Genomic DNA, 99,087 nt, shown 5'->3' with positions numbered 1-99,087 from the left:
GGTCACGGGGGACCAACGGGCCCATGGGGGGGGGCCACACGGGGGAAGTACGGGGGAGCACCAAGGGAGCGGGACTGGAGGGGCCGGGGGGCCCGTCCAGTCCCGCTTTCGTGTGTGCGGCCGTCAGCGTGTGCGGTTGTCAGCGGTACGGCGGTCAGGGGGCCGCGATCAGGCCTGGGAGGCCGACGCCGCGGCCGGGCGGCGGCCCGCAGCGGCCGCGGCCAGCCGGCCCAGGGCCTCGTCCTTGTCGCAGGCGTGGGCGCCGAGGGCCCTCTGGCGGGCGACGATGGAGCGTTCGGAGCGCATCAGGCGCCAGCCGCGGCGGAGCAGGAAGGGGACGGACTTGCGGCCCTCCCGCAGGTCGCGCAGGAAGCGGCGGCGGAAGGTCCGGAGCGGGCCCCGGCTCAGGCACAGGGCGTCGGCGAGAACGCCGAGTTCCCGGCACCGGGTGACGATCTCGGCGGCGAAGATGCCCTCCGCGATGAACAGCGGGGTGCGGCCCACCTCGACCGACTCCTCGCCGGTGCGGGCGCTCAGCGAGATGTCGTAGACGGGGATCTTCGTCCGGCCCGTGCGGCACAGGTCCACGATCGCGGCGATCGCCGTGTCCGCGTCCCACGAGTCCGGGTGGTCCCAGTCGATGTCGGAGCTTCCCGCCACCAGCGGCAGCGTCGGGTCGTCGCCCTCCTTGTAGAAGTCGTCGAGCCGCAGGACCGGCAGGCCGGAGCGGGCGGCGAGGAGGGACTTGCCGGAGCCGGAGGGGCCGCAGAGCAGCACGACTCGCGTCGGTATGGGTGGAGGGGAGCTCACGGGACACCAGTGTGAGGCATCCGGCGGCCCCTGTACGACCCCGCGGGTCGGCTTTGAAGCGCGCGTCACACCTCAACTACCCTTCGTGTCGACCTCGTTACCATGCGCAAGTGAAGCAAGCGGAAGGTGGCAGAAACGATGGCCCGACACGCGTCCTCCCAGAACCCGACCGCCCAGCGCGCCCTGGTCGCCCTCGCGACCGCGGGCGTGGCCCTGGGAGCAGGCGCGGCGTCGGCCTCCGCCGACACCGAACCGGTCGTCGACGTGATGCGCTCCCGCCCCACCTCGCTCGGCAACGTCGACCCGCAGGCAGGCCTCCAGGCCCTCACCGGCACCGTCGGCTACGTCACCGGCCCGGTCGCCGGCCTCAAGCCGAACCCGCTCGCCGGTACCGGCGTCGACCCCCTGGACAACGGCATCGGCACCCAGGGCGCCGGCTTCAAGCCGCTCACCTCGCAGGCGCTGACCCAGCCGATCGCGCAGGCGCAGTCCATCGGGAGCATGCCGGTGGTCGGGCAGGTGGCGGGGCTGCTGGGCAACGGCTGAGCGCGGCAGAGAGCCGCGCCTCCCCCGGACGGAGGGGAGGCGCGGCTCTCCGGTCTTCGGCGGCTGTCAGTACGCGGAGCCGGACGCGCCCAGCGAACCCGTCGGGTGCCAGACCGTCTTCGTCTCCAGGAACGCCGTCATGCGGTCGAGGCCGGGGGTCGCCGACCAGTTGTCCACAGGCTGTGGACGCAGGACGCGCTTCAGGTTGTCCGCCGCCGCGATCTCCAGGTCCTTCGCCAGTTCGTCGTCCGCGCCGGCCAGGTCGATCGCGTTGACGTCCTGGTGCGCCGCGAGGGGCGCCGCGATCTCCGCCGTACGGCCGGAGAGGATGTTGACCACGCCGCCGGGCAGGTCGGAGGTGGCCAGGACCTCGCCCAGGGACAGGGCCGGGAGCGGGGAGTTCTCGCTCGCGATCACGATGGCCGTGTTGCCGGTCGCGATCACCGGGGCGAGGACCGAGACCAGGCCCAGGAAGGACGACTCCTGTGGGGCGAGGACCGCGACCACGCCCGTCGGCTCGGGGGACGAGAGGTTGAAGTACGGGCCCGCCACCGGGTTGGCGCCGCCGACCACCTGGGCGATCTTGTCGGTCCAGCCCGCGTACCAGACCCAGCGGTCGATCGTCGCCTCCACCTGCTCGGCGGCCTTGGACTTCGACAGGCCCTCGGCGTCGGCGACCTCGTGGACGAACTGTCCCCTGCGGCCCTCCAGCATCTCCGCGACGCGGTAGAGGATCTGGCCGCGGTTGTACGCGGTCGCCCCGGACCAGCCGCCGAACGCCTTGCGGGCCGCGACCACGGCGTCACGGGCGTCCTTGCGGGAGGAGAGCGGCGCGTTGGCCAGCCACTTGCCCTTCGAGTCGGTCACTTCGTACACCCGGCCGCTCTCGGAACGCGGGAACTTCCCGCCGACGTACAGCTTGTAGGTCTTGAAGACGCTCAGACGTTCGTTGCTGCGGTCAGACATCGAGGTACGCCTCCAGGCCGTGGCGGCCGCCCTCGCGGCCGAAGCCCGACTCCTTGTATCCGCCGAACGGCGAGGTCGGGTCGAACTTGTTGAACGTGTTGGACCAGACGACGCCCGCGCGGAGCTTGTTCGCCACCGCCAGGATGCGGGAGCCCTTCTCCGTCCAGATGCCCGCCGACAGGCCGTACTGGCTGTTGTTGGCCTTGGCGACGGCCTCGTCCGGGGTGCGGAAGCTGAGGACGGACAGCACCGGGCCGAAGATCTCGTCGCGGGCGATGGTGTGCGCCTGGGTGACGTTCGTGAAGAGCGTCGGGGCGAACCAGTAGCCGGAGGAGGGGAGTTCGCAGGCCGCGGACCAGCGCTCGGCGCCCTCCGCCTCGCCCGCCTCGACGAGCGTGGTGATGCGGAAGAGCTGTTCGGCGGAGTTGATCGCGCCGATGTCCGTGTTCTTGTCCAGCGGGTCGCCGAGGCGGAGGGTCGACAGCCTCCGCTTCAGGGAGTCCAGCAACTCGTCCTGGATCGACTCCTGGACCAGCAGCCGGGAGCCCGCGCAGCAGACCTGACCCTGGTTGAAGAAGATGCCGCTCACGATGCCCTCGACGGCCTGGTCGATCGGGGCGTCGTCGAAGACGATGTTGGCGCCCTTGCCGCCGAGTTCGAGGGTGACCTTCTTCCTCGTGCCCGCCACCTGGCGGGCGATGGCCTTGCCGACCGCCGTGGAGCCGGTGAAGGCCACCTTGTTCACGTCGGGGTGCTCGACGAGGGCCGCGCCCGTGGCGCCGTAACCCGGGAGGATGTTGACGACGCCCCGGGGGAGGCCGGCCTGGCGGCAGATGTCCGCGAAGAACAGGGCGGACAGGGGGGTCGTCTCGGCCGGCTTCAGCACCACCGTGTTGCCGGTCGCCAGCGCCGGGGCGATCTTCCACGCCAGCATCAGCAGCGGGAAGTTCCAGGGGATGACCTGGCCGGCCACACCGAGCGGGCGCGGGTTCGCGCCGAAGCCCGCGTGGTCGAGCTTGTCGGCCCAGCCCGCGTAGTAGAAGAAGTGCGCGGCGACCAGGGGCAGGTCGGCGTCCCTCGTCTCCTTGATGGGCTTGCCGTTGTCCAGCGTCTCCAGGACGGCCAGTTCGCGGCTGCGCTCCTGGATGATGCGGGCGATGCGGAACAGGTACTTCGCGCGCTCGGAGCCCGGCAGCGCCGACCACTTCACGAAGGCCTTGCGGGCCGCCCGCACCGCGCGGTCGACGTCCTCGGAGCCCGCCTGGGCGATCTCGGACAGGACCTCCTCGGTGGACGGGGAGACCGTCTTGAAGACCTTGCCGTCGGCGGCCTCGGTGAACTCGCCGTCGATGAACAGGCCGTAGGAGGGCGCGATGTCGACGACGGAGCGGGACTCCGGTGCGGGTGCGTACTCGAATGCGGATGCCATGGTGATCAGTCCACCGTCACGTAGTCGGGGCCGGAGTAACGGCCGGTGGCCAGCTTCTGACGCTGCATGAGCAGGTCGTTCAGGAGCGAGGAGGCGCCGAACCGGAACCAGTGGTTGTCCAGCCAGTCCTCGCCCGCGGTCTCGTTGACCAGTACGAGAAACTTGATGGCGTCTTTGGAGGTGCGGATCCCGCCGGCCGGCTTCACGCCGACCTGTACCCCGGTCTGGGCGCGGAAGTCGCGGACCGCCTCCAGCATGAGGAGGGTGTTCGCGGGCGTCGCGTTGACGGCGACCTTGCCGGTGGACGTCTTGATGAAGTCGGCTCCGGCGAGCATGCCGAGCCAGCTGGCGCGGCGGATGTTGTCGTACGTCGACAGCTCGCCCGTCTCGAAGATGACCTTGAGGCGGGCGGCGCCTCCGCAGGCCTCCTTCACGGCGACGATCTCGTCGAACACCTTCGTGTAGTTGCCCGCGAGGAACGCCCCGCGGTCGATGACCATGTCGATCTCGTCGGCGCCCGCGGCGACCGCCTCGCGGACGTCCGCCAGCTTCACGGAGAGTGCGGCGCGGCCCGCCGGGAAGGAGGTCGCGACCGAGGCGACCTTCACGGAGGAGCCGGCGACGGCCTCCTTGGCGGTGGCCACCATGTCCGGGTAGACACAGACGGCCGCGGTCGCGGGGGTCGTACGGTCGGTCGGGTCGGGGCGGACCGCCTTGGCGCCGAGCGCCCGGACCTTGCCCGGGGTGTCCGCGCCTTCCAGCGTCGTCAGGTCGACCATCGAGATGGCGAGGTCGATGGCGTACGCCTTCGCGGTCGTCTTGATGGAACGGGTGCCGAGCGAGGCGGCGCGCGCCTCCAGGCCGACCGCGTCCACGCCGGGCAACCCGTGGAGGAAGCGGCGCAGCGTGCTGTCGGACGCGGTGACGTCGGCGAGAGCGTGTGCAGCGGATGCAGTGGTGGGCATGGTCACAAGCCGAGCATATCTACGCGCGTAGCGGCTGTACACCCCGGCGGACATATCAGGTGCTCATCCGGTACGCGTCCCGCACTAGTCCCGTACTCGTCCGGTACGGCGGCACCTCGTACCGGCGTGGGCGGGGGCTTCGGGCAGAATCGGGACCATGACGACCCCGGAGCCCCAGTCACCAGCGCCGCAGCCCTCGGTGCCCCAGTCGCCTGACCGGATCTACCGGTCGCCCGCGGGCATGGCCGGCGGTTTCCTGCTGCTCGGCATCACCGGCTGGCTCGGCATCGACGCGATCGTCACCGGCGAGGACCGCACACCGTGGCTGGCACTCGCAGCCCTGATACTCGTGGTGCCGCTGGTGGTGGCCTTCACGTTGCGCCCCGCCGTGTTCGCGAACGAGGAACGGCTGCGCATCCGCAACCCCTTCCGCGTGATCGTGCTGCCGTGGGCCCAGGTCGCGTCGCTGCGCTCCGGCTACTCGAACGAGGCCGTTGCCACGTCCGGCAAGAAGTTCCAGCTCTGGGCCATTCCCGTGTCCCTGCGGGGCCGCAAGAAGGCGGCCCGGCGGCAGGCCCGGCGCGGGGCGGAGGGCGACGGACGGGGCGGTGCGTTCGGCGGCGGCCTGTCCGGGCTGTCCGGCGGGATGCGGGGCGCAGGGATCGGCGGCGGGACCGCGGTGCCGGAGGGGCCCGTCCGAGCGGTGACCGACCGGGTCATGGACGAGCTGCGCGAAATCCACGAGGCCCAGGGGAAGGCGGAGGCGGCCCAGGGCGAGGTGACCGTGCGGTGGGCGTACGAGATCGTGGGGCCGGCGGCGGCCGGGGCGGTGCTGCTGGCGATCCTGATCGCGCTGGGCTGAGGGCACTCCCGGGCGGGGCGTGGCCGAGTCCTGGGGCGCGCGGGACGCGGGGCGGTGCGTGCGTGGCGGCGGTACGCCGTCCGGGGGGCACGGGGGTCCCCGCCACACCAGGGTCAGGTACGCACCGAGGTACGCCGAGCCCGTCACCGCCGCCGTCAGGACCACCGCGCGGCGGCCGCGGGGGTGGTCTCGGTGGTCGCTCGGGGTGTCGGCCGGAAGACGGCCGAGGACACGGCGGCGGCTCCAGGCAGGCTCGGCGGGTGCTTCCGGTCCACCGTTGCCCGCGGGGTTGGCGGAGGCGGGGAGCCCGCGTCAGCCTGCCTGGGGAAATCACCCGATGGGGCACCCCCTGAGTCTCCTCGGGGGCACCCCGTCCACGGATGGGGGCAACCCGTCCGTGGCTCAGATCCGCGCGTACCGCTCAGATCCGTCGTGTGCGGCTCAGATGCCGGCTGCCGTCGACAGGTCCCGCTTGATCGTCGCCAGCAGTTCCGCCGCCTTCGCGCGGGCCGTCGGGAGGTCGGCGTGCGCGGCGACCGGGACGACGACCTCCAGGTAGCACTTCAGCTTCGGCTCCGTGCCGCTGGGGCGGACGATGACCCGGGCGCCGTCGAGCGTGTAGCGCAGGCCGTCGGTGGGCGGGAGCGTGTCCGTGCCCCGGGTGAGGTCCTCGGCCCTGGTGATCGGCAGCCCGGCGAGGTGGGTCGGGGGCTGTTCGCGCAGGCGCCGCATCGCGTCCGCGATGACCGACAGGTCCTCCACGCGGACCGCGAGCTGGCCGGTGGCGTGCAGGCCGTGCTCGACCGCGATGTCGTCGAGGAGGTCGAGGAGGCTGCGGTTCTCCTCCTTCAACGTCGACGCGAGTTCCGTGACCAGGAGGGCGGCCGTGATGCCGTCCTTGTCCCGTACGCCGTCCGGGTCCACGCAGTAGCCGAGGGCTTCCTCGTAGCCGTAGCGCAGGCCCTCGACGCGGGCGATCCACTTGAAACCGGTGAGGGTCTCCTCGTACGGCAGGCCCGCCTTCTCGGCGATCCGGCCGAGGAGGGAGGAGGAGACGATCGACTCCGCGAAGGTGCCGCGGGCTCCTCGGGCCACCAGGTGGGTGGCGAGGAGGGCGCCGACCTCGTCGCCGCTGAGCATCCGCCAGTCGCCGTCGTCCTTCACGGCCACCGCGCAGCGGTCGGCGTCCGGGTCGTTGGCGATGATCAGGTCGGGGTCGGTCTCGCGGGCCTTCGCGAAGGCGAGGTCCATCGCGCCGGGCTCTTCCGGGTTGGGGAAGGCGACGGTCGGGAAGTCCGGGTGGGGGTCGGCCTGCTCGGCGACCAGGACGGGTCGCGGGAAACCGGCGCGGGCGAAGGCGGCGAGGAGGACGTCGGTGCCGACGCCGTGCATCGCCGTGTAGACCGTGCGGGCCGTGCGCGGGGAGCCGGGGGCGAGGACGGCGCCCGTGCGGGCGAGGTAGGCGTCGAGGACGGCGTCGTCGAGGGTTTCCCAGCCGGTGGTGGGGCGCGGGACGGTGTCGAGGGACGTGATGGCGTCGATCTCGGCCGCGATCTCGGCGTCCGCCGGGGGCACGATCTGGGAGCCGTCGCCGAGGTAGACCTTGTAGCCGTTGTCGCGGGGCGGGTTGTGGCTGGCGGTGACCTCCACGCCGGCGACCGCGCCCAGGTGCCTTATGGCGTACGCCAGCACGGGGGTCGGCAGGGGGCGGGGGAGGACCGCTGCGCGCAGGCCCGCTCCCGTCATCACGGCGGCGGTGTCCTGGGCGAAGTCGGCGGACTTGTGGCGGGCGTCGTAGCCGATGACGACGAGGCCGTCGTCCTGGCCCTTCGCCTTGAGGTACGCGGCGAGGCCGGCGGCCGCGCGGATGACCACGGCGCGGTTCATGCGCATCGGACCCGCGCCGAGTTCGCCTCGCAGGCCCGCGGTGCCGAACTGGAGGGTGCCGCTGAAGCGTGCGGTGAGCTCCGGGACGTCCTCGGCGTCGATCAGCTTCGCGAGTTCGTCACGGGTTTCCGTGTCGGGGTCCTCGGCCAGCCATGCCCTGGCTCGCGCGATGAGATCGTCGTGCACGTTCGGTCAACCTCTCGTTTCGGTTCGTCTGCGGCTTGCCGGGCGGGTTTCTCGCCCCCGCCGCCCCTACCCGTCCCGACTCCGGGGGCTGCGCCCCCGGACCCCCGTCGGCCCTGACGGGCCTCGTCCTCAAACGCCGGACGGGCTGATCGGGGCGGAGCCCCCTGGTGTGGTGGCTACAGGCGGCCCAGCACCTGTGCCAGCAGTGAGCCCATCCGTGTCGCCGAGTCGCGGCCCGCCTGGAGGACCTCCTCGTGGTTCAGCGGCTCGCCCGTCATGCCGGCCGCCAGGTTCGTCACCAGGGAGAGGCCCAGCACCTCCGCACCCGCCTCGCGCGCGGCGATGGCCTCCAGCACGGTCGACATGCCCACCAGGTCCGCCCCGATGACGCGGGCCATGCGGATCTCCGCCGGCGTCTCGTAGTGCGGGCCGGGGAACTGGGCGTAGACGCCCTCCTCCAGCGTGGGGTCGATCTCCTTGCACAGCGCGCGCAGGCGCGGGGAGTAGAGGTCGGTGAGGTCGACGAAGTTCGCGCCGATGATGGGGGACGTCGCCGTCAGGTTGATGTGGTCGCTGATGAGGACCGGCTGGCCGGGGCGCATGCCCGCACGCAGACCGCCACAGCCGTTGGTGAGGACGATCGTCTTGCAGCCGGCGGCGACGGCCGTACGGACGCCGTGTGCGACGGCGGCGACCCCGCGGCCCTCGTAGTAGTGGGTGCGGCCCAGGAAGACCAGGGCCCGCTTCGCACCGGTCCGGTACGAGCGGACCGTGCCGCCGTGGCCCTCCACCACCGGCGGCGGGAAACCGGGCAGCTCGGTGACCTGGAGCTCGGTGTCGGGGGCACCGAGGGCGTCCACGGCCGGAGCCCAGCCGGAGCCCATCACAAGGGCGACGTCGTGGGTCTCGGCGCCGGTCAGTTCGCGCAGGCGCGCGGCGGCGGCGTCGGCGGCGGCATGAGGGTCGCCCTGGATGTCGTCCGGAAGGAGAGATGCGTTCACGCGGACGAGGGTAGCCGCTCAGGGCCTACGCGCGTAGATGACAGAGCTCACGGGATGGGGATCGTTGTCTTGTCGTTTCCAACGAGAACGGCGGTCCCCGGGCCGACGAGACAGCGCCCCGGCTGCCTCAGCAGGGGTGCTTCCGGAGCTCCATCACATAGTCGTGCGGCGCGCCCGCCGACTCCGCCGCGTCCGCGATCTCGCCCAGGTAGCGGGCCGAGGGCAGGCCGCCCTCGTAGCCGTTGAGGACGTACACCCAGGCCGGTTCCTGGCCCTCCAGGGTGTGCACGCGGACGCGCATCCGGCGGTAGATGTCGAGACCGACGCCCTCCCAGCGGTCCATCGAGTCCTCGTCCATGGGGGCCAGGTCGTACAGCGCGACGAAGACCTGGGCGCCCGGCGCCTCGACGATCGTGGCTAGCGCGCCCTCCCAGCCCATGTGTTCGCCGCCGAAGGTCAGCCGCCACCCGTTCAGCCAGCCCGTCGCGCGCAGCGGCGAGTGCGGGGCGCGGCGGGTCATCAGCCGCGCGTCGAGGTTGCCGGCGTACCCGGCGTAGAGCGACATGCGTCGAGGGTACGGCAGCCGTTTCGCGGGCCTCTCCCGTCACGCACGTAACGGATGGGCCTCCCTGTCGCCCCCGGGGCGGTGGCAACGCGCGGCGTACGGGACAATGGAGTACGTGACTCGGATCGTGATCATCGGTGGCGGACCCGGCGGATACGAGGCGGCCCTGGTGGCCGCCCAGCTCGGCGCGGAGGTGACCGTCGTCGATTGCGACGGCCTGGGCGGGGCGTCGGTGCTCACCGACTGCGTCCCGTCGAAGACTCTCATCGCCACGGCCGAGGTGATGACCACCTTCGACTCGTCGTACGAAGAGCTGGGCATCATCGTCGCCGACGACACCCCGCCCATGGAGCAGGCCGCCCGGGTGGTGGGGGTCGACCTGGGGAAGGTCAACCGGCGTGTGAAGCGGCTCGCCCTCGCGCAGTCGCACGACATCACCGCCTCCGTGACGCGGGCCGGCGCCCGGGTGCTGCGCGGGCGCGGCCGCCTCGAGGGCATGCAGGCCCTCGACGGCTCGCGGAAGGTCGTCGTGCGTGCCGTCGACGGCACCGAGGAGACCCTCGTCGCGGACGCGGTGCTCATCGCCACCGGCGGTCACCCGCGTGAACTGGAGGACGCCCAGCCCGACGGCGAGCGCATCCTCAACTGGACCCAGGTCTACGACCTCGACGAACTCCCCGACGAGCTCATCGTGGTCGGTTCCGGTGTCACCGGCGCCGAGTTCGCCGGCGCCTACCAGGCGCTCGGCTCCAAGGTCACCCTCGTCTCCTCCCGCGACCGGGTCCTGCCCGGCGAGGACTCCGACGCCGCCGGCGTCCTGGAAGAGGTCTTCCGGCGCCGCGGCATGAACGTCCTGGCCCGCTCCCGCGCCCAGTCCGCCAAGCGGGTCGGCGACCGCGTCGAGGTCACCCTCGCCGACGGCCGGGTCATCACCGGCTCGCACTGCCTGATGGCCGTCGGCGCCATCCCGAACTCCGCGGGCATGGGCCTGGAGGAGGCCGGGGTCAAGCTCCGCGAGTCCGGGCACATCTGGACCGACAAGGTCTCCCGGACCACCGCCCCCGGCGTGTACGCCGCCGGTGACGTGACCGGCGTCTTCGCCCTCGCCTCCGTCGCGGCGATGCAGGGACGTATCGCCATGTACCACTTCCTCGGCGACGCGGTGGCCCCGCTGAACCTGAAGACGGTCTCCTCGAACGTGTTCACCGACCCCGAGATCGCCACCGTCGGCTACAGCCAGTCGGACGTCGACTCCGGCAAGATCGACGCCCGCGCCGTGAAGCTGCCGCTGCTGCGCAACCCGCGCGCGAAGATGCAGGGCATCCGGGACGGCTTCGTCAAGATCTTCTGCCGTCCGGGCACCGGCATCGTCGTCGGCGGAGTCGTGGTCGCGCCCCGCGCCTCGGAACTGATCCACCCCATTTCGATCGCTGTCGACAACAATCTGACGGTCGAACAGATCGCGAACGCGTTCACCGTCTACCCCTCCCTTTCCGGGTCGATCGCCGAGGTCGCGCGGCAGTTGCACACGCGCAAGGCGGGCGACGAGGGGTGACGGCCGAAAGCGATTCCCCGCTGGTCACGGGGAGTCGTCGCGCATGCGGATGGCATAGGCGCCGGGATTAGGCCCTATACCACTTCCTGTCCCTGTGTACGAACATCTTCTGTAATTCGGCGCAAACTGCTGAAAGCAGGCGGTCGTTGGGGTTACTGTCAGTTTCGTGTTCGCTGCAGAACGTCGCCAATTGATCCTCGAAATGGTGCGAGCGAACGGGGCCGTGTCGCTCCGTGAGCTCGCCCGCGTCGTCCAGACCTCCGAAGTGACCGTACGGCGGGACGTGCGCGCACTGGAGGCAGAAGGACTCCTCGACCGCCGACACGGCGGTGCGGTATTGCCGGGCGGGTTCACGCGAGAATCCGGCTTTCCGCAGAAATCCCATCTCGCGACCGCCGAGAAGACGGCCATCGCCGATCTCGCCGCGAGCTTCGTCCAAGAGGGCGAGGCCATCGTGGTCGGGGCGGGAACCACCACGCAGGAGCTGGCCCGCCGGCTCGCCCGGGTGCCCGGACTGACCGTCGTCACCAACTCCCTGTTGGTGGCCCAGGCGTTGGCCCACGCCAACCGCGTGGAGGTCGTGATGACCGGCGGGACGCTCCGCGGTTCGAACTACGCCCTCGTCGGCAGCGGTGCCGAACAGTCCCTCCAGGGGCTCAGGGTGTCGCGGGCCTTCCTCTCCGGGAGTGGACTGACCGCCGAGCGCGGGCTGTCCACGTCCAACATGCTCTCCGCGTCCGTCGACCGGGCGCTGGTGCAGGCCGCCGCCGAGGTCGTGGTCCTCGCCGACCACACCAAGCTCGGCACCGACACCATGTTCCAGACCGTGCCGACGGACCTCATCACCCGCCTCGTGACGGACGAACCGCCCGGCCACGACGACCGGGCGGCCACCGAACTCCAGGCCCTCGCCGACCAGGGGGTGCAGATCGCCGTCACGGGGGCGTCGGAGCACCCGGGGGGTGATCAGGTCCCGGCGCGTCGGCAACAGCGCCGGGACGTCCCCCTGCCGGGCCCGCGCCGCGGGCAGGTCCCCGGCGGCAGCCCCGGACTGCGCTCCGCCACGGCCCTGGGCGAGCAGACGCCGGGCACCGAACGGGCACGGGTCGCGGACCTCCGCCGCCGCTGAGGAGGCGGGGGTTCCGAGGAGACCCGTGACGGGGCAATGGGTTCCGGTTTCCCCTCTCGGACGGGGGGACTGCCCGGCACGGGGTGGGTGGTCCCGTACTCCCGTACCGTCGCCTTATGGGTGCTCGGGGGGAGTGTGCTCGGAGATCACCGGCGCGGACGCACGGGCGCGTGCCGGGACCGACCCGTGACCGGGAGAACGCCACCGGCACGGAGGAGTTGCGGGGCGGGCGCCGACCGCGGTGATGACGCCGGTGCCCCCGCCGACGCGGGGCGCACAGCTTCTCGATCGACCCGCCCTCCGTGTCTCTCACCGCGGTCGGCGCCCGCCGTCGCTCGCCGTCGGCGCCGCGGGTGTGGTCGGGCGGGGACGGAGAAGACGAGGCGCCCGGCGGACTGGAAGGATCAGTCCGCCGGGCGCCTCGGGGTGTCGTACGAAAAAGGCTGTCAGTCCTTGATCTCGCAGATCGCCGCGCCGGACGTGATCGACGCGCCGACGTCGGCGGACAGACCCTTGATGGTGCCGGCCTTGTGCGCGTTCAGTGGCTGTTCCATCTTCATCGCTTCGAGGACGACGATCAGGTCGCCCTCCTGGACCTCCTGGCCCTCCTCGACCGCGATCTTGACGATCGTGCCCTGCATCGGAGAGGCGAGGGTGTCGCCGGAGGCGGCCGGACCGGACTTCTTCGCCGCGCGGCGCTTGGGCTTGGCGCCCGCCGCGAGGCCGGTGCGGGCCAGGGACATGCCGAGCGAGATGGGGAGGGAGACCTCCAGGCGCTTGCCGCCGACCTCGACGACGACCGTCTCGCGGCCCGCTTCCTCGTCGGCCTCGGTGTCGGCGGGCGCGGCGAAGGGCTTGATCTCGTTGACGAACTCGGTCTCGATCCAGCGGGTGTGGACCGTGAACGGGTCGGCCGAGCCGGTGAGCTCGGGGGCGAACGCCGGGTCCTTGACGACCGCGCGGTGGAACGGGATGGCGGTGGCCATGCCCTCGACCTGGAACTCCTCCAGGGCGCGGGCGGCCCGCTGGAGGGCCTGCTCGCGGGTGGCGCCGGTGACGATCAGCTTGGCCAGCAGGGAGTCCCAGGCCGGGCCGATGACCGAGCCGGCCTCGACACCGGCGTCCAGGCGGACGCCCGGGCCGGACGGTGCGGCGAAGGTCGTGACGGTGCCGGGGGCGGGAAGGAAGCCCCGGCCCGGGTCCTCGCCGTTGATGCGGAACTCGAAGGAGTGGCCGCGCAGCTCGGGGTCGCCGTAGCCGAGTTCCTCGCCGTCGGCGATGCGGAACATCTCGCGGACGAGGTCGATGCCGGCGACCTCCTCGGTGACCGGGTGCTCCACCTGGAGACGGGTGTTGACCTCCAGGAAGGAGATCGTGCCGTCGACGCCGACCAGGAACTCCACCGTGCCGGCGCCGACGTAGCCGGCCTCCTTGAGGATGGCCTTGGAGGAGGAGTACAGCTCGGCGACCTGTGCCTCGGAGAGGAAGGGCGCCGGGGCCTCCTCGACCAGTTTCTGGTGGCGGCGCTGCAGCGAGCAGTCGCGCGTGGAGACCACGACCACGTTGCCGTGCTGGTCGGCCAGGCACTGGGTCTCGACGTGCCGGGGCTTGTCGAGGTAGCGCTCGACGAAGCACTCGCCCCGGCCGAACGCGGCGACCGCCTCGCGGACCGCCGAGTCGTACAGCTCGGGTACCTCTTCGAGGGTGCGGGCGACCTTCAGACCGCGACCACCACCGCCGAAGGCGGCCTTGATCGCGATGGGCAGGCCGTGCTCCCGCGCGAACGTGACGACCTCGTCGGCGCCGGAGACCGGGTCGGGCGTGCCGGCCACCAGCGGGGCGCCGGCACGCTGGGCGATGTGGCGGGCGGCCACCTTGTCGCCGAGGTCGCGGATGGCCTGCGGCGGCGGGCCGATCCAGATCAGCCCCGCGTCGCCGACCGCCTGGGCGAAGTCGGCGTTCTCGGAGAGAAATCCGTAGCCGGGATGGATGGCGTCGGCGCCGGACTCGCGCGCGGCGTTCAACACCTTCTCGATGTCGAGATAGCTGGTCGCGGGAGTGTCACCGCCCAGAGCGAACGCCTCATCCGCGGCGCGGACATGCAGAGCGTCCCGATCCGGGTCGGCGTAGACGGCCACGCTCGCGATACCGGCATCCCGGCAGGCCCGGGCCACGCGGACAGCGATTTCGCCACGGTTGGCGATGAGCACCTTGCGCACGATTGAGGCTCCCTCCTTGAAACAAGCCGAGTTTAGGGACTGCCGACACGACACTTCGACCCGTCCCCACTGGTGAGCTTGCCCACACGGAGCGTGATGTGAGGCCAGCTCGACCGCGAAATCCCTTGTCGCACCTGGGTACGCCGGACTCCTGTCGAAACCCTAGCCTTCCTTTGTGGTCAAGGTCTCTATGAGAGCGTGCTGCGGGCCACAGGGTTTCTTTGTGGAGTCCCTACGAATGGCCCAATGATTCTTTGCCCGCGGCGGAACTCTTGTCCGTGGGTGTACCGGTGAGTAGCGTTCAGCACGCCCCGAACGTACTTGGGGTAACAGCAGCCTTGCTCGGGTGGTGTTCGGAAAGCTCGGAAGTGGGTGGGGACCGGTGGTGCGCAGACCGGTGGCGTGGATCGTGGCGGTCGTGCTCTTCGTCGAGGCGCTCGGCGTCGTCGCGCTGAACTGGCTCCTGGGGACGGTCGTCGACAACCAGCAGATGTCCCTGGCCGGCCTCGACCCGGACGTGATGTCCACGTCGTCCAAGGTCAGCGGCTTCGTCTTCGGTCTCTACTTCGTCCTGTGCGGCCTGGTCGCGCTCCTGGTCGCCCTCCGCGACCGCCCGCCGGTGGGCCTCGGGCGTGTCCTGCTGGTCAGCGCGGCCGTGGTGCACGGGCTGCTGGGCGCGTTCTCCTGGGGACTGATGGGCTGGCACGCGTTCCTGTTCATGATGGTGGTGCTCGCGCTCATCGTGTTGCTGCTGATGACGTACGACCTTCAGGGCCGGCCGGAGCCCGAGCCCGCCGACGTGACGCAGGGCGGCCCGAAGGGCGGCGACGGCTCGTCGCTCGCCCCGCCGACGCCCAGCACGTCCTGACCGCTGCGGCCGGTCACTTCTCCCCGGGCGTCCACAACTCGGTGATGCCGACGCCCAGTTCGGCCAGCAGTCGCCGCAGGAGCGGCAGGCTGATGCCGATCACGTTGCCGTGGTCGCCGTCGATGCCGTCGATGAACGGGGCCGAGCGGCCGTCGAGGGTGAACGCCCCGGCGACGTAAAGGGGCTCGCCCGAGGCGACGTACGAGGCGATCTCCTCGTCGGTGGGGTCGCCGAAGTGGACGACGGTGGAGGCGACGGCCGAGGCGTGGCGCCCGGTGGCGGTGTCGTGGACGCAGTGGCCCGTCTGGAGCGTCCCGGCCCGTCCGCGCATCGCCTTCCAGCGGGCGGTGGCCTCCTCGGCGTCGGCCGGCTTGCCCAGGGCCTCGCCGTCCAGGTCGAGCACCGAGTCGCAGCCGATCACCAGGGCGCCCTTGACCTCGGGCTTCGCCGCCACCACGGATGCCTTCGCCTGGGCGAGGGCGAGGGCCAGCTCGGCGGGGGTCGGCGCGCTCACGGCGTCCTCGTCGACGCCGCTCACGATCACCTCGGGGTCGAGTCCGGCCTGCCGCAACAGGCCGAGCCGGGCGGGGGACTGGGAGGCGAGGACGAGTCGGCGGCGCGGCTGATCAGTCATGCGGCCAGGGTATCGGCGGCCCGCCCCGGGGTTCTCACCTCACCCCGAGCACGATCATCGCCAGCACCATGGCCAGCGCTATGAGAACGCCCAGCCGCCGAAGCATCTCCTGCGTGTCGCGCAGTTCCTTCGGCGGCTCGTTGTCGGGGTCGGACCACAGCATGTCTTCCAGCGTGCGGGGGTTGCGTGGAGGGCGCCTGAGTACGCGTACTCAACTTCGGCCCGCGCAACAAAAGGGTCTGCTGTTCCGTTAATCTAAAGGAACTTCAGTCCCGTTTGGAGGGCGAGTCATGTTCACAGCTGCCTGGGCCGCGTCACCCCAGCTGCCCGCCGAAGGCTTCACACCCAACTGGTCCCGGGAGGGCTTCTGGCGCCAGTCGGTCCGTCAGGTCGTCCGGCTCACCGCGGGCGGCGGCCGGCTCCGGATCCGGCTCTCGAACGCGTACGGCACGTCGGCACTGCGGGTGGCCGGCGCCACGACCGGCCGTACGGTCGCCGGGGCCGCGGTGGACTCACCGACGCGGCTCACGTTCCAGGGGGCGTACGACGTGACGCTTCCGGCGCGCGGGGACGCCGTCAGCGACGCCGCCGAACTCGCGGTGGCGGCCGGGGACACGGTGGCGGTCACCCTGTACTTCGACACCACGACCGGACCCGCGACCTTCCACGCCCAGGCCTTCACGACCAGCTACCGGGGCGAGGGGGACCTGCTCACGGACGTGGACGGCGACGGGTTCGACGCGACGACCGAGTCCTGGTACTTCCTGTCCGCCGTCGAGACCGACGCCGGCCGCACCGACGGCATCGCCCTGTTCGGCGACTCGATCACCGACGGCTTCGGATCGACCCCCGGCGCCGACCGCCGCTGGTCAAACGCGCTGGCGGAGCGTACGGGGCGGCCGGTCCTGAACGCCGGGATCGGCGGGAACCTGCTGCTCAACGACAGCGCGTGGTACGGGGAGAAGGGCGTCAACCGGCTGCGGCGCGATGTGCTGGAGCTCGCGGGAGTGGACACGCTGGCCGTGCTCATCGGACTGAACGACATCGGGTTCAGCGAGACCGACGAACAGCCGACGTACCGGCCGGCGCCGGTGGTGGAGGCGGAGGACGTCGTCGCCGGGCACCGGGAGCTGATACGGCAGGCGAAGCGGCGAGGACTTCGGGTGATCGGCTGCACCCTGCTGCCGTTCGCCGGGTCGGACCACTGGGGCGAGCACGCGGCCAAGGTGAGCCACGAGGTCGACGAGTGGATCCGGTGCGCGGGGGAGTACGACGCGGTGGTGGATCTGCGGCGTGCCCTGGCCGATCCGGCGGATCCGGACCGGCTGCGGCCCGCCTACGACTCCGGCGATCACCTGCACCCCGATGACCAGGGGTACGCGGTGATGGCCGAAGCCGTCGCGCGCTGTCTGTAGCGGCGGATGCGGGGGCGAAGGGCCCGCCGCGGGGTTCCCCGCGCCGCTCAGGGCGTATGCCTCAGCCCGGCCAGTAGGTGCGGCTCCATGCCGTGGGCCCCGGCTCCGGGAGCCGGTGTGCCGCGATGCGGGACGGGTCCGACCAGGCGTCCCGCGGGGTGGGTGCGCCGGGCGGGGCTTCCGCTGCCGCCGCGGCGCGGGCGCGGACCACCGCCAGAGCGGCGGCCAGCTCCTCGGGGGTGGGGTTGCCCCGTACGACCTTGATCGTCATGGCGGCTCCTAGAGGGGGATGTTGCCGTGCTTCTTCGGGGGCAGGGATTCCCGCTTGGTACGCAGCTGACGCAGGCCGCGGACGACGTGCCGGCGGGTTTCGGACGGCATGATCACGGCGTCGATGTAGCCGCGCTCGGCCGCGATGTAGGGGTTGAGGAGGGCGTCCTCGTACTCCTGGATGAGCCGGGCGCGGGTGGCCTCCAGGTCCCCGGCGGTCTCCGCCTCGGCGATGGTCCGGCGGTGCAGGATGTTGACCGCGCCCTGGGCGCCCATCACGGCGATCTGGGCGGTCGGCCAGGCGAGGTTGAGGTCCGCCCCGAGGTGCTTGGAGCCCATGACGTCGTAGGCGCCGCCGAAGGCCTTGCGCGTGATCACCGTGATCAGCGGGACCGTGGCCTCCGCGTACGCGTAGATCAGCTTGGCGCCGCGGCGGATGATGCCGTCGTGCTCCTGGTCGACGCCGGGCAGGAAGCCGGGCACGTCCACGAAGGTGATCACCGGGACGTTGAAGGCGTCGCAGGTCCGCACGAAGCGGGCGGCCTTCTCGCTGGCCTTGATGTCGAGGCAGCCGGCGTACTGCATCGGCTGGTTGGCGACGATGCCGACGGGACTGCCCTCGACCCGCCCGAAGCCGGTCAGGATGTTCGGGGCGAACAGCGGCTGCGTCTCGAAGAACTCGGCGTCGTCCAGGACGTGTTCGATCACCGTGTGCATGTCGTACGGCTGGTTCGCGCTGTCCGGCACGATCGTGTCCAGCTCGCGGTCCTCGTCGGTGAGGGCGAGGTCCGCCTCCTCAGGGAAGGCCGGGGCCTCGCTGAGGTTGTTCGACGGCAGGTACGACAGCAGCTGCTTGACGTACTCGATGGCGTCCTTCTCGTCCCCGGCCATGTGATGGGCCACGCCGGAGGCGGAGTTGTGGGTGCGGGCGCCGCCCAGCTCCTCCATGCCGACGTCCTCGCCGGTGACCGTCTTGATGACGTCCGGGCCGGTGATGAACATGTGCGAGGTCTGGTCGACCATGACGGTGAAGTCGGTGATCGCCGGCGAGTAGACCGCGCCCCCCGCGCACGGGCCGACGACCAGGCTGATCTGCGGGATCACACCCGAGGCGTGGGTGTTGCGGCGGAAGATCTCGCCGTACGCGCCGAGGGAGGCGACGCCTTCCTGGATGCGGGCGCCGCCGGAGTCGTTGATGCCGATGACCGGGCAGCCGGTCTTCAGCGCGAAGTCCATCACCTTGACGATCTTCTGGCCGTAGACCTCGCCGAGCGCGCCGCCGAACACGGTGAAGTCCTGGGAGAACACGGCGACGGGGCGGCCGTCGACCGTTCCGTAACCGGTGACCACGCCGTCGCCGTAGGGGCGGTTCTGGTCCAGGCCGAAGTTGGTGGAGCGGTGCCGGGCGAACTCGTCGAGCTCCACGAAGGAGTCCTCGTCGAGCAGGAGCCCGATCCGCTCACGGGCGGTCAACTTGCCCTTGGCGTGCTGCTTTTCGACGGCGCGTGCGGAGCCGGCGTGCGTCGCTTCCTCGATGCGTCGCTGGAGGTCCGCGAGCTTGCCCGCGGTGGTGTGAATGTCGATCCCTGGGATCTCGTGACGCTCTTCCGGCTCGGACATCGGGATAGGGCTCCCTGCCTGCTCAAAAGGGGGGACGGTTACTCATCCGTAGAGTAGTGGGGTGCCCAGGGATCAGCAGTGCGGTGTTTACCACACCTAGGGTGGGTTGCATGACGCCGCGAGATGCCTCAGACGACAGCCGCTGGTCCGACCTGGACCGCCCGCCGCTCAACGGTGCCGCGTTGCGCAGGGCCCTGGTGCGGGACGGCGGTCTGTGGTCCGGCATCGAGGTCGTGCAGCTCACCGGATCCACCAACCACGACCTGGTGGCGCTGGCCGACTCCGGCAAGGCGGCCGAGGGCGCGGTCCTCGTCGCCGAGGAGCAGACCGCCGGGCGGGGCCGCCTCGACCGGCAGTGGACCGCGCCGGCCCGTTCGGGCCTCTTCTTCTCCGTCCTGCTGAGACCGACCGAGGTCCCGGTGGCCCGCTGGGGCTGGCTGCCGCTGCTCACCGGCGTCGCGGTGGCGACGGGCCTGTCGCGGGTGGCGGGCGTCGACACGGCACTCAAGTGGCCGAACGACCTTTTGGTGACCGTGGCGGGAGAGGAACGCAAGGCCGGCGGCATCCTCGCCGAGCGGGCCGGGAACGACGGGGTGGTCGTCGGCGTCGGCATCAACGTCACCCTCCGCGCGGACGAGCTGCCGGTGCCGCAGGCCGGGTCGCTGGCGCTGGCCGGGGCCGTGAGCACGGACCGCGACCCGCTGCTGCGGGGTGTACTGCGGTCCCTGGAGGACTGGTACGGGCGCTGGCGGGCGGCCGGAGGCGACCCGATGACGAGCCGGCTGCAGGAGGCGTACGTGGCGGGGTGCGCCACGCTCGGGCGGACGGTGCGGGCGCAGCTGCCCGGGGATCGGTCGGTCGTCGGCGAGGCGGTGGCGGTGGACGGGGACGGACGCCTGGTGATCGCCACGGAAGAGGGCGTACAGGAGCCGGTGGGAGCGGGCGACATCGTGCACCTGCGACCCGCGTGAGCCGTACGCCCACGGGGGCGCGAGGCCGTGGCGAGCTGCGGCTGCGCCGCAGGGGCGAGGCCGGCCGCACCCGGCCCGCGGCCGCCCCCGACACGAACCACCCTCCTCTCTCCCCGGTCTCCCCGGCTCCACCTGGCGGAGCGAAGGAGTGAGCTACCGCACACCTGCCGTAAAGTGAAGGCCGGTCGAGAACTGACCGCGGCAGATCGGAAGGCAGCAGGCGTGACCGTCGACGACACGGGCTCCGGCGCGGACGCGGACGGCCGGGCGGACCCTCCACAACTCCCGGCTTCGCTCGAGCAGGAGGACCCCCAAGCCGCCGAGTCCGGCGCTGACCCGCTCGCCCTGCGCATCGAACAGCTCATCCTGGGCGCCGAGCGGCGCTACACCCCCTTCCAGGCGGCCCGCAGCGCGGGCGTCTCGGTGGAGCTGGCCACCCGCTTCTGGCGGGCCATGGGCTTCGCCGACATCGGGCAGGCCAAGGCGCTCACGGAGGCCGACGTGCTCGCGCTGCGCCGGCTCTCCGGTCTGGTGGAGGCGGGGCTGCTGAGCGAGGCGATGGCCGTGCAGGTGGCGCGCTCCACGGGGCAGACCACCGCCCGGCTGGCGGAGTGGCAGATGGACTCGTTCCTGGAAGGGCTGACCGAGCCGCCCGAGCCCGGCATGACCCGTACCGAGGTGACGTACCCGATCATCGAACTGCTCCTGCCCGAGCTGGAGGAGTTCCTCGTCTACGTCTGGCGCCGCCAGCTCGCCGCCTCGGCGGGCCGGGTCGTCCAGACGGCCGACGACGAGGAGATGGTCGACCGGCGCCTCGCCGTCGGCTTCGCCGACCTCGTCGGATTCACGCGGCTGACCCGCCGCATGGAGGAGGAGGAGCTCGGCGAACTCGTCGAGGCCTTCGAGACCACCGCGGCCGACCTGGTCGCCGCGCGCGGCGGGCGGCTGGTGAAGACGCTCGGCGACGAGGTGCTGTACGCGGCGGACGACGCGGGCGTCGCCGCCGAGATCGCCCTGCGGCTCATCGAGACCATGGCGAACGACGAGACCATGCCGGAGCTGCGCGTCGGCATCGCCTTCGGCACGGTCACCACCCGTATGGGCGATGTTTTCGGTACGACGGTCAACCTCGCCTCCCGGCTGACGTCCATAGCCCCGCGCGACGCCGTCCTCGTCGACAGCGCCTTCGCCGAGGAACTGATCCGCACCCGCGACGCGCCGGCCTCCGAGGCGGAGGCGGCCGAGGCCGCGGCGGCCGCCGAGAAGGAGGGCGAGGAGCCGCCGGTGTACCGCTTCGCCCTGCAGCCGATGTGGCAGCGCCCCGTGCGCGGACTCGGCGTGGTCGAACCGTGGCTGCTGACGCGGCGGAGCGGGCAGCCGTAGTCCTCCTCAGCGGTGCCGGGCGGCCAGCGGGTCCACGCACACGGCGATGACCGGCACGCACAGGCCGGGCCCGTCCGTGCGGTCCGGCCGGCCCGGCTGTTCCGGCTGTTCCGGCTGCGGAGCGGGGGGAGTCGTGGCCCTGCTCGGCGTGGGTGTCGGGGCGGGCTGCGGGAGCCGGCCGCCGGACGTCGAGGGCCTGGGCGCGGTGCTGGGTACTGCCGTGACGGCCGGGTTCGGCGCCTGCGGGGTCGTCGTGGACGTCGGCCGGGACGACCCCGCGGCCGTGGTGGGGGCGAGGGATGCTCCCGGCGTGGGCAGCGCGCTCGGACCGCCCATCACGGTGGTCGCCGACGGGCTCGCCCCGGGGACGACGGCCGCGACGGTGGCGGCGGCATGGGTCGCCCGGTCCGCGCCGGCCTCCTGGTCCACGCGGGGCTCGGCCTCCGTGGTGGCGAGGCCGTCGACGCCCGCATCGGGGGTCAGCCGTAGGAGGTTCAGCGCGCCCGCCGCCAGGGCCAGGCCGCCCGCCGCGAGCAGTACCTTGCGGGGCCGGGGGCGGCGGTGCCGGCCGCGGGGACTCCAGAGCCGGGTTCCGATGCCGTACGACTCCGGCGGTACGGCCTCCGCGCCCTCCGCGCTGTCTCTCTCCCTCTTCGCCGGTGTGTCCGTCGTCGTCATCGTGATCCCTCCCCAGGCGCCCGCGCCCCCTGTGCGCTGCGGCGGACGCACGTTATGCGCTCCTTTGCGCGGTGGGGCGGGAGACGGGCCTGATATCACTCGAACGGGGTGTCGGGTGGGGATGCGGGAACCGGCCGGGCCTTTCCTGTGCGGGGTTCGCCTGCGATGATCAGGGCAACGTTAACCGTCGTTAACCGGGAGGGTGTCATGAGCGAGGAGCGGTTCGGGGAGTTCGTGCGGGTGCGGCGGCACGCGGACGGGCAAGTCGCGGAGCTGGTCCTGGACCGGCCCAAGGTCATGAACGCGGTCTCGACGGAGATGGCCCGCTCGCTCGTCGGCGCGAGTGCGGCGCTGGGCGCGGACCGTGACGTGCGGGTCGTCGTGGTGACCTCGACCCATGAACGTGCCTTCTGCGTGGGGGCCGACCTGAAGGAACGGAACTCCTTCAGCGACGCGGACCTGTTGCGGCAGCGGCCGGCGACGCGCGGTGCGTACACCGGCGTCCTGGAACTGCCGGTGCCGACGATCGCGGCCGTGCACGGCTTCGCCCTGGGCGGCGGCTTCGAGCTGGCGCTCTCCTGCGACCTGATCGTCGCGGACCGTACGGCCGTGGTGGGGCTGCCGGAGGTGTCGGTCGGCGTGATTCCCGGAGGCGGCGGCACGCAGCTGCTGCCGCGGCGGGTGGGGGCGGCCCGCGCGGCCGAGCTGATCTTCACGGCCCGGCGCGTGGAGGCCGAGGAGGCGGCCTCCCTGGGGCTCGTCGACGTGCTGGTGGAGGCGGGGCAGGACCGCGAGGAGGCGTTGGCGCTGGCGACCCGCATCGCGGGGAACTCGCCGGTGGGGCTGCGGGCGGCGAAGAAGGCGTTGCGGCTCGGGCAGGGGCTGGATCTGCGGGCCGGTCTGGAGGTCGAGGACGCGGCGTGGCGAGCGGTGGCGTTCTCGGGGGACCGGGCGGAGGGCGTGGCGGCGTTCAACGAGAAGCGGCGTCCTTCTTGGCCGGGGGAGTAGAGGCCCCACCGCACCGCCGCGCCTTCGCCCGAGGTGCCAGGGGTCTGGCGGTCCGGCGTCCGTCGGGGCGGGCGCCTCGACGGGCGCCTCGACGGGCGCCTCGCGAGAAGCAGTCCGGCGTTCCCTCGACCCACGGCCACTGCCGGCGCAACCGCCTCGCCGACCGGCCCCCGCCCCTGGACCTCCGGACCGTGCCCACCCCCTGCCCGCCCCCGCCGAGCGGCCCTCGCCCGGTGCGGAGCTCCGGGGGGCGGTCACCCCACCGCCGCATACAACGCCCGGTTCGCCCCAAAACTCCCTAGCCTGGTGGGATGGGTGAGGACAGTCGGCTCGCGGGCGTCGTCGCGTTGGCGCAGGGCATGGCCGCCGCGCACAGCTCGCGGGAGGTGTGGTGGGCTGCCGCGAGCGGGGCGTACCGGGCGCTCGGAGGCAGTTTCGCCGCGCTGTCCGTGTGGGAGCGGGAGCTCGGACGGCTGCGGGTGCTGGTGAACGTGGGCGAGCGGGCCGAGGACGAGGAGGAGTTCCCGGACGCCGAGGCCTACCCGGTGCACCAGTTCGCCGAGATCACCGAGTTCCTGCACGAGCGCTGGGCCGGGGGCGGTGAGCCCGACGCCTGGGTGGAGACCGCGGAGGGGCCCGCCGCGGGGCGCCGCCCCGGCTACGTCCATCAGCGCGTCGCCGCCCTGCGCCGCCGCGGCCGCGGCTGCTGCGTGGTCGCGCCGATCGTGCTCCACGGCCGGGCCTGGGGCGAGCTGTATGTCGCCCGGCCCGTCGGCGCCCCCGTCTTCGACCGCGAGGACGCCGATTTCGCCACCGTCCTGGCCTCCGTGGTCGCCGCGGGCATCGCCCAGACCGAGCGGCTGGAGGAGGTGCGGCGGCTGGCGTTCACCGACGCGCTGACGGGCCTGGCCAACCGTCGGGCCGTGGACTCCCGCCTGGACGAGGCCGTCGAGCGGCACCGCAGGGACGGGGCGGTCGTCAGTCTCGTCGTCTGCGACATCAACGGACTCAAGCGCGTCAACGACACCCGCGGGCACGCCGTCGGCGACCGCCTCCTGGAACGCTTCGGCTCGGTCCTGTCCCTGTGCGGCGCCATGCTTCCCGGCGCGCTCGCCGCCCGCCTGGGCGGCGACGAGTTCTGCCTGCTCACGGTCGGACCGGCCGCCGACGACGTCGTCAAGGCGGCCGACGAGCTCTGCCGCCGGGCGGCCGAGCTGGAGCTGGGAGAGGGGGTCGCCTGTGGGGTCGCGTCCACCGAGGACCCCATCGGGCCGGTGCACTCCGCCCGCCGGCTGTTCCGGCTCGCCGACGCGGCCCAGTACCAGGCCAAGGCCGAGCGGTCCCTCCGGCCGGTCGTCGCCGGGCGCGCGGGGCCCGACGATCCGGTCGTACGACTGGCCGACGAGCCCGCCGCCGAGCAGCCGTCCGCCGAGCGTCGCCGCTTCCGCGGGCGTGGCTGAAGTGTGACCCCCGGGTAAGGGGCAAACCAGGCCCCCACTGGTGACATCCGGGAATTCACTGCGTACGCTCCTGAATATGGATATGCACACTGTGGTGGTGGGGACTTCCCGAGTCACCGCGTCCGACGTCCTCGCCGTGGCGCGCGCCGGCGCCCGGGTCGAGCTCTCCGCAGAGGCGGTCGCGGCCCTCGCCGCCGCCCGCGGCATCGTGGACGCGCTGGCCGCCAAGCCCGACCCCGTCTACGGCGTGAGCACCGGCTTCGGCGCCCTGGCGACCCGGCACATCAGCCCGGAACTGCGGGCGCAGCTGCAGCGCAACATCGTCCGCTCGCACGCCGCCGGCATGGGCCCGCGGGTCGAGCGTGAGGTCGTACGGGCCCTGATGTTCCTGCGGCTCAAGACCGTCTGCTCGGGACACACCGGCGTACGCCCCGAGGTCGCGCAGACCATGGCCGACGTCCTGAACGCAGGCATCACCCCGGTCGTCCACGAGTACGGCTCCCTCGGCTGCTCCGGCGACCTGGCCCCGCTGTCCCACTGCGCCCTGACGCTCATGGGCGAGGGCGACGCCGAGGGTCCGGACGGCGTCGTACGCCCCGCCGGTGAACTCCTCGCCGAGCACGGCATCGCGCCCGTCGAGCTGCGCGAGAAGGAGGGACTTGCCCTCCTCAACGGCACCGACGGCATGCTCGGCATGCTGATCATGGCCCTCGCCGACCTGGACACCCTCTACAAGTCCGCCGACATCACGGCCGCCCTGTCCCTCGAGGGCCTGCTCGGCACCGACAGGGTCCTCGCCCCCGAACTGCACGCCATCCGCCCGCACCCGGGGCAGGGCGCCAGCGCCGCCAACATGCTGGCCGTGCTGAAGGGTTCGGAGCTCACCGGCCACCACCAGGACGACGCGCCCCGCGTCCAGGACGCCTACTCGGTGCGCTGCGCCCCCCAGGTCGCCGGAGCGGGCCGCGACACCCTGGCGCACGCCCGGCTCGTCGCCGAGCGTGAACTGGCCTCCGCCGTCGACAATCCCGTCGTCCTGCCCGACGGACGGGTCGAGTCCAACGGCAACTTCCACGGCGCCCCGGTCGCCTACGTCCTCGACTTCCTGGCCATCGCCGCCGCCGACCTCGCCTCCATCGCCGAGCGCCGCACCGACCGGCTGCTCGACAAGAACCGCAGCCACGGGCTGCCGCCGTTCCTGGCCGACGACCCGGGCGTCGACTCCGGGCTGATGATCGCCCAGTACACGCAGGCCGCGCTGGTCAGCGAGATGAAGCGGCTCGCCGTACCGGCGTCCGCGGACTCGATCCCGTCCTCCGCGATGCAGGAGGACCACGTCTCCATGGGCTGGTCGGCCGCCCGCAAACTGCGCACGGCCGTCGACAGCCTCACTCGCGTCCTCGCCGTCGAGCTGTACGCCGCCACGCGCGCCGTCGAGCTGCGCGAGGGGCTGACCCCGGCGCCGGCGTCCCGGGCCGTCATCGACGCCGTACGGGCCGCGGGGATCGCCGGTCCGGGTCCGGACCGCTTCCTGGCGCCCGACCTCGCCGCGGCGGACGCCTTCGTCCGTGCCGGGCACCTGGTGGCGGCGGCTGAGACGGTCACCGGGCCGCTGCGGTAGGCGGCGGCGGACAGCACGGGGCCCCGCCGGTCCGCCGACCGACGGGGCCCCGGTCGGTCACTTGAGCTTGGCGCCCTGCGCGTCGATCACGGCGGCCGGGATGTCGTACGCCTTGCCGGTCGTGAGCGCGGCGAAGTTCACCGAGTAGAACGTGGCGATGGTGCTGCCGTGCCGCACCACCTCGGTGTGGAAGGTGCCCGACTCGCCCTCCGCCCCGGAGTCCACGGCGAACGCCACCGACTCGTCACCGGCGCCGGAGGCCTTCTCGGAGGAGATCTTGGTGATCTTCGTGTCCGTACCGTCGGCGGTGAAGCCGAACCCGCCGGAGCAGGCCGCGACCCCGTCGGAGACGGCCTTGAAGGCCTTCTCCGCGCCGTCACCCTCGTACGAGGAGAGGCCCACGTAGGTCGCGGTGAGGTTGAAGGCCTCGGCGAAGTCGCCCGCGGAGGCGGCGTCCGTCGGGGCGTCCTCGGTGACGGTGTTGCTCGCGCTCGCGTCCGTGTCGCCCGGCGGCAGCGCGGCCATGGCGTAGGCGACGGGCTCGCACTCGGCCTTGTCGATGTTCTTCAGCACGCTCTTGGACTTCGGCAGCGTGTCGTCGCCGGAGGTGACCTTGTACCCCTTGACCTCGCCCTGCGCGAGCAGCAGCTTCTCCAGCTCCGCCGCGCTGTACGCCTTCGCGGCCGTCGTCGGCGACGAGGACGACGACGAACCGGAGTCCGTGGAGCCCTTGGAGTCGTCCGACCCTTCGTCGGAGCAGCCCGTGATGAGGGCGAGCGACAGCACGCTCACGGCAACCGTGGCGCCTATGCGCGCGCCCGATGATCTCTTCATGAGCGGACTATGAAGGTTTCCTCAAGAACCCGTCAAGCGGGTTTAAAACCCGAGGCGTTCCCGGCGGACCGAATAGACCACGAACCCGGCGCCCAGCGCCAGGCAGAGGGTCCCGCCGGCGACGTACGGCGCGGTGTCGAAGCTGCCGGTGTCGGCGAGCCGGGTGGCGTCACCGGTCGTGCTGCCGGTGTCCGTGGAGATGGCCCGTGCCTGGGTCGTGACCTGCGACGTCGGGGGCGCCGAGGGCTCCGTTCTGGCCGGCTGGTCCCCCGTGGCGTTGGCGGAGGGGACGAACCACAGGGCGCCCAGAAGGGTGCCCGCGGCGGTGGCGGTCAGCAACGAACGTCGTGCAGGTGACACGGAATATCGATCCCCTTGTGGCGCTGGCGAATTGGCCGTGTGGGGCGATGTTAGTGAAAGGTGCGGGTCACAGGAAAGTCACGGGAGGGATCAGCCTTACGCTCCGGGCATGAGTACTCCAGAGACATCACGTTATGTGCGGCTTCGCGTCGATCTGATTCTCGAGGTCGACGACGCGGGAGCGGTCACCGAGGCGGCGCTGGGGCGGATCGCGGACGACACCGACATGCCTGCCGACGAACGGACACACGCCGAGAGCGCTGTGACGGAGGACACCGCGGAGGCCCTCGCGTATCTCGTCGACCCGTTCGACCTGGTCAGCGAGATCCCGGGGGTCGAACTCGCCCAGGCCTCCTGGTCCAGCGAGCGGATCGACCACGATCCCGATTCGCCCGACTGGGGCCTGGACGAGGATGATGTCGACGACGACGACGAAGACGACGACGGCGACGACGGCGCATTCGACGGTGACGGCGAGGTCGAGGACGACCACGAAGTCGACGACGACCACGAGAACGAGCGGGTCGGCTGACGTTCCTTGGGAAAATCGTGACCCCGGGCGGCAACCGCTGTCCGGGGTTTCGTCGTCTCATGGGGCGCACGGCCCGACCCCCGCACCGCCCGCCTCCGGGAACGTGGTGTGCCCCACACCTTCGAAGAATGTGGAACGGGACGAACCGGTCGTAGCGTTGAAGGTTCTTGACGGGGACTCTCGGGTTTTTGGGGATTCGGCAACGATGGAGAAGCGTGTGATGACCAACAGTAGGCGGCGCAGGGGCCTGACGGTCGCGTCCGCACTGCTCGGCGGTGTGCTGGTGCTCTCGGCGTGTTCCGGTGGAGGCGACGACGCCTCCGGGAGCGACGGCGGCAAGGACACCTCACAGGCCAAGGTCGACGAGGCCGCGGCCGAGAAGACCTCCGAGGCCCAGATCAAGATCACGCCCAAGGACGGTTCGGACAACGCCTCCATCAACAACTCCGCCGCCGTCACCGTGAGCAAGGGGACGCTCACCGACGTGGCGATGACGACCGCGGACGGCACCGCGGTCAGTGGCGAGATATCCGCCGACAAGACCAGCTGGAAGCCCAGCGTCCAGCTGGAGCGGTCCACCACCTACAAGCTGACGGCGGAGGCGAAGGACGCCGACGGGCGCGTCGCCCACGAGAACGCCTCGTTCACCACGGTCTCCCCGACCAACAGCTTCATCGGCACCTTCACGCCGGACGACGGCACCACCGTCGGCGTCGGGATGCCCGTGTCGATCAACTTCGACAAGGCGATCACCAACAAGGCGGCCGTCCAGAAGGGCATCACCGTCTCCTCGACCAGCGGCCAGGAAGTCGTCTGCCACTGGTTCAACGCCAACCGCATGGACTGCCGGCCCGACGACTACTGGCAGGAGAACTCCACTGTCACGCTGAAGCTCGCGCTCGACGGTGTCGAGGGTGCCTCCGGTGTCTACGGCGTCCAGCAGAAGACGGTCACCTTCAAGATCGGCCGCAACCAGGTCACGTACGTCGACGCCAAGACCAAGCAGATGAAGATCACGCAGGACGGCAAGACCGTCAAGACCATCCCGATCTCCGCCGGTGCGCCCGACAACAAGACGTACGAGGGCCAGATGGTGATCTCCGAGAAGTTCAAGGAGACCCGGATGAACGGCGCGACGGTCGGCTTCACCGACGACGACGGCAAGGGCGAGTACGACATCAAGGACGTGCCGCACGCCATGCGTCTGACCACGTCCGGCACCTTCGTGCACGGCAACTACTGGGGCGCCAAGTCCATCTTCGGCAGTGTGAACACCAGCCACGGCTGTGTGGGCCTGTCGGACACGAAGGGCGCCGACGACCCGAACACGCCGGGCGCGTGGTTCTACAACAACTCGATCATCGGTGACGTCGTGGTCGTTCAGAACACCGGCGACAAGACGGTCTCGCCGGACAACGGTCTGAACGGCTGGAACATGAGCTGGGCCGACTGGAAGGCCGGTTCGGAGGCCTGACCGACCCGGAGTTCACCGCTTTCCGATGCCGCCCCCCGGGGCGGCATCGGTGTTTCCGGGGCCAGGCACTGCCTTCTCATCCTCCTTTTATATGTGCCTTATCCCTTCATCACGTGCCGTACCTACCGTGCGGCCATGTTCTTCACCTACCTGAGGCGCGAGCTGCGCCGCCGCAGAAAAGCGGCCCTCGTCGTCGCATCCGGGCTCGCGCTGGGTATCGCGCTCGTCATCGTGGTCACCTCCGTGTCCTCCGGCATGGGCAGGGCCCAGGACAAGGTCCTTCAGTCCCTCTACGGCCTCGGTACCGACATGACCGTCACCAAGGCGGCCCAGCCGCAGGCGAGCGCCTCCGACCGGCCGCGCTTCCGGTTCGACGCCCAGGACGACGACTCCGGCGCGGAGCAGAGCACCGACCGCGTCCTGGTGCAGGGCTTCGAGACCCTCTCCACCGCGACCGTCACCAAGGTCGGCGAGCAGACCGGCGTCTCCGGCGCGGTGGGCGGCCTCAGCCTCCAAGTCGTCAAGGTCAGCGGCGAGTTCACCCGCGGCCAGGTCCAGCAGAACGGCGAGGGCGGCAGTCGGCAGGGCGCCCCCGGCGGCCAGGGCGGCGGCACGGGTCAGCCGCAGGGCGAAGTGCAGGGCGGTGGCGCCGACTTCGACGTCAACAGCTACTCCGTCTACGGCACAGACGTCACCGAGCCGGCCCTCGGCCCGCTGACCTCCTCGAAGATCACCAGCGGCCGTACGTTCACATCGTCGGAGACCGACGCCAAGGTGGCCGTCGTCGACTCGGCGTACGCCAAGGAGAAGAAGCTCAAGGCCGGCAGCACCGTCACCATCAAGGGCGTCGCGTACAAGGTGATCGGCGTCGCCACGGCCGACAGCGGGGACGCGGCGGCCAACGTCTACATCCCGCTGACGCAGGCTCAGACGCTCAGCGACTCGAAGGACAAGGTCACCACGATCTACGTCCGGGCGACCGACTCCCAGAAGATCGACAGCGTCAAGTCGGCCATCCAGAAGAACGTCTCGGGTACGACGGTCACGACCTCCGCGGACCTCGCGGACACGGTGTCCGGCTCTCTCTCCACGGCCTCCTCCCTCGCCACCAGCGTCGGCAAGTGGCTGTCGATCGCGGTGCTCGCCGCCGCGTTCCTGGTCGCCGGTCTGCTGACCTCCTCGGCCGTCTCGCGGCGGGTGCGTGAGTTCGGCACGCTGAAAGCCCTGGGCTGGAAGTCGGGGCGGGTGACCCGGCAGGTCGTCGGCGAGGCGATGGTCAACGGCCTGGTCGGCGGAGCGCTGGGCATCGCGCTGGGGCTGGCGGGCGCGTATGTCGTGACGGCCGTCAGCCCCACGCTGCAGGCGCAGTTGGGCGGCGGTTCGGGTGGCGGGCCCAGGGGTGGCGGGGGCTTCGGTGGTGGCCGGCAGGCCGCGGCCAGGACCCTCGACGTCGCGCTCACCGCGCCGGTCAGTCTGACGACCATCGGGGTCGCGGTGGGGCTCGCGGTGGCGGGTGGGCTGATCGCGGGGGCGTTCGGTGGCTGGCGGGCATCGCGGCTGCGGCCGGCCGATGCGCTGCGGCGCGTTGAGTAGCTGACGTCGGCTGGGGCTGAGGGGCGGGTGCGCTTGCCCGCGCGGGCGGGGTGCCGCTGCGCCCACCCTCCCCCACTCTCGACTTCGCTCGAGCGGGGGGACCCCCATCGCCCCGGCGGCACGACTGCCCGCAGCCTGCGCGGAATCACCAAACCTCTCACCCATCTCAGGAGTTGTCCCCATGTACGAACTCAAAGGCGTCACCAAGCGTTACAGCCGAGGCAAGGAAACCGTCGACGCGCTCGACGGTGTGGATCTCACCATCGCCGACGGTGACCGGCTGGTCATTCAAGGCCCCACCGGCGGCGGCAAGTCCACGCTGCTTCAGATGCTCGGCGGCCTCGACCGGCCGACGTCCGGTGAAGTCGTGCTCGACGGCACCGACATGGCCAAGCTGTCCGAGGCCCGGCTCACCAAGGTGCGCAGCGAGAACATCGGCTTCGTCTTCCAGAGCTTCAACCTGATCCCGACGCTCACCGCGCAGGAGAACGTCGAGACCGCGCTCGTCCCGCTCGGCGTGAAGGGGAGGGAGCGGCGCGAACGGGCCGCCGAGGCGCTGAGGTCGGTCGGGCTCGGCGAGCGGCTCGGGCATCTGCCGGGTGAGATGTCCGGCGGCCAGCAGCAGCGCGTCGCCATCGCCCGCGCGCTGGTCAAGCAGCCGAAGGTGCTGCTGGCCGACGAACCCACCGGAAACCTCGACGAGTCGATGCGCGACGAGATCATGGACGTACTCGAAACCATGTGGAAGGAGCTCGGGCTGACTTTCATCATGGTCACCCACGACTCCTCGCTCGCGAAGAAGGCCCCGCGCGTCGCCACGATCCGCAAGGGGAAGATCACGGTGAAGGAGAACGCCCTTTCGTAACGGCGAACTCGAGGCGGCGAACTCGAGGCGGCGAACTCGTGGCGGCGAACTCGTGGCGGCGAAATTCGGAAATGGCCGGAGACATTCGCTTACCCGACGATCGTGTAACAGAGCCTTCCTGTGAGGTGTCTGTCTATTGAGGTGCCTGATCACCCCCCGGCATACTGCGAGTTCCGGGGGGTGCACGGGTATGCGTGCGAGACCACCCCCGGCCGGGTGAACGGGGAATTCACCCGGTACTTCCGCTAGGGGGAAACTTGCGCAGACAAGTGAAAAGAGCATGCGCGGCCACGATAGCCACGGCCGCGGCAGTGGCCCTGGCGGCGGGCATGACCAGCCCGGCGTCGGCCGAGCCCGAGCAGCGCGCGACCGGCGCCGCCCAGCTCACGTCCCACCACCGCATCACCCTGATCACGGGTGACCGCGTCTCCGTCGACACCAAGGGCCGTGTCGTGGGCCTGGAGCGGGCGAAGGGGCGGGAACACATACCCGTCCAGATCCGCAAGGCCGACGGACACACCCTCGTGATTCCGGCCGACGCGGCCCGGCTGGTCGCCACCGGCAAACTCGACCAGCGGCTCTTCGACATCACCGAGCTCAACAAGTCGGCGACCCGCACCTCCCAGAAGAACGGCCTGAAGGTCATCGTCGGCTACAAGGGAGCCGCGACCGCCACCAAGAGCGACGTCCGCGACGCGGGCACCCTGCGCCAGACCCTCAGGTCCCTGAACGCCGACGCCGTGCAGACCCCGCACGAGGACGCGCCGGACCTCTGGGACGCGGTCACCAACGGCGACAAGACCGCCTCCGGCATCGCGCACGTCTGGCTCGACGGCGTCCGCAAGGCCAGCCTCGACAAGTCCGTGCCGCAGATCGGCGCTCCGAAGGCGTGGTCGGCCGGCTACGACGGCAAGGGCGTCAAGATCGCCGTCCTGGACACGGGCGTCGACGCGACCCACCCGGACCTCAAGGACCAGGTCGTCGCGGCGAAGAACTTCACTCCGGCCGCCGACACCACCGACAAGGTCGGCCACGGCACGCACGTCGCGTCCATCGCGGCGGGCACCGGCGCCAAGTCCGGCGGCAAGTACAAGGGCGTGGCGCCCGGCGCCGACATCATCAGCGGCAAGGTCCTCGACGACACCGGCTCCGGCGACGACTCCGGCATCCTCGCCGGCATGGAGTGGGCGGCCGAGCAGGGCGCCCAGGTCGTCAACCTCAGCCTCGGCGGCATGGACACGCCGGAGGAGGACCCGCTGGAGGCGGCGGTCAACAAGATGTCCGCCGAGAAGGGCATCCTCTTCGCGATCGCGGCCGGCAACTCCGGCCCGGAGTCGGTCGGTTCGCCGGGCAGCGCGGAAGCCGCGCTCACCGTCGGCGCCGTCGACGACAAGGACGTTCTCGCGGCCTTCTCCAGCACGGGCCCGCGGCTCGGCGACGGCGCGATCAAGCCGGACGTCACCGCGCCGGGCGTGGACATCACGGCCGCTTCGGGTGTCGGCAACGACATCGCCAAGGAGGTCGGCGAGAAGCCCGCCGGCTACATGAGCATCTCGGGTACGTCGATGGCGACCCCGCACGTCGCGGGTGCCGCCGCGATCCTCAAGCAGCAGCACCCGGACTGGAAGTACGCCGAGCTGAAGGGCGCGCTGACCGCCTCCACCAAGGGCGGCAAGTACACCCCGTTCCAGCAGGGGTCGGGCCGTATCCAGGTCGACAAGGCCATCAAGCAGACCGTGATCGCCGAACCGGGGTCGGTGAGCTTCGGCACGCAGCAGTGGCCGCACACCGACGACACGCCGGAAACGAAGAAGCTGACGTACCGCAACCTCGGTACGAAGGACGTCACGCTCACCCTCTCCGCGACCGCCACCAACCCCAAGGGCGCGGCGGCTCCGGCCGGCTTCTTCAAGCTGGGCGCGACCAAGGTGACCGTCCCGGCGAACGGCGGCACGGCGTCCGTGGACGTCACCGTCAACACCAAGCTGGGCGGCACGCTCGACGGCGCGTACTCCGCGTACGTGACGGCGACGGGCGGTGGCCAGAGCGTCCGTACGGCCGCTGCCGTCAACCGTGAGGTGGAGTCGTACGACGTCACCGTCAAGCACCTCGGCCGGGACGGTCAGCCGTCCGACGGCTACAACACGCTACTCCTCGGCTACTCGGGCCTCGGCAACGGCCGTGGCTACCAGGTTCCGGTGGCCGCCTCCGGCACCACGACCATGCGGGTGCCCAAGGGCACGTACCTGCTGGACGCCTGGATCGCGAAGGACTTCGTGAACCTGGAGGGCGGCCTCGACTGGCTGGTCCAGCCGAAGCTGAACGTCACCAAGGACACCTCGGTGACCGTCGACGCCCGCAAGACCAAGTCGGCCGACATCACGGTGCCCGACGCGCAGGCCAAGCAGACCGGCGCGATGAGCAACTACTTCTACGAGCCGGCGGGCATCGGCATCGGCGTCGGCCTCCAGAAGTTCGCCGACCTGCGGATGGCCCACCTGGGTCCGGAGGCCGCCACCGGTCTCACCCAGACCTGGAACGGCCAGTGGACCAAGGGCGCGAGCGCCGAGTACGACGTGGCCACCACCGCCAAGGTCAAGAAGATCCAGGGCGACAAGGTCCGGCACTTCAAGGCGAGTGAACTCGCCACGGTGAAGAACAACCTCGGTGCGGCCGCCTCCGGCAAGTCCGGCGGACTCGTCACCTGGGGTCTCTTCCCCGAGGACGTGGTCATCGGTCTCCCGGTGGAGCAGAAGCTGCCGGGCGCCCGCACGCTGTACCTCTCGACGGCCGACAAGATCCAGTGGACCTTCGACTTCGAGCAGTACGCCGGCAAGGACGCGGACGGCTACCCGATCCTCGACGCGTACTACACGCTGGGCGACCCGCAGACCTTCAAGGCGGGCAAGAAGTACACGAAGACCTTCAACACCGCGGTCTTCGGCCCGCACCTGAACGCGGACTACGGGCTCTTCCGCGAGGGCAACGGCATCTACGGCCTGCTGCCGCTGTTCGCCGACGGGGCCGGGCACGCCGGATCGTCCGACTTCACCTCGGTCGCCACCTCGCTGTACCGCAACGGCACCAAGATCGGCACCAGCGCCGACCCGCTGTTCGGCGAGACGGTGTTCAAGGTCCCGGCCGGTGACGCCGAGTACAAGCTGACCACCTCGGTCAAGCGGAGCGTCAAGGTCGCGGCCGCCTCCACGCGGATCGACGCGAGCTGGACCTTCCGCTCGAAGAAGCCGACCGGCGACATGGCCAAGCTGCCGGCCTCCATGGTCCGCTTCAACGCCAAGACGGGCCTCGACAGCAAGGTCGAGGCGGGCAAGACGGTGTCGATCCCGGTCACCGTCGAGGGCGCGGCCAAGGGCTCCAACCTGAAGTCGCTCGCGGTGTACGTGTCGTACGACTACGGCCAGACCTGGAAGAAGGTCACCGTGAAGAACGGCAAGATCACCGCGAAGAACCCGGCGAAGGGCAAGGCCATCTCCTTCCACGCCAAGATCGCCGACAAGAAGGGCAACAAGTCGACGATCTCGATCTACAACGCGTACTACGGGAAGTAGAACGCCGGCTCATTGAGCGCTGAGCGAAAGGCCTGCCGGAGGTACAGCCTCCGGCAGGCCTCTCGTGTTTCTGTGGTCGCATGACCGCACAGACTGTCGAGTACATCCGGTACCGCATCCCCGAGGAGCAGTCGGCGGAGTTCCTGTCCGCCTACACCAAGGCCGGTGCCCTGCTGGCCGCGGCGCCGCAGTGCGTCGACTACGAACTGGCCCGCTGCGAGGACGACTTCGAGCACTACATCCTGCGCATCACCTGGACCTCGAGCGAGGACCACCTGGAAGGCTTCCGCGAGTCGGAGCTGTTCCCCGACTTCCTCGCCGAGATCCAGCCGTACATCCCGAGCATCCAGGAGATGCGCCACTACAAGCCGACCACCGTCCGCGGCACGGGCTCCGCCGTCCCCACGCTGTACGAGTGGGCGGGCGGTGCGGAGGCCTTCGGGCGGCTGACGTCGGTGTTCTACGAGAAGGTGATGCGGGACGAGCTGCTGGCCCCGCTCTTCGCGGGCCTCGACCCCGAGCACGCCGAGCATGTCGCCCTCTGGCTCGCCGAGGTGTTCGGCGGCCCGCCCGCCTACTCCGAGAGCCAGGGCGGGCACGGGCACATGGTCGCCAAGCACATGGGCCGGGGCATCACCGAGCCGCAGCGCCGCCGCTGGGTGAACCTGATCCAGGACGCGGCGGACGAGGCGGACCTGCCGACGGACGCCGCGTTCCGCTCGGCGTTCCTCGCCTACGTGGAGTGGGGCACCCGGCTGGCCGTGTACTTCTCCGGCCCCGACGCGAAGCCACCGGCGGAGCAACCGGTACCGCGGTGGACGTGGGGGGCGGCGCCGCCGTACCAGGGCTGACGGGGAGCAGGCGTCGGCCGTTGACTAACATCCCGTCATGACCGACGCCCTCGCCACCACGATCACCGCCGTCGTCGGTGTTCTCGGCACGCTCTTCGCGCCCGTCCTCAGCCACCGGCTCACCCGACGGCAGCGTGCCGAGGAGATCACACTGGAGGACAAGCGCCGGGCGTTCGAGGAGCGGCGGGATGCCTACACCGCCATGAACCGGGCCTCCCGGCAGTTCCACACGCTGCTGAAGGACGCCCTGCACCGGCTGCGCGACGACGTCTACGGCGACCAGGAGCGCGAGCAGCTGGAGGAGGCCCGCCGCGACTACCGCGACCGGTACGCCGAGGCACAGATGGTGGTGCCGGAGCGGATCCTGGAGTCCTCGCGGTCCCTCAACGAGGTGCTCGCGGGCATCGACGCCGTCGCCAAGCGCCTCGACCGGGGCCGGGCCCGGGAAGGCGAGAGCGCCCAGCAGGCGCTACTGGACCTGAAGGCGGCCGAACCCCGGCTGAGCGCGATGCGCCGGGTCATGCGGGAGGATCTGGGCGTACGGGACTGAGTCGTCGTACCGACGCCGACGGCTGCTGAACCGCCGTGTCAGAGCGGGGGCGTCGACGACTGCGCACCCGCCCGCGTGGCGTCCGTGCCCCAGCTCGCCAGCAGGCGCAGGGCCTCGGCCGACGGGGAGCCCGGTTCCGCGTGGTAGGTGATCAGGGACTGCTCCGGGTCGTCGACCAGCTTGAACGTCTCGAAGGAGAGTTCGAGACGGCCGACGAGCGGGTGGTGCATCCGCTTGACGCCGTGGCTCTTCTCCTTGACGTCGTGGGTGGCCCACAGCCGCCTGAACTCCTCGCTCTTCACGGAGAGCTCGCCCACCAGCGCGGACAGCAGCGGGTCGTCCGGGTGACAGCCCGCGTCCATCCGCAGATAGCTGACGATGTCGGTGGCCTTCTGCTCCCACTCGACGAACAGCTCGCGGTAGTCCGGCTTGAGGAACACCATCCGCGCCCAGTTCCGCTCCTGCTGCTGCAGCTGCGCCCAGTCCCCGAAGACCGCCGCGGCCATCCGGTTCCAGACGAGGATGTCGGAACGCCGGCCCACGATGTACCCGGGAATGCCGTCCATCGTGTCCAGCAGCTGCCGCAGCGCGCCCCGCACCTGCTGGGTGCGGGCGGACTGCTTCTTCTTGTGCTGCTTGGGCTTCGCCAGGTGCGTGAGGTGGGCGCGCTCGGCGTCGGTCAGCCTGAGCGCGCGGGCGATGGCGTCCAGGACCTCCGCCGACACGTTCCGCCCGTTTCCCTGCTCCAGGCGCGTGTAGTACGCCACCGACACCCCGGCCAGCTGCGCCAGCTCCTCCCGGCGCAGTCCCGGCACCCTGCGGTGCCGCCCGAAGTCCGGCAGCCCCACGTCCTCCGGCTTCAGCCGGGCCCGCCGGGTGCGCAGGAACTCGCTGAGCTCGGCTCGCTGGTCCAGCGAACCGCCGCTCTCCGCGGTGGGGTCCTGTACGGGTCCGGGCTGTTCGTCCATCCGTCCAGTATTCACGGTCGTACGCACACCAGCCTGACCCCGCCAGTGGTAGGACCAGCGAACGTAGGCAGAGCCGTGGCCTGGGTGAAAGCGGTCCGGTGAGGCACGCTGGAGGGCGTGCCCGGCCGGAAGGCAGCCGGGCGCGGAAAACCCTTTGCTAGGAGAACCCTCCGCATGACCACTGTTGCTGCGTACGCCGCCCCCGCCGGCAAGGCTCCCCTGGAGCGCACCACCATCGAGCGTCGCGCGGTCCGCGAGTTCGACGTGCTGATCGACATCAAGTTCGCCGGCATCTGCCACTCCGACATCCACCAGGTCCGCGAGGGCTGGGGCGAGGCGATCTTCCCGATGGTTCCGGGCCACGAGATCGCGGGCGTCGTCTCCGAGGTCGGCCCCGGCGTCACCAAGTTCAAGGTCGGCGACCGGGTGGGCGTCGGCTGCCTGGTCGACTCCTGCCGCGAGTGCGACAACTGCAAGGCCGGCCTGGAGCAGCACTGCACCGGCGGCTCGGTCGGCACGTACAACGCCGTCGGCAAGGACGGCGAACCCACCTACGGCGGCTACTCCACCCACGTCGTCGTCGACGAGAACTTCACCGTCCGCATCCCCGACGGCCTGGCCCTGGACGTCGCCGCGCCGCTGCTGTGCGCCGGCATCACCACGTACTCGCCGCTCAAGCAGTGGGGCGCGGGCCCCGGCAAGAAGGTCGCCGTCATCGGCCTGGGCGGTCTCGGTCACATGGGCGTCAAGATCGCGCACGCGCTCGGCGCCGAGGTCACGGTCCTCTCGCAGTCCCTGCGCAAGAAGGACGACGGCCTGAAGCTGGGCGCCGACCACTACCACGCGACCAGCGACCCGAAGACGTTCGAGGAACTGGCCGGCTCCTTCGACCTCATCGTCTCCACGGTGTCGGCCCCGCTGGACTTCGGCGCCTACCTCGGCCTGCTGAAGACGGGCGGCGCCCTGGTGAACGTGGGCGCCCCCGAGGAGCCCGTCGCCCTGAACCTGTTCTCCCTCATCGGCGGCAACAAGACCCTCGCCGGTTCGATGATCGGCGGCATCGCGGAGACCCAGGAAATGCTGGACTTCTGCGCCGAGCACGGCATCGGCGCGGAGATCGAGCTGATCGGCGCCTCCGAGATCAACGAGGCGTACGAGCGCGTGCAGGCCAGCGACGTGCGGTACCGGTTCGTGATCGACACCGCGACGATCTGAGCACCGGCTGACGGGCCCCGGCGGATGAGCGCCGGGGCCCGTCAGCGTGTCGCCGTACGTCGGCCCAGCAGCCACAGCAGATACGGCCCCCCGACCAGCGACGTGAGCGCGCCGACCGGGATCTCCAGCGGGGGCAGCAGGGTGCGGGCCGCCAGGTCGGCCGCGACGAGCACGAACGCGCCGGTCAACGCCGAGCACCACAGCGGAAGGTGAGGCGTCCGGGTGATCCGGCGGGCCAGTTGGGGTGCCGTCAGCGCGACGAACCCGATCGGTCCCGCGGCACCGGTCGCCGTGGCGGCGAGGACGACCCCCACAACGGTGAGGCCGAGGCGGGCCCGGTCCACCCGGACGCCGAGCGCGGCCGCCGTGTCCGGGTCGAGCCCGAGCGGCCGTACGGCCCGGCCCGCCCACACCAGCGCGGGCAGACACAGCAGGAGGACGACGGCCAGCGGCCCCGCCTGCTCCCGGCCCCGCCCGTTCAGACTGCCGGTCAGCCACAGCTTGACCTGCTCGGCGGCCTCCAGCTCGCTGTCGGTGAGATACAGCTGGACGATCGCGGACAACGCGACCCCGATCCCCACGCCGGTCAGCACGAAGCGGCTCGGCTGCATACCGCGCCGCCAGGCGAGGAGGTAGACCAGGGCGGCTGCGGCAAGTCCTCCGGCCACGGAGACGGCGGGCATCGCGCCGGGTGAGCGGACGGCTCCCGTCGCCAGGGCGAGGACGGTCGCGGCGGCGGCCCCGTGCCCCACACCGATCACGTCCGGACTGGCGAGCGCATTGCGCGTGACGGTCTGCACCAGCGCCCCCGCGAGTCCGAGAGCGGCCCCCACGAGCGCTCCCAGCACGATCCGCGGCACCCGCAACTCCCCGACGACCAGGTCGTACGGTCCGGAGCCGGTGCGCAGGGTGTGCCAGACCTCGGCGGGGGAGACGTACGTCTGGCCCAGGCAGGCCGACGCGAGCATGACGGTCGCGAGGAGGAGGAGCAGGGTCACGGCGGCCACGGCGGAGCGGCGGTGGAGGAGCAGTGAGACGCGGCGGCCGGGGCGAAGGACGGTGATGCCGGACGCGAGGGCACCCGGCGTCGGTGTTGAGGACTCGGACGCGCTGCCCGGCGCTGACGGGGTGCCCTCCGCGCCCACCCTCCCCATCGCCCCGGCGGCCCGACTGTCCGCGACTCGGCGGCTCATGCAGCCACGCCCTTGCGCCGTACCAGCACCACCAGCACCGGCACCCCCACCAACGCGGTCATCACCCCGGCCGGCACCTCCGCGGGAGCCCGTACCACCCGCCCCGCCACATCCGCGCCCACCAGCAGCGCCGCGCCCAGCAGGGCGGAGAGCGGCAGCACGGCGCGATGGCCTCCGGAGACCAGCCGCCGGGCCAGGTGCGGCACGGCCAGCCCGACGAAGGCGATCGGACCGGCCGCGGCCACCGCGGCGGCCGTCAGCAAGGTCGCCCCGAGCGCCGCCGCACCCCGCACCAGCTGCACCCGATGCCCCAGCGCCCGTGCCGTCTCCTCGCCCAGGGCCAGCGCGTCCAGTCCTCGCGCACAGGCGAGCACCAGCACCGCGCCCACCGCCAGGAACGGCAGCATGCGGACGACCGTGTCCGCGTCCCGCCCGCTCAACGCGCCCACCTGCCAGAACCGGAACTGGTCGAGCGTGGCGGAGCTGGAGGTGAGGACGACGGTCGTCGCACCGGCGGTCATCGCGGACAACGCCGTGCCCGCCAGCGCCAGCTTCACCGGCGACGCCCCCTCCCGTCCGCGGGCGGCGATGGCGTACACCAGACACGCGGCGACGACGGCACCGGCGAAGGCGTACCGGACGTACCCGCCGAAGCCGTTCGCCAGACCGAACCCGATCGCGAGGACGACGCCGGCCGCGGCCCCCTGGCTCAGCCCGAGGATGCCGGGATCGGCGAGCGGATTGCGGGTGACGGCCTGGAGCGCGGCGCCGGCGACGCCGAGCGCGGCACCCGCGGTCAGCCCGACCTCGGTGCGCGGCACCCGAAGCGACCGTACGACCAGGGCGTTCGGTGAACCCCCGCCGTGCAACAGGGCGTCGAACACCGCCGACAGCGGAACCGCGCGGGTGCCGACGGCGAGGCTGAGCATGCCGACCGCGGCCACCGCGAGGACGGCCACCGGCCAGGCGAGGTGTCTGGGGCTCACGTGCCGATGTGCTCGGCGAGCTGTCGTATCACCAGACGCGCGGCGGTCGGACCGGCGTTGAGGTACCAGGGGTCGTCGTCGACCTTCACGGCCTGCCCCGCCTCGACGGCCTTCATCGACTTCCACAACGGTCCGGCGACGACACTCGCCGCGTCGGTCTCGCCGGCGTCGCCCTGGACGGAGTAGAAGATCCAGTCGCCGTCGGCGGTGTCGACGCTCTCCGGGCCGATGTCCTCGGAAATGGCGGTGAACCGCTGCGACTCGGGCCGCGACAGCCCCATGTCGACGGCGATGGACCCGGTGAAGGAGGAGACGCCGAACATGCGGGTGCGGTCGGGCGTGAACCGCACCATGGAGACGGTGGGGTCGCCGAGGTCCGCGCCCTTCCCGGCAGCGTCGGCGGTGATGTCGTCCAGCATCTTCCGGGCCGCCTCGCCCTTGCCGACGGCCTCGCCGACGAGGAGCAGGTCGCGCTTCCAGTTGATGCCGTTGCCGGCGGTGATCACGGTGGGCGCGATCTTCGACAGCTTGGGGTAGAGCTCGCCGAGCGAGTCGTTCGCGAGGATCAGGTCCGGCTCGGCGGCGGCGAGGGACTCCAGATTGGGCGCCTGCCGGGTGCCCGCGTCGGTCATGCCGGCGAGCCGCGCCTTGTCCTTCGGGAAGGCGTCGGCGAGGTAGTCGGGTACCAGCCCGGCGTTGTCGGCACGGGTGGTGGCCGTGGGCACGGTCCCCAGGGACAGCAGGTCGTCGAGCTGACCGGTGCTGAGGACGGCGATCTTCTTCGGCTCGGCCTCGATGGCCGTCTTGCCCTGGAAGTGGGTGACGGTCCGCGGGAACGTCCCGTCGGTGTCCGTGTCGGCACCCATGCCGTCGGCGAGGGCGCTCGGCGCGGCGGACGGCCCCTTGGAGGCTCCTGCCGAGGCGCCCATCACCGGATTGCGCGCCCCGTCCGCCTTCTCCGCGCTCCCGTCACCGCCGTCCGACGACGAGCAGCCGGCGAGCAGCCCTCCGACAACGGTCGCGGCCAGGACGGCTTTCACTGCTGGTGCACGCACGACTACTCCGACGATGTACTGGTTCACCGGTGTCCTGGCACCGTTGCACTCGTTCAGCGATAAACCGGCTTGCTAAGGCAAGGCTTACCTTAACCGCTCGCGGAGTATGGTCGATACGAAGGAGCCCCGAACTCGGCGCGAGGAGGCCCGCACGATGACCGTCCAGCTGAACCACACCATCGTCGCCGTACACGACAAGAACACCTCGGCCCGGTTCCTCGCCGACATCCTCGGACTGAAGGTGGCCCCGCCGTACGGCCCCTTCGTCCCCGTCGAGATCCCCAACGGCGTGACCCTCGACTACATCGACACCCCCGGCCCGATCACGCCCCAGCACTACGCCTTCCTCGTCTCCGAGGACGACTTCGACACGATCTTCACCCGCGTCCGGGACGCCGGTCTGACCTACTGGGCGGACCCGTTCCACAGCCAGGCAGGGGAGATCAACCACAACGACGGGGGCCGGGGCGTCTACTTCGACGATCCGAACGGGCACAACCTGGAGATCCTCACGCGGCCGTACGGCAGCGGGAGTCGAGGGACGCGGCCGTGATCGGCCGGATCAGGACCGCAGACCCTGAAGGCCGTCGTAGGCGGACATGACGATCTCCAACCCCCGCTGGTCCTCGGCGGGTTCGCGCATCTGATTCGTCACGTACGCGACCGCCATGCGCGCGTCGGGTTCGACCATCACCACGGAGCCGCCCCAGCCGCCCCACCCGTAGGTGCTGCCGAACAGCCCGTAGCCCAGGCCGTAGCGCACCGGCCTGCCCAGGATCCGGTCGTCACCGCTGAACTGCTCCACCCACGCCCGCTCACAACCCGCCGGCGACAGCAACCGCACGCCCCGCACCGCTCCTCGGCAGGCCATCGCCGACTGCACGAGGGCGACCGAACGGGCATTGCCGAACCCGCTCGCCGCGGGGATCTGCGCACGGCGCCAGGCCACGCCGTTGCCGTCGCGTACCCGGATGCCGGTCCCCGCGGCAGGGCCCGCGTTGCCGACGGACGTGCTCGCGGTGTAGTCCTCGCCACGGGAAGGAGGCGGGACCGTGAGCGCCACGCGGTGGTCGTGCTCGGCGGACAGCCCGATGTGGAAGTCCGCGCCCAGCGGACCGGCCACCTCCTCGGCGAAGTACTCGCCGACCATCCGGCCGGTGATCCGGCGTACGACCTCACCCACCAGGAATCCCTGGGTGAGCGAGTGGTACCCGGCCGCGCTGCCCGGCGCCCACCGAGGCGCCTGCCGGGCCAGCCGCGCCGTGGCGGACGGCCAGTCGTAGAGCTCGTCGACGGGTCCCTCCCAGTCGGGCAGGCCCGCGGTGTGTGCGAGCAGGTGCCGCACCAGCACCTTCTCCTTGCCCACAGCGGCGAACTCCGGCCAGTACCGGGCGACCGGTGCGTCCGGATCGAGCTCGCCACGGTCGGCCAGGACCAGGGCACACAGCGCCGTCATCGTCTTCGTGACGGACCAGACGTTGACGATCGTGTCCCGCTCCCACGGGACCGTGCGGTCCGCGTCGGCGAACCCGCCCCAGACGTCCACCACCGGCTCGCCGTCCACGAAGACCGCCACCGAGGCGCCCGCGTCTCCCTCGTCCAGCAACGTGGCCAGCGCACTCGGCACGGCCGTGAACAGATCGTCGTACGAGCCCTGGATGTCAGCCATGCGTGCCATTAGCCCGCATCGGGCGACGGGAGGCAACGAATTCCCCGCGGGCACGCGTGCCGGCACCCGGGAACGCGCGTCGGCACAGGGGGCGAGGTCAGGCCCGTGCGGGTGTCACCGGTCGGCCTTGGCCATGCCGACCGGGGGGTTGCTCTGCCCGCCCATGTCGAGACGGAACGGCGGGTACTCATCGGTCATCAGGGCGGCATAGGCGGTCACCCGCGCGACCCAGCGGGCCATGCCGATCAGGAAGTCGAAGAGGTGCACCGGGTAGCGGGCGGTGACCGCCAGAACGATCACGGCGACCAGGGAGAGGAAGGGAATCAGACCGCCGCCGTGCCAGCCGTCCCCTTCCCCCCAGCCCCACCCGCCGACGAACATCCCGACGACGATGTACTGCGGGATCACCAACAGCCACCACTTCACCAACACCAGGCCGCGGGAAAGGCGCTCGGGATAGGCGACGTCGAAGTGCGCGGGATAGTCGGCCACGTCCGCGAGGGTGAACGGCGGATACCGGTCGGTGCCGAGCGCGGTGTGGGCGTAGTAGCTGACCCGCCAGTTCCAGCGCAGTACTCCGACGTTGAAGTCGAAGAGGGACCGGGGGTATCGCGCGGTGAAGAGGATGGCGAAGAACGCGACGACGGTGACGAGGACGAACGCGATCCACAGGAAGAACAGCACGATGTAGTGCGGGACTGCGAGGAGCCACTTCACCAGCCACAGCCATCTGGACAGCCGCGGATCGAGAAACGCGTCGATTCGCACAGGCGACATGGAGACAGGAAGCATGTGGCGCAACTCCTTCTCGAGAGCCCCACCCGGCGGTCATCCGTCCGTACCCTCACCCCTCGGGCAGGCCACCTGGTGGCTGCCTGATCATGCATTCAGGCTCGCACGCGAAGGGGGCCGCCGCGACTTAAGGGGCTTTCACTATGCCCGTCCGGGTCGCGCGGCCTGGCACCGCACCTCGCCGCGTTGCCGAAACGCCCACGTGGCTCCTCCCCCACGCTCGAACAACCTCGCGCGGGGGGACCCCCATCGCGGCCGCTCCGGCGCCTTGCGATGCACGGCACCAGACCACGCGACCTGATCAGACGCTCATAGTGAAAGGACCCCTTGGGCGGAACTGCCCGACAAAGCGGAGCGGGAACGACAACCGTCGTTCCCGCCACAGGCCGCGAGCGGTTGCAGTGCGAGCAGCAGGGGTGATCCCGGTGCTCAGCCCTCGGCCTTCGCCACGCCGATCGGGCAGGACACCCCGGTCCCGCCGATCCCGCAGTACCCCGCCGGGTTCTTGTCCAGGTACTGCTGGTGATATCCCTCCGCCACGTAGAACGTGCGGCCCTCGACGGGGAGGATCTCCGTGGTGATCGTGCCGTGGCCCGAGCCCGTCAGGACCTTCTGGTACGTCTCGCGGGAGGCCTCGGCGACGGCGGCCTGCTCCGGGGTGTGGGTGTAGATCGCGGAGCGGTACTGGGTGCCGACGTCGTTGCCCTGGCGGAAGCCCTGGGTGGGGTTGTGGGACTCCCAGAAGGTCTTCAGGAGCTGCTCGTAGGAGATCAGCTCGGGGTCGTGGACCACGCGGACCACCTCCGTGTGGCCGGTGAGGCCCGAGCAGACCTCCTCGTAGGTCGGGTGCTCGGTGTGGCCGCCCTGGTAGCCGACGAGGGTGGTCCAGACGCCTGCCGGGAGCTGCCAGAACTTGCGCTCGGCGCCCCAGAAGCAGCCCAGGCCGAAGTCGGCGATGCCGTAGCCCTCGGGGTAGGGGCCGAGCAGCGGGGTGCCGAGGACGGTGTGGCGGTCGGGGACCGAGAACGTCGGCTCCGAGCGGCCCTGGAGCGCCTGCTCGGGGGTGGGCAGGACGGGCGTACGGCCGAACAGCATGGCGCGGGCTCCTTCATGCATGGGTTTGCGGGGCGGCACCCGGAACAACGTTTGCGTGCCGCCCCGAATTCCGGCCGGACACCGGCAGCCGGGTCAGCCCGACGCTGCCCCGCCCGCGTTCGCCAGGCTCGCATCGCGCAGGCGGCAGAACTCGCCCGCCGGGTCGCCTCGGTAACGCCACGGGAGGGCATCGACGTACCCGTCGACCTGGCGGAACTGTTCCACGGCCGCCTCGTCCCGGTCCTGCAGGCACAGGTAGAACGCCAGCAGGTGGCGGACCTCCGGCAGGCGGGGGTGGGCCGGATCGGCCGCCGCCACGTCGGCGAGCGCCGCGTCGACCAGGGCCCGCATCCCCGGGGTGCGGTCGGCGTCCGCCGAGTCGGAATCGTCGTGCTCGAAGTGCGCGATCAGGGGGAACACCGTCATCAGGCTGCCCAACGGGGCCTTCGCGGCGGCGCTCGCCGCGAACTCGCGGGCCAGCGGCTCGGAGCCGCGCCACTTGGCGCACCAGTACTGCAGGGCGAAGTAGTGGGCCTCGTAGTGGTGCGGGGCGCGGTCCGTGAGCTCCTTCCACAGGCGGTCCATCTCGGCGTGCGGGTAGCCGAGGCCCAGCGCGGTCGGGATCTCGCCGATGTACGGGGTGGGGTCGCCCTCGACGGCCACGGCGGCCGCGCGGGCGTGCTCCTCGCGGGACCGGGCCATGACGCGGTGGAAGCCCTCGAACTGCTCGGCGGTGGTGTGCTTGGCCCGCTTCGCGCCCCGGATCTTCCCGGCCAGGGCCACCGTGCTGCGGGCCCGCACCAGCGCGGCGCCGGGGTCGTCGGGGCGGGCGGCCTCCCAGGCCAGCAGCCACGCGTCGTCCTCGGCGGCGAGGGAGGCGAGCCGTCCGCTGTGGAAGGAGCGGTGTTCCCAGTCCCGCGCGTCGGCCGTCGCGTCGAGCAGGGCCGCGGCCGGCTGCCAGTCGCCGGCCTTGGCCGCGTCGAGCGCCGCGACGAGCGCGGCCGGCAGCGGTGCCGCGGACTTGGTGTCCTGCCGCTCGGGGGGCAGCAGACCGAGGGCGGCGGCCGCGGCGGGCAGTTCGTACTGCCCATCCTCGTCGCCGTCGCTCTCCCCGCGCCAGCCTTCGACGGCGCCCTGGACGATCGCCTTGAGGAAGTACAGGCCGAGAGCGAGCAGGGGGAGTCCGATGAGGGCCAGGACGACCCAGAGAACGATCACGTCAGACCTCGGTGCTTCGATCGTGGTGGGTGAGCAGTGCCCGCAGCGGGGCGGTGTCGGGGGTGTCGGCGACCGCCTGGCCGACCGCGGCGTCGAGGTCGGTCTCGGTGCCGTCGGCGGCCGGCGGCAGGACCGGGACCGCCGACCGCTCCCAGGAGAACTCCCAGCGCAGCAGCGAGCGGGCGTCGAGCTCTGCCAGGGCCATGCTGACCAGCGACGTGTGCAGGGTGGGGCGTACGAACTCGCGGAAGACCCGGCCCTGGGCGGCGGCCGCCTCCGGCGACATGGGCAGCCGCTTCGCCAGCTGCCACAGCCGGCCGTCCTCGATCACGTCGAGCAGCGCGGGCAGGGTCGGCTGTTCCTGGGTGTACTGCCGCAGCGCCCCGTGCAACGGCGTATCGCCGGAGGCGAGCGCCTCGGCCATCGAACGGTCGAGCAGTTCCTGCCAGTCCCGGGTGCGCGCGAAGCGCCGCACCTCGTCCGTCAGGACCGCGTCCTCCAGGGCCGCGAGCGTCCGCCCGGGGGCGGACAGCAGGTCGAGGGCGGCGCCCCGGGCCTCGTCCGCGCGGCCGTCGTCCGGCAGCTCCTCGATGCGGCGGACCCGGTCCGCGATGGGTGGGTGCGAGTCGTACGGCGACGAGGGTTCGCTGGGCAGGTCGGTACGCATCCCCGCCAGGTCCAGCCGGCGGGCGCTCAGCATCCGGCCGAAGCCGCCGAACACCTGCCCGTGCGGCGGCAGGAGACCCTTGTCCGCGCCCAGCGTGGCGTAGCTGCCCATGTAGAAGCCGAACGCGGCGTCCAGGACCGGGATCTCGCGCAGCGCCGACGCGGTGGCGTCCCGGCCGGCGATGCGGGCGGCCGCGGCGTCGGCGGCGTACTCCTGGCGGCGGGAGACGGCGAGGGTGGCGCGGAAGTACAGCCTGGCGTACCCGACGTAGATCTTCGCCATCGTGCGGTACGTGACGCCCGCGTGGCCGGTGTCGACGTCCTTGGCCTGTTTGCCCTTGGCCTCGGCCTTGGCGTTCTTCTTCTCCTGGCGGGCCTGCTCGCGCGCCGCCGACCTGTCGGCCCGCTGCTCGAAGTGCGTGATGGTGCGCAGCACCTGCGCGCGACCGCGCACGGTGAGGGCGGACAGGCGGGTGTCGGAGTTCGAGTAGTGGCCCAGCTCATGGGCGAGGACCGCCCGCAGCTGGGCCTCGGACAGGCCCTGCATCAGGGGTACGCCGAGGTAGAGGCGGCGCGGCCCGGGCAGCAGGCCGAGCAGCCGGGCGTCCTCGGACACGGCGGCGTTCACGTCGGCCGTCAGGACGATGCGGGACGGGGCGCGGGTGCCGACCTGTTCGGCCAGGTCCCGTACGGTGCGCCAGAGTTCCGGCTCGTCGGTCTCCGTGACGGGCAGGCCCGCCGCTTCCTCCTCGCGCGGTGTGCGCAGCATGAACAGGCCGCGCACCAGCGGGATCGCCAGGAGCACGGAGACGATGGTCAGCTTGACCGCGAGGCTGCTGGGAGCGTGCCGGTGGAGCAGGTAGTCGCCGCCGGCGAGCAGGGCCAGCAGCACGACGCCGAGCAGATAGAAGCCGGCGAGCAGCAGAAGAGCACGCAGCGCGCGCAGAGTCGTGCCCATCGGGCAGAGGTCCCCCCACAGGACGGATCCGAAGATCGGAAGATCATGAAACAGCCCGGGTGGTCACGAGGAGCGCGGGGCGTGCTCATGACCAACACGGGTGTGACGGCGGAGTATGGCCGACCGGTCCGGAGTGAGGCAAGACGCCCGAGTGGGGGCGAGGCAGGAGAGCCGCGCCCGCCCCTGTGGAGGTGAGACCGGGCCCGCCGGGGGCCGGGTTCACGCCACGTACGTCGTCAGTTCGACAGGGTCGCCGGGCTGCCGCCGTTCGCCTCGTAGCCCGCGACCGCCAGGGCGCGGTAGACCGCGAACTCCGCGGCCGGGTCGGGGGACAGTGTCCAGGGGAGGGCGCCCACATGGCCGTCGACGTGGACGAGCTGGCTCATCGCCTCCGCCCAGCGCTCGGCACGGACCAGGAAGAAGATCAGCAGGTGGCGGACGTGCGCCAGCATCGGGTCGTCGGCGCGGGCCGAGTGGACCGCGTACAGCGCGCCGTGCATCGCCTTCGTCACGGTCTCGCTCTGGTAGAAGCCGCTGACCAGGTTCACCTCGGGCAGGTGCTCGAAGACCGCGAAGAGGGGCATGGCCGCCAGGAGGGAACCGCGGGGAGCTCTCGCCGCCGCCGCCTCCGCGAAGCCGTAGGCCTGCTCGCGTGAGCCGTGCCACTTCTCGCACCAGTAGTGCAGGGCGGCCAGATGCGCCCCCATGTGGTTCGGGGCGCGGTCCAGGATCTTCAGCCAGAGCTGCTCGAACTCCGTCTGGGAGTACCCCAGTCCGCGCGCCACCGACAGCTCGACGATGTACGGGACCGGGTCGCCCGGGGCCAGCAGAGCCGCGTCGCCGACCGCCGCCCTCGCCTCCTCCATGATGATCCGGAACTCGTCCGTGCCCGGCGTCGACGTCCGCCACGCCTGCTGGACCAGGAACTCCGCGTGCACCGCCGCGCCGCCCGCGTCCTTCGGCGCCTCGGCCCGCCACACCCGCAGCCACTGCCCGCCCGGTGCCTCGCTCACCCCGCCGGGCCGCTGCCGCAGCTCCAGCGAGGCGGCACCCGCGAAGGCCTGGACACGTTGCCACCGCAGCTCGTCCGCGGCCTCCGTACCGGCGAGGAGCTGAGCCGCCGCCCGGTGGTCCTGGGTGCGCTGCACCAGGTCCAGGACATCCACCAGATCCTGGTCGGGGCCGGGCATCCGGACGTCCAGCTCCTCCTGCAGGGCGAAGCCGTAGTTCGCCGGGTCCGCGGCGTCCGGGTGGCCGGGCGAAACCTGCTCGATCATGCCGCGCCTGCGCCGCATGACGGGGAGCAGCACGAAGCCAAGCATGACCAGCGCCATCAGGACCCAGAGAATTTCCATGCCTCAAGGGTTCCAGACGCCTCGGACAATTGGCCAACCCGGTCGGCGCCTGTGGAAAACTCCCGAGCGCACTACGCTCGGTGTCCATGAGCGACAGGCACATCAGTCAGCACTTCGAGACCCTCGCGATCCACGCGGGCAACACCGCGGATCCCCTCACCGGCGCGGTCGTCCCGCCGATCTACCAGGTCTCGACCTACAAGCAGGACGGCGTCGGCGGCCTGCGCGGCGGCTACGAGTACAGCCGCAGCGCCAACCCGACCAGGACGGCCCTGGAGGAGAACCTCGCGGCCCTGGAGGGCGGCCGCCGCGGCCTCGCGTTCGCGTCCGGACTGGCGGCCGAGGACTGCCTGTTGCGTACGCTGCTCAGCCCCGGCGACCACGTGGTCATCCCCAACGACGCCTACGGCGGCACGTTCCGCCTGTTCGCGAAGGTCGTCTCCCGGTGGGGAGTGGAGTGGTCGGTCGCCGACACCAGCGACCCGTCCGCGGTACGGGCCGCCATCACCCCGAAGACCAAGGCGGTGTGGGTCGAGACCCCCTCCAACCCGCTGCTCGGCATCACCGACATCGCCGCCGTCGCCCAGATCGCCCGGGACGCGGGCGCGCGGCTCGTCGTCGACAACACCTTCGCCACGCCGTACCTGCAGCAGCCGCTGTCCCTCGGAGCGGACATCGTGGTGCACTCGCTGACCAAGTACATGGGCGGCCACTCGGACGTCGTCGGCGGCGCCCTGATCGTCGGCGACCCGGAGCTGGGCGAGGAGCTGGCCTACCACCAGAACGCGATGGGCGCGGTCGCCGGGCCCTTCGACTCGTGGCTGGTGCTGCGCGGCACGAAGACGCTGTCGGTGCGCATGGACCGGCACAGCGAGAACGCCACCAAGGTGGCCGACATGCTCACCCGGCACGCGCGCGTGACGAACGTCCTGTACCCGGGTCTGCCCGACCACCCCGGTCACGAGGTCGCCGCCAAGCAGATGCGGGCGTTCGGCGGCATGATCTCCTTCCAGGTCGCGGGCGGCGAGGAGGCGGCCGTCGAGGTCTGCAACCGCGCCAAGGTGTTCACCCTCGGCGAGTCCCTGGGCGGCGTCGAGTCGCTCATCGAGCACCCTGGACGCATGACGCACGCGTCCACGGCCGGCTCGGCCCTGGAGGTGCCCGCCGACCTCGTACGCCTGTCCGTGGGCATCGAGAACGCCGACGACCTCCTGGAGGACCTGCAGCAGGCCCTCGGCTAGGCATCCGGCCCCTGGCGGCCGGCGGCGGCGCTCCCCGGCCGCTCGCCCCGAGTCCCCGCCCAGGTCACCAGTCCGTGAGCGGTGGAGTCGTGTCCGACGGCGGCTCCACCCACGGCTGGGCCGTCAGCGCCCACACCACGAAGGCGACGGTCGCGGCGAGGAGCAGCAGCCACAGCAGGCGCCGGACGGCCCTCCTGCGGCGCAGCATGCGGGCGCCGCGCCGCACGACCTCGCCGTACAGCTCCTGGGGCACGGACGGCACGGACCGCTCCATGATCCGCCGTACTGCGGCCTCCCGCTCGGGCCGGTTCACGCGCCCCTCCGGCCGCCGGGCCGCCTCAAGACGGCGCCACCCTCGGCCCGGCCACCGACGGCGCCGGGCCCCGGGGCGGATGCAGCATGGTCGCCGTGGCCCGGTCGCACAGGGTGCGGACGCGTTCGACGGGGATGCCCAGGAGCGCCGCCGCCTGTTCCTCGGCGACGCCCTCGTACAACCTGAGGACGAGGATCAGGCGTTCCTGCGGAGCGAGCCGGGCCAGAGCGCCGGCGGGGTCGCGGCGGGCCGGGACGAGGCCGCCGTAGTGGTGCCACGCCCCCCGCGCGAAGCGGGTGGCCAGGTACTGGCGGGCCCGGTCGTACGGGTCCTCGCCGCGCAGCCGGTCCCAGCACGCGTACGTGTGCCCCAGAGCCAGCGTCAGCAGGCGCCGCGCACGCGGGTTGTCGTGCGGGTCCTCCGCGGTGAGGAGCGTGGCGGCGTGCAGCAGCCGCCCGGCCGCGCCCGCGACGAACGCCTCGAACTCGCGGGCCCGGCGGGCCCCCTGGGCCGCCTGCCGTTGCCGCACCGCACCTCCCGCCTGAGGGCGATCCTGAGAGAACGGGTCCGGCCCCGTACGGCATGCGCATCGGTGTACGACGGGGACCCGGTCTCATATGAGGCCAGGCGCGGCCCGTTGGTCAAGGGCCGCGCAGGGCCGAGAACTCCGCGCCGGTGCGCGGGGAGCCGGCCGTCAGGAGGCGGACGGCGCGTCGGCCCCCGGTACGTCGTGGGCCGACATGCGTGCGGAGAGGGCGGTGTTGAAGCGCGTGAGGAGCGTGCAGAACGCCTCGCGCTCCTCCGGCGCCCAGTCGTGTGTCAGCTCGGCCATCAACTGACGCCGCGACGAGCGCACTTCCTCGAGGCGGGACAGCCCGCGCGGGGAGAGCTGGAGCACCACCGCCCGCCCGTCCTCGGGGTGCGAGGTCCGCTTGACGAGCCCGGTGTCGACGAGCGGAGCGACCTGACGGGTGACCGTCGACGAGTCGATCCCCATGCTCGCGGCGAGCGCCTTGACGCCCATCGGGCCTTCCTTGTCGAGCCGGTTCAGCAGCAGGTACGCGGCGCGGTCCATGGAGTTGCGCACCTGCCCCACCCCGCCGAGCCGGGTCTGTTCGGCACGTCGGGCGAACACCGCCACCTCGTGCTGCAGCGTGTCGAGGAGACCGCTGTCACCGACGGTCGTCATGTCCATCGACATTTCAGGTGTTGTGGGCATGGCCGGAGGCTCACTTCGTGAAGGGGTGCTGGATTGGGGGACAGGGTACGCGGCCCGGAGGCGGGCCGTACCAGGGCTGCGCAAACCGGTCTCGGAGGTTGGTCACGGAGGGGGCCCGCGCGTGTGAACTGCGAGACTTGAGCCATGAACTACCGCGAGGTCCCTTCCGTGCCGCCGGTGACGCTCGACGACGTGCGTGGTGCCCAGAAGATGCTCTCGGGCGTGGCGAGGATGACCGCGATGGAGGGCAGCCGGCATCTGACCCGGCTGGTCGGCGCGCCGGTCCACTTCAAGTGCGAGAACCTCCAGCGGACGGGCTCGTTCAAGCTGCGCGGCGCGTACGTCCGTATCGCCGGGCTGCTGCCCGAGGAGCGGGCCGCGGGAGTCGTCGCGGCCAGCGCGGGCAACCACGCGCAGGGCGTGGCCCTGGCGTCGTCGCTGCTCGGCGTGGGCTCCACGGTGTTCATGCCGAAGGGCGCCCCGCTGCCGAAGATCAGCGCCACCCGGCACTACGGCGCCGAGGTGCGCCTGCACGGGCAGGTGGTCGACGAGACGCTGGCCGCCGCGCAGGAGTACGCGGAGGCGACCGGCGCGGTGTTCATCCACCCGTTCGACCACCCTGACATCATCGCAGGCCAGGGCACGGTCGGCCTGGAGATCCTGGAGCAGTGCCCCGAGGTGCGCACGATCGTCGTCGGCATCGGCGGCGGCGGGCTGGCGGCCGGCATCGCGGTCGCGGTGAAGGCGCTCAGGCCGGACGTGCGGATCGTGGGCGTCCAGGCGGCGGGCGCGGCCGCGTACCCGCCCTCGCTGGCGGCCGGGCGTCCCGTGGTGATCGAGAACCCGGCGACCATGGCCGACGGCATCAAGGTCGGACGGCCCGGCGACGTGCCGTTCGGGATCATCGGTGAGCTGGTCGACGAGGTGCGCACGGTGACGGAGGACGAGCTGTCCACCGGGCTGCTGCTGTGCCTGGAGCGGGCCAAGCTGGTCGTCGAGCCGGCCGGGGCGAGCCCGGTCGCCGCGCTGCTGAGCGACCCCGGCTCCTTCGAGGGGCCGGTCGTGGCGGTGCTGTCCGGCGGGAACGTCGATCCGCTGCTGATGCAGCGCGTGCTGACCCACGGACTGGCCGCGCAGGGCCGCTACCTGGCCGTACGCCTCCGGCTGACGGACCGGCCCGGCGCCCTCGCGACGCTTCTCGGGGTGTTGTCAGTGGTGGACGCTAACGTCCTCGATGTGGGCCACGTACGGACCGATCCACGGCTCGGGCTCACGGAGGCGGAGGTGGAGCTGCACCTGGAGACGAAGGGACCGGCGCACTGCGCCGAGGTCGGCCAGGCCCTGCGCGACGCGGGCTACACGGTCATCGGCTGAGGTCAGGCGTCTCTTTGTCACCCGATCGGGTAAGTCCATTGAGAGACGCGATATATCGCGATACGGTGTGTCGTGTGCCACCCGTACCCAGACTCTCAGAAGATTCCCCAACGACGTGGAGACTTTTATGCCAGGCGCCATCTATGCCGAAGGTCTGGTCAAGACCTTCGGTGACGTAAGGGCTCTGGACGGCGTCGATCTCGATGTCCCCGAGGGCACCGTGCTGGGCCTGCTCGGGCCGAACGGCGCGGGCAAGACGACCACCGTCCGCTGTCTGACGACGCTGCTGCGCCCCGACAGCGGCAGGGCGGTCGTCGCCGGCCTCGACGTGCTGAAACAGCCCAACGAGGTGCGGCGCTCGATCGGCCTGTCCGGCCAGTTCGCCGCGGTGGACGAATACCTGACCGGCCGCGAGAACATCCAGATGGTCGGCCAGCTCTACCAGATGAAGGCCAAGGCCGCGAAGGCCCGGGCCGCGGAGCTGCTGGAGCAGTTCAACCTGGCGGACGCGGCCGACCGCCCCGCGAAGACCTACTCCGGCGGCATGCGCCGCCGCCTCGACCTGGCCGCGGCGCTCGTCGTGTCCCCGCCCGTGATGTTCATGGACGAGCCGACGACCGGCCTCGACCCGCGCAACCGCCAGCAACTGTGGGAGGTCATCAAACAGCTGGTCTCCGGCGGCACGACCCTGCTGCTGACCACCCAGTACCTGGAAGAGGCCGATCACCTCGCCCACGACATCGCCGTGGTCGACCACGGCCGTGTCATCGCCCGCGGCACCTCCGACCAGCTCAAGGCCCGCACCGGCGGCGAGCGCGTCGAGGTCGTGGTGCACGAGCGGGAGCACATCCCGACCGCCCGCGAGGTGCTGGGCGGCTTCGGCAAGGGCGACACCACCCTGGAGGAGCACACCCGCAAGCTCACCGTGCCCGTCACCGGCGGCGCGAAGCTCCTCGCCGAGGTCATCCGCGAACTGGACGCCCGCGGCATCGAGATAGACGACATCGGCCTGCGCCGCCCGACCCTGGACGACGTCTTCCTCTCCCTGACCGGTCACGTGGCCGAGACCAAGGACGAGGAGAACGGCACGGCAACCAAGAACGCCAAGGACGCCAAAGACACGCAGGACGCCAAAGACCGTCGGCACAAGAAGGAGAGCGCCAAGTGAGTGCCGCCAGCGACGCCGTGCGGATCACGGCGCCCACCAACCCCGTCACGCAGTCGGTCCGCGACTCGCTGGTCGTCGCCAAACGCAACCTGATCCGGATGTCCCGCATCCCGGAGATGGTCATCTTCGGGCTCATCCAGCCGATCATGTTCGTGGTGCTGTTCAGCTACGTCTTCGGCGGCTCGATGAACATCGGCGGCACCACCGACCCCGGCGTCTACCGCGAGTTCCTGATGGCGGGCATCTTCGCGCAGACGGTGACCTTCGCCACCGCGGGCGCCGGAGCGGGCATCGCCGACGACATGCACAAGGGGCTCATCGACCGCTTCCGCTCGCTGCCCATGGCTCGCGGCGCGGTGCTGACCGGACGGACGCTCGCCGACCTCGTGCAGACCGCGCTCACGCTGTTCGTGCTGGCCGTCGTCGCCCTGCTGGTCGGATGGCGGACCCACACCAGCGTGGGTGAGGTGCTCGGCGCCTTCGGGCTGCTGCTCCTGACGGGATACGCGTTCACCTGGATCGGCGCGGTGATCGGTCTGTCCGTGCGGACACCGGAAGCGGCCACCTCGGGCGGGCTGATCTGGCTCTTCCCCGTGACGTTCGTCTCCAACGCGTTCGTGGACTCCAGCCAGATGACGCCCTGGCTGCGCCACGTCGCCGACTGGAACCCGTTCAGCGCCACCGTCCAGGCCTGCCGCGAGCTGTTCGGCAACCCGGGGGTCTCGACCTCGGACGCCTGGCCGATGCAGCACTCGGTGTGGGCCTCGATGATCTACTCGGTCCTGATCATCGCCCTGTTCAGAACCCTCGCGGTGCGCAAGTACCGCTCGGCGACGGCCTGAGGCGCCCGACGGCGGCATGACGAGGCCCCCGGCGTCAGCGGACGCCGGGGGCTCGGAAGGACATGCCGGGGGCCGGGTCAGCCGCTGTAGGGCTCGGCCTTGAGGATGGTCACCGAGGCCTTCTTGCCGTTCGGCAGCTCGTACTGCGCGTTCTCGCCGACCTTGTGGCCGATCACGCCGGAGCCCAGCGGGGACTGCGGGGAGTACGTCTCGACGTCGGCACTCGCGTACTCGCGCGACGCCAGCAGGAAGGTCATCGTGTCGTCCTCGTCACCGTCGAAGGCGATCGTCACGACCATGCCGGGCGCCACCGCACCGTCGGTGGAGGCCGGGGCCTCACCGACCTTGGCGTTGTCCAGGAGCTGGGTCAGCTGGCGCACTCGGAGCTCCTGCTTGCCCTGCTCTTCCTTGGCCGCGTGGTACCCGCCGTTCTCGCGCAGGTCGCCCTCCTCGCGCGCGGCCGCGATCTTGGCGGCGATATCCGTGCGCGCAGGACCAGACAGGTACTCCAGCTCGGCCTTGAGCTGGTTGTACGCCTCCTGGGTCAGCCAGGTGACGTTCTCGCTGGTCTGGGTCACAGGTGCTCCTCGTAGGTACTGGGAATACAAAGCATCGCCCTACCCAGAAGAATGTTCCTTCACGGATGGGCGAAACCACGAGCCTAACAATTCAGCGGCCCAAGGGGGAGGACATAAGCCTCAGAATCCCGTCGTCGCAGGCCAGGGCCTACGCATCGCGGAGTACCTCAGTCGGCGTGACAGCCGAGCAGCTCGGCCGTGGTGCCCGGTGCCGTGGTGCGCAGCGTGAGGACCTTGTCGATGCGGGTGGCGTCCCCGTCGAAGCGGAAGTCGGCCCGGCCCACCTCGGCGCCGCTCTCCGCCTGGGAGCGCAGGGTGCAGTAGCCGTTCGCACCGGAGTCCTTGCGGACCTCCAGGTGGATCCGCACCGCGTCCTTCCCCGGCTCGAAGGTGATCACCTCGGCGCTGATCTTGTTCTGGCCGACGTAGTGGTACGCGAAGTACCCCACGAGGGCGAGAAGCAGAGCGGCGAGGACGGCACCGGCGATCTTGAGTCGGTGGTCGGCACGCTCGTCCGAGGAGCGGCCGTAGCGGCCCTCGGGCAGTCGCGTGCTCGCCGTGCTCATGATCGTCCCTCCCGGCAGGGCCTCCGAAGCGGGGGACCCGGAATTATTGGCCCCTCGATTCGGTCACTATAGAAGCGCCGATCGCACCCGTTCACATCGGGCGCCGACTACGAGGATTGAGTCTTGACTGACCAGCTGCGACTGATGGCCGTGCATGCCCACCCCGACGACGAGTCGAGCAAGGGCGCGGCCACCATGGCGAAGTACGTGTCCGAGGGGGTGGACGTGCTGGTCGTGACCTGCACGGGTGGGGAGCGCGGTTCCATCCTCAATCCCAAGCTGCAGGGCGACAAGTACATCGAGGAGAACATCCACGAGGTACGCAAGAAGGAGATGGACGAGGCCCGCGAGATCCTCGGCGTCGGGCAGGAGTGGCTCGGTTTCGTCGACTCCGGTCTGCCCGAGGGCGACCCGCTGCCGCCGCTGCCCGAGGGCTGCTTCGCCCTGGAGGACGTCGACAAGGCGTCCGGCGAGCTGGTGAAGAAGATCCGCTCGTTCCGTCCGCAGGTCATCACGACGTACGACGAGAACGGCGGCTACCCGCACCCCGACCACATCATGACCCACAAGATCTCGATGGTGGCGTTCGAGGGCGCGGCGGACACCGCGAAGTACCCGGAGGAGGAGTTCGGCCCGGCGTACCAGCCGCTGAAGCTGTACTACAACCAGGGCTTCAACCGCCCGCGCACCGAGGCGCTGCACCAGGCGATGCTGGACCGGGGCCTGGAGTCGCCGTACGGGGACTGGCTCAAGCGCTGGGACGAGATCCAGCGCGAGGAGCGGACCCTGACCACGCACGTTCCGTGCGCCGACTTCTACGAGATCCGCGACAAGGCCCTGATCGCGCACGCCACGCAGATCGACCCCGACGGCGGCTGGTTCCGGGTGCCGATGGACGTCCAGAAGGAGGTCTGGCCGACGGAGGAGTACGAGCTGGCGAAGTCCCTCGTCGATACCTCCCTCCCCGAGGACGACCTCTTTGCGGGCATCCGAGACAATGCCTGACATGAGCGCAAGCGCAAGCCTGGCAATGACGCACCTCACGACCCTCGCCAAGGAGGTCGACGAGGACAAGGTCACTCCCGGCGTCCTCGGCTTCATCGTCTTCGCGGCGATGGCCCTGGCCGTGTGGGCCCTGATGAAGTCGATGAGCAAGCACATGGGCAAGGTCGACTTCACGGAGACCTCGGACCCGACGAAGGCGGAGTCCGCGGACACCTCCGCCTCGGGTTCCGACTCGGCCTCCGGTTCCGCCTCCGCCGAGCCCGGGGCGAAGCAGGGCTGAGGAACGCCCACCGGTTCTTGTCCCTCACCGGCAGTGGCCGGCCAGGGACAGCACCAGGTGGGCGGACTCCGGCCGCAGAGGGTCCGAGCGGACCCCCGCCGGACCGCGCCCGCGCACGAAGACGTCGCCACTCGTCACGCCTGGGCCCTCACCGCCACGCCCATGACCTCCCGGGCGTGCCTGTTTGGCACCATCCCCAGCCGCCAAGCCTGCCAGCCGGCTTCGAGGTTCACTCCTCGTTCCAGCAGCAGCTGGTACGCCTCCACGTAGTCGTCCAGCTTCTCGTCCCGGGCCGGATGGCCCGCCCGCCCCAGCTGGGCCAGCTCCTCCTGCGCCACGGCGGTACCGATCTCCACGCCGCCCGGGGCGGCGTACGGCAGCAGCGTGCAGCGCAGGAAGCGTGCCCAGTCCTCGCCCCGTCGGTCTCCGTACGAGGTGAACAGGCCCACCGCCTCGTCGCACAGGGCGAGGGCCTGCGGGGTGCGGGCGTTGCCCGCGTCCACGACCGCGAGTTCCAGGCACGTCCACGCCTCGCCGTGGGCGACGCCGATGCGCTGGAAGTCTGCGCGGGCGTCGACCAGGAGCTGGCGGGCGAAGCCCGAGTTCCGCAGCGAACCCGTCTGCGCGGCGCGTTGGTCGCGGGTCGCCCGTGCCGAGTGGTGCCGGGCGCAGGCCAGGCCGTAGACGTCCCGCATCCGCGAGAACATCGTGCGCGAGCGTTCCAGCTCGCGGACCGCGAGGGTCAGGTTGCCGGTCTCCTCCAGGGCCTGGCCCAGGTAGTACACCGTCCACGCCTCACCGCGCGCGTCCTCGTTGTCGCGGTGCCGGGACGCCGCCTGGCGCAGGCCGTCGACCGCCGCCGACGCGTCGCCGGCGACCAGGCGGGCGCGGGCGAGCTGGGTCAGGGCCCACGCCTCGCCGCGGGCGTCGCGGGTGCGGCCGTACAGGTCGAGGGCCGTGCGCAGCTCCTGTTCCGCGCGCGGCACGTCGCCCATGCGCAGGCCGAGCTGGCCGAGCTGGAAGTGGGCCCAGGCCTCGCCGTGCACCGACTCGCCGGCGCGGTGCAGGAGCAGGGACTGGGTCAGCAGCTCCATCGCCTCAGCCAGCCGGGCCCGGTCACGTTCCACCGCGGCCAGCGCGTGCATCGTCCACGCCCGGTCCGTGGCCAGGTCGGGCGGCGCCTGGAGGTCCAGCGCCTCCCGGAGCTTGGACGCCGCCTCGGTCAGGTTGCCCTGGTGGTGGAGGGTGATGCCGAGCGAGCACAGGGCCCGGGCCGCGCCCGCGTCGTGGTGGGCCTCCATATAGAGGTCCACCACCGACGTCAGCGTCGTGCGCGCCTTGTCCAGCTCGCCCAGCTGCCGTGCCGCGATGCCCGTACGCCACTGCACCGAGCGGACCAGCAGTCCCTGGTCGACTGCCTGCGCCAACTCGCTGATCTCGCCCAGCCGGTAGAGGTCGCCGCGCAGCAGGCAGTAGTCGCACAGGGCGCCCAGCAGGTTGAGTACGGCCGCCTGGTTCACGCCCTCCGCGTGTCTCAGCGCCGCAGTGATGAAGCTCGACTCGTCGTCGAGCCAGCGCAGGGCCTCGTCGAGGGAGTGGAAGCCATGCGGGCTGAAGCGGTCCGAGCGGGTCGACATGTTGCCGTCGACCAGCCGCAGCACCGAGTCCGCGAGGTCGGCGTAGTTCACGATCAGGCGTTCTTGTGCCGCCGTACGTTCCGCGGGTTCCTCCTCGTCGAGGAGGCGGGCGTGGGCGAAGGCGCGGACCACGTCGTGGACGCGGTAGCGGCTGCCGCGGACGTGGTCGATGAGGCCGGCCCGGGCCAGCGCGACCAGATGGCGGCTGGCCTCCGTCTCGTCCGTGGCCAGCAGGGCGGCGGCCGCGGCGGCGCCGAGGGAGGCGCGGCCGGCCAGGGCGAGGCGGCGCAGCAGCCGACGGGCCGTGTCCGTCTGGTCGGTGTAGCGCAGCCACAGGACTCTCTCGGCGGGTTCGACCGGGCCGTACGCGTCGAGATCGGTGGCGAGTTGGCGGGGTGAGCGCGGGCCGAGCGAGGAGCCGGCTATGCGCAGGGCGAGCGGCAGGCCGCCGCACAGCCGGCTGATGCGCTCGGTGGACTCGGCGTCGTAGGGGCCGGTGCTGTCCTGCGCGGCCGCCGTCAGCAGCTCTTCCGCGCCGGGCCCGTCCAGGGTCTCGACGGGCAGGTGGTGCACCCGGGCGGCGAGGTCGGCGGGCAGGTCGAGGGGCTGCCGGGCAGTGACCAGGACGAGGCTGTCGGAGCGCTCGGGGATGAGGGTGCGGACCTGCTCGGGGTCCGAGGCGTCGTCCAGGACGATGGTGACGGGCAGGCCGGTCAGATGCTGGTGGTACAGCTCGCTCAGCCGCTTGACCTGCTGGTCCGCGGAGGAACGCTCACGGAACAGCAGCTGTTCGCGGGGGGCGCCGAGCCGGTTCAGCAGGTGCAGCAGCGCGTCGCGGGTCGACAGCGGTGCCTCCTCCGGGCTGTCGCCGCGCAGGTCGACCACGCAGGCGCCGCGGAAGTAGTCCTTCAGGTCGTGGGCGGCGCGCACGGCGAGTGTCGTACGACCGCTGCCCTGCGCCCCGTGCAGGACGACGACCGTCGGCCGGGTCTCGGTGCTGGCGCGGGCCGCCTGCACCCACTGCCGGATCCGGCCCGTCTCCTGGCGCCGGCCCGCGAACGTGCCCACCGGCTCGGGGAGTTGACCGAACGACTGCTCCAGTACGTTTCGTCCGCGGGCCGCCGCGCTCTTGTCGGCGCCCTTCAGCCGCGGTCCCGTCTGCTTCGGGCCGGTGGAGGCGTTGCGTACCCGCTGCTGGTCGAGGTAGGGGCGGATGCCGCGTACCTCGAGAGCCGTCAGCCACTGCAACCGCAGCTGCTCGGGGCCGCCGGGCTGGCCGAGTGCGCCCGCGCGGTGGTGCGCGGCGGGCAGATGCGAACCGGCCACCTTCACGACCGTCGCCGCCGCGCCCACCACGCCCACGGCCATCCCGGCCCCGAGCGCGGTGCTCGCGCCGGTGCCGAGAGCCAGGTCGGCGACCGTGGCCGCGACCGCCGCGACGCCCGCCACCAGCAAGGGAGTGCCGCCGCCCTCGCGCGCGTACCGCTGCCCGAAGGTGAGCTGGCCGGCCTCCGACTCCTCCAGGGCGCGTGTGTACGCCTCGTACTCCTCCGCGGACGTCTGCGCCATCGAGTCCAGCGCGGCGCGGGCCCGGGACAGCAGTACGGTCCCGTCGGTGCGCCCGCCCGACCGCCGCACCTCCTCCTCCACGGCCCGTGCCAGCAACCGCTCGGCCTCCGCGCGATGACTGTCCCGCATGTCACGTCCCCCTCCGGCGGCAACTCCTTCGCCTACAAGTGTCCTTCGGGGGGAGGCGTGAGCGCGAGAGGGGCGGCGATCACCGGTTCCGGTTCGGTGACCTAAGAGTCACTCGATCGTTCTTGTGGATGTCGAGTGAATTGTCGAACGGGGGTGTTGTGCGGCACATTGCTACAGAGGAGTCGACTGGACGGATTCCGGTGTCGTCCTACGCTCGGACATCGGAGGATGTTCGCCAGCGCGACGGGCACGGTGTGCGTTATCAGTCGCGGGTCAATGAACGGATCGCGCAAGAGCACGGTTGCGTGGTGGTCGCGAGGTACAGCGACAATGGCATCAGCGCGTCCAGAGCAGGCGTGGTGCGTCCGGGTTTTGACCGCTTGCTCACGGACCTGACGTGGGGGTGCACCGGTGGCGGACAACCGATCCTTGGGGTCGTCTGTGTCGCGGATGACCGGCTGTATCGGCGTGCTGAGGACCTTGCCCGTTTCTTCGCGGCATTGACCAGCCTCCCAGGACGTATTCACGTCGATCCGCAAGGTGTCCGTGACCCGTACTCGCCCGAGGGGCTCTCGCGGGCTGTGCAATCACTGGATGCCGCCGTTGCGGAGACGCAGGTCAGGAGCCGTCGGCTCCTCGACTGGCACTGGGCCCGAGCTGTCGAAGGCGTTCCGCACAGCGGTCCGAGGCCCTTCGGCTGGCAGGAGGACAGGATCACTCTGTTCCCCGATGAAGCGAGGCTGGTCAAGCAGGCGATCGACGACCGCATCGCCGGGAAGGCGGTCCGGGCCATCGCACGTGACTGGTGTGAACTGGGGGTCACCGGTAGTCGCGGAGGCAGGCCGAATCCCCAGACCGTGACGCAGATCATGACCGCCCCCAGGGTGTTCGGGTACCGGGCCAATAAGGGGCAACTGCTGCTGGCTCCGGAAACCGGTCAACCGGTCCTGGGCCAGTGGGAGCCCATCGTGACGCCGGACGAGTGGCGTGCGGTGTGTGCGACTTTCTCGCCCGGCAGCCTCTACCTTCATCGGGGGAGCGGTGCTCCCAGGCTCACCGGGAAGGAGAAACCGGCTCCACGTCACCTGGCTACTGGCTTCCTTCGGTGCGGTGCGCAAGCCCCCGACGGCATCGTCTGCCGCGGCGCGCTGTGCGCCCAGAAGGGGCGGAGCAAGAAGAGCCCGTATGTCTACTCCTGCCGTAGCTGCGGTCGATGCAGTATCAGCGGGCCACTGACCGACGAAGTCCTTGAACGGCTGATCGTCTCTAACACCGAAGGACCCGTGCGGCTGTCAGACGCCATGCGTGAACGCTGGCAGTCCGGGGAGATGGAGATCGAGGAGAAGCGCGAGATCGTGGGGTCTGTCGTCGCGAGTTGTCTCGTCCGACCTGGGGTCAAAGGAGCCCGTGCCTGGGATCACTCGCGGGTGGAACCCGTTCTCAAGCGCCCCCGTCATGCAGGATGGAGCTATGCCGAACCGACTGGCCCATGAGACGTCCCCCTACCTCCTCCAGCACGCCGAGAACCCCGTCGACTGGTGGCCGTGGTCGAGTGAGGCATTCGACGAGGCGCGGCGGCGGGGGCTTCCCGTGCATCTGAGCGTCGGCTATTCGAGCTGTCACTGGTGCCATGTTCTCGCCAAGGAGAGTTTCGAGGACGAGGCGGTCGCCGCCTACATGAACGAGCACTTCATCAACATCAAGGTCGACCGCGAGGAACGCCCCGACGTGGACGCCGTCTACATGGAGGCCGTCCAGGCGGCCACCGGGCAGGGCGGCTGGCCCATGACGGTGTTCCTGACACCGGACGCCGAGCCCTTCTACTTCGGCACCTACTTCCCGCCCGCCCCGCGCCAGGGCATGCCCGCCTTCCGGCAGGTCCTGCAGGGCGTGCACAGCGCCTGGGCCGACCGGCGGGACGAGGTCGCCGAGGTGGCCGGGAAGATCGTGCGGGACCTGGCGGGGCGGGAGATCTCCTACGGCGACAGCCAGGCGCCCGGCGAGGAGCAGCTGGCCGCGGCCCTCCTCGGGCTCACCCGGGAGTACGACGCGCAGCGCGGCGGGTTCGGCGGGGCGCCCAAGTTCCCACCGTCCATGGCCGTCGAGTTCCTGCTGCGGCACCACGCGCGGACCGGGGCCGAGGGTGCCCTGCAGATGGCCCGGGACACCTGTGAGCGGATGGCCCGCGGGGGTATCTACGACCAGCTCGGCGGCGGGTTCGCCCGCTACTCCGTCGACCGGGACTGGGTCGTGCCGCACTTCGAGAAGATGCTGTACGACAACGCCCTGCTGTGCCGCGTCTACGCTCACCTGTGGCGGTCCACCGGCTCCGAGCTCGCCCGCCGGGTCGCGCTGGAGACCGCCGACTTCATGGTGCGGGAACTGCGCACGAACGAAGGCGGGTTCTCCTCCGCGCTCGACGCCGACAGCGACGACGGGACCGGGAAGCACGTCGAGGGTGCCTACTACGTCTGGACGCCCGCGCAACTGCGCGAGGTGCTCGGGGACGAGGACGCCGAGCTCGCCGTCCGGTACTTCGGCGTCACCGAGGAGGGGACCTTCGAGCACGGCTCGTCCGTCCTCCAACTCCCGCAGCAGGACGAGTTCTTCGACGCCGACCGGATCGCGTCCGTCAAGGAACGCCTCCTTCGCAAGCGGAGCGACCGCCCCGCACCCGGCCGTGACGACAAGGTCGTCGCCGCCTGGAACGGGCTCGCGATCGCCGCGCTCGCCGAGACCGGCGCCTACTTCGACCGTCCCGACCTGATCGAGGCCGCGCTCGGCGCCGCCGACCTCCTCGTGCGGCTGCACCTGGACGAGCAGGCCCGCCTCTCGCGGACCAGCAAGGACGGGCATGTCGGCGCGAACGCCGGGGTGTTGGAGGACTACGCCGACGTGGCGGAGGGCTTCCTCGCGCTGGCCTCCGTGACCGGCGAGGGTGTGTGGCTGGAGTTCGCCGGGTTCCTCCTCGACCACGTCCTCACGCGGTTCGCCGACGACTCCGGCAGCCTCTACGACACCGCCGCCGACGCCGAGAAGCTGATCCGCCGCCCGCAGGACCCCACCGACAACGCCACCCCTTCCGGTTGGACCGCCGCCGCCGGAGCCCTGGTCGGCTACGCCGCGCAGACCGGCGCCGAGCCGCACCGCGCCGCCGCCGAGAAGGCACTCGGCGTCGTCAAGGCGCTCGGCCCGCGCGTCCCCCGCTTCATCGGCTGGGGACTCGCCGTCGCCGAGGCGCTGCTCGACGGGCCGCGCGAGGTGGCGATCGTCGGCCCGGCCCTCGACGACCCGGGCACAAAGGCCCTGCACCGCACGGCACTTCTCGGCACGGCCCCCGGTGCCGTGGTCGCCGTGGGGACCCCCGGCAGCGACGAGTTCCCGCTGCTCGCCGACCGTCCGCTGAGCAACGGTGAACCGACCGCGTTTGTCTGTCGTAACTTCACATGTGACGCCCCGACGACCGATCCGGACCGGCTTCGCTCGCAACTGAGCGGCTGAACCGGAAGCGGAGGTGTCTCTTTCGCGTGCCAAAATTGCGCATGTGTTCGGATACATCCCGCTACCAGCGTCACCGTTCCGAAACACGCTATTTATCGGAACAGCTCCCGCGCTTCACAGTTCCCCCCTAATCTCTGCACAGTGACGCGACGGATGTGGACATCCGTCGCGACAGGGGGTTTTGGGATCTGGGGGGATCTGTTGCTGACGTCTGTCTTCATCGCTGCCGTCTCGCTTGCCTTGTTCTGGATGGCGGCGTTCACCTTGTGGTGGCAGATGCACGCGTGGCGTACGCCCGAAGTGCTCGCCTCCACCCGCTTCCACAGACCGGACGGCGGGGAGAGCCTGTCGTTCTCGCTGCTGCTTCCGGCGCGGCACGAACAGGCCGTGCTCGACCACACCATCCAGCGGCTGCTGGAGTCGAGCCACACCGACTTCGAGATCATCGTGATCGTGGGGCACGACGACCCGGAGACCACGGCGGTCGCCTGCGACGCCGCGGACCGTGACCCGCGCGTGCGGGTCGTGGTCGACACCCACGAGAAGAAGAACAAGCCCAAGGCCATGAACACGGCGCTGCCGCACTGCCGCGGCGACGTCGTCGGGGTCTTCGACGCCGAGGACCAGGTCCACCCGGAACTGCTCGCCCACGTCGACCACGCCTTCCGCACGACCGGCGCCGACGTCGTCCAGGGCGGTGTCCAGCTGATCAACTTCCACTCCAGCTGGTACAGCCTGCGCAACTGCCTGGAGTACTTCTTCTGGTTCCGCTCCCGGCTGCACCTGCACGCGCAGAAAGGGTTCATCCCGCTCGGCGGCAACACCGTCTTCGTGAAGACGGACGTACTGCGGGAAGCCGACGGCTGGGACCCCGACTGCCTCGCCGAGGACTGCGACCTGGGCGTGCGCCTGTCCAGCGTCGGCAAGAAGGTCGTCGTCGCCTACGACTCCGACATGGTGACCAAGGAGGAGACCCCCGGTTCGCTGATGTCGCTGCTGAAGCAGCGCACCCGCTGGAACCAGGGCTTCCTCCAGGTGTACCGCAAGAAGGACTGGAAGCAACTGCCGGGATTCGGGCAGCGGTTGCTGGCCCGCTACACCCTCATGACGCCGTTCATGCAGGCCTTCACGGGCATCATCATCCCGCTCAACGTGGCCATCGCGCTCTTCCTCGACGTGCCCGTGAGCATCGCGTTCATCACCTTCCTGCCGGCCGTGACCGCCCTGGTCACCTTCGTCTTCGAGCTCGTCGGGCTGCACGACTTCGGCAAGCAGTACGGACTTCGCGTCCGCTTCGGCCACTACGTCAAGCTCGTCGTGGGCGGCCCCTTCTACCAGGTGCTCCTCGCCGGGGCCGCCGTCCGCGCCGTCTGGCGTGAGCAGCGCGGCCGCAACGACTGGGAGTTGACCACTCATGTCGGCGCGCACCTCACCCCGTCCGAAGTGACCCGAGAGGACGTCCCTGCGTGACCTCCACCCTTCCCGCGGTGACCACTCCCAAGGTCCCCGCTCAGCGGCAGCCTGCGCCCGAACCCGGTCCGGCCGGCCCGGCGGCTCCACCGAGCCGCCTGCGTTCGTCCCGCTCCGACCTTCTGCTGTGCGGTCTGCTCCTCGTGGCGATCCTGGTCGTGCAGGGCTGGAACATCGCCGACTACCCGACGCTCAGCGACGACGAGGGCACCTACCTGGCCCAGGCCTGGGCGGTCCAGGAGGGCAGGGGCCTCGCGCACTACACCTACTGGTACGACCACCCGCCGCTCGGCTGGATCCAGTTGGCCCTGCTGACCTGGATACCCGCGATGATCAGCCCCGAGTCGATGACCGTGGGCTCGATGCGCGCGGTGATGCTGGTGATCAGCGGTATCAGCGCGGTGCTGGTCTACGTCCTGGGCCGCCGGCTCTCCCTGCCCCGCTGGGCCGCCGGGCTCGGCATGGTCTTCTTCGGGCTCTCGCCGCTGTCCGTCGTCCTCCAGCGCGAGATCTTCCTCGACAACCTCGCGGTGATGTGGACGCTCGTGGCGTTCACCCTCGCCGCCTCCCCGAGCCGTCACCTATGGCACCACTTCGGGGCGGGGATCGCGGCCGCCACGGCCGTCCTCACCAAGGAGACGATGCTCGTCATCCTGCCCGCGCTCCTGGTCACCATGTGGCGGCACAGCCACCGCGACACCCGGAAGTTCGCGGTCACCGGCGCCATCACGGCCTGCACGCTGATCGGCTTCTCGTACCCCCTGTTCGCCCTCCTCAAGGGCGAGTTGCTGCCCGGCGGCGGGCACGTCTCCCTCTGGGACGGCGTCAAGTACCAGATGACCAGGCCGGGTTCGGGCTTCATCCTGGACCAGGGCTCCGGTTCCCACGGCGTCTTCGAGTCCTGGCTCTACTACGACCGTGTCCTGCCCCTGGGCGGCCTCGCCGGCGCCCTCCTGCTGCTGGCCACCTGGCGCTGGTCGGTCACCGCCCGCGCCCTGGCCGGACCCGCCCTGACGGTGGCGATCCTCGCCGCGCTGGCCCTGCGCCCCAACGGCTACCTGCCCGCGATGTACGTCATCCAGGCGCTGCCCTTCCTCGCTCTCGTCCTCGCCGGAGGCACCGCCTCCGTCGCCCACGCCGTGCTGCGCAGATGGCGCACCGAGGGGGAGAAACGATTGCTCACCGGTGGGCGGTACGCCCTCGCGGCGGTCCTCGCCGTCGCCGCCGGCGCCTACGTCGTACCGAAGTGGTACGACGGCGCCCGCACCGCCGTCACCGTCGACGCCAACGCCCCCTACCAGGCCGCCTCGAAGTGGCTCGCCACCGAGGTGGAGGACCCCGAGGACACCCGGGTGCTCGTCGACGACGCGATGTGGCTGGACCTGGTGCACGCCGGGTACCGGCCCGGGCTCGGCGTCATCTGGTTCTACAAGGCCGACCTCGACCCGGCGGTGACCAAGACGATGCCGCGCGGCTGGAAGGACGTCGACTACGTCGTGGCCTCCCCGACGGTGCGGCGTGACGCGGTCGACCTGCCCAACGTCAAGGCGGCCATCCAGCACTCGAAACCGGTCGCCGTCTTCGGCACCGGTGCGGACCGGATCGAGATCCGGCAGATCCAGACCACCGGCACCGCCGCGGGAGGCGTCCGATGACCCAGGAATCCATCGTCCCCGGAGAACTGGGCGATCCGGCCGTACGGGCCACCGCGAGTGAGCCGAAGGGGCGCGCCGGTGTCGAGAGGGCGAACGCGCGGAGGCCCGAAGGGCTGAGCACGATCGCCCTCTCGACACCGGCTGGAGCGCCCCGGAGGCGAACCGAGCCGGCAGAAGGTGCGGTGCCCGAACCGGGCGCCGTCACCATCGTCGTCCCGACGTTCAACGAGTCCGCGAACGTACGGCAGCTGCTGCGCCAGATCAGCGAGTCGGTGCCGTCCAGGCTGCCCTGCGAGGTCGTCTTCGTGGACGACTCCACCGACGACACCCCCCAGGTCATCCACGAGGCCGCGAAGGACTGCCCCTTCCCGGTGACCGTCCTGCACCGGGACAAGCCGGTCGGCGGGCTCGGCGGCGCGGTCGTCGAGGGCATGAAGGCGGCCGGGTCGGACTGGATCGTCGTGATGGACGGCGACTGCCAGCATCCTCCGTCGCTGGTACCGGAGTTGGTCGCCACCGGCGAGCGGGCCAACGCCGGTCTCGTCGTCGCCTCCCGCTACATCAAGGGCGGCAGCCGCGCCGGACTCGCGGGCAACTACCGGGTCGCCGTCTCGCGCGCGGCGACCTGGCTGACCAAGTCCCTCTTCCCGCGCAAGCTGCACGGCATCAGCGACCCGATGAGCGGCTTCTTCGCCATCCGGCGCAGCGCCGTCACCGCCGACGTGCTCCAGCCCCTCGGCTACAAGATCCTCCTCGAACTCGCCGTGCGCAGCCGTCCGCGCGGGGTGACCGAGGTCCCGTTCGTGTTCCAGGACCGGTTCGCGGGCGAGTCCAAGTCCAGTGCCCAGGAGGGCTTCCGCTTCCTGCGTCACCTGGCCGGTCTGCGCACCGCCTCGCCGGTCGCCCGCATGGTCGGCTTCGGCCTGATCGGCGCGACGGGGTTCGTGCCCAACCTGCTCGGCCTGTGGGTGCTGACCCTGCTCGGCATGCACTACCTGCCGGCGGAGATCCTCGCCAACCAGCTCGGCGTCGCCTGGAACTTCCTGCTCATCGAGCACCTGCTGTTCCGCGACCGCCGCCGGCACCGGCAGGTCTGGGACCGCGTCGGCCGGTTCGCGCTGCTCGCCAACGCGGACCTGGTGCTGCGGATCCCGCTGATCGCCCTGTTCGTCCACCGGTTTGACATGAGCGCGCTGTCCGCGACCGCTCTGGCCCTGGTGACGACCTTCGTCCTGCGCTTCGTGGGGACCGAAGCGCTGGTCTATCTGCCGCGAAGGGGCCGCGGGGGCCTCGACAGCGGTCGTACCGCAAGGAGAGCCGAGTGAACAGACACCGTAGGAGATCCGCCCTCCTGGCCGTGGCAGGCCTGACGGGGGGCCTTCTTCTCACCTCACCCCAGCCAGCCTCCGCCGCCAACCTCGTCAAGAACCCCGGCTTCGAGACCGCCGGCACCGACGGGATGCCGTACTGCTGGGAGAAGTCCGGCTGGGGCGACAACGACTTCAGCTTCACCACCACCTCCGACGCCCACTCCGGCTCCAAGGCCATGAAGGTCGAACTGACCCGCAGGGCCGAGGGCGACCGCAAGGCGCTGATCACCGAGTCGGCTCAGTGCGCGCCGGTCGTGACCGCGGGCAAGCAGTACGACCTGGGGCTCTGGTACAAGTCGACCACCCCGGACACCTCCGTCACCCTCTTCCGGCACGACGCGACGGCGGGCTGGCAGTACTGGACCGACCTCAAGACGCTGGCGATGGCGGGCAGTTGGACCGAGGCGTCGGTCCGCACCCCGGAGGTCCCGGCCGGTACGGACCGCATCACGTTCGGCGTCTCCGTCTACGGCACCGGCTCGGTCACCACCGACGACTACACGATGGACCAGGTCGCCGACCCGGTCCCGGACCCGGTGTGCACGGGCACGCCCGCGGAGTGCGCCAACGGCAGGTGGGACGTGCTGCCCACCCAGAACCCGGTCCGCTCCATGCACTCCGTCGTCCTCCACAACGGCAAGGTGCTGCTGATCGCGGGCTCCGGCAACAGCGAGGAGCAGTTCAACGCGGGCACCTTCACCTCCGCGGTCTACAACCCGGCCACCGGCACCTACAAGGTCATCCCCACGCCGAAGGACATGTTCTGCTCCGGGCACGTCCAGCTCCAGGACGGGCGCGTGCTGGTGATGAGCGGCAACAAGGGCTATCCGTCCGCCGACGGCACGATCGGCTACCAGGGCTACAAGGACTCGTACATCTTCGACCCGGTCACCGAGACGTACAGCAAGACCAACAACATGAACGACGGCCACTGGTACCCGTCGGCGACCGCCCTCGGCAACGGTGACGTCATCTCCTTCGGCGGGCTGAAGGAGGACTCGACCGGCTCGGTGACCGCCGAGCTGTGGTCCGACGCCGAGCAGCAGTGGCTGCCGACCTGGAAGGTCAACCAGACCTGGTCGTACTGGGGCCTGTACCCGTCGATGATCCTTATGCAGGACGGCCGCCTCTTCTACTCGGGCAGCCACACCTTCGGCAACAACATCCCCGGCACCGGATCGGCGATCTACGACTACGACGCCAACACGATCACGCAGGTCCCGGGCCTGCAGAACAAGGACGAGCGCGACCAGTCGGCGAGCGTACTGCTGCCCCCGGCGCAGGATCAGAAGGTCCTCACCCTCGGCGGCGGCAACATCGACTCCAACCCGGACGGCAACCGGCTCACCGACGTCATCGACCTCAAGGACGCCAACCCGGCGTACGTCGCCGGGCCGCCGATCCCGCAGGGCACGGTCGACCTGGGCAACGGTCCGGTCCCGCAGACCGGCAACCAGGGCAAGATGTACGTCTCCGCCGTGCTCCTGCCCGACGGCAAGGTCCTGGAGACGGGCGGCGCCCTGCACAACCGGGCCGACCCCGTCTACGAGACGTCGATCTACGACCCGGCGACCAACACCTTCGACCCGGTGGCCGCCGACCCCGAGGCCCGCGGCTACCACTCGTCCGCGTTCCTGCTGCCCGACGGCCGGGTGATGACCACCGGTGACAACCCGGGCAACGGCACCTGGAACCACAACGTGTCGATCTACACCCCGCCCTATCTCCTCAAGGGCGCGCGTCCGACGATCACTTCGGTGATCGACACCGAGTGGAACTACGGCGACACCCAGCGGATCACCGTCGACCGGCCCATCGCGAAGGCCGAGCTGATCCGCCCGGCCGCGGTCACCCACTCCTCGGACCCGAACCAGCGGTTCGTGGACCTGCCGCTGTCGGTGGACGGCAACAACATCGACCTGAACGTGACCAGCAACCCCGACATGGCCCCGCCCGGCTGGTACATGCTCTTCGCCGTCGACGCGGGCGGCGTGCCGTCGGTCGCCAAGTGGGTTCATCTGCAAGGACCGTCGGCCCTGAGCGCCACCGACGCCTCCGCGCACGTCCACTCCTTCGCCGACTCCCTGGAGGGCACGGTCCAGACACCCGGCAAGAAGAAGACCTCGCAGAAGGTCAGCCCCACCGTCTCCGGCTGCGACCGGCACTACGGCTCCATCAACGTCTGCGTGCCGACCGCCTTCCCCGACGAGGTGAAGAACACGACGGCCGCCCGCTGTGCCTGGCTGAAGACGAACGAATACGGCCGTCTGAAGGTCAACGGCAAGGACGACCCGCTCAGGCTCGACCGGAACAGGGACGGGATCGCCTGCGGAAAGGGTGACGTGAAGAAGAAGAGTTAGCGGTCGCCCGCGAACTCCTTCAGGGCGCGCTCCACGATGGCCTCCAGCTGCTCGTGGTGCGCGCCCTTCCAGTACGCCCGCCCGCACGCCACGCATTGCGCGAACACGTCGTACGACCGCTGCGTCCCGCCCTCCAGCTGGTCCGCCACCTCGTCCTTGGTGGCCTCGCGCAGCAGCCCGTTGCAGGCGATGCACCGGGTCCACGGCCGGAGCTCAGGGCGGAAGCGGTCCAGGACGTCCTGGAGTTGGTCCTCGGGACGGGTGCTGTAGACGAACGCCCCCGCCCACAGCTCGCGGCGGCGCAGCAGGCCCCGGTCCCGGCTGAGCATGACCCGGTGTTCGGCCGCCGAGCGGGCGGCGAGGGCCGGATCGCCGATGTCCAGCGACTCGTACGCCGTGTCCACGCCGAGCAGACGCAGGCGGCGGGCGAGGGTGCCGAGGTGGACGTCGAGGAGGAAGCGGAGGGGAGCGCCGGGGACCCGCTGGGGCCGCTCGACGGCCCCCACCCGGACGGATTCGCCCGCCGCCGGGAGGTGCGAGACGGGCGCCTCGCGGCCGTCCACGACGAGGGAGCCGACCTCGGTCAGTGGGACGCCGAGGGACTCCACGACATGGCCGAGGGTGGAGACGCCGTCGATGACGACCGGGGTGGCGCCGGCCCGCCGACCGTGCCGGACGAACAGGGCCAGCTCGGGGCCGAATTCCACCTGGATCTCCGCTACTGCGCTCACCGGGTCAGGATGTCACGGCCGGGCGACATGTCATCCATGTATCAGGTACCGCTGGGACCTCAGGGCTTCTCCCGGGTGAGGCCGTGCTCGATGACGTCCAGGGCGCGGTCGAGGAGCTCGCGCAGGTCGTCCCGGAAGTCGTTCTCGGCCCAGTACAGGGAGATCTCCGCGAGGCCGCCGATCAGGGACATCGTGTAGACCCGCACCTCCAGGCTGTCCTCCGCGCGGCCGGTGCGGGCGGCGACGGCCGAGGCGAGCAGCCTGCCGGTGACCGCCATGCTCTCCACCATCCGGGAGCGCACCGCGGGCACCTGGACCATCAGGTGCGACCGCAGCCGGGTGATCTCGGGCTCCTCGGCCGCTCCGACACCGATGGCCTTGCGCATGACGTACCGCAGGGAGTCCGCCCACGGCTCGTCCGCCGGCCGGGCCCGCAGTTCCTCCAGGAGGACCGCGTCGTACTCGTCCGTGAGGACGATGTCCTCCTTCGTGGGGAAGTAGCGGAAGACCGTGGACGGCGACACCTCGGCGCGCTCGGCGATCTGCTCGATCGTCGTGCCGTCGTACCCCTGCTCCTCGATCAGCGCGTACGTCGCGTCGCGGATCGCCGTCCGGGTCTTGATCTTCTTCCGCTCGCGAAGGCCCAGTTGGGGACGGTCGGTGGGGGAAGAGGTGCGTGCGGGCGTCATGAGGGTCATTGTCGGGCATCGGCCTGCGCGGCAGCCAAGTCCGGGCGGTCCGGGCCCTTGGTGACGCGGGTGTTCGGCAGGAACGCCGCTGCCGCCAGCGCCGCGACGAGGGCGGCGACACAGCACACCAGCAGGACGACGCCCATGCCGTGGACGTACGCGCTGTTCGCGGAGGCGGCCAGGTCGGCCGAGCCGGCCTGCCGGGCGACCAGGTGGGCGGCGACCACGGAGTCCCCGGCGGTGTCCGCGGCCCGCGCGGGCAGCCCCGTGACGTCGAGCCGGTCGCGGTAGGTGCCGGCGAGCAGGCTGCCGAGCAGGGCGATGCCGAGCGCCGCGCCGACCTGGCGGACCGTCATGAGCAGTCCCGAGCCGCTCCCCGCGCGGTCGCGGGGCAGCGCGCCGAGGGCGCCGTCCATCGCCGGGACGACCGAGAAGCCGAAGCCGACGCCGGTGATCGCGAGCCACATCGCGGTGAAGTCGTAGCCGGAGTCGACCGTCGTACGGCTGCCGAGCAGGGCGGCGAAGGCCAGCACCACCAGGCCGGCGGTCACCACGGCACGAGAACCGAACCGTTCGACGACCGGTTGGGCGCCCTTCGCGGCCACCATCAGGCCACCCATCAGCGGCAACAGGCGCAGACCGGTACCCAGGGCGTCATGGCCGAGGACGGCCTGGAGATACGGGGGCAGCACGAACAGCAGACCCGAGAGGGTGAACATCACCAGGGTCGCGGCGAGCGTGTTGAGCAGGAAGCCGCGGTGCCCGAGCAGGGTCATGTCGAGCATGGGGCGTGCCACCCGGCGCTCGCGCAGCACCAGCCCCGCGAGCAGAACCACGCCCGTGCCCAGCACGCCCAGTACCAGCGGGTCGCCCCAGCCGCGGGTGGGTGCCTCGATGATCGCGTAGATGAGGGCGCCCAGTCCGGCGGCGGTGAACGCGGTGGAGAGGGTGTCGACCTGGGGTGAGGAAGGGTCGCGGGTCTCGGGCAGCAGGAGCACACAGGCGGCGATGCCGATCGCGGCCATCGGGACGTTGACGAGGAAGACCGAGCCCCACCAGAAGTGGTTGAGCAGCCAGCCGCCGATGATCGGGCCGAGCGGCAGGCCGAGCGCGGAGGCGGCGGAGATGACGCCGACGGCCTTGGTGCGTTCGTCGGCTCCGAAGAGCGAGGGCAGGACGGAGAGGGCGAGCGGGGTGACCAGAGCGCCGCCGACGCCCATCACCGCGCGGGCGACGATCACCGCGTTCACGTCCCCGGCGAGGGCGCCCACGACCGAGCCCGCCAGGAAGATCCCCAGCCCGGTGATCAGCATCCGCCGCCGTCCGAACCGGTCGCCCAGCAGGCCCGCCGGGAGCATCAGCGCCGCGAAGACGACGACGTAGGAATCCGCCATCCACTGCTGCCGGCCGGTGGTGGCGCCGAGATCCGCGGCCATCGTCGGCAGCGCCACGTTCAGGATCGTCATGTCGAAGCCGAGGGTCAAACTCTCAAAATATAGTGACTGTCAATCGTTCCGTGGTTCTCGTCTTCCGGGCATGCAAAAGCGGCCACGGCTGACGAGCCGCGGCCGCTGTCTGCGGTGGGAGGGGCTAAGCGTGCTGGTACGCCACCATCGAGATCCCGACGTAGTGCGCGACGAAGGCCGCCAGGGTCAGGGAGTGGAACACCTCGTGGAAGCCGAACCAGCGCGGGGAGGGGTTCGGCTTCTGGATGCCGTAGATCACGCCGCCCGCGCTGTAGAGCAGGCCGCCCGCGATCACCAGCACGAGGACGGCGATGCCGCCACTGCGCATGAAGTCCGGCAGGAAGAAGACGGCCGCCCAGCCCATCGCGATGTAGCAGGGCGTGTAGAGCCAGCGCGGGGCGCCGACCCAGAAGACGCGGAAGGCGATGCCCGCCGCGGCCGCCGCCCAGATGCTCCACAGGAGCCACTGGCCCTTGGTGCCGGGCAGGAGCAGCATCGTCAGCGGGGTGTACGTGCCGGCGATGATCAGGAAGATGTTGGCGTGATCCAGCCGTCGCAGGATCCCGTCCATGCGAGGGCTCCAGTCGCCCCGGTGGTACAGCGCGCTCACGCCGAAGAGCAGGCAGGCCGTCAGGGCGAAGATCCCGCAGGCGAGGCGGCCTCTGGGGGAGTCGGCGAGGGCGGTGAGCGCCAGGCCCGCGATGAGTACGGCCGGAAACATACCCAGGTGCAGCCAACCGCGGAGTTTGGGCTTGACCGGGTGCGGCAGGGAAGTCGCGACGGGACCGCGGCCTGCGGCCGGGATGTCCGAGGTCGCGTCGGGGACGGACGCAGTCATACGGGGCATCGTACCTACGGAACCGTAAGTTGCGGGTCGGGGCGACCCGTTGGCCGACGAAGAGTGGCCATCGTCTCACGGAGGCCCCGCCCGAGGCCCGCCATGCCGCTCCGGCGGAGGACCGTCAAGAGACCTTCAGCTGAATCCCAAGTGGACGCAAAACGCGAATTTTACACGTGGTGATCCTCACTCCGCTCATCTGTACGTCCCTCTGGACAGATGGGCGAACTCGTCGGATGATCAAATGAGTGCGGTCGGCACCGGATGAGCGCCAGAGGGAATCGACGCTGCGAAGCATCCGGGTCGCGGCCCCCACGGGGCAACCAAGGACAAAATCCCTCATTTAGGAGCAATCGTGGCGCGCGACATCGCGGCTCCCCCCGTCATCCCCACCACCCACAAGGAACTCGTCGCGTGGGTGAACGAGATCGCAGAACTGACCCAGCCGGACAACGTGGTCTGGTGTGACGGATCCGAGGCCGAGTACGAGCGCCTGTGCGAGGAGCTCGTCGCGAAGGGCACCTTCAAGAAACTCGACCCGATCAAGCGCCCCAACTCGTACTACGCAGCCTCCGACCCGACCGACGTCGCCCGCGTCGAGGACCGGACCTTCATCTGCTCCGAGCAGGAGAAGGACGCCGGCCCCACGAACCACTGGAAGGCCCCCGCCGAGATGCGGGAGATCTTCGCCGGCGAGAAGGGCGTCTTCCGCGGCTCCATGAAGGGCCGGACGATGTACGTCGTCCCGTTCTGCATGGGCCCCCTCGGCTCCGACCTCTCCGCGATCGGCGTGGAGATCACCGACTCCGCCTACGTCGCCGTGTCCATGCGCACCATGACCCGCATGGGGCAGCCGGTCCTGGACGAGCTCGGCACCGACGGCTTCTTCGTGCGTGCTGTGCACACGCTCGGAGCGCCGCTGGCCGAGGGCGAGGCGGACGTGCCGTGGCCGTGCAACTCCACGAAGTACATCTCCCACTTCCCGGAGTCCCGCGAGATCTGGTCCTACGGATCCGGCTACGGCGGCAACGCCCTGCTCGGCAAGAAGTGCTACGCCCTGCGCATCGCCTCCGTCATGGCCCGTGACGAGGGCTGGCTCGCCGAGCACATGCTGATCCTCAAGCTGACCCCGCCGCAGGGCGAGTCGAAGTACGTCGCCGCCGCCTTCCCGAGCGCCTGCGGCAAGACCAACCTCGCCATGCTGGAGCCCACGGTCTCCGGCTGGACCGTGGAGACCATCGGCGACGACATCGCCTGGATGCGCTTCGGTGAGGACGGCCGCCTGTACGCCATCAACCCCGAGGCCGGCTTCTTCGGCGTCGCGCCCGGCACCGGTGAGCACACCAACGCCAACGCGATGAAGACCCTGTGGGGCAACTCGGTCTTCACCAACGTCGCCCTCACCGACGACAACGACATCTGGTGGGAGGGCATGACGGAGGAGACTCCGGCCCACCTCACCGACTGGAAGGGCAACGACTGGACGCCGGAGTCCGGGACCCCGGCCGCCCACCCCAACGCCCGCTTCACCACCCCCGCCTCACAGTGCCCGATCATCGCGCCCGAGTGGGAGGACCCCAAGGGCGTGCCGATCTCGGCGATCCTCTTCGGCGGCCGCCGCGCCACCGCCGTACCGCTGGTGACGGAGTCCTTCGACTGGAACCACGGCGTCTTCCTCGGCGCCAACGTGGCCTCCGAGAAGACCGCCGCCGCCGAGGGCAAGGTCGGCGAGCTGCGCCGCGACCCCTTCGCCATGCTGCCGTTCTGCGGCTACAACATGGGCGACTACATGGGCCACTGGGTCGACGTCGCCAAGGGCAAGGACCAGGCGAAGCTCCCGAAGATCTACTACGTCAACTGGTTCCGCAAGAACGACGAGGGCAAGTTCGTCTGGCCCGGCTTCGGCGAGAACTCCCGCGTCCTGAAGTGGATCGTGGAACGCCTGGACGGCAAGGCCGAGGGCGTCGAGACCCCGATCGGCGTCCTGCCGGCCAAGGGAGCGCTGGACACGAACGGTCTCGACCTGTCCGAGTCCGACCTCGACTTCCTCCTCACCGTCGACAAGGAGGTCTGGCGCGAGGAGGCCGCCCTGGTCCCCGACCACCTCAACACCTTCGGCGAGCACACGCCCAAGGAACTGTGGGACGAGTACCGCGCACTGGTGCAGCGCCTGGGCTGAGCCGGCCCTCCCAAGCCGCCGCGGCCGGCTCGATCGTGCCCTGACCAGCAACATCGTCACGGCCGGCCGCGGTGACAGCACCTTCGCACAACCCCGTACCGGCGAGGTTCCGCACAACGGCGTGTGGGGCCCTGGGCCTGTCGTCGCTCTTCCGTCCGCCTCGACGGAAGAGCGACGGCAGGCCCTCGCCCGTTACCGCGACCGGTCCTCCAGATACCGCGTGTGCGACTCCTGCCGCCGGGCCTCCGTCTCCCGCAGGCCCGCGGCCAGCCGCTCGGCCTCCTCGTGCAGCAGCGTCAACTGCCGCTCCAGATGGCGTTCCGGCGACTCCTGGCCCGGCGCCAGCCGCGTCCACCACCGGGTCCGTACGAACGTGTCGACGGCCTCGGGAACGTCCTGCCGCACGGCCCGCGACAGCGTGTGCACGCCCTCCGGGTCCCGGGCGAGCACCTCGGCGACCCAGCCGGGGTCCAGCAGCGCGGCCAGCAGCTCCGTCAGTTCGGTGAGCCGGCCCGCGGCGGCGGGCGGCAGTTCGACGTCCGCGAGGTAGGCCACCAGCCGGTCGTGGTCGGCCCGCACCTCGTCGAGCTGGGCCGACGGGTCGGGGAAGTCCGGCAGCGGCGGCCGCTCCGGCGGCGCGACCAGGGCCCCGGCGCCGTACAGACCCGCCACGACCACGGGCCAGTACGGGCCCGCGACCCCGGCGAAGGTCAGCGCCAGCCCCGCGAGACCGCAGGCGCTCCCGGTGAGGTTCTTGCGGGACTCGAGATAGCCGAGCAGCTTATTGGTAGCCACGGATCTCCTCGAAGGCGCCGTCCAGCGAGCCCTTCCGGGCGTCGAAGAGGCGGCCGCCGGTCAGCTCGGCGATGTGTTCCAGTTCGGAGCGGTCGGAGTCGCCGAACAGGATGGGGAAGACGGGTGTCTCCCGCTGCGCGGCGCCGAGCCCGGCGTAGAAGTCGTCGAACTCCGCCGCCTTCGCGCCCGCCGTGTTCTCGCCGTCCGTCATCAGCACGACGGACGTGAAGGTGTCCCGTCCGGCGTCGAGATGTTCGTACGCCTTCTCCAGTGACGTGTAGATCGCGGTGTCGCCCTCTGCGGTGAGCGCCTCGGTGTCCCTGCGGATGGCGTCGAGGCCGGCCTGCGGGTCCGCCGGGTCCACCACATGCGTCCGTACGCTCTTCACGCCGGACCCGAACGGCATCAGCGTGACCTCCTCGCGGTCCCGGAAGTCGCCGGTGAGGTCGGCGAGCGCGTCCTTGAGCCCCGCCAGCCGGTCGCCCTCCATCGAGCCCGAGGTGTCGAGGACGTAGACGGTCCTGGACGGGCGGCGCAGCTCGTTCTCGTACGAGTCGAGCAGGCCGTCGGCGACGGAACGGCTGCCGGGGAACGGCAGTTCGCGCCGCCGGGTGGCGTCGAGGCCGGACGCGGGCGGCACGGCGGCGACGACCGGGCGGCGGTGCGTGCGCTCGGTGATCTCGCGCTGGATCCCCGGCGTGCGCAGGGCCTCGGTCAGACGGCGGACGTCCTCGCGGGTGGTGGCGTCGGTGGCCGTGAGGGAGGAGAGCGGGTAGTCGGCGGTGACGACCCCGTCCTTGGGGCGGATCACGGTGAGGCCCGGGATGCCCTTGAGGACGGACTCGTAGTTGAGCAGGGCGTCCACGGTCCCGCGCCGCTCGTACGCCGCCGCCAGCCAGCCCGACGACCCCGACGTCAGCTGCTGCCCCTGGAAGAACTCCTTCAGCCGGGGCGTGGCCTTGGCGACGTCGGCGTCCGTGAGCGCGGACTGGGCGCCGGAGAGGGCGGAGGCCACGGAGACCAGCGTGGCGAAGCCGGAGTTGGAGCGCGCCGGGTCGGTCATGCCGTACGACAGCCTGCCGTCCTGGACGGCCTGCTCGACCTGGGCCCAGGTGACGTCGTCCGGCTTCCAGCCGAGCGCCCGGACGGTCGCCGGCTTCACGCCCACGGCGACCGGGCTCGACATGACCGGCGTCTCGGACACGACCTTCTTCGCCGCGTCGGGGCGCAGGCGCAGGTAGTCGTTGGAGGACAGCCACAGGGCGTCGTACCTTCCGTCCGCCTTGCCCGCCGCCAGCAGTTCCACGGCGTCCAGGGTGCCCATGTAGGTGGGCCGGACCTTGACGCCGGTGTCCTTCTCGACCCGGTCGAGGACCGGGGCCATGTCGGCGATCTCGCTGGAGGCGAGGATGCGCAGGGTGCCGGGTTCGGGGGCGCCTGTGTCGTCGTCCTGCTCCTGTGCGCCAATGCATCCCGTCAGGAGGGCGAGGGCGAGGGCGAGGAGGGCGGTGAGCCGTCGTCTCATGCGAGCCCTCCTTCCAGCGCGCCCTGCGACCGGCTGCGCTCCAAGTAGGTGCTCGCGTGCTGCAGTTCGGAGGTCAGGGACTCCACGGTCGCCGCCATCGCCTCGGTCGCCTGGACCTTGTAGGTGTCGATGGCGTCGAGGGTCCGGTAGATCTGCTGGAAGGCGGTGCGCAGGGTCTCGGCCCCCACGGCCGGGTCCGCGGCGATCCGCTGGATCTCGCCACTCTGCGTGGCGAGCATCTCCGCGTTGCCCCGGATCAGGTCCTCGGTCGTCCCGCGCAGGGCGTTGACCTGGTCGACGACCTTCTTCTGGTTGTCGAGGGCGGACGCCAGCATCACGGAGATGCGCAGCGCGGAGACCGTGGTCGTGGCCGCCCGGTCGACGCCCTTGATCAGCTCCTCGTTGTTGCGCCGTACGACGTCCATGGCGAGGTAGCCCTGTGCGCACACCGCGAGCTGGGTGAGCAGGTCCTGGTGCTTCTGGCGCACCGGGAAGAGCACGTCGGCACGGAGGCTGTCGGCCTGCTGCGGGTCCGTCGACTCCACGCCCGCGACGTGCTGCTCGACGGCCGTGTCCAGCGCCTCGGTCAGCACGACGTACTCCTGGAGCTTGCCCATGGTCTCCCACAGGCGGACCCGCTCGGTCTGCAACGCGGCGTTGTCACGCCTGAGTTCGTCCTGGCCGCCGCGCAGCGAGCCCACGATCCTGTTCAGGGTCCCTTGCGCGGAGGCGTACTTGGCGACGTGGTCGCGCAGCCTGTTGCCGCCGGGCAGCCGGGACAGGAACCTCCGCCCCTTGGCGGCGGACAGGTCCCGCGGGTCCAGGTCCTCGACCACGCGCCGGAGTTCGACGAGTGAGCCCGACACCTGCGACTGCGCGTCCCCGCCCTTGGCGGGCAGACTCCGCACGGTGCGCTCCAGCATGCGGTTGGACTGTGCGGCGGCGCCGCGCATCTCGCCGGCGCCGAGCGCGGTGATCTCACCGACCTTGCCGGCGAACTCGGGGGAGCGGGCGTCGAGCGAGGCGAGGCCCTCGACGTACGCGGCGGCCTTCTCGGCCATGCCGGTCCGGACGGCGTCGTCGACGGGCACGAGCCCGCCTGCCTTCTCCCGGGGCACGGGCGTGACGGCCTCGGGCGGGGTGAGGGTGAAGGTGTCGTCGGTCATGTGCTGTCCCCCTGTCCGCTCGCCCGGCGCGCCATCGTGTGCAGCACCTCGGAGGTGGGCACGGGCGCCTGCCGGATCCCGGTCAGCGTCTGGTTGAGGTAGGCGGCGTGGGCGGCCGTGGCCTTGGTGAACTCGGCGGTCGTGCCCTGCGGCCGGAACCCGTGCCGGACGGCCAGCTCGCGCAACTCCGGTTCGTCGGCCAGGAGTTCGCCGAGTGCGCGGCCGTCCTCCGTGAGCGGTACGACGGTGTGGTCGCTGTTGGCGGTGGTGTCCGGGTAGAGCACGGTCAGGTCGTCGACGCCCCGCCCCTCGCCCAGCAGCGCGGCGACCTGCGACTCGTACACCAGCACCAGCGGGTTGCCGGCGCCGCTCACGAAGTCCCGGAAGGCCGCGTCCGTGCTGGACTGCTGGGCGCCCTGCACGCTGACCAGCTTGCGCATCAGGGGCGCGGTCCGGTCGACGTCGGCGTCACTCGCGGCCACCTTGCCGCCGGCGGCGGCGTAGGAGGCGGCGGCGAGGTACAGGGCGCCGGAGTTGGAGGTCTCGGGGCTGGTGGTGGCGACGTAGAGCGTGCCGGTCAGCTCCCCGTACTTGTCGGCGCCCTTGAGCTGCTGCCAGGTCCGGTCGCGCTCGGCGGCGTCGAGATAGGCGGCCATCCTCAGGGTGCCGCGGTTCTTGTCGAGGGCGGCGAGTCCGTTGGCGGCCAGCACCTCGGCGGCGCCGCGATGGGCCACGACGACGAGCGGCGAGTAGAAGGGCCGGGGCAGTGGCTGCCTGATCCGGTACTTCGCGGCGAGCTCGGCGGCGGGCGCCTGGCTGGATGGGAAGGCGAGGTCGTGATCCTTGAGGTCCAGTCCCTCCATGGCCCAGGACCCGGAGGTCTCGGCCTTGACGGTGTAGCCCTTGGCGGCGAGGGCCTTCACCACGTCGGGATCGGCGAAGAACTCCGCCTTCTCCGATCCGATCACTGCGCGCACGGTCTTCGTTGCCGTGCTCCTGTCCCCGGTGTCCCGGCCCGCTACGACGGCTGCCACCACGCCGCCGACCAGCAGGACCGCGAGGACGATTCCTGCGATTCGTCTCACAGGGGGAGAGTGCTCGCGGAACCCAACATTCCCCGGCGGGAAGCGTGAACGGGGGATGACGTACCGGTCCCGGTACTGCAGCGCCCCGAAAGGGGCGCGGGGAACTGGGCGACAAGCCATGGACAGTGCGCGGCCGCCGACCGCGATGGGCCCTACGGCGATGCCTGTCAGGGGCGCGGGGAACTGGGCGACAAGCCATGGACAGTGCGCGGCCGCCGACCGCGATGGGCCCTACGGCGATGCCTGTCAGGGGCGCGGGGAACTGGGCGACAAGCCACGGACAGCGCGCGGCCGCCGACCGCGATGGGCCCTACGGCGATGCCTGTCAGGGGCGCGGGGAACTGCGCGACAAGCCACGGACAGTGCGCGGCCGCCGACCGCGATGGGCCCTACGGCGATGCCTGTCAGGGGCGCGGGGAACTGCGCGACAAGCCACGCATCACCGGCAGCCGCAAGACAACGCGTACCCCAAGGGCGAAGCGCACCGCATCCCACCGGCACTTCACCACCGGCGACGACAAGAACCGCCGCCCAAGCCAACGCAGTGCCATGGCACCCGGTCCGCGCGTCGCTGTGGGTGCACGCGGACCGGGGCCGTTCTCGGGGAGCCGTACGGCTCAGTGAGGGGCGAGCTCGCGCGACTCCAGGGCCGCCGCGTGGGCGTCCATCCGCTCGGCGGACAGGATCGCCGCCGCCGTGTCCGCGCGGGACGCGGCCACCACGAGCGCGCGGCCCGCGAGGGCATGCGCCCGCCGGTGCACGGGGGCGAGGTTGGTGCGGGCACCGGACGCGGTGAGCGGGGCGCGGGCCGGCGGGCGGCCTCCCCGCAGCCGGGTCACCTGCTCGGCGAGCCGGTCGGCCGCGGTGTCCAGGCCGGCGGACGGCGCGAGCGCACGCAGCTCGTCCGTGACGGCGAGCAGCGCGGCGAGATGGCCCGCGAGCTGGATGTCCAGCTCTTCCTCACGGGTGCGGTGGGGGAAGTCCGAGGTCGTGCCGGCCATCGTGCTGTGGACCGACTTGGTGCGGATCGGCTCGTACATGGGATGGCCTCCTGGGTTCTCAGGAAACCATCCTAGCTTGGATTCCGTCTAAAGTTGAGCGGACCCCAAAATCGCCGTCACGGCTGGCCGTATCCGTCCAGGAAGGTGCCGATCCGGGTGATCGCCGACCGCAGGTCCGCCACCGTCGGCAGGGTCACCACCCGGAAGTGGTCCGGCTCGGTCCAGTTGAAGCCGGTGCCCTGGACGACCATGATCTTCTCCTGCCGGAGCAGGTCCAGGACCATCTGGCGGTCGTCCTTGATCTTGAAGACCTTGGGGTCGAGGCGCGGGAAGAGATACAGCGCCCCCTTCGGCTTCACGCAGCTCACGCCCGGGATCTGGGTCAGCAGCTCGTAGGCCAGGTCCCGCTGCTCCCGCAGCCGCCCGCCCGGCAGCACCAGGTCGTTGATGGTCTGCCGTCCGCTGAGCGCGGCGACGACTCCGTGCTGGCCCGGCATGTTCGCGCACAGGCGCATGTTCGCCAGGATCGTCAGACCCTCGATGTAGGAGTCGGCGTGGGCGCGCGGCCCGGAGATCGACATCCAGCCGACCCGGTACCCGGCCACGCGGTACGCCTTCGACATCCCGTTGAAGGTGAGGATGAGGAGGTCGGGGGCGACCTTGGCGGTCGGGGTGTGCGTGGCGTCGTCGTACAGGATCTTGTCGTAGATCTCGTCCGAGCAGACCAGCAGGTTGTGGCGGCGCGCGATGTCGGTGAGCCCCCGCAGCATCGCCTCGTCGTACACGGCCCCCGTCGGGTTGTTCGGGTTGATGATGACGATCGCCTTGGTGCGGTCGGTGACCTTGCGCTCGATGTCCGCGAGGTCGGGCATCCAGTCGGCCTGCTCGTCGCACCGGTAGTGCACGGCGGTGCCGCCGGACAGGGAGACGGCCGCGGTCCACAGCGGGTAGTCCGGCGTCGGCACGAGGACTTCGTCCCCGTCGTCCAGCAGCCCCTGCATCGCCATCACGATCAGCTCGGAGACGCCGTTGCCGATGAAGACGTGCTCGACGTCGGTCTCGATGCCGAGGGTCTGGTTGTGCATGACGACGGCCCGGCGCGCGGCCAGCAGGCCCTTCGCGTCGCCGTAGCCGTGCGCCGAGGAGACGTTGCGGAGGATGTCCTCCAGGATCTCGGGCGGGCACTCGAAGCCGAAGGCGGCCGGGTTCCCGGTGTTCAGCTTGAGGATGCGGTGGCCTGCCGCTTCCAGGCGCATCGCCTCCTCGAGAACCGGGCCCCGGATCTCGTAACAGACGTTGGCGAGCTTGGTCGACTGGATCACCTGCATGTCTGGGAGCTTACGGCCCGGTAACGCTCTCCGCGTCGTGTTTTCCGCCACGTGGGACGCGTCGGTTTGGGTGGATATCGCCGACGGCTGTCCCGCGGGCCCCTCCCGTCCCTACAATGCGCGCCCATGTCCAGGCCACCTCAGTACGACAACGGGGCGTACGGCGCCGACGGCGCGCCCGGCGCCCACGGCACGGGCGCGGACGGCGGGCCGCCGAAGGTGCCGATGGTGTACCACCCGCAGGCCGAGTCGACGCTCCCGTACGAGGAGTACGTCGACCCGGCCGCCGCGCACGGCTGGCAGAACGCCTACGACCAGACGGCCGAACTGCCCCAGGTTGCCGACCCCGGGCCGGTTGCGGTCGGCGCGCCGGCGGCCGGAGCCCAGGCGGTGCCGGTCCGCGGTGCCGTCCCGGGGCGGCGGGGGTCGCGGCGGAAGCCGAGCCGGTGGCGGTCGCGTCGGGTGGTGGTCGCCGCCGGTGCGGCGGGCGCGGTGTCCGCGGCGGCGCTGATCGCCGGGTTCGCGTTCTCGGGATCCTCCTCGGACGGGCCGCAGGGCAAGGAGGGTGCCACGAGGTCGGCGCCGGGCGACGCCGCGAGGCCGGAGGGTTCGTCCTCCTCGGCCGGCCCGGAGTCCTCCGGTTCCCCGGACCCGTCGGGGCCGGACGGTCCGGCGTCCGGCGGTGCGGGCGCTTCGCCTGGCGCCTCGCCGGACGGGGAGCGGTCCGGCGAGCCCTCGGCCGCCCCGTCGACGGACCCGGAAGCCCCCTCGACCCCCACGGCCGGCGCCTCGGTGAGCGGCGACGCCGCTCCGGGCAACTCCGAACGCAAGGGCCGGGGGCCGGGAGGCACGAAACCGCCCAAGTAGGGGGAGGGCGGGGAGGTGTTTTCGGCCCCGTCCCCAGGCCGAAAACACCTCCTTGTCTCCGCGCGCCCCTCCATTGACAATGCGCATGACAAAACAGCGGGTGGCCGGAAGATCTCCGGTCACCCTCGTCATGTAGAGGGGACCCCCACATGAGAAAGCCTCTCGTCGCCGCACTCTTCGCCCTGGTGATCGCCGGGGCGGGCGCGGCACCCGCGGTCGCGGCACCCGCCGCTCCCGCGGTCAAGGCGGACACGAAGACGGCCGCGTCGCCCACGCTCCAGGCCGTGACCCTCGCCGGGACCGTCGCGCTGAGCAACTGTTCCGGTTCCGTCGTCCGCTTCCCGAACTCCCTGGACACCGCCCCCGCGCTGGTGCTCACCAACGGCCACTGCCTGGAGAGCGGCTTCCCGGAGCCCGGCGAGGTGATCGTCAACCGGGCGTCCAGCCGCACCTTCGGCCTGCTCAACTCCGCCGGCACCCGCGTCGCCACCCTGCGCGCGAACAAGATCGCCTACGCGACGATGACCGACACGGACGCCACGATCTACCAGCTCACCACCACCTACGCGGCGATCAGGAACTCGTACGGCATCAGCGCCCTGACCGTCCAGGACACGCACCCCACCGCCGGCACCGCGATCACCGTCGCCTCCGGATACTGGAAGCGCCTCTACAGCTGCAGCATCGACGGGTTCGTGCACACCATGAGGGAGGGCGACTGGACCTGGAAGGACTCCGTCCGCTACACCTCCGCCTGCAACACCATCGGCGGCACCTCGGGCTCGCCGGTCGTCGACCAGACCACCGGCAAGGTCGTCGCCGTCAACAACACCGGCAACGAGGACGGCGAGAGCTGCACGGTGAACAACCCCTGCGAGGTCGACGCGAGCGGCAACGTCACCGTCCGCCAGGGCATCAACTACGCCCAGGAGACGTACCGCTTCCCGGCCTGCTTCACGACCGGCAACCAGCTCAGCCTGAGCGCGAGCGGCTGCGTCCTGCCCAAGCCGTAGGCGTCCGGGGGATCAGGGAGTCCGCCGCACCGCCCGCCCCGCCAGTACGTCCGTGCGCCGGCCGTCCTCGATGACGAAACGGCCGTCGACCAGGACGTACGGGATGCCCGTCGGCAGCACCCGGGGACTGTCGAAGGTCGAGCCCGCCGCGACCGTCGCCGGGTCGAACAGCACGAGGTCCGCCCGGTAACCCTCGCGGACCAGCCCGCGGTCCGGCAGTCGCAGCCGGGCCGCCGGGCGTGCGGTGAGGTGGGCGACGCACTCCTCCAGGGACAGCACTCCCAACTCCCGGACGTACCGGCCCAGATAGTGCGGGAAGGTGCCGTACGCGCGCGGGTGCGGCTTGGCGCCCTGGAGGATGCCGTCCGAGCCGCCGGTGTGCACCGGGTGCCGCATGATCGCCCACACGTTCTCCTCGTGGCCGACGTGCTGGAGGATCGTCGAGCCGAGCCGGTCGTCGAGGAGGAGCCGGCGGGCGGTGACCCAGGGGGCCTCGCCGCGCCGATCGGCCGACTCCTGGACGGTACGGCCGACGTGGTCGTTCAGGCCGGGATCCGTCACTCCGGAGATCTCGATCGTGTCCCACTCCACGGGCACGCCGTGACAGCCGTCCGCGCCGACGACCTCCAGGTCGTGCCGGATACGCCCCGCGGTCTCCTCGTCCGTCAGCCGCTTCAGGACCTCCTCCGGGCCGCCCTCGCTCGCCCAGCTCGGCAGCAGCGCGGCCAGCGTGGTGGAGCCCGGCGTGTAGGGGTACGTGTCGAGGCTGATGTCGGCCCCGGCGGCGAGCGCGTCGTCCAGGAGGGACAGCAGCTCGGGCGCGCGGCCCTTGTTCACGCCGAAGTTCATGGTGGCGTGGGCGAGATGGAGCGGGCAGCGGGCCTCCCGGGTGAGGGCCACCATCTCCTCGTACGCCCGCAGGGCCCCGGCCCCGTACGAGCGGTGGTGCGGGCAGTAGTAGCCGCCGTACGACGCCACCACCCGGCACAGCTCCGTCAGCTCGGCGTCCTTGGCGTACATGCCGGGGGTGTACGTGAGGCCCGACGACATGCCGACCGCCCCCTGCTCCATCCCCTCCGCCACCAGCCGCCGCATCCGCTCCAGCTCCCGGGGCGTCGCCTCGCGGTCCTCCCAGCCGACGGCGAGCGCGCGGACCGTGCCCTGGGGCACGAGGTACGCCGCGTTCACGGCGATGCCCCGCCCCTCGAAGCCGACGTCGAGCCGGTCGAGGTACTCGCCGACCGACCGCCAGCCGAAGTCGACGTCGTCGCCGTCACCGTTCCAGCCGGTGATCGCGCGGCGGACCTCGGCGAGCGTGCGGTCGTCGACCGGCGCGTACGACAGCCCGTCCTGGCCCAGGACTTCGAGGGTGACGCCCTGCGCGGCCTTGGCGCTGTGGTCGGGGTCGCGCAGCAGGGCGAGGTCGCTGTGGGCGTGCATGTCGATGAAGCCGGGGGAGAGGGCGAGGCCCTCGGCGTCCAGCTCGCGGCGCGCCTTGGGGCGTTGACAGCCCGCCGCCGCGGCCTCCTGGACGATCGACACGATCCGGCCCTTGTCGACCACCACATCGGCACGGTACGAGGGGCCGCCGGAGCCGTCCACGACGTCCGCGTCCCGGATGACGAGCTCTTCCACGCCGGACCTCCTAGAAGAACGTACGGATGTAGTCGACGACCGTGCCGTCCGCCTCCGCGACCGGGATCAGCGGCCACTTGTCGAAGGACGTGCACGGGTGGGACAGCCCGAGGCCCAGCCAGTCGCCGACCTCGAGGTCCGCCTCCGGGGCCGTCCGAAGCCAGGCGTGCTGGTCGGACAGGGCCGTCACCTCGATGCCGGTGGCCGGACGCTCGACGCCGTCCCGGCGGACCACCTGGGCGAAGGGCAGATCGAGGTCGTACGCCGCGTCCCGCTTGCCCGCGTTCACGAAGGCCTGCTCGGCACAGGGTCGCGACACCACCTGCGTCCAGAGCCGGAAGGCGGGCTCCAGGGCGCCCTCCTCGGGGACCCGGTTGAAGGGGGTGATCTTGCGGTAGTGGCCGTCGTCGTGCGAGACGTAGGCGCCCGAGCGCAGCAACTTCAGCACGGGGGCGGAGAGCTCGGGAATCTCCGCGAAGACATCGGCGACCGCGTCGAACCAGGCGCTGCCGCCCGCGCTGACGACGATCTCGCCGGCGCGCGGGAACCGCCCGGCCTCGTCGAAGTCGACGGCGAGCGCCACCAGCCGCCGCAGCCACGCGTGCACCCGCTCCGGTGTGGCCTGCGGGACCTCGCCCTCGTAACCTGCGACGCCGACGAGGCGCAGGGTCCGCGTCGCCGCCACGGCGTCCGCGACCGCCACGCACTCCGCCTCCGTACGGACCCCGGTGCGGGCGTCCTCGCCGGCGGCGAGTTCGACGACCACGTCCAGCGGGCGTGAGGCCCCCCGCAGCGCCGCGTCCATCAGGCGCACCCCGCGTACGGAGTCGACGTAACAGACGAAACGGAAGCCGTCGTCGGCGTCGAGCCGGGCGGAGATCCAGCGCAGGGCGGCCGGGTCGACCAGCTCGTTGGCGAGGAAGACCCGTTGGACGCCGAACGCCCGGGCCACCCGCACCTGGTGCGGCACCGCGAGCGTGATGCCCCACGCCCCGTGCTCGATCTGGCGCTGGAAGAGCTGAGGGGCCATCGAGGTCTTGCCGTGCGGGGCGAAGGCGAGGCCGTGCCGGGTCGCGTACGTCTCCATGAGCCCGAGGTTGTGCGCCAGGCGCTCGGCGGAGAGAGCCAGTACGGGAGTCGCGAAGCCGTCGGTGAAGAGGTTGCGGCGCTGGGCGGCCAGCTCGCCCACGGTGAGACCGTCGGCGTCCGGGGGGAGGCCCTTGAAACGGTGGTCGACGCGTTCCGTTGCCAGGCGGGCGAGCGCTTCGCTGGCCATGGAGCCTCCCTGATCAGGTGCGTTGCGAAGGCGTTGCGTACAATGCAACGCTCATTGCGTATATCGCTTACCGCTGTCTAACATCTCCGCCAACGCCGGGTCAACGGAGCCGCCGCCCGCGAACGAGGTTCAGGAGCTACGACGATCGTGACCATCAGCGGACCCTGCAATGCCCCCGACGTCGTGGACGTCGTCGCGCTCGGCGAGTCCATGGTCACCTTCCTGCCCTCCCAGCCGGGCCGCCTCGCCGACGTCCCCTCCTTCGACCGGGCCATCGGCGGCGCCGAGTCCAACCTCGCGTGCGCGCTGGCGGCCGCGGGACACACCGTGCGATGGGTCAGCCGGGTCGGCGCGGACGCCTTCGGCAACCACCTGACCGACACCATCGGGGAGTACGGCGTCGACGTCTCCGCCGTGCACCGGGACCCGGCCCGGCCGACCGGCATCTACTTCCGCACCGCGGGGGACCGGTCCACCGACGCCCACGAAGTGGCGTACTACCGGGCGGGATCGGCGGCCTCCGCGATGACCGTGGACAACGTGGACCCGGTCGCGGTGCGGGCGGGCCGGATCCTGCACCTGTCGGGGATCACGGCGGCCCTGTCCGAAGGCTGCCTGGCGCTGCTGCGCGAGCTGACCACCCGACGGCCCGGCCGCCCGCCGGTCTCCTTCGACGTCAACCACCGCGCCGGCCTGTGGCAGGACACCGACGGGCCGCAGGTCCTGCTGGAACTGGCCCGCGGCGCCGACATCGTGTTCGTGGGGGAGGACGAGGCGGAGGAGGCATGGGGGGTCACGGGCGGACCGGAGGCGATCCGGGAGGCGCTGCAGGAGCCGGGGGTGCTTGTGGTCAAACAGGGGGCTCGGGGAGCGACGCTGTTCCGCCATCCCGCGGGCAGTCGTGCCGCTGGGGCGATGGGGGTCCCCCCGCTCGAGCGAAGCCGAGAGTGGGGGAGGGCGGGCGCGGACGGCACCCCGCAAGCGCCGGGCTGCGCACCCCACCCCCCAGCGGCAACCCCGAGTGTCGAACAGCCATCCACCTTCGTCCCCGCCCTCAACGTCGACGTGGTCGCACCCACCGGCGCCGGTGACGCCTTCGCCGCCGGGTTCCTCTCCGCCACCCTGCGCGGACTGCCCCTGAGCGTCCGCCTGAGGCACGGCCACCTGTGGGCCGCCGCCACCCTCACCGCCCCCGGCGACCTCGCCCCGCCCCCCACCCGCGACCACGCCGACCGCCTGGCGGCCCTCGACGACGACGCGTGGGGGAGACTTCGACTCGGCCCCGGCTGGACACAGGCCGCACAGCGGGCCGAGGAGGAGGTACGTACGCCATGAGCCAGACCGTCGACCGCGCGCTGAACATCCTGCCGCTGCTCGCCGAGGGCCCCGCCGACCTGGGGCAGGTCGCCGACCGCCTCGGAGTGCACAAGTCCACCGCCCTGCGCCTCCTCCGCACCCTGCACGAGCACGGCATGGTCTACCGCCAGTCCGACCAGCGCTACCGCCTCGGCGCCCGCCTCATCGCGCTCGCCCAGGAAGCCATGGAGAACCTGGACATCCGCGAGATCGCCCACCCCCACCTGGTACGCCTCAACGAACAGTGCGGACACACCGTCCACCTCGCCGTCCACGAGGACGACGAGGTCCTCTACATCGACAAGGTGGAGAGCCGGTACCCGGTGCGGATGTACTCGCGGATCGGCAAGCCCGTCGCCATCACCGTCGCCGCCGTGGCGAAGCTCCTCCTCGCCGACCGGCCCGAACCCGAGCGCCGGGCCCTCGCCGACAAGCTCGACTACCCCATGTACACAGCCCGTTCGACCCCCAACGCCCCCGCCTTCCTGCGGGAGTTGGACAAGGTCCGCGAACAGGGCTGGGCCACCGACCTCGGTGGCCACGAGGAGTCCATCAACTGCGTCGCCGCGCCGATCCGCGGCGCCGACGGCCGGGTCGTCGCCGCGATGTCGGTCTCCGCGCCGAACGTCGTCGTCACCGCCGACGAACTCCTCACCCTGCTGCCGCTGGTCCGCCGTACCGCGGACGCGATCAGCGGCGAGTACTCCGGCAGAGCCCCCGTCAAGGAAGTCACCTCATGACCGAGAAGACCGCGCTCACCCCGAAGACCCACACCACCCCGCCCGCGAAGTTCTCCCACGGCGTGCGCAAGGGCAACATCCTCCAGGTCGCCGGCCAGGTCGGCTTCCTGCCCGCCGAGGAGGGCAAGCCGCCCACGCCCGCCGGTCCGACCCTGCGCGAGCAGACCCTCCAGACCCTCGCCAACGTCAAGGCGATCCTGGAGGAGGGCGGCGCGAGCTGGGACGACGTGATGATGATCCGCGTCTATCTGACGGACGTGGACCACTTCGCCGAGATGAACGCCATCTACAACACCTACTTCGAGGAGCAGGCCCTCACCGCTCCGCCCGCGGCCCGCACGACGGTCTACGTCGGCCTTCCCGCCGGGCTCCTCGTCGAGATCGACGCACTCGCCGTCCTGGGCTGAGCCCGGCTGACGCTCCCTCAACTCCCGCACGCCGTACACGGCACGGCGCCCGACGACTCGACGGGCGCCGTGCCGCGATCACCCCTGCCCGAAAGCAGTATGTACTTACCCAGAGGACCCCCCATGTCCCATCCGCTCGCCGCGGCCCCCACCCCCGAAGCCCCACCCCACACCGGAGGCCTGCTCCTCCTCATGGACGGCACGGCGGGTCTGCTGACCGTCGCCGCCCTCGGCATCGGCCTCCTGCTGTTCCTGATCATCAAGGTCCGCATCCAGCCCTTCGTCGCCCTCCTGGCCGTCTCCATAGCCGTCGGCCTGCTCGCGGGGCTGTCCGTCACCGAACTCTTCGGCACGGTCCAACGGTCGGACGCCGTCTCGACCATCGAGTCCGGCATGGGCGGCATCCTCGGCCACGTCGCGATCATCATCGGCCTCGGTACCATGCTCGGCGCGATCCTCGAAGTCAGCGGCGGTGCGGAGGTGTTGGCGTCCCGTCTCCTGAACCTCTTCGGCGAGCGGCGCGCGCCGCTCGCCATGGGCCTGACCGGCCTGATCTTCGGCATCCCGGTCTTCTTCGACGTCGGCATCTTCGTCCTCGCGCCGATCGTGTACGCGGCGGCGAAACGCTCCGGCAAGTCGATCCTGCTCTACTGCCTGCCGCTGCTCGCGGGCCTGTCGATGACCCACGCCTTCCTGCCGCCCCACCCCGGCCCGGTCGCGGCCGCCGGGCTCCTCCACGTCGACCTCGGCTGGGTCATCCTGATGGGCATCGTCTGCGGCATCCCGGCCGTGCCGGCCGCCTGGGCGTACTCGGCGTGGATCGGCCGCCGCATCTTCGTCGCCGTACCGCAGGACATGGTGGAGGCGGCGGCGGAAGCCAAGCTCGCCGTCGTCAACGAGCAGCGCGCGTCGGGGGTGGAGCCGCAGGAGACGCCGGTACCGCTGGGCACGGTCCTCGGCATCATCGGTACGCCGCTGGTGCTGATCCTCGCGGCCACCTTCTCGTCGGTCGCCCTGGACCCCTCCACCGGCCGCTCGGTGATCGAGTTCTTCGGCAGCCCGTTCGTGGCCCTGACGATCGCCCTGCTCCTCGCGTACTACCTGCTCGGCATCCGCCGCGGCTGGTCCCGCAAGTCCCTGGAGACGGTGTCCACGGCGTCGTTGAAGCCCGTCGGCAACATCCTGCTGGTCGTCGGCGCGGGCGGCATCTTCGGCGCCGTCCTCAAGGCCAGCGGCGTCGCCCAGGCGCTCTCCGACACCTTCAACGACGTCGGCCTCCCGGTGATCGCACTCTCCTACCTGATCTCCGTGGTCCTGCGCGTCGCCCAGGGCTCGGCGACGGTCGCCATCGTCACCACGGCCGGCATCGTGGCCCCCCTGCTCGCCGAGGGCGACCACTCCCAGGCCTTCGTCGCCCTGGTCATCATGGCCATCTCGGCCGGCTCGATCTTCGCCTCGCACGTCAACGACGGCGGCTTCTGGATGGTGGCGAAGTACTTCGGCATCAGCGAGCGGGACACCCTCAGGACGTGGACCGTACTGGAGACGGTTCTGTCGGTCGCGGGGTTCCTGGTGGCGGCGGTGCTGAGCGTGTTCGTGTAGGCGTCTGATAACGAAATCGGGGGCTGGCTGTGTCCGACACAGGATCGTCGACCATACTGCCCGCTGTGGAGCAGCGCATAGGTTCGAGCAGCCAGCCCCTGGAAGGCGCCGGATTCGACCCGGCATTCATCCCCGGGCTCACCTCACCCGCGTCCGGCGAGCCGGCGGATGCCGATCCGGCGGACGCCAGGTCGGCGGACGCCGAGGAGGCCGTGGAGACGGAGGAAGCCGCCCCCGAGGGGACCGCGGACGTCGACGAGCCGGACGGGCCCGAGGCGTCCGAGGAGTCCGGGACGTCCGAGGAGTCCGAAGAGGCCGGGGAGGTCCCCGACGGCCCCGTCTTCGAGGCCTCCGACCGCCGCGCGAAGATCGTCGCGGACCACCGGGGCGTCCGCCTGGCCCTCGACGACCAGAGTTGCGAGTTCCGCTGGGACGAGATCGGCGCGGTCGAGACGGAGTCCCCCCGCTTCGGCAAGCGGTTCACCATCACGGTCCACACCCCTGACCGCCGCTGGTACCCGATCGAGATCGAGGCGACGGCCAGGAGCCGGTTCACCGAGTGGGAGTCACAGTTGGACGCTGTGCTGGACGCCTACTTCGACGAAGACGCGTCTGAAATGGCGTAGGTGCGCGGGGAACCGCGTACCTAGGGCCTGTCCGGCGGATCATGCCGCAGACGCGGGGCGTGGCACGCCGATCTGCGGCGTTGTCGTCGGTTGCCGACTCCCCCGCTCTCGACCTCGCTCGAGCGGGGGGACCCCCATCGCGTCGACGCCCTCCTCCGCCTTGCAGCTCGACGCACCACGCCCCGCTCACCTGCGTCGATGAGGCGCCGCGCATTTCCTGCGACTTGATCCGCCGGACGGACCCTAGCCGCAGTACTGCGTCTCCTTGCCGATGGACCGGTACATGCAGTCCGAGTTCTCCAGCAACTGCAGGACCGCGTCCCGGTTCCGCGCGGTCTCCCGCTCGATCACCTCGTCGGGCGGGTAGAACCCGCCTCCCGAACTGGACCCGGGATACATCTCGAACGTGTACCCGAAGATCTTCTGGTTGCCCCACAGCCAGTCGTCGATCGACCCGTCGGTGATGTACAGGTCGCTGGACTGCTCGGGCGTGTAGCCGTTGCTCGCGGCCATCTTCTGCCCGACGGCCGCGAAGGCGTTCCGGTCGTCGGCCGTCATCCCGGTGGTCGTGTTCGCGGTGGTGTACCCGAAGGGCCACAGCACCAGTTCGCTGTACGTGTGGAAGTCGATGCCCGCCTTGATCTGCTGGACCCCGCCGACCACCCGGCTGCGCACGAAGTCGGCGACGACCTTGACCTCGGGCGCCGACTCGGCGGCGGTGCCCCGGTACGTGTCGGAGGACGGCGACCCCGAGGACCCGCCGCAGCAGCCCCAACGGTAGTTCCAGTTCCGGTTCATGTCCGTACCGACGTACGAGGAACCGCTGTTGGGCTGCCGGTTCTTGCGCCACGACCGGTACGACCCGCTCGCGATGTCGTACTCGCCGCCGTCCGGGTTGAGGTCGGGCACGATCCAGATCTCGCGGTTGTTCACCACGTTGGTGATCCGGGAGTCGGAGCCGTAGCCCGCCCCGAGCTCGCGGATCAGGTAGAGCGCCATCTCCACGGTCAGGTGCTCGCGCGCGTGCTGGTGGTGGGTGAACAGCACCTCGGGCTCGGACTCGTCCGTCGCCACGTTGTCGCTGATCTTGATGGCGACGATGTCCCGGCCCTGGTACGACTTCCCGATCACGCGCCTGCTCATGATGTTCGGGTAGGCCGAGAGGCGCGTGGTGATCTCCGCGTTCATCTCGGTGTAGTTGTGGTAGCGCGAGTCGGCCGAGGGGAAGTCGAGGAGCCGTACGTCGTCCTCGCCGTTCGACCGGTCCGGCACCGCGCCCATCGGCGTGACGTCGTAGCCGAGTCGCTTCAGCTTCTTGACCTGGTCCGCGCGGCCCGAGATGAAGACCGAGTGGTCGTCGGCGTCGTCCACGGTCACGCCGGAGCGCTGAAGGTCCGTACGGGACTTGGCGTCGGAGTGCAGGTGCACCTCGTACTGGCGGATGTCGTCGGCCGACGGGGCCGCCTTCCGGGCGCTGTCGGCGTTCGCGGAGAGCGGGGCCGCGAGGGCGAGAGCCATCAGGGAGGCGACGGCGGCGACGGCGGCGCGCCGTCTGCCGGGGCGGGCGCCCGAGCCTCGTATGCGAAGTCGCATGAAGTCTCCTAGTTTCTCCAGGATTCCGGGATCTCCGGAAGTGGGGAGTGGAGCGGGGGTGGTTCAGCGACGAACTGGTGCGGGTGTGCCGCTCATCGTCCGCGCATGGCATGAGCAGGTCAAGACCGGATAAAGACGCGATGGCGGGAACTGTTCGACCCGAAGGTGCTGATGCGTGAAGGCATGAAGGCGTGAAGGCGTGAAGGCGCGGAGGCGTGAAGGCGTGAAGGCGCGGAGGCGCGGAGGCGCGGAGGCGCGGAGGCGCGGAGGCGCGGAGGCGCGGAGGCGCGGAGACGCGGAGACGCGAAAGGCCGTGCAGTGTACGCGGGTTGCAGCCTCGCGGGGCGGTCCCCCGTGAAGTGCACCCGGGGGTGTGACCGCCGCGTGCATATATGCCGGGCTTCGGGACAAGGTGAGGCGTCACCGAACCCCCAGAGGACTGGCTGATCATGGGCGGATCAGCGCCACGACGGGACTGTCACCTGCCGGTCGAGACGACCAGCTTCGTCGACCGGCGCCGTGAACAGACCGACGGCCGCGAGCTGTTGGCCCGAGCACGCCTGGTCACGCTGACCGGACCCGGCGGTGTCGGCAAGACCCGCCTCGCCACCCGCATCGCGGCCCGCGTCGAGCGCGCCTTCCCGGACGGTGTGCGCTTCGTGCACCTGGCCGGCCTCGACGACCCCGCGCTCGTCCCGCTCGCCGCCGCCGACGCCCTCGGCCTGCACGACTACTCCGCCCGGCCACCACTGAACGCGCTCGTCGAACACGTACGGGACCGGCGCCTCCTCCTCGTCGTCGACAACTGCGAGCACCTCCTGCAAGCCTGCGCCGAGCTCGCCGCCGCCCTCCTGCGCGGCACCACCGGCGTCCGCGTCCTCGCCACCAGCCGGCACCGCCTCGGCCTCACCGAGGAACATCTGCTGGACGTACGGCCGTTGCCCGTCCCCGACCCCGACGGCGACCTCTCCGCCGCCGTCGGCTACCCGGCCCTCGCCCTCTTCGCCGACCGCGCCGCCGCCGTCGCCCCCGGCTTCCGGCTCACCGCCGGCAACCGGGCCGCCGTGGCCCGACTGTGCCGCCGCCTCGACGGCCTCCCGCTCGCCATCGAACTCGCCGCCGTCCGCATGCGCGTCCTCAGCGTCGAACAGCTCCTGGAACGCCTCGACGACCGCTACCGCCTGCTGTCCGCCGGCAGCCCCGCCGCCCTGCCCCGCCACCGGACCCTGCGCGCGGCGATCGACTGGAGCCACGAACTGTGCACCGAGCGCGAGCAGTTGGTGTGGGCCCGGCTGTCCGTCTGCGCCGGCGGCTTCGACCTGGAGACGGCCGAGGTGGTCTGCGCCGACGGCGAGCGGATCAGGTCGTACGACATCCTCGAAGCGGTCGCGGGCCTTGTCGACAAGTCCGTCCTGTGCCGCGAGCCCGGCCCGGACGGCGTGCGCTACCGCCTCCTGGACACCCTGCGCCACTACGGCCTGGACAACCTACGGCAGTCGGCCGGTGAGGAGGAGCCCGCCACCCGCCGCCGTCACCGGGACCGCATGCAGGCCATCGCCGCCGCCTGCGAACGGGCCTGGTTCGGCCCCGGCCAACGGGAGATCGTCGCCCGCCTCCGGGCCGACCAGGACAATCTGCGGGCGGCGCTCGACCACAGCCTCACGGCGCCGGGGGAGGAACTCGCCGGACTGCGCCTCGCCGGCACCCTCTGGTTCTACTGGCACGCCTGCGGCGCCCCTCGCGAGGGCCGCTACTGGCTCGACCGCGCCCTCGACGCCAACCCCGAGCCCACCCAGGAACGGGCCCGTGGCCTGTGGGTCGCCGGACTGCTCGCCGGGTGCCCCGAAGACCTCACCCAGGGCCTGCGCAGAGCCGAGGAGGCCCACGCCCTCGCGCGCGGGCTGGACGACGCCGCCGAGGCCGCCCACGCCGACTACGTCATCGGCGTCATCCGGCTCTTCAGCGACGACCTCCCCGCCGCCCTGGCCCACTTCGAGGCCGGCGTCGCCCGCGGCCGCGTCGACGGCCAGCACCTCAGCCTCGTCGGCCTGGACCAGGTCGAACTCGCCTGCGCCCTCGGCTTCCTGGGCCAGGCCGACCGGGCGGTCGAGATCTGTCACCGGGCCCTTCGCCTCTGCGAGGAACACGGCGAGGAATGGGTGCGCTCCTACGTCCTGCGGATGCTCGCCCTCGCCCACACCGTCAAGCAGGACTGGCCACGCGCCGAACGGCACGCCCGGGAGGCCCTTCGCCTCAAACTCGCCGTCCACGACGTCATCGGCATCGCCCTCACCCTCGACCTGGCCGCCCTCATCGCCACGCGGGGCGGCGCCCACGAACGCGCGGCCGTCCTCCTCGGCGGCGCCGACCGCGTCTGGACCGCCGTCGACCGCGACCGCTGGGGCGCCCAGACCCTGATCACCACCCGCCTCGACAGCGAACGCCGTGCCCTCGAAGCGGTCGGCCGGTCCTCCTTCCGGCAGGCCTACGACCGCGGCGCCGGCCTCGACCTCGCCGAGATCGTCGGCTACGCCCTCCAGGAACCCGGCCTCCCCCAACACTCACCCACCGCACCCCCGTCGACCGGCGGCCCCGAAATCCGCCTCACCCGCCGCGAGGCCCAGGTCGCCGAACTCGTCGCCGAAGGACTCGCCAACCAGCAGATCGCCGACCGCCTGGTGATCGCCCGCCGCACCGCCGAAGGCCATGTGGAACGCATCCTCAGCAAACTCGGCTTCAACAACCGCAGCCAGATCGCCACCTGGGTCACAGCCCAACGCTGACACCCCATGCCATCACCGCAGCCGAGGGCACCCACCAGCGCCGAACCGCGCCCCCCACATCACCGCACCCACGGGCAGTCGTGCCGCTGGGCCGCGCCACCCCCCACGTCACCGCAGCCCCATGCCGCCGGTCCGCCGGTCCGCGCCCCCACGTCGCCGCAGCCGCGGGCAGTCGTGCCGCTGGGCCGCGCCACCCCCCACGTCACCGCAGCCCCATGCCGCCGGTCCGCCGGTCCGCGCCCCCACGTCGCCGCAGCCGCGGG

At 71.2% G+C, this 99,087-nt stretch carries 85 protein-coding genes; 41 read left to right on the top strand and 44 right to left on the bottom strand.

What is annotated here, in order from left to right; genetic code table 11:
• Window positions 1–168: 168 nt before the first annotated feature.
• Entirely contained in the window at window positions 169–879 is a 711-nt protein-coding gene (locus KUM49_RS37020) for a uridine kinase (RefSeq protein WP_217241356.1), read from the bottom strand.
• A 69-nt stretch (window positions 880–948) separates the two neighbouring features.
• Here KUM49_RS37020 and KUM49_RS37015 point away from each other — a divergent pair, with 69 nt between their 5' ends.
• Window positions 949–1,356 carry a hypothetical protein gene (locus KUM49_RS37015; RefSeq protein WP_217241355.1) on the top strand — a complete coding sequence of 136 codons (408 nt, stop codon included), beginning with the start codon at window positions 949–951 and terminating at the stop codon, window positions 1,354–1,356.
• 66 nt (window positions 1,357–1,422) lie between these two features.
• Here KUM49_RS37015 and KUM49_RS37010 read toward each other — a convergent pair whose 3' ends face one another.
• The 3 genes from KUM49_RS37010 to deoC are packed head-to-tail and all read right to left on the bottom strand — an operon-like array spanning window position 1,423 to window position 4,716.
• Window positions 1,423–2,322: an aldehyde dehydrogenase family protein gene (locus KUM49_RS37010; RefSeq protein WP_217241354.1), complete on the bottom strand. Its 900-nt coding sequence runs from the start codon at window positions 2,320–2,322 to the stop codon at window positions 1,423–1,425.
• Window positions 2,315–3,751 (bottom strand): aldehyde dehydrogenase family protein, encoded by a 1,437-nt coding sequence (locus tag KUM49_RS37005; RefSeq protein WP_217241353.1) that lies wholly within the window; start codon window positions 3,749–3,751, stop codon window positions 2,315–2,317. The genes KUM49_RS37010 and KUM49_RS37005 overlap by 8 nt, the downstream gene beginning before the upstream one ends.
• Window positions 3,752–3,756: 5 nt before the next feature.
• Window positions 3,757–4,716 carry a deoxyribose-phosphate aldolase gene (gene deoC / locus KUM49_RS37000; protein ID WP_217241352.1) on the bottom strand — a complete coding sequence of 320 codons (960 nt, stop codon included), beginning with the start codon at window positions 4,714–4,716 and terminating at the stop codon, window positions 3,757–3,759.
• 157 nt (window positions 4,717–4,873) lie between these two features.
• On the opposite strand from deoC, the gene KUM49_RS36995 reads away from it, so the two are divergent.
• On the top strand, window positions 4,874–5,578 hold the full coding sequence (locus tag KUM49_RS36995; protein WP_217241351.1) for a PH domain-containing protein: 705 nt from the start codon (window positions 4,874–4,876) through the stop codon (window positions 5,576–5,578).
• Between the two features lie 441 nt (window positions 5,579–6,019).
• On the opposite strand, the gene KUM49_RS36990 is transcribed toward KUM49_RS36995, so the two are convergent.
• The 3 genes from KUM49_RS36990 to KUM49_RS36980 all read right to left on the bottom strand — a co-directional run bounded on the left by KUM49_RS36990 (window position 6,020) and on the right by KUM49_RS36980 (window position 9,217).
• Window positions 6,020–7,651 (bottom strand): phospho-sugar mutase, encoded by a 1,632-nt coding sequence (locus KUM49_RS36990; RefSeq protein WP_217241350.1) that lies wholly within the window; start codon window positions 7,649–7,651, stop codon window positions 6,020–6,022.
• Window positions 7,652–7,827: 176 nt separating this feature from the next.
• A complete protein-coding gene (locus KUM49_RS36985) occupies window positions 7,828–8,652 on the bottom strand; it encodes a purine-nucleoside phosphorylase (RefSeq protein WP_217241349.1) in 825 nt (274 codons plus the stop codon).
• A gap of 127 nt (window positions 8,653–8,779) precedes the next feature.
• Window positions 8,780–9,217 (bottom strand): gamma-glutamylcyclotransferase, encoded by a 438-nt coding sequence (locus KUM49_RS36980; protein ID WP_217241348.1) that lies wholly within the window; start codon window positions 9,215–9,217, stop codon window positions 8,780–8,782.
• A gap of 106 nt (window positions 9,218–9,323) precedes the next feature.
• Here KUM49_RS36980 and KUM49_RS36975 point away from each other — a divergent pair, with 106 nt between their 5' ends.
• Both KUM49_RS36975 and KUM49_RS36970 read left to right on the top strand, forming a co-directional pair.
• Window positions 9,324–10,772, top strand: a complete 1,449-nt coding sequence (locus KUM49_RS36975; protein ID WP_217241347.1) for an NAD(P)H-quinone dehydrogenase — start codon at window positions 9,324–9,326, stop codon at window positions 10,770–10,772.
• A gap of 166 nt (window positions 10,773–10,938) precedes the next feature.
• Window positions 10,939–11,901, top strand: coding sequence for a DeoR/GlpR family DNA-binding transcription regulator (locus KUM49_RS36970; RefSeq protein WP_217241346.1), 963 nt, complete (start codon window positions 10,939–10,941; stop codon window positions 11,899–11,901).
• Window positions 11,902–12,347: 446 nt separating this feature from the next.
• On the opposite strand, the gene KUM49_RS36965 is transcribed toward KUM49_RS36970, so the two are convergent.
• Complete coding sequence (locus KUM49_RS36965; protein ID WP_217241345.1) at window positions 12,348–14,120, bottom strand: biotin carboxylase N-terminal domain-containing protein; 1,773 nt, start codon at window positions 14,118–14,120, stop codon at window positions 12,348–12,350.
• Window positions 14,121–14,502: 382 nt separating this feature from the next.
• Between KUM49_RS36965 and KUM49_RS36960 the strand changes: the two genes are divergently transcribed.
• On the top strand, window positions 14,503–14,988 hold the full coding sequence (locus tag KUM49_RS36960) for a hypothetical protein (protein WP_217241344.1): 486 nt from the start codon (window positions 14,503–14,505) through the stop codon (window positions 14,986–14,988).
• 13 nt (window positions 14,989–15,001) lie between these two features.
• On the opposite strand, the gene KUM49_RS36955 is transcribed toward KUM49_RS36960, so the two are convergent.
• Both KUM49_RS36955 and mmpB read right to left on the bottom strand, forming a co-directional pair.
• Window positions 15,002–15,622 carry a nucleoside triphosphate pyrophosphatase gene (locus tag KUM49_RS36955; RefSeq protein WP_217241343.1) on the bottom strand — a complete coding sequence of 207 codons (621 nt, stop codon included), beginning with the start codon at window positions 15,620–15,622 and terminating at the stop codon, window positions 15,002–15,004.
• A gap of 34 nt (window positions 15,623–15,656) precedes the next feature.
• The gene (gene mmpB, locus KUM49_RS50010; RefSeq protein WP_302185543.1) at window positions 15,657–15,785 is read right to left on the bottom strand and encodes a morphogenic membrane protein MmpB; all 129 of its coding nucleotides are present in this window, start codon (window positions 15,783–15,785) and stop codon (window positions 15,657–15,659) included.
• A gap of 127 nt (window positions 15,786–15,912) precedes the next feature.
• On the opposite strand from mmpB, the gene KUM49_RS36950 reads away from it, so the two are divergent.
• Window positions 15,913–17,037, top strand: a complete 1,125-nt coding sequence (locus KUM49_RS36950; RefSeq protein ID WP_217241342.1) for an SGNH/GDSL hydrolase family protein — start codon at window positions 15,913–15,915, stop codon at window positions 17,035–17,037.
• 61 nt (window positions 17,038–17,098) lie between these two features.
• Here the strand turns inward: KUM49_RS36950 and KUM49_RS36945 are convergent, their stop codons facing one another.
• Window positions 17,099–17,308, bottom strand: a complete 210-nt coding sequence (locus tag KUM49_RS36945; protein WP_217241341.1) for an acyl-CoA carboxylase epsilon subunit — start codon at window positions 17,306–17,308, stop codon at window positions 17,099–17,101.
• Between the two features lie 8 nt (window positions 17,309–17,316).
• On the bottom strand, window positions 17,317–18,927 hold the full coding sequence (locus KUM49_RS36940; RefSeq protein ID WP_217241340.1) for an acyl-CoA carboxylase subunit beta: 1,611 nt from the start codon (window positions 18,925–18,927) through the stop codon (window positions 17,317–17,319).
• A 110-nt stretch (window positions 18,928–19,037) separates the two neighbouring features.
• Between KUM49_RS36940 and KUM49_RS36935 the strand changes: the two genes are divergently transcribed.
• Both KUM49_RS36935 and KUM49_RS36930 read left to right on the top strand, forming a co-directional pair.
• The gene (locus tag KUM49_RS36935) at window positions 19,038–19,898 is read left to right on the top strand and encodes a biotin--[acetyl-CoA-carboxylase] ligase (protein ID WP_217241339.1); all 861 of its coding nucleotides are present in this window, start codon (window positions 19,038–19,040) and stop codon (window positions 19,896–19,898) included.
• 222 nt (window positions 19,899–20,120) lie between these two features.
• Window positions 20,121–21,281, top strand: coding sequence for an adenylate/guanylate cyclase domain-containing protein (locus tag KUM49_RS36930; RefSeq protein ID WP_217241338.1), 1,161 nt, complete (start codon window positions 20,121–20,123; stop codon window positions 21,279–21,281).
• A gap of 6 nt (window positions 21,282–21,287) precedes the next feature.
• Here the strand turns inward: KUM49_RS36930 and KUM49_RS36925 are convergent, their stop codons facing one another.
• The gene (locus KUM49_RS36925) at window positions 21,288–21,959 is read right to left on the bottom strand and encodes a hypothetical protein (protein WP_254402350.1); all 672 of its coding nucleotides are present in this window, start codon (window positions 21,957–21,959) and stop codon (window positions 21,288–21,290) included.
• Between the two features lie 207 nt (window positions 21,960–22,166).
• Here KUM49_RS36925 and KUM49_RS36920 point away from each other — a divergent pair, with 207 nt between their 5' ends.
• The 3 genes from KUM49_RS36920 (at window position 22,167) to hutH (ending at window position 26,048) form a co-directional block, all read left to right on the top strand.
• Window positions 22,167–22,967, top strand: a complete 801-nt coding sequence (locus tag KUM49_RS36920; RefSeq protein WP_217241337.1) for an enoyl-CoA hydratase/isomerase family protein — start codon at window positions 22,167–22,169, stop codon at window positions 22,965–22,967.
• Between the two features lie 311 nt (window positions 22,968–23,278).
• Window positions 23,279–24,427, top strand: a complete 1,149-nt coding sequence (locus KUM49_RS36915; RefSeq protein WP_217241336.1) for a diguanylate cyclase domain-containing protein — start codon at window positions 23,279–23,281, stop codon at window positions 24,425–24,427.
• Window positions 24,428–24,509: 82 nt separating this feature from the next.
• Complete coding sequence (hutH, locus tag KUM49_RS36910) at window positions 24,510–26,048, top strand: histidine ammonia-lyase (protein WP_217241361.1); 1,539 nt, start codon at window positions 24,510–24,512, stop codon at window positions 26,046–26,048.
• A 57-nt stretch (window positions 26,049–26,105) separates the two neighbouring features.
• On the opposite strand, the gene KUM49_RS36905 is transcribed toward hutH, so the two are convergent.
• Window positions 26,106–26,882 (bottom strand): hypothetical protein, encoded by a 777-nt coding sequence (locus tag KUM49_RS36905; protein WP_217241335.1) that lies wholly within the window; start codon window positions 26,880–26,882, stop codon window positions 26,106–26,108.
• 42 nt (window positions 26,883–26,924) lie between these two features.
• Complete coding sequence (locus KUM49_RS36900; RefSeq protein WP_308406928.1) at window positions 26,925–27,242, bottom strand: hypothetical protein; 318 nt, start codon at window positions 27,240–27,242, stop codon at window positions 26,925–26,927.
• A gap of 109 nt (window positions 27,243–27,351) precedes the next feature.
• Between KUM49_RS36900 and KUM49_RS36895 the strand changes: the two genes are divergently transcribed.
• From KUM49_RS36895 to KUM49_RS36865, 7 genes are all read left to right on the top strand, one after another.
• On the top strand, window positions 27,352–27,774 hold the full coding sequence (locus KUM49_RS36895; RefSeq protein WP_217241334.1) for a hypothetical protein: 423 nt from the start codon (window positions 27,352–27,354) through the stop codon (window positions 27,772–27,774).
• Between the two features lie 220 nt (window positions 27,775–27,994).
• Window positions 27,995–29,248 (top strand): Ig-like domain-containing protein, encoded by a 1,254-nt coding sequence (locus KUM49_RS36890; RefSeq protein ID WP_217241333.1) that lies wholly within the window; start codon window positions 27,995–27,997, stop codon window positions 29,246–29,248.
• Between the two features lie 135 nt (window positions 29,249–29,383).
• Complete coding sequence (locus KUM49_RS36885) at window positions 29,384–30,841, top strand: ABC transporter permease (protein ID WP_217241332.1); 1,458 nt, start codon at window positions 29,384–29,386, stop codon at window positions 30,839–30,841.
• Window positions 30,842–31,022: 181 nt separating this feature from the next.
• The gene (locus KUM49_RS36880) at window positions 31,023–31,706 is read left to right on the top strand and encodes an ABC transporter ATP-binding protein (protein ID WP_217241331.1); all 684 of its coding nucleotides are present in this window, start codon (window positions 31,023–31,025) and stop codon (window positions 31,704–31,706) included.
• A gap of 329 nt (window positions 31,707–32,035) precedes the next feature.
• Window positions 32,036–35,275 carry a S8 family peptidase gene (locus KUM49_RS36875; protein ID WP_254402349.1) on the top strand — a complete coding sequence of 1,080 codons (3,240 nt, stop codon included), beginning with the start codon at window positions 32,036–32,038 and terminating at the stop codon, window positions 35,273–35,275.
• 80 nt (window positions 35,276–35,355) lie between these two features.
• On the top strand, window positions 35,356–36,126 hold the full coding sequence (locus KUM49_RS36870) for a group II truncated hemoglobin (protein ID WP_217241329.1): 771 nt from the start codon (window positions 35,356–35,358) through the stop codon (window positions 36,124–36,126).
• Between the two features lie 37 nt (window positions 36,127–36,163).
• A complete protein-coding gene (locus KUM49_RS36865; protein ID WP_217241328.1) occupies window positions 36,164–36,676 on the top strand; it encodes a hypothetical protein in 513 nt (170 codons plus the stop codon).
• A gap of 38 nt (window positions 36,677–36,714) precedes the next feature.
• Here KUM49_RS36865 and KUM49_RS36860 read toward each other — a convergent pair whose 3' ends face one another.
• On the bottom strand, window positions 36,715–37,644 hold the full coding sequence (locus tag KUM49_RS36860) for a helix-turn-helix transcriptional regulator (RefSeq protein ID WP_217241327.1): 930 nt from the start codon (window positions 37,642–37,644) through the stop codon (window positions 36,715–36,717).
• Window positions 37,645–37,818: 174 nt separating this feature from the next.
• Here KUM49_RS36860 and KUM49_RS36855 point away from each other — a divergent pair, with 174 nt between their 5' ends.
• Window positions 37,819–38,859: an NAD(P)-dependent alcohol dehydrogenase gene (locus tag KUM49_RS36855; protein WP_217241326.1), complete on the top strand. Its 1,041-nt coding sequence runs from the start codon at window positions 37,819–37,821 to the stop codon at window positions 38,857–38,859.
• 41 nt (window positions 38,860–38,900) lie between these two features.
• Here KUM49_RS36855 and KUM49_RS36850 read toward each other — a convergent pair whose 3' ends face one another.
• From KUM49_RS36850 to KUM49_RS36840, 3 genes are read right to left on the bottom strand one after another with little or no spacing between them, the layout of a single operon-like run.
• Window positions 38,901–40,052, bottom strand: coding sequence for an iron chelate uptake ABC transporter family permease subunit (locus KUM49_RS36850; protein WP_254402348.1), 1,152 nt, complete (start codon window positions 40,050–40,052; stop codon window positions 38,901–38,903).
• Window positions 40,049–41,038 (bottom strand): iron ABC transporter permease, encoded by a 990-nt coding sequence (locus KUM49_RS36845; RefSeq protein WP_217241325.1) that lies wholly within the window; start codon window positions 41,036–41,038, stop codon window positions 40,049–40,051. The genes KUM49_RS36850 and KUM49_RS36845 overlap by 4 nt, the downstream gene beginning before the upstream one ends.
• Entirely contained in the window at window positions 41,035–42,093 is a 1,059-nt protein-coding gene (locus tag KUM49_RS36840) for an iron-siderophore ABC transporter substrate-binding protein (RefSeq protein ID WP_217241324.1), read from the bottom strand. Before KUM49_RS36840 ends, KUM49_RS36845 begins: the two co-directional genes overlap by 4 nt.
• A 154-nt stretch (window positions 42,094–42,247) precedes the next feature.
• Between KUM49_RS36840 and KUM49_RS36835 the strand changes: the two genes are divergently transcribed.
• On the top strand, window positions 42,248–42,646 hold the full coding sequence (locus KUM49_RS36835; RefSeq protein ID WP_217241323.1) for a VOC family protein: 399 nt from the start codon (window positions 42,248–42,250) through the stop codon (window positions 42,644–42,646).
• Window positions 42,647–42,655: 9 nt separating this feature from the next.
• On the opposite strand, the gene KUM49_RS36830 is transcribed toward KUM49_RS36835, so the two are convergent.
• The 6 genes from KUM49_RS36830 to KUM49_RS36805 all read right to left on the bottom strand — a co-directional run bounded on the left by KUM49_RS36830 (window position 42,656) and on the right by KUM49_RS36805 (window position 49,846).
• Window positions 42,656–43,762, bottom strand: a complete 1,107-nt coding sequence (locus tag KUM49_RS36830; RefSeq protein ID WP_217241322.1) for a serine hydrolase — start codon at window positions 43,760–43,762, stop codon at window positions 42,656–42,658.
• Between the two features lie 114 nt (window positions 43,763–43,876).
• A complete protein-coding gene (locus KUM49_RS36825) occupies window positions 43,877–44,554 on the bottom strand; it encodes a DUF4389 domain-containing protein (protein WP_217241321.1) in 678 nt (225 codons plus the stop codon).
• A gap of 429 nt (window positions 44,555–44,983) precedes the next feature.
• Window positions 44,984–45,649 carry a peptide-methionine (S)-S-oxide reductase MsrA gene (gene msrA, locus KUM49_RS36820; protein ID WP_217241320.1) on the bottom strand — a complete coding sequence of 222 codons (666 nt, stop codon included), beginning with the start codon at window positions 45,647–45,649 and terminating at the stop codon, window positions 44,984–44,986.
• Window positions 45,650–45,742: 93 nt separating this feature from the next.
• The gene (locus KUM49_RS36815; RefSeq protein WP_217241319.1) at window positions 45,743–46,867 is read right to left on the bottom strand and encodes a hypothetical protein; all 1,125 of its coding nucleotides are present in this window, start codon (window positions 46,865–46,867) and stop codon (window positions 45,743–45,745) included.
• A gap of 1 nt (window position 46,868) precedes the next feature.
• Window positions 46,869–48,491 carry a M48 family metalloprotease gene (locus KUM49_RS36810; RefSeq protein WP_217241318.1) on the bottom strand — a complete coding sequence of 541 codons (1,623 nt, stop codon included), beginning with the start codon at window positions 48,489–48,491 and terminating at the stop codon, window positions 46,869–46,871.
• 236 nt (window positions 48,492–48,727) lie between these two features.
• Window positions 48,728–49,846 carry a hypothetical protein gene (locus KUM49_RS36805; RefSeq protein WP_217241317.1) on the bottom strand — a complete coding sequence of 373 codons (1,119 nt, stop codon included), beginning with the start codon at window positions 49,844–49,846 and terminating at the stop codon, window positions 48,728–48,730.
• 86 nt (window positions 49,847–49,932) lie between these two features.
• Here KUM49_RS36805 and KUM49_RS36800 point away from each other — a divergent pair, with 86 nt between their 5' ends.
• Window positions 49,933–51,087, top strand: coding sequence for a cystathionine gamma-synthase (locus tag KUM49_RS36800; RefSeq protein ID WP_217241316.1), 1,155 nt, complete (start codon window positions 49,933–49,935; stop codon window positions 51,085–51,087).
• 64 nt (window positions 51,088–51,151) lie between these two features.
• Here the strand turns inward: KUM49_RS36800 and KUM49_RS36795 are convergent, their stop codons facing one another.
• The 3 genes from KUM49_RS36795 to KUM49_RS36785 form a co-directional block, all read right to left on the bottom strand.
• A complete protein-coding gene (locus tag KUM49_RS36795) occupies window positions 51,152–51,400 on the bottom strand; it encodes a hypothetical protein (protein ID WP_217241315.1) in 249 nt (82 codons plus the stop codon).
• Window positions 51,401–51,425: 25 nt separating this feature from the next.
• The gene (locus tag KUM49_RS36790; protein WP_217241314.1) at window positions 51,426–51,929 is read right to left on the bottom strand and encodes a sigma factor-like helix-turn-helix DNA-binding protein; all 504 of its coding nucleotides are present in this window, start codon (window positions 51,927–51,929) and stop codon (window positions 51,426–51,428) included.
• Window positions 51,930–52,094: 165 nt separating this feature from the next.
• The gene (locus KUM49_RS36785; protein ID WP_217241358.1) at window positions 52,095–52,601 is read right to left on the bottom strand and encodes a MarR family winged helix-turn-helix transcriptional regulator; all 507 of its coding nucleotides are present in this window, start codon (window positions 52,599–52,601) and stop codon (window positions 52,095–52,097) included.
• Between the two features lie 162 nt (window positions 52,602–52,763).
• On the opposite strand from KUM49_RS36785, the gene ilvA reads away from it, so the two are divergent.
• The 3 genes from ilvA (at window position 52,764) to KUM49_RS36770 (ending at window position 56,003) form a co-directional block, all read left to right on the top strand.
• Entirely contained in the window at window positions 52,764–53,993 is a 1,230-nt protein-coding gene (gene ilvA, locus KUM49_RS36780; RefSeq protein WP_217241313.1) for a threonine ammonia-lyase, read from the top strand.
• A gap of 127 nt (window positions 53,994–54,120) precedes the next feature.
• A complete protein-coding gene (locus KUM49_RS36775; RefSeq protein WP_217241312.1) occupies window positions 54,121–55,161 on the top strand; it encodes an ATP-binding cassette domain-containing protein in 1,041 nt (346 codons plus the stop codon).
• Complete coding sequence (locus tag KUM49_RS36770; protein ID WP_217241311.1) at window positions 55,158–56,003, top strand: ABC transporter permease; 846 nt, start codon at window positions 55,158–55,160, stop codon at window positions 56,001–56,003. Before KUM49_RS36775 ends, KUM49_RS36770 begins: the two co-directional genes overlap by 4 nt.
• A gap of 77 nt (window positions 56,004–56,080) precedes the next feature.
• On the opposite strand, the gene greA is transcribed toward KUM49_RS36770, so the two are convergent.
• Both greA and KUM49_RS36760 read right to left on the bottom strand, forming a co-directional pair.
• On the bottom strand, window positions 56,081–56,581 hold the full coding sequence (greA, locus tag KUM49_RS36765) for a transcription elongation factor GreA (RefSeq protein ID WP_217241310.1): 501 nt from the start codon (window positions 56,579–56,581) through the stop codon (window positions 56,081–56,083).
• A 167-nt stretch (window positions 56,582–56,748) separates the two neighbouring features.
• Window positions 56,749–57,147 carry a DUF4307 domain-containing protein gene (locus KUM49_RS36760; RefSeq protein ID WP_217241309.1) on the bottom strand — a complete coding sequence of 133 codons (399 nt, stop codon included), beginning with the start codon at window positions 57,145–57,147 and terminating at the stop codon, window positions 56,749–56,751.
• A gap of 123 nt (window positions 57,148–57,270) precedes the next feature.
• On the opposite strand from KUM49_RS36760, the gene mca reads away from it, so the two are divergent.
• A complete protein-coding gene (gene mca / locus KUM49_RS36755; protein ID WP_217241308.1) occupies window positions 57,271–58,152 on the top strand; it encodes a mycothiol conjugate amidase Mca in 882 nt (293 codons plus the stop codon).
• Window positions 58,145–58,432 carry a hypothetical protein gene (locus KUM49_RS36750; RefSeq protein ID WP_217241307.1) on the top strand — a complete coding sequence of 96 codons (288 nt, stop codon included), beginning with the start codon at window positions 58,145–58,147 and terminating at the stop codon, window positions 58,430–58,432. Before mca ends, KUM49_RS36750 begins: the two co-directional genes overlap by 8 nt.
• A gap of 134 nt (window positions 58,433–58,566) precedes the next feature.
• Here KUM49_RS36750 and KUM49_RS36745 read toward each other — a convergent pair whose 3' ends face one another.
• Window positions 58,567–61,767 (bottom strand): tetratricopeptide repeat protein, encoded by a 3,201-nt coding sequence (locus tag KUM49_RS36745; protein ID WP_217241306.1) that lies wholly within the window; start codon window positions 61,765–61,767, stop codon window positions 58,567–58,569.
• Between the two features lie 200 nt (window positions 61,768–61,967).
• On the opposite strand from KUM49_RS36745, the gene KUM49_RS36740 reads away from it, so the two are divergent.
• The 6 genes from KUM49_RS36740 to KUM49_RS36715 all read left to right on the top strand — a co-directional run bounded on the left by KUM49_RS36740 (window position 61,968) and on the right by KUM49_RS36715 (window position 72,123).
• Window positions 61,968–63,260, top strand: a complete 1,293-nt coding sequence (locus tag KUM49_RS36740) for a recombinase family protein (protein WP_217241305.1) — start codon at window positions 61,968–61,970, stop codon at window positions 63,258–63,260.
• Window positions 63,238–65,268 carry a thioredoxin domain-containing protein gene (locus KUM49_RS36735; RefSeq protein ID WP_217241304.1) on the top strand — a complete coding sequence of 677 codons (2,031 nt, stop codon included), beginning with the start codon at window positions 63,238–63,240 and terminating at the stop codon, window positions 65,266–65,268. The genes KUM49_RS36740 and KUM49_RS36735 overlap by 23 nt, the downstream gene beginning before the upstream one ends.
• Before the next feature lie 201 nt (window positions 65,269–65,469).
• The gene (locus tag KUM49_RS36730) at window positions 65,470–66,738 is read left to right on the top strand and encodes a glycosyltransferase (protein WP_217241303.1); all 1,269 of its coding nucleotides are present in this window, start codon (window positions 65,470–65,472) and stop codon (window positions 66,736–66,738) included.
• Entirely contained in the window at window positions 66,735–68,393 is a 1,659-nt protein-coding gene (locus KUM49_RS36725; protein WP_217241302.1) for a glycosyltransferase family 39 protein, read from the top strand. The genes KUM49_RS36730 and KUM49_RS36725 overlap by 4 nt, the downstream gene beginning before the upstream one ends.
• The gene (locus KUM49_RS36720) at window positions 68,390–69,718 is read left to right on the top strand and encodes a glycosyltransferase family 2 protein (protein ID WP_254402345.1); all 1,329 of its coding nucleotides are present in this window, start codon (window positions 68,390–68,392) and stop codon (window positions 69,716–69,718) included. Before KUM49_RS36725 ends, KUM49_RS36720 begins: the two co-directional genes overlap by 4 nt.
• A complete protein-coding gene (locus tag KUM49_RS36715) occupies window positions 69,715–72,123 on the top strand; it encodes a galactose oxidase-like domain-containing protein (protein WP_217241301.1) in 2,409 nt (802 codons plus the stop codon). Before KUM49_RS36720 ends, KUM49_RS36715 begins: the two co-directional genes overlap by 4 nt.
• Here KUM49_RS36715 and KUM49_RS36710 read toward each other — a convergent pair.
• From KUM49_RS36710 to KUM49_RS36695, 4 genes are all read right to left on the bottom strand, one after another.
• Window positions 72,120–72,854 (bottom strand): Mut7-C ubiquitin/RNAse domain-containing protein, encoded by a 735-nt coding sequence (locus KUM49_RS36710; RefSeq protein ID WP_217241300.1) that lies wholly within the window; start codon window positions 72,852–72,854, stop codon window positions 72,120–72,122. The two genes, KUM49_RS36715 and KUM49_RS36710, sit on opposite strands and share 4 nt — an antisense overlap.
• A gap of 59 nt (window positions 72,855–72,913) precedes the next feature.
• On the bottom strand, window positions 72,914–73,543 hold the full coding sequence (locus KUM49_RS36705) for a TetR/AcrR family transcriptional regulator (RefSeq protein WP_217241299.1): 630 nt from the start codon (window positions 73,541–73,543) through the stop codon (window positions 72,914–72,916).
• A gap of 5 nt (window positions 73,544–73,548) precedes the next feature.
• Window positions 73,549–75,027: an MFS transporter gene (locus tag KUM49_RS36700; RefSeq protein ID WP_302185542.1), complete on the bottom strand. Its 1,479-nt coding sequence runs from the start codon at window positions 75,025–75,027 to the stop codon at window positions 73,549–73,551.
• A gap of 106 nt (window positions 75,028–75,133) precedes the next feature.
• Window positions 75,134–75,847, bottom strand: coding sequence for a hemolysin III family protein (locus KUM49_RS36695; protein WP_217241297.1), 714 nt, complete (start codon window positions 75,845–75,847; stop codon window positions 75,134–75,136).
• A 355-nt stretch (window positions 75,848–76,202) separates the two neighbouring features.
• On the opposite strand from KUM49_RS36695, the gene KUM49_RS36690 reads away from it, so the two are divergent.
• On the top strand, window positions 76,203–78,026 hold the full coding sequence (locus tag KUM49_RS36690; protein WP_217241296.1) for a phosphoenolpyruvate carboxykinase (GTP): 1,824 nt from the start codon (window positions 76,203–76,205) through the stop codon (window positions 78,024–78,026).
• Window positions 78,027–78,218: 192 nt separating this feature from the next.
• On the opposite strand, the gene KUM49_RS36685 is transcribed toward KUM49_RS36690, so the two are convergent.
• The 6 genes from KUM49_RS36685 to KUM49_RS36660 form a co-directional block, all read right to left on the bottom strand.
• A complete protein-coding gene (locus KUM49_RS36685; protein ID WP_217241295.1) occupies window positions 78,219–78,821 on the bottom strand; it encodes a hypothetical protein in 603 nt (200 codons plus the stop codon).
• On the bottom strand, window positions 78,808–80,346 hold the full coding sequence (locus KUM49_RS36680) for a VWA domain-containing protein (RefSeq protein WP_217241294.1): 1,539 nt from the start codon (window positions 80,344–80,346) through the stop codon (window positions 78,808–78,810). The genes KUM49_RS36685 and KUM49_RS36680 overlap by 14 nt, the downstream gene beginning before the upstream one ends.
• Window positions 80,343–81,512, bottom strand: coding sequence for a toxic anion resistance protein (locus tag KUM49_RS36675; RefSeq protein ID WP_217241293.1), 1,170 nt, complete (start codon window positions 81,510–81,512; stop codon window positions 80,343–80,345). Before KUM49_RS36675 ends, KUM49_RS36680 begins: the two co-directional genes overlap by 4 nt.
• Window positions 81,509–82,597, bottom strand: a complete 1,089-nt coding sequence (locus KUM49_RS36670; protein WP_217241292.1) for a substrate-binding domain-containing protein — start codon at window positions 82,595–82,597, stop codon at window positions 81,509–81,511. The genes KUM49_RS36675 and KUM49_RS36670 overlap by 4 nt, the downstream gene beginning before the upstream one ends.
• 617 nt (window positions 82,598–83,214) lie before the next feature.
• Window positions 83,215–83,637, bottom strand: a complete 423-nt coding sequence (locus KUM49_RS36665) for a hypothetical protein (protein WP_217241291.1) — start codon at window positions 83,635–83,637, stop codon at window positions 83,215–83,217.
• Between the two features lie 77 nt (window positions 83,638–83,714).
• Window positions 83,715–84,926: a pyridoxal phosphate-dependent aminotransferase gene (locus KUM49_RS36660; protein ID WP_217241290.1), complete on the bottom strand. Its 1,212-nt coding sequence runs from the start codon at window positions 84,924–84,926 to the stop codon at window positions 83,715–83,717.
• Window positions 84,927–85,052: 126 nt separating this feature from the next.
• Between KUM49_RS36660 and KUM49_RS36655 the strand changes: the two genes are divergently transcribed.
• Both KUM49_RS36655 and KUM49_RS36650 read left to right on the top strand, forming a co-directional pair.
• Window positions 85,053–85,793, top strand: coding sequence for a hypothetical protein (locus KUM49_RS36655; protein WP_217241289.1), 741 nt, complete (start codon window positions 85,053–85,055; stop codon window positions 85,791–85,793).
• A 149-nt stretch (window positions 85,794–85,942) separates the two neighbouring features.
• Entirely contained in the window at window positions 85,943–86,806 is an 864-nt protein-coding gene (locus tag KUM49_RS36650) for a serine protease (RefSeq protein WP_217241288.1), read from the top strand.
• A gap of 12 nt (window positions 86,807–86,818) precedes the next feature.
• On the opposite strand, the gene KUM49_RS36645 is transcribed toward KUM49_RS36650, so the two are convergent.
• Together KUM49_RS36645 and KUM49_RS36640 are read right to left on the bottom strand one after the other, a co-directional pair.
• A complete protein-coding gene (locus tag KUM49_RS36645) occupies window positions 86,819–88,441 on the bottom strand; it encodes an amidohydrolase family protein (protein WP_217241287.1) in 1,623 nt (540 codons plus the stop codon).
• Window positions 88,442–88,451: 10 nt separating this feature from the next.
• Window positions 88,452–89,717: an amino acid deaminase gene (locus KUM49_RS36640; protein ID WP_217241286.1), complete on the bottom strand. Its 1,266-nt coding sequence runs from the start codon at window positions 89,715–89,717 to the stop codon at window positions 88,452–88,454.
• 147 nt (window positions 89,718–89,864) lie between these two features.
• Here KUM49_RS36640 and KUM49_RS36635 point away from each other — a divergent pair, with 147 nt between their 5' ends.
• The 5 genes from KUM49_RS36635 (at window position 89,865) to KUM49_RS36615 (ending at window position 94,448) form a co-directional block, all read left to right on the top strand.
• Window positions 89,865–91,052 carry a sugar kinase gene (locus KUM49_RS36635; RefSeq protein WP_217241285.1) on the top strand — a complete coding sequence of 396 codons (1,188 nt, stop codon included), beginning with the start codon at window positions 89,865–89,867 and terminating at the stop codon, window positions 91,050–91,052.
• The gene (locus KUM49_RS36630; protein ID WP_217241284.1) at window positions 91,049–91,813 is read left to right on the top strand and encodes an IclR family transcriptional regulator; all 765 of its coding nucleotides are present in this window, start codon (window positions 91,049–91,051) and stop codon (window positions 91,811–91,813) included. The genes KUM49_RS36635 and KUM49_RS36630 overlap by 4 nt, the downstream gene beginning before the upstream one ends.
• Window positions 91,810–92,220, top strand: a complete 411-nt coding sequence (locus KUM49_RS36625) for a RidA family protein (RefSeq protein ID WP_217241283.1) — start codon at window positions 91,810–91,812, stop codon at window positions 92,218–92,220. Before KUM49_RS36630 ends, KUM49_RS36625 begins: the two co-directional genes overlap by 4 nt.
• A gap of 123 nt (window positions 92,221–92,343) precedes the next feature.
• Window positions 92,344–93,822, top strand: coding sequence for a GntP family permease (locus KUM49_RS36620; RefSeq protein ID WP_217241282.1), 1,479 nt, complete (start codon window positions 92,344–92,346; stop codon window positions 93,820–93,822).
• Between the two features lie 65 nt (window positions 93,823–93,887).
• A complete protein-coding gene (locus KUM49_RS36615) occupies window positions 93,888–94,448 on the top strand; it encodes a hypothetical protein (RefSeq protein WP_217241281.1) in 561 nt (186 codons plus the stop codon).
• A gap of 243 nt (window positions 94,449–94,691) precedes the next feature.
• Here KUM49_RS36615 and KUM49_RS36610 read toward each other — a convergent pair whose 3' ends face one another.
• Window positions 94,692–96,041, bottom strand: coding sequence for a M14 family metallopeptidase (locus KUM49_RS36610; protein ID WP_217241280.1), 1,350 nt, complete (start codon window positions 96,039–96,041; stop codon window positions 94,692–94,694).
• Between the two features lie 449 nt (window positions 96,042–96,490).
• On the opposite strand from KUM49_RS36610, the gene KUM49_RS36605 reads away from it, so the two are divergent.
• Window positions 96,491–98,824 (top strand): LuxR C-terminal-related transcriptional regulator, encoded by a 2,334-nt coding sequence (locus KUM49_RS36605; protein ID WP_217241279.1) that lies wholly within the window; start codon window positions 96,491–96,493, stop codon window positions 98,822–98,824.
• Window positions 98,825–99,087: the final 263 nt, after the last annotated feature.

The sequence above is a fragment of the Streptomyces sp. AC555_RSS877 genome (assembly GCF_019049245.1).
In the GTDB taxonomy this organism is placed as follows: Bacteria; Actinomycetota; Actinomycetes; order Streptomycetales; family Streptomycetaceae; genus Streptomyces.
Note: the sequence above shows the minus strand (reverse complement) of the source record. Positions and strands in the feature narration are given on the sequence as shown.

Coding starts and splice junctions, on each gene's coding strand:
- KUM49_RS37015 (WP_217241355.1), top strand. CDS start 949: ATGGCCCGACACGCGTCCTCCCAGAACCCGACCGCCCAGCGCGCCCTG.
- KUM49_RS37010 (WP_217241354.1), bottom strand. CDS start 2,322: ATGTCTGACCGCAGCAACGAACGTCTGAGCGTCTTCAAGACCTACAAG.
- KUM49_RS37005 (WP_217241353.1), bottom strand. CDS start 3,751: ATGGCATCCGCATTCGAGTACGCACCCGCACCGGAGTCCCGCTCCGTC.
- deoC (WP_217241352.1), bottom strand. CDS start 4,716: ATGCCCACCACTGCATCCGCTGCACACGCTCTCGCCGACGTCACCGCG.
- KUM49_RS36995 (WP_217241351.1), top strand. CDS start 4,874: ATGACGACCCCGGAGCCCCAGTCACCAGCGCCGCAGCCCTCGGTGCCC.
- KUM49_RS36980 (WP_217241348.1), bottom strand. CDS start 9,217: ATGTCGCTCTACGCCGGGTACGCCGGCAACCTCGACGCGCGGCTGATG.
- KUM49_RS36975 (WP_217241347.1), top strand. CDS start 9,324: ATGGAGTACGTGACTCGGATCGTGATCATCGGTGGCGGACCCGGCGGA.
- KUM49_RS36955 (WP_217241343.1), bottom strand. CDS start 15,622: ATGACTGATCAGCCGCGCCGCCGACTCGTCCTCGCCTCCCAGTCCCCC.
- mmpB (WP_302185543.1), bottom strand. CDS start 15,785: ATGCTGTGGTCCGACCCCGACAACGAGCCGCCGAAGGAACTGCGCGAC.
- KUM49_RS36950 (WP_217241342.1), top strand. CDS start 15,913: ATGTTCACAGCTGCCTGGGCCGCGTCACCCCAGCTGCCCGCCGAAGGC.
- KUM49_RS36945 (WP_217241341.1), bottom strand. CDS start 17,308: ATGACGATCAAGGTCGTACGGGGCAACCCCACCCCCGAGGAGCTGGCC.
- KUM49_RS36940 (WP_217241340.1), bottom strand. CDS start 18,927: ATGTCCGAGCCGGAAGAGCGTCACGAGATCCCAGGGATCGACATTCAC.
- KUM49_RS36935 (WP_217241339.1), top strand. CDS start 19,038: ATGACGCCGCGAGATGCCTCAGACGACAGCCGCTGGTCCGACCTGGAC.
- KUM49_RS36925 (WP_254402350.1), bottom strand. CDS start 21,959: ATGACGACGACGGACACACCGGCGAAGAGGGAGAGAGACAGCGCGGAG.
- KUM49_RS36920 (WP_217241337.1), top strand. CDS start 22,167: ATGAGCGAGGAGCGGTTCGGGGAGTTCGTGCGGGTGCGGCGGCACGCG.
- KUM49_RS36915 (WP_217241336.1), top strand. CDS start 23,279: ATGGGTGAGGACAGTCGGCTCGCGGGCGTCGTCGCGTTGGCGCAGGGC.
- hutH (WP_217241361.1), top strand. CDS start 24,510: ATGCACACTGTGGTGGTGGGGACTTCCCGAGTCACCGCGTCCGACGTC.
- KUM49_RS36905 (WP_217241335.1), bottom strand. CDS start 26,882: ATGAAGAGATCATCGGGCGCGCGCATAGGCGCCACGGTTGCCGTGAGC.
- KUM49_RS36895 (WP_217241334.1), top strand. CDS start 27,352: ATGAGTACTCCAGAGACATCACGTTATGTGCGGCTTCGCGTCGATCTG.
- KUM49_RS36890 (WP_217241333.1), top strand. CDS start 27,995: ATGACCAACAGTAGGCGGCGCAGGGGCCTGACGGTCGCGTCCGCACTG.
- KUM49_RS36885 (WP_217241332.1), top strand. CDS start 29,384: ATGTTCTTCACCTACCTGAGGCGCGAGCTGCGCCGCCGCAGAAAAGCG.
- KUM49_RS36880 (WP_217241331.1), top strand. CDS start 31,023: ATGTACGAACTCAAAGGCGTCACCAAGCGTTACAGCCGAGGCAAGGAA.
- KUM49_RS36875 (WP_254402349.1), top strand. CDS start 32,036: ATGACCAGCCCGGCGTCGGCCGAGCCCGAGCAGCGCGCGACCGGCGCC.
- KUM49_RS36870 (WP_217241329.1), top strand. CDS start 35,356: ATGACCGCACAGACTGTCGAGTACATCCGGTACCGCATCCCCGAGGAG.
- KUM49_RS36865 (WP_217241328.1), top strand. CDS start 36,164: ATGACCGACGCCCTCGCCACCACGATCACCGCCGTCGTCGGTGTTCTC.
- KUM49_RS36860 (WP_217241327.1), bottom strand. CDS start 37,644: ATGGACGAACAGCCCGGACCCGTACAGGACCCCACCGCGGAGAGCGGC.
- KUM49_RS36855 (WP_217241326.1), top strand. CDS start 37,819: ATGACCACTGTTGCTGCGTACGCCGCCCCCGCCGGCAAGGCTCCCCTG.
- KUM49_RS36850 (WP_254402348.1), bottom strand. CDS start 40,052: ATGAGCCGCCGAGTCGCGGACAGTCGGGCCGCCGGGGCGATGGGGAGG.
- KUM49_RS36835 (WP_217241323.1), top strand. CDS start 42,248: ATGACCGTCCAGCTGAACCACACCATCGTCGCCGTACACGACAAGAAC.
- KUM49_RS36830 (WP_217241322.1), bottom strand. CDS start 43,762: ATGGCTGACATCCAGGGCTCGTACGACGATCTGTTCACGGCCGTGCCG.
- KUM49_RS36825 (WP_217241321.1), bottom strand. CDS start 44,554: ATGCTTCCTGTCTCCATGTCGCCTGTGCGAATCGACGCGTTTCTCGAT.
- msrA (WP_217241320.1), bottom strand. CDS start 45,649: ATGCTGTTCGGCCGTACGCCCGTCCTGCCCACCCCCGAGCAGGCGCTC.
- KUM49_RS36810 (WP_217241318.1), bottom strand. CDS start 48,491: ATGGGCACGACTCTGCGCGCGCTGCGTGCTCTTCTGCTGCTCGCCGGC.
- KUM49_RS36805 (WP_217241317.1), bottom strand. CDS start 49,846: ATGGAAATTCTCTGGGTCCTGATGGCGCTGGTCATGCTTGGCTTCGTG.
- KUM49_RS36800 (WP_217241316.1), top strand. CDS start 49,933: ATGAGCGACAGGCACATCAGTCAGCACTTCGAGACCCTCGCGATCCAC.
- KUM49_RS36785 (WP_217241358.1), bottom strand. CDS start 52,601: ATGTCGATGGACATGACGACCGTCGGTGACAGCGGTCTCCTCGACACG.
- ilvA (WP_217241313.1), top strand. CDS start 52,764: ATGAACTACCGCGAGGTCCCTTCCGTGCCGCCGGTGACGCTCGACGAC.
- KUM49_RS36775 (WP_217241312.1), top strand. CDS start 54,121: ATGCCAGGCGCCATCTATGCCGAAGGTCTGGTCAAGACCTTCGGTGAC.
- KUM49_RS36760 (WP_217241309.1), bottom strand. CDS start 57,147: ATGAGCACGGCGAGCACGCGACTGCCCGAGGGCCGCTACGGCCGCTCC.
- KUM49_RS36750 (WP_217241307.1), top strand. CDS start 58,145: ATGCCTGACATGAGCGCAAGCGCAAGCCTGGCAATGACGCACCTCACG.
- KUM49_RS36745 (WP_217241306.1), bottom strand. CDS start 61,767: ATGCGGGACAGTCATCGCGCGGAGGCCGAGCGGTTGCTGGCACGGGCC.
- KUM49_RS36735 (WP_217241304.1), top strand. CDS start 63,238: ATGCCGAACCGACTGGCCCATGAGACGTCCCCCTACCTCCTCCAGCAC.
- KUM49_RS36720 (WP_254402345.1), top strand. CDS start 68,390: ATGACCCAGGAATCCATCGTCCCCGGAGAACTGGGCGATCCGGCCGTA.
- KUM49_RS36705 (WP_217241299.1), bottom strand. CDS start 73,543: ATGACGCCCGCACGCACCTCTTCCCCCACCGACCGTCCCCAACTGGGC.
- KUM49_RS36695 (WP_217241297.1), bottom strand. CDS start 75,847: ATGACTGCGTCCGTCCCCGACGCGACCTCGGACATCCCGGCCGCAGGC.
- KUM49_RS36680 (WP_217241294.1), bottom strand. CDS start 80,346: ATGAGACGACGGCTCACCGCCCTCCTCGCCCTCGCCCTCGCCCTCCTG.
- KUM49_RS36675 (WP_217241293.1), bottom strand. CDS start 81,512: ATGACCGACGACACCTTCACCCTCACCCCGCCCGAGGCCGTCACGCCC.
- KUM49_RS36665 (WP_217241291.1), bottom strand. CDS start 83,637: ATGTACGAGCCGATCCGCACCAAGTCGGTCCACAGCACGATGGCCGGC.
- KUM49_RS36660 (WP_217241290.1), bottom strand. CDS start 84,926: ATGCAGGTGATCCAGTCGACCAAGCTCGCCAACGTCTGTTACGAGATC.
- KUM49_RS36655 (WP_217241289.1), top strand. CDS start 85,053: ATGTCCAGGCCACCTCAGTACGACAACGGGGCGTACGGCGCCGACGGC.
- KUM49_RS36650 (WP_217241288.1), top strand. CDS start 85,943: ATGAGAAAGCCTCTCGTCGCCGCACTCTTCGCCCTGGTGATCGCCGGG.
- KUM49_RS36640 (WP_217241286.1), bottom strand. CDS start 89,717: ATGGCCAGCGAAGCGCTCGCCCGCCTGGCAACGGAACGCGTCGACCAC.
- KUM49_RS36630 (WP_217241284.1), top strand. CDS start 91,049: ATGAGCCAGACCGTCGACCGCGCGCTGAACATCCTGCCGCTGCTCGCC.
- KUM49_RS36625 (WP_217241283.1), top strand. CDS start 91,810: ATGACCGAGAAGACCGCGCTCACCCCGAAGACCCACACCACCCCGCCC.
- KUM49_RS36620 (WP_217241282.1), top strand. CDS start 92,344: ATGTCCCATCCGCTCGCCGCGGCCCCCACCCCCGAAGCCCCACCCCAC.
- KUM49_RS36610 (WP_217241280.1), bottom strand. CDS start 96,041: ATGCGACTTCGCATACGAGGCTCGGGCGCCCGCCCCGGCAGACGGCGC.
- KUM49_RS36605 (WP_217241279.1), top strand. CDS start 96,491: ATGGGCGGATCAGCGCCACGACGGGACTGTCACCTGCCGGTCGAGACG.